The 84,101-nt window shown below is 40.5% G+C and carries 64 protein-coding genes, 1 tRNA gene and 1 pseudogene; 38 read left to right on the plus strand and 28 right to left on the minus strand.

Annotated elements, in window-relative coordinates; genetic code table 11:
- Positions 1 to 249: 249 nt before the first annotated feature.
- Positions 250 to 513: a DUF3146 family protein gene (locus H6G69_RS24145; RefSeq protein WP_190691661.1), complete on the plus strand. Its 264-nt coding sequence runs from the start codon at positions 250 to 252 to the stop codon at positions 511 to 513.
- A gap of 60 nt (positions 514 to 573) precedes the next feature.
- On the opposite strand, the gene H6G69_RS24150 is transcribed toward H6G69_RS24145, so the two are convergent.
- From H6G69_RS24150 to ntcA, 3 genes are all read right to left on the minus strand, one after another.
- Positions 574 to 1,020 (minus strand): pre-16S rRNA-processing nuclease YqgF, encoded by a 447-nt coding sequence (locus tag H6G69_RS24150; RefSeq protein WP_190691662.1) that lies wholly within the window; start codon positions 1,018 to 1,020, stop codon positions 574 to 576.
- Positions 1,021 to 1,068: 48 nt separating this feature from the next.
- Positions 1,069 to 2,559 carry a DUF3084 domain-containing protein gene (locus H6G69_RS24155; RefSeq protein WP_190691663.1) on the minus strand — a complete coding sequence of 497 codons (1,491 nt, stop codon included), beginning with the start codon at positions 2,557 to 2,559 and terminating at the stop codon, positions 1,069 to 1,071.
- Positions 2,560 to 2,728: 169 nt separating this feature from the next.
- A complete protein-coding gene (gene ntcA, locus H6G69_RS24160) occupies positions 2,729 to 3,400 on the minus strand; it encodes a global nitrogen regulator NtcA (RefSeq protein ID WP_015113299.1) in 672 nt (223 codons plus the stop codon).
- A 533-nt stretch (positions 3,401 to 3,933) separates the two neighbouring features.
- Between ntcA and fabI the strand changes: the two genes are divergently transcribed.
- The 6 genes from fabI to H6G69_RS24190 all read left to right on the plus strand — a co-directional run bounded on the left by fabI (position 3,934) and on the right by H6G69_RS24190 (position 11,489).
- On the plus strand, positions 3,934 to 4,710 hold the full coding sequence (gene fabI, locus H6G69_RS24165; protein WP_190691664.1) for an enoyl-ACP reductase FabI: 777 nt from the start codon (positions 3,934 to 3,936) through the stop codon (positions 4,708 to 4,710).
- An 80-nt stretch (positions 4,711 to 4,790) separates the two neighbouring features.
- Entirely contained in the window at positions 4,791 to 5,441 is a 651-nt protein-coding gene (gene hisB / locus H6G69_RS24170) for an imidazoleglycerol-phosphate dehydratase HisB (RefSeq protein ID WP_242072170.1), read from the plus strand.
- Positions 5,442 to 5,634: 193 nt separating this feature from the next.
- Positions 5,635 to 6,615, plus strand: coding sequence for an ABC transporter ATP-binding protein (locus tag H6G69_RS24175; RefSeq protein WP_190691665.1), 981 nt, complete (start codon positions 5,635 to 5,637; stop codon positions 6,613 to 6,615).
- Positions 6,616 to 6,971: 356 nt separating this feature from the next.
- Positions 6,972 to 8,474 carry an SLBB domain-containing protein gene (locus H6G69_RS24180; protein WP_190691666.1) on the plus strand — a complete coding sequence of 501 codons (1,503 nt, stop codon included), beginning with the start codon at positions 6,972 to 6,974 and terminating at the stop codon, positions 8,472 to 8,474.
- Between the two features lie 81 nt (positions 8,475 to 8,555).
- Complete coding sequence (locus H6G69_RS24185; protein WP_190691667.1) at positions 8,556 to 10,214, plus strand: alpha/beta hydrolase; 1,659 nt, start codon at positions 8,556 to 8,558, stop codon at positions 10,212 to 10,214.
- 426 nt (positions 10,215 to 10,640) lie between these two features.
- Complete coding sequence (locus H6G69_RS24190) at positions 10,641 to 11,489, plus strand: SPFH domain-containing protein (RefSeq protein ID WP_190691668.1); 849 nt, start codon at positions 10,641 to 10,643, stop codon at positions 11,487 to 11,489.
- A 13-nt stretch (positions 11,490 to 11,502) separates the two neighbouring features.
- Here H6G69_RS24190 and folP read toward each other — a convergent pair whose 3' ends face one another.
- The 3 genes from folP to H6G69_RS24205 all read right to left on the minus strand — a co-directional run bounded on the left by folP (position 11,503) and on the right by H6G69_RS24205 (position 13,504).
- The gene (folP, locus tag H6G69_RS24195) at positions 11,503 to 12,348 is read right to left on the minus strand and encodes a dihydropteroate synthase (protein WP_190691669.1); all 846 of its coding nucleotides are present in this window, start codon (positions 12,346 to 12,348) and stop codon (positions 11,503 to 11,505) included.
- 107 nt (positions 12,349 to 12,455) lie between these two features.
- Positions 12,456 to 13,184 carry a triose-phosphate isomerase gene (gene tpiA, locus H6G69_RS24200; protein WP_190691670.1) on the minus strand — a complete coding sequence of 243 codons (729 nt, stop codon included), beginning with the start codon at positions 13,182 to 13,184 and terminating at the stop codon, positions 12,456 to 12,458.
- A 143-nt stretch (positions 13,185 to 13,327) separates the two neighbouring features.
- A complete protein-coding gene (locus H6G69_RS24205; RefSeq protein WP_190691671.1) occupies positions 13,328 to 13,504 on the minus strand; it encodes a hypothetical protein in 177 nt (58 codons plus the stop codon).
- 213 nt (positions 13,505 to 13,717) lie between these two features.
- Between H6G69_RS24205 and H6G69_RS24210 the strand changes: the two genes are divergently transcribed.
- Positions 13,718 to 15,205, plus strand: a complete 1,488-nt coding sequence (locus H6G69_RS24210; RefSeq protein WP_190691672.1) for a GTP-binding protein — start codon at positions 13,718 to 13,720, stop codon at positions 15,203 to 15,205.
- Between the two features lie 35 nt (positions 15,206 to 15,240).
- Here the strand turns inward: H6G69_RS24210 and H6G69_RS24215 are convergent, their stop codons facing one another.
- Together H6G69_RS24215 and H6G69_RS24220 are read right to left on the minus strand one after the other, a co-directional pair.
- The gene (locus H6G69_RS24215) at positions 15,241 to 15,576 is read right to left on the minus strand and encodes a XisI protein (protein WP_190691673.1); all 336 of its coding nucleotides are present in this window, start codon (positions 15,574 to 15,576) and stop codon (positions 15,241 to 15,243) included.
- Positions 15,577 to 15,836: 260 nt separating this feature from the next.
- The gene (locus H6G69_RS24220; protein WP_190691674.1) at positions 15,837 to 17,480 is read right to left on the minus strand and encodes a mechanosensitive ion channel; all 1,644 of its coding nucleotides are present in this window, start codon (positions 17,478 to 17,480) and stop codon (positions 15,837 to 15,839) included.
- 469 nt (positions 17,481 to 17,949) lie between these two features.
- On the opposite strand from H6G69_RS24220, the gene H6G69_RS24225 reads away from it, so the two are divergent.
- The 5 genes from H6G69_RS24225 (at position 17,950) to recQ (ending at position 22,924) form a co-directional block, all read left to right on the plus strand.
- Entirely contained in the window at positions 17,950 to 18,405 is a 456-nt protein-coding gene (locus H6G69_RS24225) for an SRPBCC family protein (protein WP_190691675.1), read from the plus strand.
- A gap of 276 nt (positions 18,406 to 18,681) precedes the next feature.
- The gene (locus H6G69_RS24230) at positions 18,682 to 18,924 is read left to right on the plus strand and encodes a hypothetical protein (RefSeq protein ID WP_190691676.1); all 243 of its coding nucleotides are present in this window, start codon (positions 18,682 to 18,684) and stop codon (positions 18,922 to 18,924) included.
- Positions 18,905 to 19,177 carry a hypothetical protein gene (locus tag H6G69_RS24235; RefSeq protein WP_190691677.1) on the plus strand — a complete coding sequence of 91 codons (273 nt, stop codon included), beginning with the start codon at positions 18,905 to 18,907 and terminating at the stop codon, positions 19,175 to 19,177. The genes H6G69_RS24230 and H6G69_RS24235 overlap by 20 nt, the downstream gene beginning before the upstream one ends.
- Positions 19,178 to 19,567: 390 nt before the next feature.
- Complete coding sequence (locus tag H6G69_RS24240) at positions 19,568 to 20,638, plus strand: LOG family protein (RefSeq protein WP_190691678.1); 1,071 nt, start codon at positions 19,568 to 19,570, stop codon at positions 20,636 to 20,638.
- Between the two features lie 129 nt (positions 20,639 to 20,767).
- Positions 20,768 to 22,924 carry a DNA helicase RecQ gene (gene recQ, locus H6G69_RS24245; RefSeq protein WP_190691679.1) on the plus strand — a complete coding sequence of 719 codons (2,157 nt, stop codon included), beginning with the start codon at positions 20,768 to 20,770 and terminating at the stop codon, positions 22,922 to 22,924.
- A gap of 124 nt (positions 22,925 to 23,048) precedes the next feature.
- Here the strand turns inward: recQ and H6G69_RS24250 are convergent, their stop codons facing one another.
- Positions 23,049 to 23,225, minus strand: a complete 177-nt coding sequence (locus tag H6G69_RS24250) for a hypothetical protein (RefSeq protein ID WP_190691680.1) — start codon at positions 23,223 to 23,225, stop codon at positions 23,049 to 23,051.
- Positions 23,226 to 24,235: 1,010 nt separating this feature from the next.
- On the opposite strand from H6G69_RS24250, the gene H6G69_RS24255 reads away from it, so the two are divergent.
- Both H6G69_RS24255 and H6G69_RS24260 read left to right on the plus strand, forming a co-directional pair.
- Positions 24,236 to 26,218, plus strand: coding sequence for a long-chain fatty acid--CoA ligase (locus tag H6G69_RS24255; protein ID WP_190691681.1), 1,983 nt, complete (start codon positions 24,236 to 24,238; stop codon positions 26,216 to 26,218).
- A gap of 42 nt (positions 26,219 to 26,260) precedes the next feature.
- The gene (locus tag H6G69_RS24260) at positions 26,261 to 26,710 is read left to right on the plus strand and encodes a YlqD family protein (RefSeq protein ID WP_190691682.1); all 450 of its coding nucleotides are present in this window, start codon (positions 26,261 to 26,263) and stop codon (positions 26,708 to 26,710) included.
- Between the two features lie 36 nt (positions 26,711 to 26,746).
- Here H6G69_RS24260 and H6G69_RS24265 read toward each other — a convergent pair whose 3' ends face one another.
- Entirely contained in the window at positions 26,747 to 27,226 is a 480-nt protein-coding gene (locus H6G69_RS24265) for a hypothetical protein (protein WP_242072171.1), read from the minus strand.
- Positions 27,227 to 27,617: 391 nt separating this feature from the next.
- Between H6G69_RS24265 and H6G69_RS24270 the strand changes: the two genes are divergently transcribed.
- From H6G69_RS24270 to H6G69_RS24310, 9 genes are all read left to right on the plus strand, one after another.
- Positions 27,618 to 28,949 carry an AAA family ATPase gene (locus H6G69_RS24270; RefSeq protein ID WP_190691684.1) on the plus strand — a complete coding sequence of 444 codons (1,332 nt, stop codon included), beginning with the start codon at positions 27,618 to 27,620 and terminating at the stop codon, positions 28,947 to 28,949.
- 357 nt (positions 28,950 to 29,306) lie between these two features.
- Positions 29,307 to 30,881 carry a tetratricopeptide repeat protein gene (locus H6G69_RS24275; protein ID WP_190691685.1) on the plus strand — a complete coding sequence of 525 codons (1,575 nt, stop codon included), beginning with the start codon at positions 29,307 to 29,309 and terminating at the stop codon, positions 30,879 to 30,881.
- Positions 30,882 to 30,926: 45 nt separating this feature from the next.
- Complete coding sequence (locus tag H6G69_RS24280) at positions 30,927 to 31,952, plus strand: Rpn family recombination-promoting nuclease/putative transposase (protein ID WP_190691686.1); 1,026 nt, start codon at positions 30,927 to 30,929, stop codon at positions 31,950 to 31,952.
- Positions 31,953 to 32,249: 297 nt separating this feature from the next.
- Positions 32,250 to 33,554, plus strand: coding sequence for a dihydrolipoamide acetyltransferase family protein (locus H6G69_RS24285; RefSeq protein ID WP_190691687.1), 1,305 nt, complete (start codon positions 32,250 to 32,252; stop codon positions 33,552 to 33,554).
- Positions 33,555 to 33,789: 235 nt separating this feature from the next.
- Positions 33,790 to 34,935 (plus strand): patatin-like phospholipase family protein, encoded by a 1,146-nt coding sequence (locus H6G69_RS24290; protein ID WP_242072172.1) that lies wholly within the window; start codon positions 33,790 to 33,792, stop codon positions 34,933 to 34,935.
- A gap of 664 nt (positions 34,936 to 35,599) precedes the next feature.
- Positions 35,600 to 36,790 carry an MFS transporter gene (locus H6G69_RS24295; RefSeq protein ID WP_190691688.1) on the plus strand — a complete coding sequence of 397 codons (1,191 nt, stop codon included), beginning with the start codon at positions 35,600 to 35,602 and terminating at the stop codon, positions 36,788 to 36,790.
- Positions 36,791 to 36,982: 192 nt separating this feature from the next.
- A complete protein-coding gene (locus H6G69_RS24300; RefSeq protein ID WP_190691689.1) occupies positions 36,983 to 38,668 on the plus strand; it encodes a DUF262 domain-containing protein in 1,686 nt (561 codons plus the stop codon).
- Between the two features lie 184 nt (positions 38,669 to 38,852).
- A complete protein-coding gene (locus H6G69_RS24305) occupies positions 38,853 to 39,683 on the plus strand; it encodes a metallophosphoesterase (protein WP_190691690.1) in 831 nt (276 codons plus the stop codon).
- 87 nt (positions 39,684 to 39,770) lie between these two features.
- Complete coding sequence (locus H6G69_RS24310) at positions 39,771 to 40,604, plus strand: metallophosphoesterase (protein ID WP_190691691.1); 834 nt, start codon at positions 39,771 to 39,773, stop codon at positions 40,602 to 40,604.
- A gap of 644 nt (positions 40,605 to 41,248) precedes the next feature.
- Here the strand turns inward: H6G69_RS24310 and H6G69_RS24315 are convergent.
- Positions 41,249 to 41,923 (minus strand): hypothetical protein, encoded by a 675-nt coding sequence (locus tag H6G69_RS24315; RefSeq protein WP_190691692.1) that lies wholly within the window; start codon positions 41,921 to 41,923, stop codon positions 41,249 to 41,251.
- Positions 41,924 to 42,199: 276 nt separating this feature from the next.
- Between H6G69_RS24315 and H6G69_RS24320 the strand changes: the two genes are divergently transcribed.
- The 5 genes from H6G69_RS24320 to H6G69_RS24340 all read left to right on the plus strand — a co-directional run bounded on the left by H6G69_RS24320 (position 42,200) and on the right by H6G69_RS24340 (position 46,423).
- Positions 42,200 to 43,285: a tocopherol cyclase family protein gene (locus H6G69_RS24320; protein WP_190691693.1), complete on the plus strand. Its 1,086-nt coding sequence runs from the start codon at positions 42,200 to 42,202 to the stop codon at positions 43,283 to 43,285.
- A 32-nt stretch (positions 43,286 to 43,317) separates the two neighbouring features.
- Positions 43,318 to 43,391, plus strand: a tRNA-Arg gene (locus tag H6G69_RS24325).
- 170 nt (positions 43,392 to 43,561) lie between these two features.
- Entirely contained in the window at positions 43,562 to 44,755 is a 1,194-nt protein-coding gene (locus H6G69_RS24330) for a site-specific integrase (RefSeq protein WP_190691694.1), read from the plus strand.
- A gap of 95 nt (positions 44,756 to 44,850) precedes the next feature.
- On the plus strand, positions 44,851 to 45,147 hold the full coding sequence (locus H6G69_RS24335; protein ID WP_190691695.1) for a hypothetical protein: 297 nt from the start codon (positions 44,851 to 44,853) through the stop codon (positions 45,145 to 45,147).
- 721 nt (positions 45,148 to 45,868) lie between these two features.
- Positions 45,869 to 46,423: a YdcF family protein gene (locus H6G69_RS24340; protein WP_190691696.1), complete on the plus strand. Its 555-nt coding sequence runs from the start codon at positions 45,869 to 45,871 to the stop codon at positions 46,421 to 46,423.
- Positions 46,424 to 46,479: 56 nt separating this feature from the next.
- Here H6G69_RS24340 and H6G69_RS24345 read toward each other — a convergent pair whose 3' ends face one another.
- The 7 genes from H6G69_RS24345 to H6G69_RS24375 form a co-directional block, all read right to left on the minus strand.
- Positions 46,480 to 46,773 carry a DUF2288 domain-containing protein gene (locus H6G69_RS24345; RefSeq protein ID WP_190691697.1) on the minus strand — a complete coding sequence of 98 codons (294 nt, stop codon included), beginning with the start codon at positions 46,771 to 46,773 and terminating at the stop codon, positions 46,480 to 46,482.
- Positions 46,774 to 46,859: 86 nt separating this feature from the next.
- Positions 46,860 to 47,897, minus strand: a complete 1,038-nt coding sequence (locus H6G69_RS24350; protein ID WP_190691698.1) for an AI-2E family transporter — start codon at positions 47,895 to 47,897, stop codon at positions 46,860 to 46,862.
- A gap of 100 nt (positions 47,898 to 47,997) precedes the next feature.
- Positions 47,998 to 48,636, minus strand: coding sequence for a 1-acyl-sn-glycerol-3-phosphate acyltransferase (locus H6G69_RS24355; RefSeq protein WP_190691699.1), 639 nt, complete (start codon positions 48,634 to 48,636; stop codon positions 47,998 to 48,000).
- A gap of 88 nt (positions 48,637 to 48,724) precedes the next feature.
- The gene (gene fabD, locus H6G69_RS24360; protein WP_190691700.1) at positions 48,725 to 49,606 is read right to left on the minus strand and encodes an ACP S-malonyltransferase; all 882 of its coding nucleotides are present in this window, start codon (positions 49,604 to 49,606) and stop codon (positions 48,725 to 48,727) included.
- Between the two features lie 91 nt (positions 49,607 to 49,697).
- Complete coding sequence (locus H6G69_RS24365; RefSeq protein ID WP_190691701.1) at positions 49,698 to 50,690, minus strand: beta-ketoacyl-ACP synthase 3; 993 nt, start codon at positions 50,688 to 50,690, stop codon at positions 49,698 to 49,700.
- 92 nt (positions 50,691 to 50,782) lie between these two features.
- Positions 50,783 to 51,808 carry a phosphate acyltransferase PlsX gene (plsX, locus tag H6G69_RS24370; protein ID WP_190691702.1) on the minus strand — a complete coding sequence of 342 codons (1,026 nt, stop codon included), beginning with the start codon at positions 51,806 to 51,808 and terminating at the stop codon, positions 50,783 to 50,785.
- A 304-nt stretch (positions 51,809 to 52,112) separates the two neighbouring features.
- Positions 52,113 to 53,597, minus strand: a complete 1,485-nt coding sequence (locus tag H6G69_RS24375) for a leucyl aminopeptidase (RefSeq protein ID WP_190691703.1) — start codon at positions 53,595 to 53,597, stop codon at positions 52,113 to 52,115.
- Between the two features lie 136 nt (positions 53,598 to 53,733).
- On the opposite strand from H6G69_RS24375, the gene H6G69_RS24380 reads away from it, so the two are divergent.
- Positions 53,734 to 54,459: a Uma2 family endonuclease gene (locus H6G69_RS24380; protein WP_190691704.1), complete on the plus strand. Its 726-nt coding sequence runs from the start codon at positions 53,734 to 53,736 to the stop codon at positions 54,457 to 54,459.
- A gap of 257 nt (positions 54,460 to 54,716) precedes the next feature.
- Here H6G69_RS24380 and H6G69_RS24385 read toward each other — a convergent pair whose 3' ends face one another.
- The 3 genes from H6G69_RS24385 to H6G69_RS24395 all read right to left on the minus strand — a co-directional run bounded on the left by H6G69_RS24385 (position 54,717) and on the right by H6G69_RS24395 (position 57,875).
- Complete coding sequence (locus tag H6G69_RS24385) at positions 54,717 to 55,826, minus strand: hypothetical protein (protein WP_190691705.1); 1,110 nt, start codon at positions 55,824 to 55,826, stop codon at positions 54,717 to 54,719.
- 182 nt (positions 55,827 to 56,008) lie between these two features.
- Positions 56,009 to 56,836, minus strand: a complete 828-nt coding sequence (locus H6G69_RS24390) for an alpha/beta fold hydrolase (RefSeq protein ID WP_190691706.1) — start codon at positions 56,834 to 56,836, stop codon at positions 56,009 to 56,011.
- A 313-nt stretch (positions 56,837 to 57,149) separates the two neighbouring features.
- The gene (locus H6G69_RS24395; protein WP_190691707.1) at positions 57,150 to 57,875 is read right to left on the minus strand and encodes a 1-acyl-sn-glycerol-3-phosphate acyltransferase; all 726 of its coding nucleotides are present in this window, start codon (positions 57,873 to 57,875) and stop codon (positions 57,150 to 57,152) included.
- A gap of 374 nt (positions 57,876 to 58,249) precedes the next feature.
- Between H6G69_RS24395 and metG the strand changes: the two genes are divergently transcribed.
- From metG to lptC, 3 genes are all read left to right on the plus strand, one after another.
- Entirely contained in the window at positions 58,250 to 59,851 is a 1,602-nt protein-coding gene (gene metG / locus H6G69_RS24400; RefSeq protein ID WP_190691708.1) for a methionine--tRNA ligase, read from the plus strand.
- A 172-nt stretch (positions 59,852 to 60,023) separates the two neighbouring features.
- Positions 60,024 to 60,656, plus strand: a complete 633-nt coding sequence (locus tag H6G69_RS24405) for an NYN domain-containing protein (RefSeq protein ID WP_190691709.1) — start codon at positions 60,024 to 60,026, stop codon at positions 60,654 to 60,656.
- Complete coding sequence (gene lptC / locus H6G69_RS24410; RefSeq protein ID WP_190691710.1) at positions 60,653 to 61,918, plus strand: LPS export ABC transporter periplasmic protein LptC; 1,266 nt, start codon at positions 60,653 to 60,655, stop codon at positions 61,916 to 61,918. Before H6G69_RS24405 ends, lptC begins: the two co-directional genes overlap by 4 nt.
- A 167-nt stretch (positions 61,919 to 62,085) precedes the next feature.
- Here lptC and H6G69_RS24415 read toward each other — a convergent pair whose 3' ends face one another.
- The gene (locus H6G69_RS24415) at positions 62,086 to 63,405 is read right to left on the minus strand and encodes a D-alanyl-D-alanine carboxypeptidase (RefSeq protein ID WP_190691711.1); all 1,320 of its coding nucleotides are present in this window, start codon (positions 63,403 to 63,405) and stop codon (positions 62,086 to 62,088) included.
- Positions 63,406 to 63,957: 552 nt separating this feature from the next.
- Between H6G69_RS24415 and H6G69_RS24420 the strand changes: the two genes are divergently transcribed.
- Positions 63,958 to 64,242, plus strand: coding sequence for a DUF427 domain-containing protein (locus tag H6G69_RS24420; protein ID WP_190691712.1), 285 nt, complete (start codon positions 63,958 to 63,960; stop codon positions 64,240 to 64,242).
- Positions 64,243 to 64,812: 570 nt separating this feature from the next.
- On the opposite strand, the gene H6G69_RS24425 is transcribed toward H6G69_RS24420, so the two are convergent.
- A complete protein-coding gene (locus H6G69_RS24425; protein WP_190691713.1) occupies positions 64,813 to 66,969 on the minus strand; it encodes a polyribonucleotide nucleotidyltransferase in 2,157 nt (718 codons plus the stop codon).
- Between the two features lie 830 nt (positions 66,970 to 67,799).
- On the opposite strand from H6G69_RS24425, the gene H6G69_RS24430 reads away from it, so the two are divergent.
- From H6G69_RS24430 to H6G69_RS24440, 3 genes are all read left to right on the plus strand, one after another.
- Positions 67,800 to 72,413 carry an SNF2-related protein gene (locus H6G69_RS24430; protein WP_190691714.1) on the plus strand — a complete coding sequence of 1,538 codons (4,614 nt, stop codon included), beginning with the start codon at positions 67,800 to 67,802 and terminating at the stop codon, positions 72,411 to 72,413.
- Positions 72,414 to 72,879: 466 nt separating this feature from the next.
- On the plus strand, positions 72,880 to 73,158 hold the full coding sequence (locus H6G69_RS24435) for a hypothetical protein (RefSeq protein WP_190691715.1): 279 nt from the start codon (positions 72,880 to 72,882) through the stop codon (positions 73,156 to 73,158).
- 43 nt (positions 73,159 to 73,201) lie between these two features.
- A complete protein-coding gene (locus H6G69_RS24440; RefSeq protein WP_190691716.1) occupies positions 73,202 to 73,369 on the plus strand; it encodes a hypothetical protein in 168 nt (55 codons plus the stop codon).
- Positions 73,370 to 73,575: 206 nt separating this feature from the next.
- Here H6G69_RS24440 and H6G69_RS24445 read toward each other — a convergent pair whose 3' ends face one another.
- Positions 73,576 to 79,311: a ribosome assembly protein 4 gene (locus H6G69_RS24445; RefSeq protein ID WP_242072173.1), complete on the minus strand. Its 5,736-nt coding sequence runs from the start codon at positions 79,309 to 79,311 to the stop codon at positions 73,576 to 73,578.
- 362 nt (positions 79,312 to 79,673) lie between these two features.
- On the minus strand, positions 79,674 to 81,023 hold the full coding sequence (locus H6G69_RS24450; RefSeq protein ID WP_190691717.1) for a P-loop NTPase fold protein: 1,350 nt from the start codon (positions 81,021 to 81,023) through the stop codon (positions 79,674 to 79,676).
- 305 nt (positions 81,024 to 81,328) lie between these two features.
- Here H6G69_RS24450 and H6G69_RS24455 point away from each other — a divergent pair, with 305 nt between their 5' ends.
- Positions 81,329 to 82,159 carry an SWIM zinc finger family protein gene (locus tag H6G69_RS24455; RefSeq protein ID WP_190691718.1) on the plus strand — a complete coding sequence of 277 codons (831 nt, stop codon included), beginning with the start codon at positions 81,329 to 81,331 and terminating at the stop codon, positions 82,157 to 82,159.
- 50 nt (positions 82,160 to 82,209) lie between these two features.
- Here H6G69_RS24455 and H6G69_RS24460 read toward each other — a convergent pair whose 3' ends face one another.
- The 3 genes and pseudogenes from H6G69_RS24460 to H6G69_RS24470 form a co-directional block, all read right to left on the minus strand.
- Entirely contained in the window at positions 82,210 to 82,395 is a 186-nt protein-coding gene (locus tag H6G69_RS24460) for a PCP reductase family protein (protein WP_190691719.1), read from the minus strand.
- A 187-nt stretch (positions 82,396 to 82,582) separates the two neighbouring features.
- Positions 82,583 to 83,971, minus strand: a complete 1,389-nt coding sequence (psbC, locus tag H6G69_RS24465) for a photosystem II reaction center protein CP43 (RefSeq protein ID WP_190691720.1) — start codon at positions 83,969 to 83,971, stop codon at positions 82,583 to 82,585.
- Positions 83,955 to 84,101, minus strand: a pseudogene (locus H6G69_RS24470) (photosystem II D2 protein (photosystem q(a) protein)); the annotation flags it as partial. The pseudogene H6G69_RS24470 and the gene psbC, both read right to left, overlap by 17 nt.

Raw genomic sequence — 84,101 nt, forward strand, 5'->3', positions numbered from 1 at the left:
ATCCAAGAAATCTTTGACCAACTCACATTTGAGCAGGTAATTTCTGTGTCTTCTTATAACTTTATCCTGGAAGCTCTATTCTATGCAGCTTCATATTAAATTGGTATTAGTCAGATGGTTACATATTGAGACATAAATACTCACTTTGTCAGTTTGTCGATTTACGCTAAGTTTGGTAAATAAAAGAAATAGCCTACTGAGAAGTAGACTCAATTGATAGCTTTTATCCCACACTTGATTTAAAGCATTGTGAGTACAAAACGTTTGCCAGAAACTACTGCCCATGTCAGAATCACCCGCCAATCTTGGCAACATGGCTTTCTTGAAGGTGAAGTCAGTGCGGGTGACTTTGAGTGGCATTTCCAATGGCATTTTCGCCGTGGAGAACTTTCTGTTAAGCCTTCCCAAGGTCGGGCGTTAATTAAAGAACCACTAGGTCGGTTTTTAGAAAAACAAGATTATCAGCTCGAACCTGGAGGCGATTATGCTTTTACTATTCGAGCAGAGTTATAGTCATCCTCATAAACTTGAATGAGTAAGCAAAGGCAAATACGCGTCCAAGATGGCTGAAGATTAACTATTAACAGATTCTGTCAGACGATTTAAATATCTTTCAATTAATAAAATTGCCACAATATCATCAATTGGCCTTGGTGGTTGACGCATTCCTTTTGGTAATAGTTTAGTCAGTCCTTGGGGCGGATACATCTGCCAGTAGCGATCGCGTGCTTCTAATGTGGAATATCGCTCATCTACTAACATGATATTTAATGGTTGTAATAATTCTGCCTGTAATTGTTGTTTCCATCGCTTGGCTGTAGTTTGATTACCCATCACCAGTAAAGAAACAGGGAATCTTTGTCTTAATTTATTGATAGTAGCGATCGCATCTAAAGATGGCACAACCTGATGAAAATACAATTGCCGATCCAATCCCATGATTGCTAGACCGCACTTATCTTTACCAGGATCAAAGCCCAAAATAACTGGTTGAGTTGGCGATAATTCATTGAAATTCATCTTAAAATTTGCCCCGTTCCCTCTTAGTGCTGACCTAGTAGGAAAATTTTACGTACTGAAAATAACTTTGCCGTTCTGCACGGCTATTAGCTTCACTCGCAAAGGCCCGGCTGTATAGGTGTCTTCTGCGGCTACAGCTTTGACATCTAAAGGTTCTTGCGATTGTCCCAACTGAGTGATGAAGCGGAGAAAAGTACCGTCGATTTGCACACTTTCCACAATCCCCGCATTCCGCGCCCGAAATTGCGAAGCCGATATGAGCAAATCTAGTCTTTGCCGCAATTGATAAGAGGTCATAGTTTTGGGGTCTGCGCTTGTGGTCGCTAGGACTTCACCTGCTGAAAAAACTAAAATATTCCGAGCGGCATCTGCAAAAAATTCTATCTGTTTTTCGCCTCTCACGTAATTTCCCGCCGAGAAAATTCGCACTACATATTCTCGACCATCACTTATCTGTTTAATTAACTGCTCAATTCTTTCTGCGGTGACGCGTAGTATTTGCGTATTTTGTGGTGTAACACCAGGTTCAGTTAATTGAAAGAGGGCATTTTGGTTAGCATCACCCAAAAGTTGCAATACTGCTTGGCGGGCCGCCGATGCTTGATTGACTTGAATTACCGCACCCGCTAAGACCTGACCGCGTACCACAGCCAGTTTACCTAAGCGCAAATCTTGATAAGACTGATAGTACTTTTCTAGCCTGGCAACTTCTTGTTCTAAATAATCTTGTTGTTTTTCTAATTCTTTCAACCGCGATTCGCGTGTGGCAATCACTTGTTCGCGTGCGGCAATTTCGACGTTACGATTTTGGATGAGTTTATCTAGTTCGGCAATTTTGCGATCGCGTTGTTCAATAATTTCTTGGCGGTTAGCCAGTTCTCGATCTCGTGTAGCAATGGCTGTTTTGGCTTCATCAATTGCCTTTCTGGCTTCGGCGTAAAGTCTGCGCCTTTCTGCTTCTAGTTGCTTAACAGCTGTTTGCAATGCCTGTCTTTGGTTATAGACGCTTTGGAGTTCCGATCTCGCTTGTTGATACTGCGTTGCGACTTGATTTAACCGCCCTTGAGTACGTTGTAGTTGTGCTTGCGTTTGAGCTTGACGGCTAATGGTTAAATTTAATTGCGCTTGAGTTTGTCGTTGTTTAGCGTTAGCCGCTTGCAAAGATTTATTAATTGCCTGTAAATCTTGCTGGGCTTTCGTTTGCTCTTTGCGAGCTTGATTTAACTCTGTTTCTACTTGACTTTTTTGCGTTTCTGCCGTTTTAAGTTGTTCTCGTTTGTTTCTCAGGTCTTTTTGAATATCTTCTAACTCAAATACGCCTTTTCGCAAACCTTCATCAGCAGCAAACAAAATTCCTAAAGTTGATGCGGAAATCAACCCACCTGTGAAGATAGTGACTAGTACAGCTGTATTTTTAGGACGCAGCTTAAACAATGAGAGGCGTGCTTTGCCAACCCGTGTGCCGATGCGATCGCCCACAGTGGCAATTACGCCTCCCAAAATTAAAATTGCTGCGATGAGGATGTACCCGGTGGTCATCTTCAGCTACCGAAATGGTTCCAGATACAGCCTACTACTTTCGACCATTGTCTGTGGAGGATGGGTAATTGGCAAAAGTGGAGATTAATCAATTGATGAATTACCTCCAGTTATAGGTGTTATCTGTAAAAACATCATAATTTGCCAACTCCATGACCTCCAATTGCTTTTAAGTAAACTGTCTACTTAAGCTAACAGGTTTATGCACAGTTATCTTCTTCTTGTGAATAGAAATCATTTTCTTTTCACGTAAATCACCAAGTAATCTAGTCACAGTCACGCGAGTAGAACCAATTGCCTCGGCGATCGCCTGATGAGATAGCTTGAGATCAATTGTGATGCCATCTGCACAAGGAACACCAAAATCACGACAAAGAATTAATAAAAAACTCACCAATCTTGAACCCATATCTCGGTGAGCTAGAGTTTCAATCATCATTTCTGTCTGCAAAATCCGCGAAGATAGACCCCGCAGCATCAACATTGATAACTCTGGATTTTCCTTGAGTGCTTGCTCTACTTGTTCAATCGGGGCTGACAGCAATTCTACAGGGGTAAATGCAACAGCGTGGTAAAACCTATCCGACTTATTTCCCGTCAGCAAAGACAAAACACCAAAAACACTATTTTCCCGCAATAGTGCGACCGTTATTTCTTCTCCTGCTTCGTACACTCTAGAAAGTTTTACAGCACCCTTCAAAAGAAAGTAAACTCGTTCAGCAGGATCGCCAGGAAAAAAGATCGTTTTATTGCGTTCAAACGTTTCCACAACAGGCGGAAACGCGCCAGTTGCCATCTGACGAAAAACATTTGCTAGGGCTTTATCTTGTGTCACGATCATCTCCCTTCCCCTACCCAATGCCGGAAAAACAAAGAAACTGATTACCTAAGAATACACCTGAAAAATCAATAAATCACCGTCAACCTTTCTGTACTTTCCTATACTCAAATACTCAACTCCAGCATTATTTGTTCATAATGATACATAATCTTTAGCCTTTTTAGCTAGTAGTTGTTATAAGTACTTACAAACTCCTAGACATCAGGTTTTTTGCCAAAAAATTTACGATATCTTGAGAATAACTTCAGGAATCACAGACAATTTTTTTAAATAGCAAACACATCTCATAAATATTATTTTTACAAATCCTGTACCAAATAAAGAAAAACAGGCCTCAGATTCTAGTATCCTCCTAAGAGGATGTCTCAAAAGTCCCTGATAATACACTAAGCAGTTAAAGTATCTTATAATTCCCCTAGAAAATTTAGACTTTCAGGCTGGAATCATCTCCGGTAAAAGGGATCGAAGAAAGTAAGAAAATATTTGATACTGCTCAGACATCCTGATCACGATCGCTCTCGTTAACAATTTGTATGCTGAATCTGACTGGAAAAAACGCCCTTGTTACAGGTATTGCCAATAATCGCTCCATTGCTTGGGGTATTGCTCAACAATTGCACGCGGCTGGAGCTAATTTAGGTATTACTTACTTAAGCGATGAACGCGGCAAGATGGAAAAGAAAGTTGCGGAATTGGTAGAACCTCTCAACCCCAGCTTATTTGTTCCTTGTAATGTGCAGAACGACGAACAGATTCACTCTACCTTTGAAACAGTTCGTGACAAGTGGGGCAAGCTAGATATCCTCATTCACTGTTTGGCATTTGCCAATAAAGATGATTTAAGCGGCGATTTTAGTAATACTTCCCGTTCTGGTTTTAATACAGCTTTAGAAATTAGTACCTATTCGTTAGTACAGTTAAGCGGTGCAGCTAAACCTTTAATGACAGAGGGTGGTAGCATTGTTACCCTGTCATATCTTGGCGGTGTTAGAGCAATTCCTAATTACAACGTGATGGGAGTTGCCAAAGCAGGCTTAGAAGCTAGTGTGCGTTATTTAGCAGCAGAACTAGGGCCAAACAATATTCGCGTTAATGCCATCTCCGCCGGGCCAATTCGCACTTTGGCATCTTCCGCAGTCGGCGGCATTTTAGATATGATTCATCATGTGGAACAAGTAGCACCCCTGCGTCGCACAGTAACTCAACAAGAAGTAGGTAATACGGCGGCTTTCTTGTGCAGTGATTTAGCTAGCGGTATTACCGGGCAAGTTCTGTACGTGGATGCAGGATATGAAATTATGGGAATGTAATCAAAAGTATGAAGTGTGAAGTATGAAGTATGAAACTTTAGACTTCATACTCCCCGCTCCCTACTCCGTTATTAACAACTATGCAAATTAGCGATACTTCTAGCAAAGATTCTCTTCTGCACCAAGTTTCATCAATTACCACCGCGCGTATTGCTTCTGTTCATCGCGTGACTGGCGAAACCGATGTGCAAGTAACTATCAACTTAGATGGCACAGGTAAATGCACTGCGGCAACTGGTGTACCATTTTTAGATCATATGCTGCATCAAATTTCTTCCCACGGTTTGATTGATTTAGATATCAAAGCTAAGGGTGACTGGGAAATTGATGACCATCACACTAATGAAGATGTCGGCATTACTTTAGGTCAAGCTTTGCATAAAGCTTTAGGTGATAGAAAAGGTATTGTCCGGTTTGGTAACTTTTTAGCACCATTAGATGAAGCTTTAGTGCAGGTAGCGTTAGATTTTTCTGGCAGACCTCACCTGAGTTACGGTTTAGAAATTCCGACCCAGCGCGTCGGAACCTATGACACCCAACTAGTGCGGGAATTTTTTGTGGCATTAGTGAATCATAGCCAAATGACACTGCACATTCGCCAATTAGATGGCATAAATTCCCATCACATCATTGAAGCGACATTTAAGGCGTTTGCCAGAGCAGTGCGAATGGCGATTGAAGTTGATCCGCGTCGTGCTGGGACAATTCCTAGTTCTAAAGGTGTTTTATAAATTCGTCATTAGTCATTAGTTATTGGTCATTTATTTTATAGATAACTAATGACCTTCTATATATAGCAATCATAGTTGATTTATGAAAATTGAGATTCCCAGATACCCGACTTCTTTAAGCAGTCGGGGATTTTATTGTTCACCATTGACTTAAAGTTGCGGTTATAACTTTGGTAGTCTTGTTCAAACTAATATGAAGTCTATTATAGATAACCAAGAATCTCAACCGCATCCTATTGATAATCCGTCTGTTGTTGCAACTTTTGATTTACGAAAAGTCTATCGCAGTGGTTTTTGGCTCAATCAAAAAGTCGTATCTCTTAAAGGCTGTTCTTTAACAGTTTATCGGGGGGAAACTTTTGGGTTATTAGGGCCAAATGGTGCAGGTAAAACTACTTTATTAAAACTGTTGCTAGGAATTATCCGCCCGACTGCAGGGCGGGGTTTATTATTGGGTCAGCCATTGGGCGATCGCCAAATTAAACAACGCATCGGCTATCTGCCAGAAAACCCCTATTTATACGATTATTTGACTGGGTGGGAATTTTTAGAGTTAGCGGCGGGAATTTTCCAAATCCCGAGGAATGTACAGCGCGATCGCATTCCCCAACTGTTGGAATTAGTGGGTCTACCTTTAGCTGATGCGCGTAAAAAACAAATGCGTCGCTATTCTAAAGGGATGTTACAGCGTGTTGGTATGGCGCAAGCCTTAATTAACGACCCAGAGGTGATTTTCCTTGATGAGCCTATGTCTGGTCTTGACCCACTCGGACGCTATCAAATGCGCGAAATTATTTTGGGACTCAAAGCCGCAGGTAAAACAATTTTCTTTAATAGCCACATTTTAAGTGAGGTAGAGCAAATTTGCGATCGCATTGCTATCCTCTCTAAAGGGGAACTAATTTGTGCGGGTTCTCTTCAGGAATTGTTAGGTAGTAGTAATACTTACCACATCAAAGGTAGAGGCGGCGATCGCCAAGTTTTGCAAAAATGGCTTGCTAATCTTGCATTTAGCCATGATGGTTCTTGGCAAGGAACGCTACAAGAAGATTATTATGATTTTCTTGATAGTCTGCGCTTAATGTCAGGTCAAATTATTTCTCTGGATTTATCGCGTTACTCCTTAGAAGACTTTTTTATTGCCCAACTAGAACAACAAAAACATAACAGTTAAATAATTACTTGAAAATCAAAATTCTCAGATCCCCAATTGATTTAATAAGTTGGGGATCTCTTTGTGGAAATTCACTCGGAAATTGATCCCAGTAATTTTTCTAGATTAAATACAAATGCTAAATATACTTTTTTACTCTAGAAAATCTAGTCTCGGTAATGGTAAATTTTATGTCTACGTGTTATTAACTTTAAATTAACTTCACTAAAAATTCAAATGTGATAAATAATTATGCTTCCGGAAAATAGTATCTTACTAAGAAAATAAAATTGTCGGGAAACGAGATACTTAAGTATAGTCAAAATAAATGTTTAGACAGTACTTTGCCGATCGTAGTCTCAGAGTCTAAGGTAAATATGCTTAATACAGGTTTATGGAAATCCCTCACCCAGCCAATTATGGGTGTGGCTTTTTGTTCAGCTATTAATCTAGCTGTGTCGCCCGTCAGCCTAGCTCAGGGACAACCGGTAATACCAACACAACAACCAGTATCACCAGTTAGGCCACGAGTCATACAGCAGACTCCTCCACAGGTAACACCAACATCACAACAACTAGATACTAATTACACCTTAGGCGGCGGCGATCGCATACGCGTTAACGTATTTGAAGTACCAGAATACACCGGAGAATATCAAATTCCTCCTGGTGGCGCAGTTAATTTACCACTAATTGGCAGTGTTCCAGTTCTAGGTTTAACCACCGAACAAGCTGCTGATGAAATTGCTAGAAGATACTCCCGTTATTTAAAACGTCCTTTAATTTCTGTCAACTTATTATCACCACGCCCCATTAATATCTTTGTCGCGGGCGAAGTTACCCGACCAGGCTCTTACACCCTCAGCTTGAGTGGCGGTGCAGGCGATAATCCTGGCGTACAATACCCAACTGTATTAGCAGCATTAACTACCGCTCAAGGCGTAACCTTAGCAGCAGATGTCACCCAAGTACAAGTACGGCGAAAAATCGGACGCAGTGGTGAGCAACTTGTAACTCTCAACTTACAAAATGCTGTACAAACAGGTCAGGTAGGTCAAGATATTACCTTACGGGACGGTGACACTATTTTTGTACCTACAGCAACTAGCTTTGACAAAACCACCGCCAGAAATTTAGCCGCCGCTAACTTTGCCGCTAGTCCTAGCACACCTCGCACTGTGGCGATTATTGGTGAAGTCAATCGTCCTGGTTCGTATTTAGTAACAGCAGGTGGCGGTGGAGAAGGAACAGCAGCAGCCGGTGGTGGTTTACCCACAGTTACAAGAGCAATTCAAATCGCAGGCGGAATTACAGGCCAAGCTGACGTTCGTAACCTGAAACTCCGTCGCCCCACTAGAACTGGCGGCGAACAAGTGATTGATGTCAATCTCTGGCAATTACTCCAAAGTGGTGATGTCAATCAAGATATTGTTGTTCAAGACGGCGATACCATCGTCATTCCTACTGCCACTGATTTAAATACAGCAGAAGCTACCCAATTAGCTAATACAACTTTATCGCCGAATACAATTCAAGTCGGTGTTGTCGGTGAAGTTAAACGACCAGGTGCTACAGAACTTAAACCTAATAGTTCTTTAAACCAAGCATTACTGGCTGCTGGGGGATTTAACGATGCTAGAGCTAGCAGAGCGGCTGTAGACTTAATTCGCTTAAATCCAGATGGTTCTGTAACCAAGCGCGTTGTTAAAGTCAATTTAGCGGATGGAATTAACGAAGAGAGTAATCCTATCCTGCGGAATAACGATGTGATATTAGTCAGCCGTAACGGCGTTACCAAAACTGGAGATTCGCTAAGTACGATCGCAACTCCCTTTGGAATTATTTTTAACTTCCTGAGATTATTTGGATTGGGAATTTAACTTAAGATACAGCTAAATTATTGGGGACAATCATTATTGTTTATGCGTCCCCATAGCTGGTAATCTTTTGGTTCAAAGAAAATGGCAGCTTCTTTGCAGTTTCAAACAAGCAAAAACCCTTGCAAGCTTTCTCGCCTGCAAGGATTGTTATTTATTGGGAGTCTGATTTTGGGTTGGGGTGTGGCAATACCCAGCACTATAGCCGCAGAAACCGTAACTATTCGCTTTGGCCCTTTTCAGCAATCTGTGGCGATCGCTGATTTAGAAAAATTTGCCAAAACTGGTACACTACCCAAATCACTGCAAGCCTATGAATCTTTATTAACTCCTGAACTCAGAAGACTACTAAATCGGCGGTTGCAAGTCGATCCCAAATTCGCTGATAAATTCGTTGATGAAATAGTACTACTGCCACAGGGCAAACAATTTTTAACATCCTTAGAAACTGCTATTCCCGGCAGTACATCAGAAAGCTTACAAGCAGCGATTAGCATTGGTCTGCGTCAAGTCAATGGTTTGAGTGTAGTTAGTTTTCTCAAAGCCTACCCAACCGCAAATATTGATCTAGATGCAACTCAACTATTACAAATTGCTAGCGAATTTAACCCTAACAACTTGCAAAGCCAAGCCTTAGGCAGTTTGTTAGCCAGAGATTTAGCAGTTAAAACAAATACACCTTTTCAGGCTAATTTTAATCCTGCTGCCCCTGGCAAAGAAGAGGTACAGCAGCAGACACTCACTTTTCCAGACAAACAAAGACAACGCAATATTTCTGTAGATATTTATACCAGTCCAAAAACAGATAAGACTGCGCCCTTGGTCATCATTTCCCACGGCTTTGGTGCTAACCGTAAATTTGCTAGCTATTTAGCGCGTCATTTAGCTGCTTATGGTATTACTGTGGTCGCTGTTGAACATCCTGGTAGTAACGCCGTCGCCATTACAAATGCTGCAAATCAAGGCGATTTAGCAAAACTGCTACCAGCTACAGAATTTATGAATAGACCGAAAGATATTAGCTTTTTACTGAATGAATTAGCGACTATTAATCGTCAACCAGGACAATTACAAGGGAAATTTAACACAGAGAAAGTGACTGTTATTGGTCACTCTTTAGGAGGTTATACCGCTTTAGCTTTGGTCGGTGGAGAAGTCAATTTAGATGAAGTGCGCCAGTTTTGTAAAACTTCTTTAAGCGTTGCAGAAGCTCCTGGTGATTGGTTACAGTGTGCAGCTGCGTCTTTAAAAGATAAAAAATTGCAGTTGCGGGATGAACGAGTCAAAAGTGCGATCGCGCTTAACCCACTTATCGGTACACTTTTTGGTAAACAAGGGCTATCACGCATTAATCAGCCTGTGTTAATGCTCACAGCCACCGAAGATGCGTTAACACCAGCTTTAACACACCAACTCAGACCTTTTACGCAATTGCGGAGTGAAAAATATTTGTTAACCGCCATTGGTGCTACTCATTTAAGTATTGTTGACCCCGCATATCCAGTTAGCGAATTTGCCCAAGTTATTCAAGAAAAGCGAGGCCAAGCTGTCCAGCCTTTACGCCAGCTAATTCAAGGAGTTAGTTTAGCCTTTATTAAACAACTGACACCAGAAGCTAAAACTTACCAACCATTTTTAACTTCCGCATACGCACAGTCTTTATCTACACCAGAGATCCCCTTACGCCTGAATGCTGAATTACCCACAACTATCAAGCCTTGGCTGAATTTAGCAGTCAAATAAAATTAGCAGCCGCTAAGGTAATTTAGAACTCAAAAGATGATAAAACTTCAACAGAAACCGGCGTTTTTACCTTATGCCCTGTCCTCTACTGTAAATTTCTTGCCAGTATGTTATCAAGATGCTTTAATAACGATCGCATTCTGCCATATGTTTGTTTGCATAAAACGCAACAAATGTATAGATGTACATCCTGAGGACTTACGCCTGACCACCAAAACTCAAGGGTTGAGGTGAGTATAGGGTATGAGAGTTGTAGATATCCACAACTTTTACACCCCTAAACTCAAGCCAAAATCTTTGTGCTTCCGTCCTAGTTCTGTTAGCTAATGTTGAGAAAAGCACAAATTCCTAAGATTAGACTAAAAGGTAGGACACAATACCATATCCTTAAGACTAAATTCGGACAAAATTTAAATAGGAGCATCTATGGAGCCAATTATTGCCATAGTCTTAGCACTTGTAGGCTATGCATTAGGATCTGCCAAAATTATTAATGAAGGGAATGAAGCCCTTGTGGAACGCTTAGGGCAGAAACACCGCACACTGAGGCCTGGTTTGAACTTTATTGTGCCTTTTGTGGATCAAATTGTGATGGAAGACACCACAAGAGAGCAGATTTTAGATGTTAAGCCGCAGAAAGTAATTACTAAAGATAACGTTTACTTAGAAGTTGATGGTGTGGTCACTTGGCAAATCACCAATATGGAGGACAGCTTTTATAAAGTTGATGATATGCAAGTTGCTTTATCTAACTTAGTCACAGTTGAACTCCGCACTCACATTGCCGATAGAAGCTTATCGGAAACGATTTCCGCCAGAAACCAGATGAATCAATCTCTGTTGCAATCTGTCAATGAAACCAGTAAAAAATGGGGTGTGAAGATTATCCGAGTTGATATTCAAAGTATCACCCCACCAGAAAGCGTGCAGAAGTCAATGGCAGAACAACAAGCAGCCGAAATCAGAAAGCAAGCTGCCATTTCGGAAGCCGAAGGGGAACGTCAAGCTGCAATTAAAAGAGCCGAAGCTACTAAAGAATCAATTCGCATACTTTCGGAAGCTGTCACAGCTAAACCAGAAACTAGAGAAATTCTCAGGTATCTGGTAGCCCAAGAACAAGTAGAAGCGAGTCAAAGACTTGGTGCTAGTAATAACGCCAAAATCGTTTTTCTTAACCCAGGCATATCCGAAGGAGCCTTAGATCAAATGCTGGGTGATACTGTCAGTACAGAAGGTAACGGCAATGGCTCTGAGAATGGCACTAATGAAAGGTAAAAGTCAAAAAATTTTAGCTGTGTCGGAATAGTGCATCAGCCACTAGTGAGACTTCACGCATTTCTTTAACATCGTGAACTCGCAGGATATCAGCACCGTTAGCAATAGCAGCACAGCAAGCCGCTGCTGTTCCCCAAACGCGTGCTTTGGGTTCTGGTTGATTTAAAATCCGACCAATAAAACTTTTACGAGATGTTCCTACCAAGATAGGGCAATTCATGGCGGCGAGCGATCGCAACTCACGCAAAATCTCTAAATTCTGTTCGTAATTCTTCGCAAAACCAATGCCAGGGTCAATAATAATTTTTTCTAAATCAACACCTGCTTTGGTTGCTGCGTTAATTTGTTGTGTCAAAAAACTAGAAATTTCCCCAAACAAATCCTGATATTCCGTCATTTGTTGCATCGTCTGTGGTGTTCCTTTGATGTGCATTAAGACAATTGGCACATCTAAACTCGCAACTGTGGGCAACATATCAGGGTCAAATGTACCACCAGAAATATCATTGACTATATCTGCTCCGGCGTTGATTGCTGCTTTAGCTACAGCAGCCCTAGTGGTATCTACAGAGATGGGAACTGTCATTTCCGAGCGCAAAAGTTCGACAACCGGAACCACCCGTTCTAATTCTGCGGCTAGGGTAATTTGCTCTGCGCCTGGACGAGTTGATTGTCCACCCACATCAATAATGTCAACACCAGCAGCCACCATTGCCCAAGCTTGAGCTAAAGCCGCAGAAGTACTATTAAAATCACCACCATCACTAAAACTATCAGGTGTTATATTCAAAATTCCCATTAAATAAGTACGCTGTCCCCAATTGAAACAACGCTCTCGAATGATCAAATTCCCTGACATATAAAGTTTTTCTTCAGATATGCTGCATTAATATTCTTTAACTTTGGACTTTTGACTTACTTAACCCATTCCCTGGACAAGCCAGGGAAAAGGCGTTGGATATGAGATTATTGATGATAGTTGACAATCCTGGCAAAACTCGCAGGTTCCAGACTAGCTCCGCCCACAAGCACGCCATCAATTTCTGGTTGAGCCATGATTTCATCAATATTATTTGGCTTCACTGAACCACCATATTGAATGGGAACATTAGGATTTTTTAGCTGACTGCGAATTAAGCCAATAACTCGACTAGCTTCGTTTGTTTCACAGGTGTCACCAGTACCAATTGCCCAAATTGGTTCGTAGGCAATCACCAAATTATCTTGATCTACATTTACTAGGTCTTTTTCTAGCTGAGTCGTAATTAGTGATTCAGTTTCGCCCGCATCTCGTTGCTGTTTGGTTTCGCCTACACAAAGAATTGGAGTCAAACCATATTTTTGAGCAGCTTTTAGACGTAGATTAACTGTCTCGTCTGTTTCCCCAAAAAATTGCCGCCTTTCGCTATGACCAACAATTACATAACGCACACCAATTTCTACGAGCATGGGAGCAGCAATTTCACCAGTGTAGGCTCCATTTTCTTCCCAATGAACATTTTGCGCTCCCAGTTGTACACGACTGCCATGCAAACTTTTAGACAAAATGCTTAAATCTGTGAAAGGCGGACATAATAGTACTTCTCTCCCTGAGGGAGTTTCATCTAAATGAGGCAGAAACCCTTGTAAGAAATCTTGAGTTTCTGCCTGGGTTTTAAACATTTTCCAGTTACCGGCAATAACGATTTTCCGCACAGGTGATATGGTTAAGTTCCTAAAGCTAATAGATGCATTTTTCAGTCTAGAACTTTTTGGGTCGCTTTTTAAAAGCTAAAAGCCTAGCTTAGAGCTAGACGGAGAACTATCAAGTCTATTTGGATATCAAGCGCCGCATTTTGTTAAGCTAAGACTAGGTGTATGCGATCGCTACTTTCCACACTCTTCATCCACTCAGCCGTAGTAATTACCTTACTAATAAAGGTATCTTGGGCAACTCGTGTCGCTCGGTGCAGTTCTTCAGCAGTTGCCATACCTGCATTATTTGTCAAGCTCAGTTCAGTTGATTCAGGATTCATAGAACTGAACGTATGAAAACGAAAAATCGGGGGTTCGGCTCCAGAAAGCCGCAAAAATAACTAGGATAAGAAATAAGGCCAATATTAAGAGCCGATTTTGCTAACACATATCTTACACCTAGCAACTGAAGTCTTGGCTACACAGGCAAAACCTGTCTGCGTGGGTTCTAAGTCATTGATTTGGTGCAAGATGTCAACTAATCTAAATTTGCTATGAGTTCGACATTGCCAGTGCCAGATCCTTATCCTAGTGATGCAGATAACACCGATGCTAATTCTCTCAACTGGGAGGAAGAATTAGATAATGCTATTTTTAGCTTTGAAGATATTCAGGCGGAACTGAATTACAAACAAGCCCAAACAGCACTGCGAAACTTGGTAGCGAATCTTGACCTGACACCACCAGAAAAAGCAGGCTTGGAGACAGAAATAGCTGATTTAGAAATTATGCTAGCGAAATTAGACCGGATGGTTGTGCAAATTGCCGCTTTTGGTATGGTAGGACGGGGTAAGTCTTCTTTACTCAACGCTTTGGTGGGACAGCCAGTGTTTGAGACTGGGCCTTTGCATGGTGTGACTCGGGCCGCCCAACGAGTAAATTGGAGTATTCACGAAGAACTAATTGGGGCGACAGAAAAGGCTTTGCGTGTGACTTTGCCGAGTGTGGGACAATCGCAAGTAGAGTTAATTGATACGCCTGGGTTAGATGAAATTGACGGTGACACTCGTGCCGCTTTGGCAGAACAAATAGCCAAACAAGCAGATTTAATTTTGTTTGTGATTTCGGGAGACATGACCAAAATAGAACACCAAGCTTTGTCTCAGTTACGAGAAGCAGGAAAACCGATAATTTTGGTGTTTAACAAAGTAGATCAATATCCCCAAGCCGATCGCCTGGCAATTTATGAGAAAATTCGAGATGAAAGGGTCAAAGAATTACTCACCCCTCTAGAAATTGTGATGTCTGCTGCATCACCACTAGTAAAAACTGCGGTGGTTCGTCCTGATGGTAGTAGAGGTTTGCAGCTGCGAACAGGAAATGCTCAAGTAGAAGAATTGAAGCTAAAAATATTAGAGATTTTACAACGCGAAGGTAAAGCTTTAGTTGCGCTAAACTCTATGCTGTATGCAGACACCGTAAATGAGCAATTGGTACAGCGTAAACTCATCATTCGGGAACAGAATGCTAATCAGTTGATTTGGAAAGCGGTGATGACGAAAGCAGTGGCGATCGCACTCAATCCGGTTACAGTAGTAGATATACTTAGTAGCATCGTCATTGATATTGTTTTAATTCTTGGTTTATCCAAACTCTACGCCATACCTATGACTGAAGCAGGTGCAGTCAAACTGCTACAAAGAATTGCCCTTAGTATGGGTGGTATTGGTGTTAGTGAATTACTCGCAAACTTAGGTTTGAGTGGTTTAAAAACCTTACTGGGTATCTCTGCACCAGCCACAGCAGGTGCTACCCTTGCACCTTATGTCACCGTCGCCCTCACACAAGCAGGTGTAGCTGGTGTGTCTTCTTATGGTATCGGGCAAGTAACGAAAGCTTATTTAGCTAATGGTGCAACTTGGGGGCCAGAGGGGCCAAAAGCCGTAATTAGTAAGATTTTAGCCAACCTCGATGAAGCTTCAATTCTCAACCGGATTAAGGATGAGTTGCAATTGAAGTTAAAAGTTAAACAGTCAAAGTAGAGATTGCTATAAGTTGGTTTATTTATTACAAATATCTAAGCTGTAGCATAACCTGTATATTGTCTGAGTTCAGGTTCTCGAAAACCTAAAACAATATGGTTGTTGGGAATTCCAGCTTCGGTTAAATCACCAGCAATACCATGTTCGGTTCCATCCCGCTGAATCCAGATTTTACCATCGATAATATCGATATGAACAATACAACCATGTACTCGTTGCCCTCTATCCCATCCTACGTTGACTAACAAATAGCGATCGCTGTTACGATCAAAAACAACTTCAGTTTTAATTTCGCCATAAGCGTAAGGAATAGCAGCATACTCAACTAAAATTTTTTCAATGGTTTGGCGATAGTTTTCTAGGGTATCCATTTAAGAATAACCTCCGTGTAAGGCTCAAATACAATTAGCTTCAGACGACCTCTATTTATGACAATAAGTATAAAAATTAGAGTTAAGGAATGCAAATCTTAAACTTTGAACTTGGAAGCTCAAGTTTTTAACATAAACATCCAAGTTCAAAGCTCTAATTTTTTAGTTTTCAGGTTGAACTGACAAGAAACTAATTAAAGTTTTGATGCAGAGATATGTAATGCGTAATCAGAGTGTATTGGCATTCTAAATTATGAGATTTAACTCTTGTTCTTAAAAGAATCCAACCACTCTCTTACTTGCTCTTTAGCAATATCTCGACCACCAAGACCAAAAGCTAAAGCAATGGCAACAGCGATCGCACCAAGTAGCAACCCAAATGCTAAATTCACAATATCGCTAGCAACGCCAATCTGTTGTAATGCCATTGCTGACACTAAAGTAATGATAGCAATTCTTGCTACTTGAGCTAATATTCTCGCTTGGCGATCGCCAGAACTACTAATTAAGTTAAAAGCGAGATTTGCCAAAAATAAACCGACTGCAAACACCACTAATCCAGCTAGAATTCGCCCCAAAATAATTAAAATGCCCGTAACTAGTGTAGTTAAAGCCGGAATATTCAAGATATTCACTGCGGCCACTGTTGCGAACAACATAATGCCTACTAAAGTCACAATGCCTGCAATTTCTGAAGGCGTGCGAATTGGTGCGCTTGGTGCAGTTTCAGAATAGTCTGTTGGCCTAGTTGGTGAGGGTAAACCTAACACCGCAAAAATATTATTGAAACCTAAACTAGTCAAAATACTTGTGACTAAATCTGCAACAAAGCGGCCGAAGAAAAAGGCAATAATTAAAATGGCGGCAGCAGTAAAGATGGCAGGCAAAGTGTTCAGAATCTGTTGCAGCATTGTAATTGCTGGCACAGATATTGCCTCAATTTTTAAAGCATTGAGAGCAGCGATCGCAACAGGAATCAGAATTAAAACATAAACAATTGTGCCAATAATTGTTGATAAAGACTGAACACCCGTAGAAGAAGAAAGTCCAAATCGACTACCTAAATGATCTATGCCAGTTGTTGTTAACAAGTTAGTGACAATTCGCCGGACTATATTAGCGAGGAACCAGCCAAATACTGCAATTAAAATTGCTGCCAAAATATTAGGCAATATTGACAGAATTTCTGTAATCAGCGATTGTACTGGTAATAAAGCCTGTCTCAGTCCCAAAGTATCGAGAACGGGAACCAGGAATAGTAAAAAGATAAACCAGTATAAAGCATTGGCGATCGTCTCGCTAAAAGAGATGCGATCGAGGCTGATTGAATCTTCAGGCGATTGCTGATTTAATCGCTCGTCTAAATTCAGAGCCTGCAAACCACGTAAAGTCACAATTTTAACGATGCTGGCTAAAACCCAAGCAACGCCTAAAATTACTCCTGCACCCACCACCTTTGGCAAAAAGCCAATCAATTGGTCAAGGAAATTATTGAGCGGGCGAGATGCGACTTCCAGTCCTAGGGCTTGTAATACAGCTACTACCGTCAGTAAAATGATGCTCCAAAAAACCAAACTGGAGATGAATTTCTCCACTTGGGGAACATCCCTGCGTCCTGTTACACCTGCGGCGATGCGGTTATCGATATTTGTGCGGTTGAGGATGCTTCTAATGACGGCGGCAAATATAGCAGCAATCAGTATCCCAACTAATAAAATTGCTGCGGCTCCTAGCAATCTAGGAGTATACAGAATAACTTGTTGTCCAATTCCTTGCAAATCTGCAAGTCCTTGGTTAACTCCTGGTTGTACCTGTGGTAGGGGCGACTGTGCTAACATTTGCTGCCCTGTTATCGACAAACCTATGTCTATCAACTGGGTTATTACTGGCCAAGTTGTGTTCATGGTTTTCTAGAACTATGGTGATATTTTTACCAAGAAAATTGTGTAAACCCAGTAAAGTGAATTTGTTTCGGAGAAACAACACTCTAGTAAGTTCACGCTAATTTTGTGTATCAATTTACCAGTAAACATAGGAAAAATATATAGTCATCCTCATTTGATTTCTTAACAATCCGCGACAACCAGGAATATTAGACTTATTTATTACTTATTTAGGATGGCTAAAAGAATCTGATTTGATGACTGAACATACTTGTGTAGGCACTTAACAAAGAACAGGGAATAGAAAAATCTGACTTCTATATATTTGTTAAAAATAAGAAATGATTTTTAAATTTGAATAATATATTGTTACTTTAATAACTTAATTTTCAGCTAATTGAGAATCCTACTGTTGTCACATAAATTTAGCTTGTGGAGAATACCAAGTTTTGAGGTAATCTAAGGGCAGCAACAGGATGAACAATCTGGCATGACTCAAGTTTTTGAACAATCAATTCAAATCAACGCCACTTCTGCAGTTGTAGAACGCTGTATTACTGATTTAGCTTTGATGCATCGCTGGCTAAATCCTGTGCTACGCTGCGAACCTGTCGGTGAAATTTGGAGTACAGATACAGGCGCGCAGAGTCGCTTTGTCATTCAAATTCCTGTGATTCAACCGACACTTAACAGTGTTGTTTTAGAAAGGCAACCTGGTTTAATTGTGTGGGAATTTCAGGGATTTTTTCAAGGACGCGATCGCTGGGAATGTCAACCAGTAGAACAAGGAACACGTTTGTTCAATCGCTTTGAATTTATTATACCAAACCCGATAGTAAGTTGGGGTTTCAATAACTTTGCTGCGTCTTGGACAAAAGAAGATATGCAAGCTCAACTACGCCGACTAAAACGTGTTGCAGAAGAAGTGCAAATTAATCAGTCATAACTGAAAGTATGCAACGTGAAGTATGAAGTCTGAAATGAGATTTTTTATACTTTAGACTGGAGAATTTCAACTTAAATTTTTCTGTCCGTACCTCAGTGTAACTTCATCCAAAAATTTCTATCTTTACTTAAGCTGTCTCCGTGTCACTCGTCTGCTTATTACGCAACTGCACTGATATTCCCATAGCCCATCTTCATAAATTCAGCAAAATCACGGTTACGTTGAAATGGGGTTCTGATCAAAACTGCGAATAACCAGATTATTTAGGGTGCTTTTATGACCAGCCCTGCGATGCGATTTAGAGTCAATCTAGAAATGGGAAAAGAATTTGCTCACAAGTGGGAGCAAGCTTCGTATAGTCAAACCAGTGCCTACTGTTTAAATATCCTCAATGAGTTAGGATTTCCCAGTGCTGAACTCCCTTTAAACCTACAAACTCGTGAGGAACAATTGAATTTTATCGCAGGTTTCGCTTCATATGCTTTAGGGGAGGTACAAAATGTCCAAAGTGCTAATTGATGACATTTTTAATGAGCCAGAATGGGCAGAAGAAGTTGCTGTACCTGCAACAGATGGGGAATTACTATTGTTAACAGAAAGAATTTCTCGTTTTGAAATTCCTTTACAGGTTTTTTTACAAGCTGTGGCTATAGCCGCTTATGATTGCGCTTCGGCTTTTCGTTATGCCGACAACTATATAATGAATCATAAGACAACTAAGCGCAAAAACTTACGAATGTTAAAGACTGTACGTAACTTTGAAAATAATTGAATTTAATGCCTTTACTCTTCTTTTGCCCCTGCAAGCACATCAAGCAAGGGGCTTTGTTTTTGCACAAAGGGTGCAAGGGTGTATTGATGAAAAATGATTCACTCCCTATCCTTATACCAATTCGCAATGACGCTCGCAGGCTCGCTAACGCTGCGCTAACGCAATGACGCTCCTTCGTCGCTAACGCTGCGCTAACGCAATTGAAAAACTTAGATACAGCAAAGCTTTCAGGGTTTACATCTGTATCATATTTTTCGTGAAATGGTATTACACCCCTTCACCCAGTCTCCACAGGGAAACTTTGTGCGCCAGTCCTAACGGATTGAGACAAGATTATGAATATTACCCAAAAATTAGGTACAATGTAGTGCCATTGCGCCAGCATCTCCCATGACCTCATCTGCGTCGTTTGACACACTAGAATCCCTGCAAGCGGATATTATTGAATTATTCGATCGCCTACCAACGTTAAACAATCGGCAGTATATCCAGCAAGCGCTCGCTACCATTATTCGCCTCGGTAGTAGTGACATTGACAGGCTTGATTGGAAGATATTGTCTTCGGCCTTAGCTGATATGGAGCGAGGCTTTGAGTTATTTTACAACTACCGTCATGTGCGGAAAATAACTATTTTCGGTTCAGCCCGTCTCTCATCCGCAACGCCAGAGTATCAAATGGCAATGGAATTTGCTCGCAATGTATCGCAGATGGGATTCATGGTGATGACAGGCGGCGGCGGTGGTATCATGCAGGCGGGTCATGAAGGTGCAGGACGAGAAAATTCTTTTGGGTTGAATATTCAGCTACCATTTGAGCAACAAGCAAACCCCATTATTGAAGGCGATCCCAAATTAATTAACTTTAAGTATTTTTTCACTCGTAAGCTGTTCTTGCTCAAAGAAAGCGATGCTGTGGCATTATTCCCCGGTGGGTTTGGTACTCAAGATGAAGCCTTTGAGTGCATGACTTTAAGCCAAACTGGGAAATTTGGGCCTGTTCCTCTAGTTTTAATTGACCACCCTGGGGGAGATTATTGGCGTGCTTGGAGTGAATATATCGATAAACAACTGGTGCAAAAAGGTCTTGTGAGTCCTGAAGACCCCAGCCTCTACACTGTCACTGATAACCTAGAAGTGGCTTATGATGCCATCAGACGTTTTTACAAAGTTTATCACTCCAGCCGCTATGTATCTAATCAGTTGATAATTCGCCTCAGTTGTGAATTATCTGATGCTGAAGTTGAGCGACTGAATGATGAATTTAGCGATATTCTAGTCAAAGGAAAAATTGAAAAAACCCAGGCTTTACCCCAAGAAGGTCAAGACGAAACTCTAGAATTACCTCGCTTAATTTTGAATTTCAATCAGCGAGATTTGGGACGTTTGTATCAGATGATTAGCACAATTAACTCTATGGGTACGCCTTCCCAAGAAGAGATAGACCATCCCGAAAGAAAGTAGTTTTGCTACAGATTGCGATCGCTCACATTTGCATATATTAAACTCACGTAAAGGCACACAGAGGATTTAGTGCTTTTATAATCTTGATATCCCCTACTTACGCAGCAGGCAACTAAACAAGCGATCGCTATGCTTCAGTATCCCAATCTCGAACAGGCGTTAAAATATCACTTCGGTTATGATAATTTTCGTCCTGGACAGCGACAAATTATCGAAGATGCGCTACAAAATCGAGATTTGCTGGTAGTAATGCCAACTGGTGGGGGCAAGTCTTTGTGCTTTCAACTACCTGCATTAATCAAGAAGGGATTGACGGTAGTAGTATCGCCGTTAATTGCACTGATGCAAGACCAAGTAGAAGCACTGCGAAATAATAATATTAGTGCCACGTTTCTCAATAGCAGTTTAAATCCTTATCAGGTGCGATCGCGGGAAGAAGCCATCCTCAACGGTAAGGTAAGATTACTCTACGTCGCCCCAGAACGGCTTATGAGTGAAAGATTTCTACCGTTTCTCGATTTAGTTCATCACCAAGTTGGGATTTCGACTTTTGCAATTGATGAGGCGCATTGTGTTTCTGAGTGGGGACATGATTTTCGTCCAGAATATCGTCAGTTGCGCTCATTGCGATCGCGTTATCCAAATGTACCGACAATTGCGCTGACAGCAACGGCGACTGAGCGCGTCCGTTCTGATATCATTCAACAAATTGGCTTAAAACAACCAAGCATTCACATCGCTAGTTTTAATCGGCAAAATCTTTATTATGAAGTTCGCCCTAAAACTAAATATGCTTACGCTGAATTATTAGAATTAATTCGAGAAACTGAAGGCGCAGTGATTGTTTATTGTCTAACTCGCAAAAAAGTTGATGAATTAACTTTTAAATTGCAAAATGATAAGGTTTCCGTTCTGCCTTATCATGCCGGATTAACAGACGAAGAACGCAGCAATAATCAAACGCGATTTATTCGAGATGATGCGCGGGTGATGGTGGCAACTATCGCCTTTGGCATGGGAATTAATAAACCCGATGTGCGGTTAGTCATTCACTTTGATATTCCGCGAAATTTAGAAAGTTACTATCAAGAATCTGGTAGGGCGGGCAGAGATGGCGAATCATCACGCTGTACTATCTTTTTTAGTTTTGGTGATATTAAAACGATTGAATGGAGTATTAACCAAAAAACCGATGCCCAAGAACAATTGATTGCCAAACAACAATTGCGGCAAATGATAGATTACGCCGAAGGTACAGATTGTCGGCGCACAATTCAACTCGGTTATTTTGGCGAAAGATTTATTGGCAATTGCCATAACTGTGATAATTGCCGTTATCCCAAACCTGTGGAAGACTGGACAATTGAAGCGATGAAGTTTTTATCTTGTGTGGCGCGTTGCAAAGAAAGATTTGGGATGCTGCATATTATTGATGTGTTGCGGGGTGCGAAAAATCAAAAGATTACGCAATACGAACATGACAAACTTTCTACTTATGGTATTGGCAAAGATAAAAGCGTTGATGAATGGCGAATGTTGGGGAGATCGCTTTTACATCAAGGTTTGCTAGAACAAACTAGTGATGGGTATTCTGTTTTAAAATTAAATGCCCATAGTTGGGAAGTAATGCGGCGACAACGTAAAGTGGAAATTGCTATATCTAAAACAGCAAAAGTAACTTTAATTGAAGATAATCCTAAGGTTGCTGAGTCAGAAGAATTATTATATAAATTGCGATCGCTACGTAAACAACTGGCTGATGAACAATCTGTCCCACCTTATGTTATCTTTCACGACTCGACATTAAAATTGATGGCACAGGTACAACCTAAAACTTTAGTTGAGTTTGGTAAATTATCTGGTGTTGGCAGTCATAAACTAGCCCAATATGGTGAAAAGTTTTTGGCAGAAATTCGGGCTTATCGTGATGCGAAAAGTTCTGTGAATGCTGATGTTGATATGACATCTTCACTCAGCTTAATTTCTGGCACTGAATTGCAAACTCTACAGTTACATCAACAAGGCTTAAGTGTTGCGGAAATTGCCAAACATCGCAAAATTAGCCCATCTACAGTTGTAGGTCATTTAGCAAAATTAATCGAAAAAAATCAGCCTGTAGATTTAAACCAGATTGTACCTTTAGAACGTCATCAAAAAATTTGGCAAGTCTTAGAAGTGCTTGGTGATATTCCCCTGACACCATTAAAAGAACAACTGGGTACTGCTTATAGCTTTGATGAAATTCGTTTAGTTAAAGAAAAGTGGCGGCGGGAAAGGCGCAAATAATTGCGTGAGGCGATCGCGTATAATAAAGGTTTTAGTCAAATAATTAAATTGATTTGGTTACAGCTATTGACTTTTACATTATCTAGTTGAGTAGCGATCGCCGAAAGCAGTTAATCAATTTTTGTTAAACTGCATCCACTAAACCTGGCATTTCTGCATTAGCAGGGGATGATTCTCTGACTTGTTGAATTTGATATTGTGGTTTGGTTTTCTTAGCTAAGACGACAGAAAGGATTTTTGGTAATACTAAACAAGCAACCGTATTTAGCAGCGTTAGCAATAGTCCATCCATTAGACTCATATAAACGCCCTCCTTCAAAAATTTATTTGCTATTTATCTAGTGTGAAACATAATTAGTCAAATAAACTACATTCGATATTTTGATTTTCTTTTGATATCTATAAGCTAGACAAATGTTTAGTTTTGTAAATAATAAAAGGAGATAAACAATTATAAAAATCCGGTTTGATTAGGGAAATTATCTGCGTAGCCTGGGAGTAGTGAGTAGGAAAGAGCGATTTTGGGATGTACAGATTTTCTTTCAGAAATCAAATAGGATTCCTATAGTAGCAGTCATAGTATTAAATAAAAAATTGACAGTTAAACAGCGAATAATCATTTGCTCCAAAATTCCGAGCAAAATTTTATGCCTATGATAGACAAAAGGTAATGGTTACTTAACCATTACCTCTTATCTGAGAAATTGTACTAAAGCTTTACGCACTCAAATCGCTGACAAACTGGAGAGAATAATTTATTGTTAATAGTTCGATTCCCAACATAACTATTAACGATTGTGCAGAGACTTTTTATGCAGAGTAACGATTAGCTAGAACATCGAGAACAGAAATGTGGACTAAATTTACAAAATTGAGTACCTGTCAATGAATAGACCGTACAGTATGGAAAAGCTGTAATTTCAATTCTGGTGTTTTCGGCATCAGTAAATGTAGATGCTTGAGTAGATTTTGCCTTAGCCAGAATCGTCGAAAGAAGCCTAGGTAAAGCTAAACAGGCAGCAATATTGATCAGGGTTAAGAACACAGCATCGGCGAAAGCTATAGGTAATCACCCCCATGAAAAATTTAGGTGGTCGCTATTAATTTCTGCAAACATTAGTCTTCAGGCTAATTTGAGGATGTATTGTTTGCAGTTTATATAATTTCACTTTAACATAAATTTTTATCAATACAACCGAGGATTTTGTGAAATAGCTGACACAATCAGCGTTGTAAATAATCAGGAGGGATATTGTAGCGTAGTAGCAGAATAATCTGGTAAAAAAACACTACACTTCTAGGTCATGTGTTATGTCAAACATCCAAACAGAATCATCAATATTATCTAACATCTCCGAAAGAGAAAGGCTGGCATTAAAAGGTGCTATAGATTACTCAAAAGTAAATTTAATCTCCGAGATTTGGCCATTAGCTGCCAAGCAATTTGGTAATATAGTCGCGCTGAAGAATCCTCACTCGAAACCAGAAACCGTCATTACTTATAGCCAGTTAACGGATCAAATTCAACAATTCGCAGCAGGTTTACAAGCTTTAGGATTACAAGCAGGCGATCGCGTTTCTTTAATAGCAGATAATAGTCCTCGCTGGTTAATTGCCGACCAAGGCATCATGACGGCTGGCGGGGTGAATGCAGTACGCAGTTCCCAAGCCGAAAAAGAGGAACTTTTATTTATCATTGCTAACAGTGGCAGTACAGTTTTAGTCGTTGAAGATGTCAAAACCTTAACTAGACTGCGCGAAAGGCTAAAAGACCTACCAATTCGGATAGTTATCTTACTTTCTGATGAAGCACCGCCAACAGACGACTCTCTCAAAATATTGAATTTTTCCCAGTTACAAGATATTGGTGCTAATACAACCTTAGTTAGAGTTAATCAAACTCCCGATGCCTTAGCAACTTTGATTTACACCTCTGGCACTACAGGTAAACCCAAAGGGGTCATGTTATCTCACGGTAACTTAATGCACCAAGTTAGATACCTCCGGGCAATAGTTCAGCCAGAACCAGGCGACATTGTTTTAAGTATTCTCCCTACTTGGCACAGCTACGAACGCAGTGGTGAATACTTTTTATTGGCTCAAGGTTGCACACAAATTTATACTAACTTGCGTTCTGTCAAACGCGATTTAAAAGAATTTCAGCCACATTTCATGATTGGTGTACCTCGGCTGTGGGAATCAATTTATGAAGGAGTGCAAAAACAATTTCGTGATCAACCCGCAAACAAGCAACGCCTAATTAACTTTTTATTGGGGATGAGCGAAAAGTATATCAAAGCGCAACGCATTGCCCAAGGGCTGTGTTTAGATCATATTCACGCTTCACCTGTTGAACGAGTCGCAGCTAAGGTACAAGCATTGACTTTGTTACCGTTTCATCTTTTGGGAGAACGGTTAGTTTACGCCAAAGTCAGAGAAGCCACAGGCGGACGCATCAAACAAGTCATTAGTGGTGGCGGTGCGTTACCCAGACACATTGATAACTTTTTTGAAATTATTGGTGTAGAGATTTTACAAGGTTACGGTTTAACAGAAACTTCGCCTGTAACTAATGCCCGCCGTCCGTGGCGCAATTTCCGGGGTTCATCCGGTCAACCGATTTCTGGCACAGAAGTTAAAATTGTAGATCCTGAAAATCGCCAGCCTTTACCAACAGGAGAACGAGGTTTGGTGCTGTTGCGAGGGCCACAAATTATGCAAGGTTACTACCAAAACCCCGAAGCAACAGCCAAAGCAATTGATTCTGAAGGATGGTTTGACAGTGGCGACTTGGGTTGGGTCACACCCGAAAATGATTTAGTGTTGACTGGCAGGGCAAAAGATACAATTGTTTTGACCAACGGGGAAAACATCGAGCCACAGCCAATTGAGGATGCGTGTTTGCGATCGCCTTATATTGACCAAATCATGCTGGTTGGTCAAGATCAGCGCAGTCTCGGCGCTTTAATCATCCCTAATCTCGAAGCCTTAGCAAAATGGGCTGAAACTCAAAATCTACAACTAAATCTACCCACAGAACCAGGAACTCAGCCTTCAGAATTCAGCACTTCTGTTGACCTGGAGAGTAAAATAATCCAGGATTTGTTTCGGCAAGAATTGAATCGGGAAGTGCAGAACCGTCCAGGTTATCGTTTAGATGACCGCATTGGGCCATTTCGACTGATTTTAGAACCATTTTCGATTGAAAATGGCTTGATGACTCAAACACTAAAAATCCGGCGACACATTGTTGCAGATCGCTACCACGACCTGATTAACAGTATGTTTACCTGATAATTTCAACTGCAAACAAACTATATAGAGTGAACGCGAAATATGGATGTCTCCAACCCTAATCTACTTTTGAAGCGCATTGTTAATGTCAAAGTTATTGTGACTCCCTTGTGGAAAGAGGAAGTACAACAGCAGTTGCAAGCACAAATCAATCAACTAGATCAGCAATTACAACAACTCGATCTAGAAGGACAAAGAGCGATTTCGGCTATTCAAAAGCAGAGTATTCAACCACCTAGTCCCCAAACTCTGCAACAAATCGACAACATTCAGCTGCAAGTCAACCAAAAGAAAAGTGAATTTTTAGAACAAAAAAATCAAATGCTGCAAAATCTCCAGCAAGTGCAATTGCTTGAGTTAGATCAAGAAGTCAATCAATTTCAGATGGAAGGCTTTTTCCGTGTCGAACGTGGTGATAACTTGATTAGCAAAATGCAAGTTGAAATCGTGCTACGCGATGGCATTGTCGAAGATATTCGCGGCGATCTCTAATTAAATGTGAAGTCTGAAGGATGAAATTTTCAGACTTCACACTTTACACTTCATACTTTTATTTAGGCGACTCCCGGTTTTGCATTGCATCTGGGAGCCAGCCCAAATAACTTGCCAAACAGGAGGCGAACTAACTAATAGCGATCGCCCAAAAGTATTCATCTCTACTCGATACTTAATCAAATTTGCCGAATTGCGATTATCAGGAATATGTGTAATTGTTACTAGTGCCTGATTGGGCTGCGGATAAACTACTTCTACTTTGCGAGTTCCTTTTTCCGGCTCTACATCTTCAATGACACTCACCGCTAAATTTGCTGGATTACTACCTTGAAGTACAGAATTAAATTGCTCTAAAGGTATAGTTTTATAATCAACTCGTTCCGGGTAAACCTCAACATTTTCCGAATTACCCATAACAGAAAATTGTGCTTTTTCTTCCTTCACAGTACTGAAACCAGTTGCCGGAGGTTGATGTTGAGTAATATAAACCCCAGTAGCAGTAGCAACAAGCATACTGAGTACCAAAATTAAAATAAACTTCCACTTAATTGAAAGCATAACTAAACAAAAATTTCAAACGAAGTAATTGTTAACTTTGAATTTTAAATTGAAGTTTAGCCTTTAATCCTCTATCATTCGCCTAGAAAATATAAACATATATAACAATCCGATTGCACTAAAAAACTTGTAGTATGTAGGGTTAATCAAAAGTTAACTCCCAAAAGTCAATACATCATAGACTCTGATAGCCGCGAAAAGTTCCTGTAAGCATACATTACTACTACATAAAGTTCGTCATTTGTCATTTTTATTTGCAAAGAAGATTTCCTCTTCCCCCACTTCATTGTTTACCTATAACCGTAAGTTTGCGATAATATGGCGCTAAATTCAGCTACTCATATTTATGACCTCGGATTTTGCGCTTTTAAAGCGGATATACAATGTTTTTGACCCGTTTCGCCCTTTACTCGCAGGCGATCCCGCTTATGTTGATTGTTCAGAAGTGCGGGGAGACGGCGATATCTTAGTAGAAATCGGCCGAGAGATTTTATATTCAGATAGAATGACCTCGCAACTTTATGCAGGTCATCGTGGCGCAGGGAAATCTACAGAATTACTCCGTTTACAGAAATTTTTAGATGACGCAGGTTGCTTTGTAGTTTATTTTCCCGCCGATGAAGAAGATATTGATCCAGAAGATGCTCAATATACTGATATTCTCTTAGCTTGTACTCGCCACTTAGTAGAAGCATTAAAAGATAGCACTTCTCCAACTGTTTTGTTGAATTGGTTGCAAGAACGTTGGCAAGATTTAAAAGATTTAGCACTAACTAAAGTTTCTTTAGAAAGTTTAAGTATCGAAGCGCAAATTTCTCAATTTGCTAAATTAACCGCAAATTTACGAACAGAACCAACTCAACGTCAAAAAATTCGAGAACGCATTAATCCCCATACAGTTACTTTGATTGCGGCGTTAAATAAGTTTATTCAAGATGCTAAAAATAACTTACCTGAAGGATATTCTCAACTAGTATTAATTGCTGATAACTTAGACCGCATTGTACCCATACCGCAAGAAGATGGACGCACTAATCACGACCAAATTTTTCTAGATCGTAGCGAACAACTCCAAGCTTTAGATTGTCATTTGCTGTACACAGTACCAATTTCTTTACTTTATTCTAATCGTGCTGCCGACCTCGCTAATACTTATGGTAATACCCATGTTCTGCCTATGATTATGGTGCAAACACCTGATAATCAACCTTATGAACGAGGTATTAATAAAGTTACAGAAATTCTGCAAAAACGCCTAAGTTTAATTGACCCTAATTTATCTATTGTGAATATGTTTGAAGAGCGAGGAGCGTTAGAAAGACTGTGCTTAATGAGTGGAGGTCATGTGAGAAATTTATTATTATTAATGAAGGAGGCAATTAAATACACTAACGCTTTACCCATTCCGACTAGAGCCTTACTGCGTTCTGTGAGCGAGTTGCGAAATACTTACCGCAATACAGTTTTTGCTAATCAATGGGAAGCATTAGCAAACGTGCATTATTCTAAAGAAATAGTAAATGATCCACTATATCGAGATTTATTATTTAATCGCTGTATTTTAGAATATCGTTATTTAAATGGAGAAGGAGAAAGTCAAGTTTGGTATGATATTCATCCTCTAATTAAGGGAATTAAAGAATTTCAAGATACCTTTAATCGATTGTATCCGGGATAGATAAATGCAACACCATAGTAATTGCTGCAAGCTCCCCCCGCCTACGGCGATCCCCTTCAAAAGGGGGTAAACAGAAAAATAGCCCCCTTTTTGAAGCTACGGTGTACACACAAGTCGAAAATTTTCATGTTCAACCGCATCCCGCCTTGAACTAAAGTTCCAGGCTCATAGCCAAAGTCCACAAAGCGTGGACTAGAAGACATTTTTAGGTGAGTCATCTTCAGATGACTTGTGCTATGAGACTCGGAATTCATTCCAAGGCGGGACAGATGCACTACACGAATATTTGTATGTACACCGTCGCTTTTTTAAGGGGGGGGTTGGGGGGAGCTAAAACGTTCTGTTACAGTTAAAACTATGTCACTAGAACTAACTGATTGGGATAAAGATTTACCATCACAAGCAGATGAAGAATATCAAGCCTTAGTGCGTACGCTGAATTTTACAGAAGGATTTGGATTACTATTTGTGCGTTGCTCTCCGGCTGGGGGTGAGCAGTTAATTACTAAGGTAAAAGCAGATATTAGTAATAAAAATATCCAAGTGTTGCGACTTCAGCAAGCCGTAAGTAATTTATATGAAATAATTGATAATTTAGATAATAAATCAGAAATTAATGTTTTATTTATTACAGGTTTAGAGCATTCGTTTTATGAGTATGAAGAATGCAAAAGCTTAACAGGTTGGAATAGTAAAGATATTTATTCATATAGTTGGAAAGGTGTACCGCCTGTTTTAATTAACCTGAACCAACAACGAGAACGTTTAAAAGATAATTTTAATATCTGTTTTGTCTTTTTGCTACCGATATTTGCTATTAAATATTTTATTCAACGTGCGCCAGACTTTTTTGATTGGCGTTCTGGTTTGTTTGAATTTCCCATAGATTCAGAAACTTTAGAACAAGAGTCATTGCGCGTTATTCAGGAGGGAGATTATGATAGATATCTCACTCTAACCCCAGAGGAAAGAACTAAGGAAATACTCAGAGTTCAAGAATTAATTGTAGAAGAAAATCAAACACCGAAACGGCAATGTGATTTACTGATTAACCTGGAAATATTACATTTGGTTGGACAAAATTATAAAGAAATGATCAAATCGTTCGACAAAGCATTGTCAATTCAACCTGATGACTATGAAACTTGGAGCAACCGGGGAACTGCGCTGTTTGGTTTAGGACACTATGAAGAAGCACTCACATCCTACGATAAAGCCTTGTCTATTCAACCTGATTACCACGAAGCTTGGAAAAACAGGGGGCTGGTGTTATTTAATTTAGGGTACAATGCAGAAGCACTCGCCTCATATGATAAAGCTTTATCCATTCAACCCGATGACCACGAAGCTTGGAATAATCGGGGAAATTTGCTAGGAAATTTAGGACGCAACGAAAAAGCGATTACATCCTACGATAAAGCTTTGTCCATTCACCCAGAGTACTACCAAGCTTGGTACAATCGGGGGGTCGCGCTCTATGATTTAGGACACAATGAAGAAGCAATTGCATCCTTTGACAAAGCTTTGTCTATTCAACAAGATAAACACGAAGCTTGGAACAATCGAGGGAATGCGCTCAGTAAATTAGAACGTTATGAAGAAACACTTAACTCCTACGACAAAGCCTTGTGCATCAAACCTGATTTACACCAAGCTTGCTACAACCGGGGGATAGCACTATGGAATTTAGGACGCAATGAAGAAGCGATCGCATCTTTCAACAAAGCTTTAGAATTTAAACCTGATTTACACCAAGCTTGGTACAACAAAGCTTGCTGTTATGCACTTCAAGATAATATTGAGCAGACATTAGAAAATCTGCAACAAGCGATTAATATTAGTCCTGACGAATATCGAGAAAAGGCAAAAACTGATACTGATTTTGATAATATTCGGCATGATGAACGCTTTCAAGCATTAATTCAAGGTTAGCTAATGAACAATTCAAAAAATAATGCCGATTTACTTACTAATTAGATGAAAACAGACACGATTTTTTATAAACTCTTTCAGGAATTTCCTAATATATTTTTTGAACTAATTGGCAAACCAGAAACAAATACAAATCTTTACGAATTCAAAAGCCAAGAAATTAAAGAAACTGGCTTTCGATTAGATGGTATATTTTTAACTTTAGATTCAAACTCAGAAATTACTGCTAACGAACCAATATATTTTGTTGAAGTTCAATGCTATAAAGATAAACGCTTCTACGACAGATTATTTAGCAGTATTCTGCTTTATTTCTACCAATATCAACCAATCAATCCTAACTGGTATGCTATAGTCATTTTTGATGCTCGAACAAATGACGTAGATTTTCCGGAGCGTCTTAATTCTTTGAGAGAAGAACATCTCATCTGCTTGTATTTGGACGAAATAGCAGATACACCCGAGAAATCATTAGGATTGGGAATTGTGAAGTTAATTGTTGAAGGTCAGCCAAAAGCCCAAGAATCAGTTAAACAGCTAGTTAATCAAGCTAGAGCAGAAGTCAAAGATACAGCCATCCAAAGAAAAATTTTAGAATTAATAGAGGCGATTCTTGTTAATAAGTTTCCTAATTTGAGCAGGGAGGAGATAAAGGCGATGTTAAGTTTAGAATTAATTAGAGGTACAAGAGTATATCAAGAGTTAAAAGAAGAAGCTAGAGAAGAAGTTAAGCAAGAAGTCAAGCAAGAACTCAAGGCAGAAGCTAGGGAAGAAGTTAGAGAAGAAGTCAAGCAAGAACTCAAGGCAGAAGCTAGGGAAGAAGTTAGAGAAGAAGTCAAGCAAGAACTCAAGGCAGAAGCTAGGGAAGAAGTTAGAGAAGAAGTCAAGCAAGAACTCAAGGCAGAAGCTAGGGAAGAAGTTAGAGAAGAAGTCAAGCAAGAACTCAAGGCAGAAGTTAAAACAGAAATGATTGCCAAGCTGCTGCAACGTGGAATGAGTGTAGAAGAAGTAGCTGAGATATTAGAGTTAGATGTGGAAGTTATTAGAGATGTAGCAGGTGAGCAATTGTAAGGCTGGTCAATAAGAGGAAAAGGGGCAGGGTGTAGGGTGTGGGGGGAATTGAGGAAGCCCCGACTCCCTCATTGGTGCGCGACTTCAGACCATTTGTGCAATCCGGCTCTGTGTCCCAAAGCTCTCCTGTAAGCTGCAACAATAGCCGTTAATTAATAATTTTCAGTGTCAGCCAGATATTGTTTCCTAGCCGTGACATAAAATAGAAAGTCTAAAACTCTCTAGCCAAGATACAATTCGATCTGGCAAAAGCTGTTAAAGTCCATAAATTATTTATCGATTCTGAAACCACCATATATGAGCATTCACGAAATATTCATGCCGGCGCTTAGTTCCACCATGACTGAAGGTAAAATCGTTTCCTGGGTAAAATCGCCAGGAGATAAAGTGGAAAAGGGCGAGACAGTGGTGGTTGTCGAGTCAGATAAGGCAGACATGGATGTAGAAACCTTCTATGAAGGATATCTGGCACACATCATTGTAGAAGCTGGTGGCACTGCGGCGGTAGGCAGTGCGATCGCTTATGTAGCTGAAACTGAAGCAGAAATTGAAGCCGCAAAATCTTTGGCTAACTCTGGTGGGGCGGCGACAACTCCCGCTCCTGCAAAAGTACCAGCCACAGCAGCAGTCGGCGCGCCCACCGCAGCCGCCCAAAACGGTAACGGCTCAAACCACAAAGAAGGTAGACTCGTTGCTTCACCTCGCGCTCGCAAGTTAGCAAAAGAATTAAAAGTTGATTTAACCAGCCTCAAAGGTAGTGGCCCCTACGGTCGCATTGTAGCTGAAGATGTAGAAGCAGTAGTGGGTAAGGCTAAACCAGCTGCAACACCAGTTGCACCAACCCCTGCACCAACTGTTGCACCAGTTCAACCACCTGCACCAGTAGCAGCAGCACCCGCGCCAGTACCCGCCTCTAGTAGCGCAGTTTCCGGCCAAGTAGTACCTTTCACTACTTTGCAAAATGCTGTAGTTAAAGGTATGGTTGCTAGCTTATCTGCGCCTGTGTTCCGTGTTAGCTACACAATTACTACCGATGGCTTAGACAAACTTTACAAACAAATTAAATCTAAAGGCGTGACAATGACGGCTCTGTTAGCGAAAGCTGTAGCCGTAACTTTGCAAAAACACCCATTGCTCAACGCCAGCTATTCAGACCAAGGTATTGTTTATCATTCTGATATTAATATTTCTGTGGCTGTGGCAATGGATGATGGCGGATTAATTACACCTGTATTGCGGAATGCAGATATGGTGGATATTTACTCCCTGTCACGTACGTGGAAATCTTTAGTAGACCGTGCGCGTGCCAAACAGCTACAACCAGACGAATATACCACTGGTACTTTTACTTTGTCTAACCTGGGGATGTTTGGTGTAGATACATTTGATGCAATTTTACCACCTGGACAAGGCTCAATTTTGGCGATCGGTGCGTCGCGTCCACAACTTGTGGCTACACCCGACGGTTTATTTGGAGTGCGTCAACAAATGCAGGTAAATATCACTTGTGACCACCGCATTATTTACGGCGCACACGCAGCAGCTTTCTTGCAAGATTTGGCGAAGTTAATTGAAACTAATGCTCAATCTCTAACGCTCTAAGTTATAGCAGAAAGCAAAGGGCAGCAGGCAAAAGGTAAATTTTTACTGACGTTAACGCTCTGGAATGCCCTAATTTATCAGCTCTTGGCTATAAAACACTGAGATAATAAAAGTCAAATATGAGGCCTGGATAATCAAAATTTCCAGGTCTCTATTTTTATGGAAATACTCAAGTATCAATACTGAAGTTGTCGTATTAAAAGCAACTATATGATTAAAGCTATCTACAGCAAAATTGGCTTGTTTATATCTCAAACAATTACCAGCAAGATTAAAATCAGGAGATTACATGGCTTATCGCTACAAAATATTGTCAATTGACGGCGGCGGTATTCGCGGTATTATCCCAGCAATTATTTTAGACGAAATCGAAAAGCGCACAGGTAAGCCGATTTGTCAGTTATTTAACTTAATTGCTGGAACTTCAACTGGGGGAATTGTGGCTACGGCTTTGACTAAACCCCATCCCAACTATCCAAATCAACCGCATTTTAAAGCAGGGGATTTAATTGACATATACCGCAAACATGGCAAGCGGATTTTTGCAGAGTCACCAGTTAGTAGCTTGTTGAAGTTAGACGATATTGTCAGAGCCAAATATTCTTCTAAAGGTAGAGACGAAGTTTTAACAGAATTTTTGCAAGATACTCACTTGAAAAAGGCATTAACTGATATTTTTATTACTAGCTATGATATCGAGTTACGAATGCCGATTTTCTTTGTTAATAATGTCAAAGACCAAAAATTAGGTGAAAATTTCCGTAAAATTTGTGACGGCTACACAATGAAACAAGCGGGAATGGCTACTTCTGCTGCTCCAACTTATTTTAAGCCTTACAAAATTGATACAGCAGACCCAACAAATAGTGGTTATTATGCCCTAGTCGATGGAGGTGTTTTTGCAAACAATCCTACTTCTTTGGCAATTATGGAAGCATTAATTTCTTCTGCTAGACCTGATCCGCAACAGCCTAATAAACAACCTCTCAATATCAACGATGTTCTTGTAGTTTCATTAGGTACAGGTTCTCTAAATCGTCGATATAATTACGCGCAAGCTGTAGATTGGGGTTTGGTTCAATGGGTGCAGCCATTACTCAATATTACCTTGGATGGTAGTAGTGAATCTGTAGCTTGTCAGCTAGAGCAAATGTTACCTCAGGCTGATGGTTTTCCTAAACAATATTTCCGCTTCCAAAGACAATTAACTAAAGCTAATGACAATATGGATGATGCAAGTCCAGAAAATATCACACGTCTAATCACATTAGCTAAACAGATTATTGAACAAAGAGATTCAGAAATAGATGAGCTTTGTCAACAATTGACTCAAGGTTTAGCGCAACCAGAGCAGCCAGAAGTCGCTCTTGTGAGTATCTGAGTTTTAATAATTTACAACTTAATAATGTGGCGATCGCACACATTCAATTATCTAGAGACATAATTTTTTATGTCTCTATTATTTTATATTTTTTGTCATCAACCAAAAGTAATAAATTGTTAATGAAGGGATATATAATGTGTTTTTTGCTCTATTAACTAGTAAACAACTAAATTTATAATATTCATATTAGAATAACTTATAATTTATAATATACTTAAACTTTAATTAACATTTGAAGACTGTCATATCTCCCTTGATTAAAGCTAGTAACTTAACTGTTAAAGTGATAAATTATATACTTGTTACAAAGAAATATTGATTTGAACTGATGATTCTGTTTGAAAAATCTAAACACTGACAATAATAATGTAAGGTTTAATTAAGCAGGCTTTTAAATCATTTGCGTAGCTGCTCAAGGTAAAATAATCAACCTGATATAAATAAAGTAACGAATATATCTACCTGATTAGGTAATGTCATAATTATTTTTTTAGTAGTAATATCATTCATAAATATAAACATAATTCACGTCAGCATATTTAGAAAAATGTGATTAATTGTACAAAAATTCTATTTGTATATTCCTAAAATATGCAATTTTAAATGCGATTTTGTTCAGAGAACTTGTCTTAAAATCACATCACGGGTATGAGGCAGAACAATGTTTAACTCTTTCAACACCCACCGTGAAATATTGCGTCGGCAAGTTTGGGGATTAGCTGCTTTAGTCGCAGCGATCGCTTTGAGTTGGATGGCATATACTTTTTATCAGCCAAAAATTCTCAAAGAATTGCAATTTGTCGAATTAGCAGGTTGGCTGGGAATATTGCAAGGGTTACTATGTGCCATTATTGAACCCTTGAGTGGCAAAATTTCTGATGGCATTCAGCAGCGATTAGGTAGCCGTTTGCCCATGATTAGCTTTGGGGTAATGTTGGCAGGCTTAATTTTTATTATTGTTTCTTTACTAACTGAGCATAATTTACCCATCGGTAGCCGTTGGATAATTCCCGTATTGATGACAGTTTGGGTAATAGCTACAATTATATTTCGTGGCCCGGCGATCGCACTTTTAACTCAGTTTGCCCCCACAACAGAATTACCGCAAGCCAACGCTATCTTAGTACTTGTTGTGGCTACGGTAGCAGCGATTGAGCCATTATTGAATACCTTACTTTATAGTATGGGTGCTTCGATTGCTTTTATAGTTGGAGCGATCGCTTTAATGTTAGGTGCGTATATTTTACAATCATTCACTCCTAAACATTCCTTTAATCCTGCTATTCGTAATCAAGATTTAGCCTCAGCACCAAGTGTAATATTAATGCTAATTTTTGTGATTGGTTTAGCTATTGGGTTTGAAATTAACTTGCTATTTTCTATTTTTCCCCAAAAATTACAAGCTCAACTACCCGGATTAAATGTAGAATTTATTGCTTCTGAGATACTTTTAGTAGCTGCAATTGCTTCTGTACCTTTGGGTGATTGGATAACAGATTTAGGTGCGAATAAATCTATGTTATTGGGGTTAGGAAGTATTACTGGCTTAATGGGATTAACAGTATTAAATGATAACGATATCTTTGCGATTATACTAATTTTGGCTTTTGGTGTGAGTTTTAGTCTAGTTTTTATCAGTATGATTCCCTTAGTTTTTGCCAAAATACCTGCAAATCAGGCTGGTTTGGGTACTGGTTTATATTTTGGTAGTAGTGCTGGCGGAACTGCAATTGCCTCTCTAGTCATTAAACAAATCGGTTTAACATCAGTCGGTGCATTTTTATTAGCTGAGGTTGCCTTTTTGATAGTGACTATATGTATTTTTCTCAGTAAAAAAATTGCCCTGCGTTAATTTATTATAGTTCTGCTTTTATCCTGAATACGCTCAATTGTTTTGTTAGGCGATCGCCTCTCGATTGATAAAATTTGTAACCACACCTAAAACCACTCAAAAATTATCTCACCACCTCAAATATTGTGCGGATCATTGGGAACACTAACTTTAGTTTGCGTGTATTCTACTACCCTACAAAAGGAGATACCAATGAGTCCAGTCACAATTCAGGCTAATCAACTTTCCATCCATAAAGTGTTTAGTGATGATTTTGTTTTTACCATCCCTTTATTCCAACGTCCTTATGCTTGGGGTAAAGAAGAAGCTGGAGAACTTTTGGATGATTTACTTAACGCCTTGGGAGATAGCGACGAAAGGATTGACGATATTAATCCATATTTTTTAGGCAGTATTGTACTTATTAAAGGAGATAAACCAGATGCACAGATTATTGATGGACAGCAGCGTTTGACAACACTTACTATATTAATAGCAGCATTGAGAACATATCTTTCTAAAGACAAAAAACACATAGCAACTAAGTATTTGTATCAAGAAGACGATTTTGATGCAGAAAATAACATTTATCGTTTAACTGTACGTTCCAGAGATGAACATTTCTTTAAAGAATATATTCAATCAGAACTAGGTATTGAGAAGTTAAAACAATTGAGTAACATTAAACTTTCAGATAGCTGTAAAAATTTTAAAGATAACACATTGTTTTATTTAAATAAACTACAAATTTTTTCTGAAACTCAAATTAGTCGATTTTTGCAATTTCTTACTAAAAGATGTTTTCTAGTAATAGTTTCAACTCCTGATATCGACTCAGCATATCGAATATTTTCTGTATTGAATAATAGAGGTATGGATTTATCCCATGCTGACATTTTTAAGGCTGAAATTATTGGCAAAATCCCAGACAAATACCAAGAGACATATAGCAAAAAATGGGAAGATGCAGAAGAAAAACTAGGACGTGATGTATTTAAGAGCATTTTTTCTCATATTAGAATGATTCATGCTAAGTCAAAACCACGCGAAAGTATACTTAAAGAATTTTATAAAGGAGTTACACCAACACCGACTCAAAAGCCTCAAGAGTTTATTGATGAAACTTTACTTCCATTAACAGAAGCATTTTATGATATTAATAATCAAGTCTATAAATGTGATTTTTGGAAAAGTGAAATTAATAACTTGTTTAAATGGTTGCAATTGATTGATAATTCAGATTGGATACCACCAGCTATTCTTTATTTATCAAAAAATTATTATGCTCCTGATTTGTTATTGAAATTTTTCTCTGATTTAGACAGGCTGGCTTCTGGTTTAATGATTCAGCGTTCTAATATCAACGAACGCATTGAACGTTACAGTAAACTATTACACTCTATTGATAAAGGAGAAGATTTATTTTTGCCAGATTCACCACTACAATTGAGTGTTCAAGAAAAGAATGATATACTTAAAATATTGAACGGCGACATTTATTTAATTAAGAAAATTATACGTTATGTTTTACAGCGTTTAGATACAGCACTATCTGAAGTCAACCCATCGTATGATTTTCCTAATATTACAGTTGAACACGTACTTCCACAAAATCCATCTCCTCAGAGTGAATGGTATAATTGGTTTGCTACCCAGGAAGAACGCGAAAAATACGTTCACCGTTTAGGTAATTTAGTTTTGCTATCTTCTTATAAAAATAGCCAAGCTAACAACTATGATTTTGCAACGAAGAAGCAAAAATATTTTACAACTAAAAATGGTATTTCTAATTTTGCACTGACTACTCAAGTGTTAATAGAAAAAGAATGGACACCAGAAGTTATTGAGAAAAGGCAGAATATTCTCATTAATCAGCTGAAAAAGCTTTGGCGTTTATAGTATTAAATTATATAGTAATACCTGCGTAAAAGATTAGATCCCCGATTTCTAGGATAATTCGGGGATTTGAACTATTGAAAGCCTAAATATATAAACTTTTTACAAAGTGTTTTATTTGCAACGGTTTAGTAAAAAACTATTGGCTAAACTGTAACCTCTATTATTCAATTTTATTCAAACTAGTATGCATTGGTTATTATCCGGGCCGTTGAGTGTAGAAAAATTAACGGTTAAAATTGCTGGTCTGTCTGCAAGTTTACAAGGTAAAAAGCTGGTACAGATGTCAGATTTTCACTATGATGGTTTGCGTTTATCTAATGAGATGTTAGATAAAGCGATCGCACTTAGTAATCAAGTCACCCCAGATTTAGTATTATTAACAGGTGATTATATTACTAGTAGCACCCAACCAATTCATGAATTAGTATTAAAACTCAAGCATTTACAGGCTCAAGCTGGTATCTATGCCATACTAGGTAATCATGATATCTATTACAGACACTCAAAATCAGAAATTACCAACGCCTTAACGCGCATTGGCGTGCAAGTATTATGGAATGAAGTCGCCTATCCTTTTGGTCAAGAATTAGCACTGGTTGGACTAGCTGACCGTTATTCCCGGGAATTTAATCCTCTACCAGTCATGAATCAGTTAGACCCCCATACACCCCGCATTGTCCTATCTCACAACCCAGACACTGCAGAAATCTTGCAAGCATGGCGAGTAGATTTACAATTATCTGGTCATACTCACGGCGGTCAAATAGTTATTCCCGGACTCGGTGCAATTTTAGGTTATCGTCAAAAAATTATCAGATTTATCCCCAAAAAAATCAGACGACGTGTTCCTAGCTTGCGTCGAGATAGTTTTATTATGCAGCATTGGGAATGGGCGCAGGGTTTCCATCGAATAGGTAATAATCAGCTATATGTAAATCGCGGTTTAGGAACTTATCTCCCAGGGAGGTTATTTTGCCCACCAGAAGTAACAGTTATTACTCTCGATAGTGAATAAATTGTCATTAAGTTTTTACATTTTTTTAATATATATTTTGTTATTTGATAAGCTGTAAACGCTAATCAGAGGAGTTGATATCTTACTATGCATTGGTTGTTTACAGGACGTTTAAGTGTAGATAAAATAACGGTTAAGATTGCCGAACTTCCATCATCTTTAGAAGGCATAAAATTAATTCAATTATCAGACTTTCACTATGATGGATTGCGCTTATCTGAAGAATTACTCCAAGAAGCGATCGCAGCTACAAATGAACTAGAACCTGATTTAATTGTTTTAACAGGTGATTATGTGACTGATGATCCTACTCCTATTCATCAGTTAGTGATGCGACTCAAACATTTACAAAGTCGCTACGGCATTTATGCTGTACTCGGTAATCACGATATACACTACAAGCATTCTCAAGCAGAAGTTACAAATGCTTTTTCCAGCATTGGTGTGAATGTTCTGTGGAATGAAATAGCATATCCTTTTGGCAAAGAATTACCAATAGTAGGACTAGCTGATTATTGGTCGCGGGAATTTAACCCTGCACCTGTGATGAATCAAATAGATCCTTTGACACCCCGGATAGTTTTATCTCATAACCCAGATACAGCTAAAATCTTAGAACAGTGGCGAGTAGATTTACAACTATCTGGTCATACTCACGGTGGTCATATTGTTATTCCAGGGTTTGGCCCTCTTGTTTTTTATTATAAAAAATTCCTGAAGAAATTACCGAAAAAACTCCGGCGTTGGGTTCCATTTTTATTTGGAGACTGTTCAAAAGTAGTCCGATATTGGGAATGGTCGCAAGGATGGCATCAAGTATCTAATAATCAGTTATATGTTAATCGTGGCTTGGGTACTTATCGACCAGGAAGATTTTTTTGTCCGCCTGAAGTGACGGTGATTACTTTAGTTAGTCAATAGTCATAAGCTTGAGAAACCACAAAACCTTCTTCCCTAATCAAAGCTATAAACCGCCGAAATTACGACCGATAAATATCAGTAACTTCAGGCGGTTTATTCAATATGCAATAGTTAGAGAAAATTAAAAAAAACAGAGAAAATTACTCAAATAATTTGGACAAATTCTGCAATCGTTTTGCTCAGACCTGAACATCCTTGATTCTAATAGGCAGGCATTTCTGGCTGTACGTTCAAAACCTCCATAAAAATCAACAGATACAAGGTGAAAACACTTAACATGAGGATGTTACAGTTGAGTGGCGATCGCAACGATCTTAGAGCAGGAGGTACAGGCTCTAATTTCAAGTTTCTTACTTCACTTAAACTTAACCTTTCTGTACCTTGTTCTTAATGTACCACCCTCTAATTTGAAGTGGGATTTATTTTACTAAAGTTGAGTAGCATTAATGTCTCGCAACATTAGTAAAAATTTTCTTAAGAGAGATTCAACTTTTTGGTCACTTTTATATTGAGTTTTGTAACATGACTGACGCAAAATCAATGTCTCAGTCCACTTCAACTACTGCTATAAAAGAAAAACCCGCCTCTGCGGGTGATAAAAATTGGTTTTATGACAGAAAAAATTCTCTTCTACGCTGACATTTTTATCGAGGGCTACCCTTATCTGTGGTAGAAGAATCAGTATCTGAAGTACTGTTAGGCTGATCCGAAGTTTGAGGTATGGCAGTTTCCGAACTGTTAGTTTTACTCTTAGTAGCGGGAGTATCTGTAGAACTATTACTGGGAGAAGTTGTCTGTGTTCCAGAAGTTGCAGGTTGTTGAGGCGGAACTGTAACGTTAATCTGTGGTGAAGACGGAGGTACAGTTACAGATGGGGCTGACTGTTGCGGAACTACCACAGGTACTTCTCTAGTTCTTTCAATAATTGTGGTTTGTTGTGGTTGGGGAGTAAATGTAGGCGTTGACAAGTCACTACTAGGTGAAGGAGTGAATGTTGGTTGAGTCTGTTCAATTACAGTTTCTCTGGGTTGATTAAAGTACCAAAATGCACCCACAATTAAGCCAGCTAAAGCAGTGAGCAAAATTCCTAACAGTAAACCACGAGATGCATTTTCATTATCACGGGCGGCTAAATTAGCTTGTTGGTAATTACGCTCAATTTCTCGACCATTGGCGTAACCATTTCTGTAAGAACTGACATTGTTATTCACACTTTCACTGGTGCGGGTGACGTTGGTGTGAGTGTTACCGTAATTATCGGTATAAGATTGTTGTCTAGTTTCGCTGTTATAAGTTTCCCGATCGCCTGAATTTGTCATACTATTAATCACACTCCTAAACTATGTATTGTTTAAGCTAAAACCTTATTACACAGGAAATTGCAATATTTATCCCCAAAGAACTCAATAAATTTAAGTTCTTTTTTTTACTTAGCTTTTAATGATATTCAGCATACAATTTGTAATTGCATCGATGGTTCTATCTAGAGTCGGGAGTTTATCATCTGCCAAAAGAATTAGTATGGGGTAGATATATGCAGTTATTAGCTGTTGTATCAAAATGGTCAACTTCCCACGAGAGAGAGGGAGCAATTGATGTTTTCCTGGCCTAAAAAATCTCAGACACCCCATAGCGGTTATCATTGGGATGGCAGCGATCGCCGTTTTTTTGAAGGCTGGTATTATCGCGTAACCTTGCCAGACTGCGGCCAAACCTTTGCCTTCATGTACTCTATTGAAGATCCCATTGGTGGTAAACCCTACAGTGGTGGTGCAGCCCAAATCCTCGGCCCCAACGATGAATATTTATGCCGAACTTTTCCAGATGTAGATAAATTTTGGGCTAGTCGAGATGTCTTAGCTTTAGGACATTGGGGTAAAACCAATCTCAACACTCAACCCCTATACCTCTTAAGCGCAGAATTTGAACAACATATTCAAGAAGGTTATCAAGCTACAGCTAATATCAATCAAGGAATTATCCGCGATCCTGCAACAGGTTTTTATTGTCGTTGGTTATATGAAATTCAGCCCGTATATGGATGGGGAAATCAAGATAGCCTTCAGCAATCAACTGCTGGCTGGATGTCATTTTTACAGATTTTTGAGCCTGGCTGGCAAATTTTAATGGCGCATGGTTTAGCTAGCGGTTGGATAGACTGGAACGGCAAAATTTATGAATTTACCCACGCGCCAGCCTACGGCGAAAAAAATTGGGGTGGGGCTTTTCCGCAAAAATGGTTTTGGCTAAACTGTAATTGCTTTGACGGTGAACCCGACTTAGCATTAACCGCAGGCGGTGGTAGACGCGGTGTGTTGTGGTGGATGGAATCTGTCGCCATGATAGGAGTGCATTATCAAGGTAAATTTTATGAATTTGTCCCTTGGAACTCCCAAGTGCAATGGCAGATTCAACCTTGGGGTAGATGGCAAATGCAAGCTAGAAATTTAAACTACGAGATTGAGTTGACAGGAACCACGCATCTACCAGGTACACCCCTACGCGCACCGACAACCAATGGTTTAATTTACTGTTGTCGAGATACCATGCAAGGAAATCTAAATTTGGAGTTGCGAAAAATAAGTGACAAACAATCTACAAATATCCTAAAATCACAGAGTTCTTTGTGTGGTTTAGAAATAGGCGGCGGTTCTTGGGACAATTCGTGGCACTCTAGCTAAAACTACTGCTATTATATTTATGCTTCGTAGTTGGGGCTGTAGCTCAGTTGGATAGAGCGAGCGCCTCCTAAGCGCTAGGCCGTGCGTTCGAGACGCACCAGTCCCGTCTGCCAAATAATCCCCGAAGTCCATGAAATACAAGGGTTTCGGGGATTATTTATTTTGTCCAAATGGCTGAAATCAGGTATCCACAAGGCATTAAAGATTAGTTGGATAACCTTAAATGAATATGGAATGAATATGGTAGGTTAGACCCAGAGTTATTTCATATTCACCATGCAATCAGGAAAATACAATACCAAAGGTTCAGTCACAGTCCAGAGTTTCCAAGGTCGCTTGCGATTACGCTTACCTAGGCAGTTATTTGACGGAAAGCAGAAATTTCTAACACTAGGATTAGACGATACACCTGGAAATCGTCAAATAGCTGAGGCTAAAGCTAAAGAGATAGAAAAAGATATTCAAGTTAATGTCCTTGTACCAGGAACTTTTGACTATACATTAAACAAATATCGTCCTGAATATTTTCGATTAGTAGAAGCAAAATGCTCAGAGTATTCTGTTAACCTTCAAGAAATTTGGAAAAAATTTATAGACTACAAAAAGAATATTTCATCACCTAGTACAATGAGATTTCAGTACAAGGTTTTTAGCAATTATGTATTGAAATTACCCACTCAGGATTTAGATAAAGCAATTGAAATTAGGGATTGGGTTATCAATAACATTCCTCCAGAATCATCTAAAAGATTTATTGTTCGTCTAAACGCTTGCTGCAATTGGGCAGTCGATTCAAAAATTATCAATACTAATCCTTTCCTAGGAATGTCCAGTAAAATTACAATTCCAAAAGCGCAAAAAAATGATGAAGATGATATAAATCCATTTACTGTAGAAGAAAGAAACTTAATACTTAAGGCATTACGAGAAAACGAATTTTGTTCTAAATATTCTAGAGTAAAACATTCTTATTATGCTGACTATGTAGAATTTCTTTTTTTAACAGGTTGCCGTCCATCTGAAGCTATAGCGCTGGAAAGAAATCATGTAACTAGTGACTTTAGATATATAAATTTTGATTGTGCTGTTGTTTTAACTGATAAAGGGTTAGCAAAAAAAGCAGGTTTAAAAACTCAAGAAAAAAGAAGATTTCCGGTTAATCAAAAATTAAAACATATTCTTGAAAGGATATGTAAGGGAAAATTTAATAATGATATTTTGTTTCCTAGCCCTCAAGACAGAACTTATATCGACACTGACAACTTTAGAAAACGAGTTTGGAAGGTAGTATTAGATGGGTTGGAAATTGAATATCGGAAGCCCTATAATACCAGACACACTTTTATTACTTTAGCTTTGGAAAGTGGATTAGATGCTAAAGATGTTGCTAGATTAGTTGGTAATTCACCAGAGATAATATATAAGCACTATGCTGGCAATAAAAGAGATTTATTTGTACCTGAGTTTTAAGTGTACTTCGATTTAGGATTTTAAATCGGTGATGCTAACAAGCTGGAAACTGGTACATCACCGATACCACTTTTGTAAATGGCAATATCTATTCTATGTTTACGCGCACAGAATTGGAACTTCAGACAGTTCCACAATTAAAAACATTGTGTCTACGCTACGGGTTAAGACCAACAGGGAATCCTGGTTACAAAGATAGCTACATCGTCACCTTGATGGCATTTCCTTTATTAGCTATCAACCAGATGGAAGAAAATAGAGGACTGAGAAGACCGTCATTTGGTAGCTACCAGAATTTAGGGCAAGCACTGGATGAGATGAATGAACCAACGCCAGAGCAAGCAGCCTTGATTAGAATCTCATTTGAGGGTAGGAGGATAGAATACCCTTGAATAAGTCTTCCAATAACTACAGACTAGAGAGGTGAACTTGTACCCTTAACTTCCGCTTGTCTTCCCTGAGCACCCTCCAAGTTAGTTCACTTAGAGAAATTTCTTTCCCTGCCGCTACCAATTTTTGAAGGTTAAGGGTACAATTCCTCCGGTAGAGAACAAGAGAAGATGATTAAGGGTATAAACAAATGGTTGTCAATGACAAGAATATGGAATGAATATGAACAGTTATTGGAGTAAGTGGTTAATTGGAATTATTTAATACCAGTAAATCAATAAACTTAATAGAGCCAATATGAGAAATATTGATGTTTTTAGGCTGAATGAATATGAGATGAATATTGCTAGTAATTATTTAATCCTGAAGCGCTTGAATTATAAGCATTCTTGATAAAATGTCTTGCACTTCCTACGCGCTAGGCCGTGCGTTCGAGACGCACCAGTCCCGTCGTTACAAAAAATTAACCAAAAATTTAATTGGCAGTTTTTACGGAATCTTCTGAATTTGTGCTGAAGTTATCTATAAAGACTAGTCAATAGTGTTTATGCTTAATTTCGCTTGCATAAACAGAAAATTTTTAGCCGAACTAGTGTGGTTTCGACAAAAATCTGCTACCCTAACATATATTTTTAACTGCTTCAGAGAATATTACGTCTTAGTACACGAAATCATAGAGCCTTGAAGAACAATTTTTTGTTTACGGGTAAATCTTTTCGGTTTATGGTTCTTGCCTTACCCCTATTAATGTGGTTTGGTTACAAAGAAGTCCAAAAAGAAGATGCAAAACCTCAAGCCGTGTTAGTTTTGGGCGGTTCAACCAAAAAACTAGAGAGAGAAAAGTTTACAGCCGAGTTTGTACGTAGGCATCCAAATTTACCAATTTGGATTACGGGTGGGAGTCCACCTAGCTTTACCCGCAGAGTGTTTGCCAAAGCTGGAGTTGATCCCAAGCGGTTACACTTGGATTATGAAGCGGTAGATACAGTTACTAATTTTACCAGCTTAGTAGATGATTTGAAAGCCCACGGTATAAAAAGAGTTTATTTAATTACATCCGATTTCCATATGCGGCGTGCTTCGGTCATCGGCGAAATTGTCTTAGGTAGCCGAGGTATCGACTTTCAGCCTATATCTGTTCCTTCAAAATCACCACCAGAGCCATTAGAAAAATCTATCCGTGATGGTGCTAGAGCTTTGGTATGGGTAGCAACTGGTTATACAGGTGCAAATGACCCGAATAAAGGGGGAAAACCCAGAATTGAAAGCAGAAGATAAAAAGTAAAAGAGCAAAAATAAATTTTTTACTTTTTACTTTTTACTTTTTTATTTGTTTAGGCAGCCATTTCTTGTACTAAAACAAAGGGCTGTACAATTAGAGTGTTGAAGCGTTTTTGCCGATCGCAGTTCCATTGTCCTACTTGTTCTAAAGAAGGTTTGGTAATTAATTGCTCATCAATCCACTGCTGTACGGATTGAGTGTTATCATTAGCGATCGCTTCCCCTACATCTAATAAGTTTAATCCTGGATCTACCAAAATCACTGCATCACGCTGTGCATGGGGAATCAACCAGTCCCATTCCGCTTCATCTAAACCTTCTGTTAACTCTGCTCGTAAATCTGACATAATTGCACGTTTTTCTTGGTATATATTCGATTTTACATGAGAGCTTAGAGGCTAGGAAATAAATACAAATAACCAATAGCTACTGACTAAACCTCAGCTTTCATCTCATCAATTTCAAATAAAGATACTATTACTCCGGTAATCGGAATAGAAATAAAAACCCCTAATAATCCTGCTACTCTCGCACCTACTAATAAGGCAAAAAATACCACAACCGGATTAAGATTTAGCGCACCTTGCATAATTCTAGGTGCAATGAGATTGTCTTGAATTTGCTGAAGGATAATACAAGCAATTAATACTTTTAATGCTAGCCAAACGTTTTGAGATAAAACAATTAAAGTAATTGTGCTAACCCCTAAAGTTGCTCCTATACCGGGAATAATATCTAAAAAGCCGACAATTACAGATAATAATAAAGCAAAAGGCACTTGCAATATTACAAAGACAATAAAAGTAGTTATTGTTAAAAACAAACTCAATAATAATTGACCACGAAAGAAACCTAAAAAGCTGCGTCTGATGATATTTGTAAATTTGATGCGGCGTTGTTTAGGTACTATTTTTAAAATAAAATTCCACAGCTTGTCCCCATCTAGCAGCATGAAAAATGCTACAACAGCAATCAAAATAAAAGTAACAAAATTAGTCAACAACTGTTGTAAAAAAGTTAAGCTTGTGACTAAACCTGATATAGCCTGATTCCGCAATTGTTCTTCAATTACACTTAAATCTATTTGCAGATTACGGTTGCGGAGAAATTCTTCGACTCTTTCTAAAAAAGGTGCAAGGGAACTTAAAAATCCGGAAATACTATCGATTAATTGCTGTCCTTGGGATAAAACCGCTATCCCCACTGTGATTAATAATCCGCCTAAAATCACAATGCTGAGTAAGAAAACAACAATGACAGCTACCCCATGAGGTAAAAATCGCCGTAACCAATTTACCGGGTAGCTGAGTAAAAAAGCTAAAATTGCCGCAAATGTAAAAATCACAATTACGGCTTCAAAGTATGCTAAAAGTTGTACAAAAGCCCAGCCTGCGGCCACTAACAACAAAAAGCGGACTAACGCTGAATTATTCAAGCGATTCCAAAAATTCTTGGCATCCAAGCCGGTCATATAATATTTAAAAAATAAGTTAGTTTAGCGATCGCTAGTAGATATTAGCAACATATAAAAATACAGTGGCGATCGCTACTACCGAAAAGCATATTTCTCATTAACGTCCTAAATCGTGCATTTCGTTGATTACCTGTGTACACTTTTGGGTTACAGCTTCTAATTCATCTTTATTAGTAGAACTAGGTGCTGCAATTACCTGACCAATTCTAATTGTTAGAGGAACCGCACGGGGTATGGATGAGCCTTTTTCTAAAATTCTTTCACTACCCCATAAACTCACAGGTAAAATCGGTGCTTGCGCCTTTGCGGCCAAGAGTGCTGCACCTTTTTTTGGGTCAGTAATTCTGCCATCAGGTGTGCGAGTCCCTTGTAAAAACACTCCCACAGCCCAACCATTTTCTAAACATTCTAAAGCTGCTCGAATGGCATTGCGATCGGCACTACCGCGACTCACAGGGTAAGCACCATATAGTTTAATAGCTTGGGCCAAAACCGGAATTTCAAATAACTCTTGTTTAGCCATATACGCTACCGGACGGCGCACGCAATTAGAAACTATCGGCGGGTCAAAATAGCTTGCATGATTACTCACAACTACCAAAGGATCTGATTGCGGTACATTCTCAACCCCATAAATCTTCCCGCGAAAGTAAGCATGAAGCATGGGGCTGACAATCGACCATTTGAAAGCGTGGTAAAGCGCCAGACTAATTAACGGTTCACGACTGCGAGACATAAGAAGTATGAAGTATGAAGTGTGAAGTGTGAAGTGTGAAGTGTGAAGTCAAGTATTTCATACTTCATACTTCACACTTTCCAATTTCTTAGTCCAGTAATTCAGCAGCCTTACGGATGTTCTTTAAGATTAAATCCGTAACGGTGCGTTTAATTAACCCAGTTAAAACATTGCCAGGGCCAATTTCTATGACTTGTTCAATGTTGTTAGCAGGTAATTGCAGCGAAATTTCTCGCCAACGTACTGAACCTGTCATTTGCTGCGTGAGACGCTGTTTTAAAACTTCTGCGTCAGTTGCGGGTGTAGGTTCGACATTCGACATTACAGGTACAGTTGCAGGCTGAAATTCTACTGTCTCCAGAATTTCTTGGAACTCATTAGCCGCAGCCGACATTAAATGTGAGTGAAACGCCCCAGAAACTTTTAATGGGGTAGCACGTTTAGCTTTAACTTGTGACATCACCGCTTGTACTGCGTCAGGAGTGCCAGAGATGACCACTTGTCCTGGACTGTTATCATTTGCCAAAACTACATCTGGCGTTTCGGCTATCACTTTATCTAATTGTTCGCGGTCAAAGTTCATCAAAGCTGCCATCATTCCACCAGCCGCACTATCCATCAGTTCAGCACGGCGTTTGACTAAACGTAAACCCGCTGACCATTCAAAAACTCCAGCGACGTAAAGGGCAATGTACTCACCTAAACTATGGCCAGCCACTAAATCTGGTTGATGTCCGCGTTCCTGCAACAAGTCAGCAAGAATACTTTCTACTACATAAAGACAGGGCTGAGTGTAAAGTGTCTGTCCTAGCATTTCTTCTTGGTTTTGGCAGATGTCGCTAACAGACCAGCCTAAAATTTCTTCAGCTTGAGTAAATTTTGCTTTAGCACCTGGTATATCTAATAAGTCTGTTCCCATTCCCAGTGCTTGGGAACCTTGTCCGGGAAACACCCATACGGTTTTAGTCATTGGTCAACGGAAGTATGAAGTCTGAAGTCTGAAAGTAAATGAGTATTAATCATTAGTCATTTACAAAGGACAAATGACTAATGACAAAATATTATTTTCCCCATTGGAAGATGGCTGCACCCCAGGTTAAACCTGCGCCAAAGCCGGATGCAGCAATAATGTCATTGGGTTTAATTTTGCCTTGTTGCACTGCTTCATCTAAGGCCAGAGGGATAGAAGCAGCAGAGGTATTGCCGTAATTGGCAAGGTTACTAATAACTTTCTGTTCGGGAATTGCTAGACGTTGGGCAACAGCATCTAATATGCGTTGATTAGCTTGATGCAGTACTAGCCAATCTATTTGTTCAACAGTCAAATTAGCTTCAAATAAAGCTTTATCAATAATTTCTGGCACTTTTTGGACAGCAAAGCGGTATACTTCTTTGCCGTTCATTGTGATGGGTTGGTAAGTGCCTTGAGAAATGTTGATGCCTGGGAGTAATTCTTGAGCAGAAGCGGCATAGCCAAGGTTTAGCTGATGATTTAGATTACCATCACTTTTAAGGGCAAAGCCCAACAAGCGATCGCTCTCGGCAGATTGGAGAACGACAGCACCCGCCCCATCGCCAAATAACACGCAAGTTTTCCGGTCTTGCCAATCTACCCAACGAGAGAGGATGTCTGCCCCAATCAACAGTACATTCTGATATACCCCTGTTCTGATGTATTGAGCAGCCGTTACTAGCCCAAATACAAAGCCAGAACAAGCGGCGGTTAAATCAAATGCTACTGCTTTTGTTGCGCCTAACTTGGCTTGGACTTGACAAGCCGTACCAAACAAATCATCTGGGGTCGATGTTGCCAGCAAAATCAGATCCAATTCAGTGGCTTGAATTCCGGCAGATGCGATCGCTTTTTCCCCTGCTGCCGCTGCCAAGTCACTCAAAGAACCCGGAGGTTGTGACACTCGTCGTTGACGAATTCCCGTTCTTGTGGTAATCCATTCATCTGATGTTTCAACCAGTGCTGTTAGTGCCTGGTTGTCGAGGGAAGTTTCGGGAACTGCCGAGCCACTTCCTGTAAATGCTATGCCTAACTTTTGCACTCCTGCTCTCCCAAGCTCTCAGCGTTTTGATCGTTTGTCCTTATGCCTTTCAACCAATCAAGGACAAATAACGCATGACAAATAACCCATTACTAACCACTATCACGCTGTAGGATTTCGTATTGGGATCGAAGTCTTTGCAGCACTTGATTATCCACTGCTTCTTTTGCCATACGTATTGCACTAAAAATTGAAGGTGCTTGCGAACTGCCGTGGCCGATAAAACAAACTCCAGCCACACCTAACAGTAAAGCACCTCCATGCTCCGCATGATCCATGCGCTGCTTAATTCGCTTGAGATTTGGTTTTAAAAGAGCAGTTCCAATTTGGCCGTGCAAGCCTTGGGGCAGTTCTTCACGTAAAATTTGCAGAATTACTCCTCCCAGAGATTCGGCAAATTTTAATAACACATTGCCAACAAAGCCATCACACACAATCACATCAAATTGCCCGGAAAGCACATCACGCCCTTCAGCATTACCGACAAAATTGATATTCGAGTTTTCTCGCAGTAGTTGATGAGCGCGGAGTGCTTGCTCATTGCCCTTGGTATCTTCTTCGCCAATATTGAGTAAACCTACTTTGGGTGCATCCATTCCCAAAACATATTGGCTGTAAATCGAACCCATCACCGCAAACTGCTCTAAAAATTTAGGGCGGCAGTCTACATTTGCACCCACATCCAGTATTAGTACTGGCTTACCAGCCATAATTGTGGGGAAAACTGTACCAATTGCTGGGCGATCAATTCCTGGCAATCTTCCTAAACGCAGCAATGCTGATGCCATAGCTGCCCCAGAGTGTCCAGCAGAAAATACAGCATCTGCCTGCTGATTTTTTACTAAATCCATTGCCACATTAATCGAAGCCTTGCGTTTGCGTCTAACCGCATTTAAAGGCTCCTCGTCCATAGCCACAGCTTCTTCAGCAGGAACTATCTCCACCCGCTCCAAAGTAGTTTTTGGCGGCATGACAGCTTTAATTTGTTGGGGATCACCAACTAGCAAGACTTTCACACCCAATTCTTCACTGGCGCGTAATGCACCAGCAACGATTTCACCGGGTGCGTGATCCCCCCCCATTGCGTCAATTGCTATCCGTGCGCAAGTCGATCCCATTGCTCAGAGCTTCTAGAAACCTTACAAATTTTACCAGATGGCTTTGTTAAAAAACCGTAACTTTTTCACTGCCAAATTACCATACTCAGTAATGAGTGTTGAGTCACCGAAGTTTGCTCAACGGGGGAACCCCCACACGCAACTTCTCGCTGAGTGCTGAGTCAAGTAAAAAATATTCAGTACTCCGCATCATTAGTCATTATTGCAACTTGTTTTGGCGGCAAGCCCAAGATAACACGAATAAAGTATGAATTATGAAGTATGAAGTCTAAAAACTCATATTTCAGACTTCATACTTCAGACTTCACACTTCAGTTCCTAGTACCCAGTTAACTAACATGCGCACACCGTAGCCAGTTGCGCCGGGGCCGTTGTAACCGTTTTCTTTGTCTGCCCAGACTGGCCCTGCAATGTCTAAGTGCGCCCAAGGGGTATCTTTGACGAATTGCTTGAGGAATAGGGCTGCGGTAATTGAACCACCAGGACGCGGCCCGGTGTTTTTCATATCGGCAATCCCCGATTTCAAGCCTTCAAAATATTTTTCTTCCATTGGCATCCGCCAAATTTTTTCACCGGATGTGCCAGCAGCTGTTTCTAACTGGGAAGCCAAGGCATCATGGGGGGTGTATAATCCAGCGATATCTTCACCCAAAGCAATTACGTTTGCACCTGTGAGGGTGGCTAAATCCACGATCGCATCTAAGCCTAATTTATCTGTATATACCAAAGCATCAGCCAAGGTTAAACGCCCTTCAGCATCGGTGTTATTCACTTCGATTGTTTTGCCATTAGAAGCTTTGAGGATGTCGCCTGGGTGCATAGCGCGCCCGCTAATCATGTTTTCAGTGACGGCAGAGATAAAGTGAACTTCGGCATCTGGCTTGAGTTGGGCAATTGCTTTGGCTGCACCCAAGGTAGCAGCTGCACCTCCCATGTCAATTTTCATGGTTTCAATTCCGCTACCTGCACCTTTAATATTCAATCCCCCAGAATCAAAGGTTAAACCTTTACCGATAATCGCTAGTTTCTTGGTGGGTGTACCTTCTGGTTTGTAGGTGAGGTGAATGAATTTGGGTGGTAAGTCAGAGGCTTGGGCAACGCCTAAAAAAGCACCCATACCCAGTTTTTCACAATCTTCTTTTTCCAGGATTTGTAATTGCAAGCCGTAGTCTTTGGCAATTTCTTGGGCAGTTTCGGCCATTGTAATGGGTGTAACTGTGTTGGCTGGGGCGGCTACCAACTCCCTGGCTAAAATTACCCCAGATACAATTTGATTGGCACGCTTGAGCGCATCCTCTTGACCTTCAAAGCCCAGTAACTCGACAGTTTCAACTTTTGCGCCTTTATCATCTGGTTCTGATTTAAAGCGCACATCTTGATATAAAGCTAACTCTACACCTTCTGCGATCGCTTGGGCTGTGGCTGCTGGATCGTTATTCCACAAGGGAAAGCTAAATCCGAGCGTTTTGCTTTTTTGCTTTTTGGCTACCTTCGCCGCTGCCGCCGCCGCCCGCCGCAGACTATCTATTTTGAGTGCGTCTGGTTTTCCTAAACCAACTAAAATTACTTTTTTAACTGAACCACCGCCACCGACTCGAGTAAAGACCGTGCTGTTGGTTTTGGCGGTAAATTCTTCTTCGGCAATGACTTCTTTTAAGATGCCAGCGAACTTTTCATTCAAAGTCGCCAGTTCACCTGTTAACTCTACCGCATCTTCAAATAATCCAATTGCCAAACTATCGCCTGCCCACTCCAACAGAGGCTGATTACTAAGTTTAATTGTTGCCATTTTGGGATTTTGTTTAAAGATTCCTTCTTGTACCAGTATTGCTCAAAATTCTGAAGTCAGAAGTATGAAGTATGAAAGGGCAAATCGCCAGTGACTTTTATAATTGAAACATCTCAACCTTCTGTATGGCATGACTATGACCTCAGCCTTGACTCCAAATCAACGCTCAGAAGTGTTCTATCCTAGTTCCGATGGTGAACCAGTGGCAGAAAGCTATGCTCATTTATGTGTATTACTGGCGACACTAGAAATTCTGCGTCAGTATTTAGTAGGACAACAAGCAACAGTCCTTGCCAACCAATTTCTCTACTACGCTCAAGGGTTTCCTAAGTTGCGTGTTGCTCCTGATGTGATGGTGATTTTTAATGTCACGCCTGGTGGTCGAGATAACTATAAAGTGTGGGAAGAAGGGGAAGTTCCATCGGTGATTTTTGAGATGACTTCGGCGGGGACGAAAAATCACGATCAGGAATTTAAGAAGACTTTGTACGAGCAACTTGGTGTAAAAGAATACTGGCTATTTGACCCCAGAGGCGAATGGGTACAAGGACAGTTGCGGGGTTATCGGTTGCGGCAAGATTCTTATGAGTTGATTATGGACAATCGCAGTGAACCATTAGGTTTGCGGTTGCAGGTAGAAGGAGAACTGATTGCTTTTTACCGAGAAGATACAGGAGAGAAATTACTGAACCCCACAGAACAGGCACAAGCACTACGCGAGGCACAACAAAGAATAGATGCAGAAGCTTTAGCTCGACAGCAAGCTGAACAAGCTCGACAGCAAGCCGAACAGCAAGTAGAGCAATTAAAGCAACGTCTCCGAGAACTGGGTATTGATCCTGAGCAATTTGAGCAGGAGTAGAGGCTGGGGACTGGAGGCTAGAGGCTAATCTTGGACAGGACTTACGCACCAAAATTGTCTATGATGACCAAGGTTGGGACGGTCTACTACTTCTCTTAAGATACAAGGTTGGGTGGAGCGATAGCGTAACCCAACAAAGTATGCGTGAATGTTGGGTTCCGTTCCTCCACCCAACCTACACCAGTCTAGGTATTAATCCTGAGCAATTTGAACAGGAGTAGAGGCTGGGGACTGGAGGCTAGAGACTAGTCTTGGAATCAGACTTCAGTAGTGTCAATGTCAAATTTATTGACGATCGCATTAATTATTTCTTGTTCTAGTTCTGTAGTTTGCTGGTCGAATTGAGCAATTCTTTGGCATTGTGCCAACAGTGGGATCGCAAAATCACGGTTGAGTTGATTGAGGAGTGTATCTAAAGGTTGGGGTGATTTGATATTGTTGGCGATCGCATCTAGGGAATTGGGGCTGAGGTTCAATGCTTGCAATTGTGGTATAATTTCTTCCCAGGTTTTTTCGGGATGGCTAGCGAGAATCATGTGAACTAGGACTTGATCCATGATTGCTTGTTGAGCGATCGCATTTTCTAAGTAATTTTCACTTTCTGCTTTCAGTGTTGCCAAGGTTTCTTTTGATGTCAGAGAAACTGATTCATCTAGTTTGGCTTCGTAAAAACGACAAGCAGCATAGCCTAGAGAATAGCTTAAGGCTGCATTAGAACTAGTAGCAATCATCGCTCCGGCAAATGGCACGTTTCGCAGCAACGCCAGACCAGCTGCTTTTAATAAACGATTACCTCCCAACCCCAAACCAAAAATTGTTAAAACTTCACCTTTCCTCGCTGGGTCTTTTAAATCTAAGTCGTAAGCCGCCGCAATTTGATACAGCATTTCTGACTGTAATTTCATGGTTGCAGCTAAATCAACCGCAAACAACGCTGCTGCTACCCCTGGTAAAATGCTACTAGCAAATCCAATTCCTCCCGCTTTGGTAGCTGTATCTAGCATAATGCGGTGAGAAATTTCGCTAGGCGATTCCTGCGGATACTGTTGTTTGAGTTTTTTGACTGTAGCGGCTGCTGTTTCTAAGTCAACATTTTCGCTAGCACCAATTAGCCAATTTAGATTTAAAAAACCCGATAGCTTTTTGATCAGCCAATTTTGATTGAGAGAATCAATTAACTCACCCGTACTTTGAGTAGCTTGGCTAAATAATTTATTTGTCTGTTGTGCTGCTGCTAACCCAAATTCAAAGGCTGTATCGACAAATGTTTTGCTAGTTGTTGCCCAAGCGTCGAATAATGATGAATTTTCTGTAGATGTTTGGTGTGTAATTTCTGCTTCTGGTTGTTGCTGAGGTTCGTCTGCCATTGTTTTGACAATATTTTGCTAAATCTGTCTAGTCTGGTTTTAGCGAAATTTAGGGCAACTGTTCCTCTACCAACAAGTACAAATTTTCCATTGCCATAGGCATATTACAGCCATTAGTATAAATGCTTTGATTCAGATTGGCTAATTTTTGGGCAACTCAGTCTCGTTAAGTCAACATTTTCTTAACCTACTTTGCCAACTTGCATCTGAGGAATAATCTGAGCTTGGGTTTCTAAAAAGTTATTCTGTTTGAGAATTTCATAGAGACTCACATCTTTTTCTAGCAAACAGGCGTGGCCACTATTGGGTAGAATGAACACCTGAGAATTAGGTAGAATATCAGCTATCCGTCTGACTTCGGTAACAGAGGGTAAAAGCCGATCGCTTGCACCAGCAATTAGCAATACTGGTTGTGTTAGGCGGCGTAATTGCTCATCATCCACTACAAATTCTCTTAATAAAGCCAACCGCCAGTTAACTGTTGCTGATGGTACAGAACGCATAGTTTTTAGCAGTTCGTGGCGATCGCTTCTGGTTATGCGTTCTAATGATGCCAAAAATGGCAGTAATCCCAATGCACCAATATTATACAACGATTCTGGGACTAGGTACGATAGTTGAGATGCCCAGTCTAAAAAAGGTAGCAACCGAAACGCTGAAGCTGGATTAATTAAAATAATGCGTTTAAATAAATTTGATGCTTTCGTGGCTACTTTCATCGCCAAGCAACCACCAAAAGATTCGCCACACAGATAAACTGCTCTTTGCGAACTTTTTTCTAATTCTGCATGAATTAAGTCCAGCACATTTTCGGTTAATTCTTCCCAACTCGTCAAGTCTTGTCTGGGGATCGCCAAGCAGCGAACATCAAAGCCTGATTCTAGCCCAGATGTTTGCGATCGCAATAATTCTCCAGTGCCATCCATCCCTGGTAAATAAACAAATAGTGGATACTCTGGCTGGAGTCTTTTAGGAGTTAGAAAACATGGCTTTAGTTCAACTTCTGGCATTGTCAAATTTCAATTTCCTTGAGGATTTTAATTGATATACTTGCGTTTAAACCTTCTTTTAATTTAGGCTATCTTTGACCCTTTCTATGCCGCTTGTGTCAGTCAAAGTCTGTTAGAATAAGAAATTAGTTAATAAAAACTTATTGCCATATAAAACATACCTTTTATAAATATCAATTAATCTTATATGGTGAGCTTTTCAGTCAACATTGAGCAAGATATATCAATAATCAGCAAAAAATTACAATTATTCTCATGAGAAATTATCTAAAATATATCTAATGATTGATTTTATTTTGCCCTGCTTGCGGCATTAATAACAACCTTGGCGTAGCAAATTAGCTATTTCACTGTGACAGTGTTCAGTTAGCTCAGATACAACATTTTTTGCTTGTTTTCCATGATATTGAAGTTGATGATCTTTTGTAATCCAGTAAGGCCGACCCACTAACACAGCTACTCGTTGATATATAACCAATGGATGCCACCCATATTGATTAAATAAAGGTTCAGAAGGGTCAAATAAACTCAATAATTTCAGGGGAAAAGCTGTGGTGTTGACTTCTTCTAAAGAGGCGATCGCAATTGGTAAAATTGCTAAATCTGGTACACCCGATCGTAAAGCTAAATGAGCAAATCCTCGCTGAAATTCCCCAACTACAGATGCTTGAGTTGACTGCACCATCGGTTCAGCACCTTCAGGAAAAACCCCCACCATCTGTTTTGACTGTAATAGCATCTTTGACTGGGCAAAGAAGCTTTGCTGACGGTTTACCACCGCTTCTAAAGGAAAGCAACCTAATTGTCCCGTGACAATTTCCCGCAGAATTGGTACTTGTCCCATATAGTGATGGCAAGCAAAACGAATCGGACTCGATAACGCTGCCATTAAAATCATGGCATCCATAAAGCTGCGGTGATTGCTCACTATTAACAAACTTGCATCACGAGGAATGCGATTCTCGTAATAGCGAAACATTCTTGTAGAAAAACTTGCCAAGATCAAGCGAGAAACGTCCAGAGGACTATTTAGACTCATATCTAAATATATTTTTGGGAAAATTTCGTAGTTTATCTTGAATTAATTTTTACATTTCTTTACTAGGAACACGACCATCTTAGGATAGAAATGTCATATCCACAAAAGCAGATGTTTTTTCTATGTTTAGAGCGGTGTATTTTTAGGCACAATAATATGAGATAAAAAAACATTACAAAAAGATATTAACTGTTAATTTCCGTTGAAATTACAAAAAATAGCAAGATTTGTACTTATTCAAAAACATTCCTGAACTCGATAAGTTTGCTAATATTAAAGTGAGGTTTGAAAAAGCGATAGTAATGTTATATAATTGCGTGGTTTTGCCGTCATAAGTAAGTAAAAAAACGTTTTAATAATTTATTTTATTCTGCATGAACTTAGTGGATAAAACAAACAAGACATTTGCACTGACAACACCCCTTTACTATGTAAACGATGTTCCTCATATTGGCAGTGCTTATACAACCATTGCCGCAGATGTAGTGGCTAGATTTCAAAGGTTATTAGGTCATCGTGTCCTGCTAATTACAGGTACAGATGAACACGGACAAAAAATTCAACGTTCGGCTGAAGCTTTAGGCAAAGCACCCCAAGATTTTTGTGATGCCATTGTCCCTAGTTTCATGAGCCTATGGGAAATATTAAACATTCAATATGATCGCTTTAGTCGTACAACAGCCCCACGTCATGAAGCTATAGTCAAAGAATTTTTTGGGCGAGTTTGGGAAAAAGGTGATATCTACCAAGGACAACAAACAGGTTGGTATTGTGTATCCTGTGAGGAATTTAAAGAAGAAAGAGAATTATTAGAAGGGCATCGTTGTCCGATTCATACCAATAAAGAAGTTGAGTGGCGAGACGAAAAAAATTATTTTTTTCGTTTGTCTAAATACCAAACTCAGCTAGAAGAATTTTATCAATCACACCCAGACTTTATTCAGCCTGCTAGCCGCCGTAATGAAGTTTTAAGCTTTGTCAGTCAAGGTTTACAAGACTTTTCCGTTTCTCGGATTAATCTCGACTGGGGTTTTCCTGTACCGACTGATCCGCAGCATACACTGTATGTCTGGTTTGATGCGCTGCTAGGTTATGTTACAGCCTTGTTAGAACCCGATGCCGAACCAACCTTAGCCAACGCCTTAGCCACATGGTGGCCGATTAACTTGCATTTAATTGGTAAAGATATTCTGCGCTTTCATGCAGTTTACTGGCCAGCAATGCTACTGTCAGCAGATTTACCACTACCGCAGCGAGTGTTTGGACACGGGTTTTTGACTAAAGATGGCCAAAAAATGGGTAAAGCACTAGGTAATACCCTCGACCCAGTTGCCTTAGTCAAGAGTTATGGTAGTGATGCGGTTCGTTATTACTTCCTTAAGGAAATCGAATTTGGCAAAGATGGCGATTTTAATGAAAGTAGATTCATTAATGTTCTAAATGCAGATTTGGCAAATGACTTAGGTAATTTGCTCAATCGTTCCTTAAACATGGTGAAAAAATACTGTGCTGGCAATGGATTGACAATTACAGAGGAAACAATTGCTGCTGACAGTCCTTTAAGGACAATTGGTTTAAGTCTAGGGGAAGAGGTACAACAAGCCTATGAAACACTAGCTTTTAACCAAGCCTGCGAAGCTATCCTGTCGTTGGTACAAGCCGGGAATAAGTTTATTGATGATCAAGCACCTTGGTCATTATATAAACAAGGACAGCAGCAGGAAGTAGAAAAAGTGCTTTACGCAGTTTTAGAATCTGTAAGGCTTGCAGCTTATCTTTTATCACCAGTTATTCCTAATATCAGTAGCGACATTTATCAGCAACTCGGTTTGGGAATTAACTTTAACGAGCAAACTAAAACAGCGATCGCAGCCCCATTTTCTATTCATTCTAAATGGGGGATACTATCTAATAAACAACAGTTGGGTAATCCTCAACCAATCTTTAAACGCATAGAATCTCCTAAAAAAGATTAGTTTTTTTAATCTCTTTCAGAACATTTTCTAATCTCTCAAAAATCTCAAAAAATTTATCGGGGCTAAACTTAAATAACTAGCTCCGGAAAATTATCATAAAACACTCTAACTAAAACTCAAAGTTGGAAATTTGTATCAAAAATAACAAGATAAAAATTGAGGTATGACAACAATGTTGAATAATTTAGAAAACGACTCGATATTCACTCCCGAACAAGTTTTAGAGAATCGAGGTCGAGTTGCTATATTTATTGATGGCTCAAATCTATTTTACGCTGCTTTGCAATTAGGAATTGAAATCGATTACACCAAGTTATTGTGTCGTTTAACAGGTGGTTCTCGACTGTTGCGGGCCTTTTTCTACACAGGTGTAGATAGAACAAATGAAAAGCAACAGGGTTTTTTGTTGTGGATGCGGCGCAATGGTTATCGCGTCATTGCTAAAGATTTAGTACAACTACCAGATGGTTCTAAAAAAGCCAACTTAGATGTCGAAATAGCTGTTGATATGATGGCTTTAGTCGATTCTTATGATACTGCTGTGTTGGTGAGTGGTGATGGCGATTTAGCCTACGCTGTCAATTCTGTGAGCTATCGTGGTGTAAGGGTAGAGGTTGTGAGTTTACGCTCTATGACCAGTGATAGTTTAATTAATGTTAGCGATCGCTACATTGATTTAGAAGCTATCAAAGAAGATATCCAAAAAACCCCACGCCAAAGTTATCCATATCGTCCTCTGACAAGTATGGGTTTTTTGGATGACCCCACAGACCATGACGGACATTTAGAAATTCAAGATACATGAAGCATCAGCAAGGCTGGCAGATAAAAAAAACAAATTTTAGATTTATGGGGGGAAAAAACAATCAATCCCCCCAATTTCATTACTTTCATTTTTGGAGTTTCATTCAAATTAAAACTAATTGGTATTACCTACCTCTAATTTTAGTTATCATGATGACTTTAGGAGCTTGTGGAGGTAAATTTACAGCCTCTAATCAAAATAAGCAAAATCAGTCATCAGGAGATTCGGACAGTAATTTAACTTTTTTTGATGTGACTCTAGAACAAGCTGATGAAGCCGGAAAACCACTTTGGAAAGTTAAAGCAAAACAGGCAAAATACACCAAAGAAAAACAAATTGGTCAAGCGGAAAATCCTTATGGAGAACTATATCAAGATGGCAAAATAGTCTATCAAATAAAAGCAGACCAAGCAGATATTGAACAAGACGGTAAAAGACTATTTCTCAAAGGTAGAATATTTGCAACAGACCCGAATAACGGGGTAGTTTTGCAAGGTAACGAAATGGAATGGTTGCCTAAAGAAGATTTATTGATTGTCCGCAATCAAATTAATGGACAGCATAAACAGTTACAGGCAGTAGCGCAAGAAGCACGAGTAAAAACTAGGGAACAAACAGTAGATTTTTCTGGCAAAGTTATCGCCAACTCTACCGATCCCCAGCTGCAAATGCGAACTGAACATTTAATTTGGCAGATTAAACAAGAAAAATTAATTGGCGATCGCCCGTTACAATTTGATCGTTATAAAAATAATCAAATCACAGATCGCGGTCGCGGCAACGCAGCCGAAGTTAACTTAAAAACCAAGATTGCTACTATTAAACAAAATGCCCAAGCAGATTTACTCGACCCACCAGTGCAGATACTAAGTAACTCTCTGGCTTGGGATATGAATACAGAAAATGTCAAAAGCAATTCGGCGGTACGCGTATTTCACCGGGTAGAAAAGCTGGTTGTGACAGGTAATCAAGGTGAAATGAGAATACCGCAAAAAACAGTTTATTTAGCAGGTAATGTTAACGCTGTTGGGCAGCGCCGCCAATCTTTAAAATCACAAAATCTCACCTGGTACTTGGATAAAAAATTATTAGAAGCACAGGGAAATGTAATTTATAAACAAGTCGATCCGCCTTTAACTTTTAATGGCGACACCGCTGTAGGTAATCTCCAAACAGAGAACATCGTTGTCAGTGGTGGTAAATCAGGTGGCCGCGTGGTGACAGAGATTATTCCTCAAGAGTCAAAGGTCAATCGTCAATAGTAATTGTCTTTGATTGATAAATCACTTATGAGGTAGGGAATAGGAAATAGCTGACCAAAACGGGGTGTAGGTTAGAGGTTGTTTTCCCACAACCCATAGGGTACAAGCCCCTGCTTTTAAGTATGAGATTCCCTACACCCTACACCCGTTGCGCCACACCCTTTTCATTAACTTCTCAACACAATCTCCATCCGACTAGGTGAACCTAATTCTGGTAGAGAGTTAGCAGGTGAGTGTGGAGTAATAGCCGGGGGAATTTCTGGAGAAACTTGTAGCTGTTTAACCAGACTTTGCAATAGTTTGTCTTGTTCTAGGCGATAATTGGATACATAAGGGCCGCGGTTGAGAATCGCAAACCAAACCAAACCACGATCGCGTGTTGGCATTACACCAGCTAAAGCACTCACATCCCGGAGAGTACCAGTTTTCATAACTGTCCCAACAGGCATATGTCGAGAATGCAATGTTCCCCGATGGTCAAACCCAGACATCGGAAACAAGTCTGACAAATTCAGTTGATGTGCAGATGCTAGCTGTTGAATAGTCATTAACATGGCACAAACAGCCCTAGGCGAAATGCGATTTTCTGGGCCTAGTCCAGAACCATTAATTAATTGAATTTCTGACTGAGGTACTCCAGCAAGACTAGCGGCTGTTGTTTGGACTACACCTGCGCCTCCTACTGACTCTGCTAACATTTCTGCCATTTCGTTATTGCTGTAAACATTCATTTCTTTGAGCAATTGGCGCAAAGGCAAGGATTTATGACGCACTAGTAGAGTTTGTTGCGGCGGTTGTGGTGCAACTTTAATTGTCCCAGCGATCGCCACATCCGGCTTTGGTGTACCCTTGGGCATGATGGAGTGAATATACATTGCCGGACGAGTCCAACTTTTATAATTAAGTGCTTGCTTCACCATCTGACCTGCAAGTAGGGGGTGACGCTGAAAATTCATCGCAAAATTGCCAGTAATTAGCAAATTGCCTTTTACTTGCTTAATACCCATTTTATTAAGTGTATTCCCAAGAGCGATCGCTTCTTCCCAAACAAACATCGGGTCGCCACCACCGTTAATTACTAAATCACCTTGTAATACACCATTAACTACTGGCCCTGTAGTTCCAATTAAAGTTTCAAATTGGTGGTCTGGCCCCCAAGTTTTTAAAGACACCAAAGAAGTCGCCACCTTAGTTAAAGAAGCCGCAGGTAGAGGAGTTGTACCTTGGTGATTAGCCATTAACACAGGCCCCGACTGTAACCAAATACCTTGGCTTTCAGTTAAATTTTGCGCTACTAACTTAGATTTTATTAAACCTTGTAAATATTGTTTTACTGTATTAACCCCTGCTGGATTAGGATCAGGAGCGAGAATCAAGCTAGGATTACCTTGCCAAGCCAATGCATCTAAGGCTTCATAAGGTTTGATTTGCACTCCAGCCATTTCTAGCCATAGAGAAACCAAACCCGAACTCAATAATTCCAGCATATTTTATTCCCCAATCTCCTCTAGGATGTGATCAATCATTTACTGTGCTAAATATACAAGCTTTTTTATAGTCATCAGCATTGGGTAATCATAACTGGTCTTTTTCTAATCTGGTAGTAGGTGGAAAAATATTTTTTGATAATTGCTAATCTTGCTCTTGCTAATATTCAGCCTCATCAAAATAGTCAGTATAAACTTCCTAGTTACAGTACAAAAATTTATACCAATATGTATGGTGATTTTCAGGAAAATATTTCTATATTAGTTTTATGAAGTGCTACTTTTATGAGAAATTTTTACTATTTAATTATTGCCGAACTGTGCATTTTTAATACCAGATTAAAATTCGTTTAAATGAGCATTTTTATTTATCTGGATTATGCGGTAGCGATCGCCAAATTTTCCCTATCTAGAAAAAATATCACATTCATCCATATCAGATAAATTACCTCTAAGACGAGGAACTTCTGGCGGCTTGGCAAGAAAAAGAACACACTACCCACTCTAAAAGTGTCAAAATATTATTTGTATCATCTACCCATAAAATCACTTATGCCTAAAGCAATTTGGAACGGTGCAACTTTAGCACAAAGCGATAATACTGTAGTTGTGGAAGGCAATCATTATTTTCCTCCCGACACAATTAACAAGCAGTATTTTCAAGACAGCAACACACACACCACTTGTCCTTGGAAAGGTGTTGCTAGTTACTACAGTATCGAAGTCGATGGACAAGTTAATAAAGACGCTGCTTGGTACTATCCTAGTGCCAAAGAAAAGGCAAAAAATATTGAAGGTTACGTCGCTTTCTGGAAAGGCGTAAAAGTTGAAGCTTAATCTTAGAGGTTGGCGATTAGAAATCGCGGCTACACAGACAAAACCCACCTTCGTGGGTTCAAAAACCTTGATTTTTCATGAGTCCGTGCAGGTGGTCACTGAGCTTGTCGAAGTGCGAACTTTGTTTGTGTAGTAGCGAATTATATTCGCCCAAAACTTTTAAAACATCCTCTTAAATGACTGAGGCTGATTTGCTGAAACTGTTGATTTTTAAAGTTTCAGCAAATCATTTTTTTATGTAACTATACCATTTCACCAAAAACTTTGATGTATAGCAGTCGAAGTATAGATAAAAACTATGTTGATGGCTGAACGTTTTGATGATACTGAGTTCTTCCTCAGTGGTTAGCACTTTGCTATGTTACTCATTCAAGCTGAATTTTATAGAGTAGTTCCGTAGCAGTTACCACAAATCTACGTCCTACTCCTTTCCCTACCCTAGCTAATATAACCGCGAATGTCTTTGTTTGGCTGATTTTCTGCCCAAAATTAATTCTTCAAGAAGCTACGGCGATGCCTACAACAAAGGCATCGCGGATTTTAGATAATATCTAAAATCCCAAACCGATTTTATCGATTTACTGCCGCAGCTTCGCGCGCCGCAGCTGCTTGATCTGGATGGATACCTAAGCGTGTGAGATTAATGCGTCCTTTACCGTCAATCTCACGCACTTTAACGATCACTTCATCACCAACTGCTACTTCATCTTCAACTTTGCCAACGCGATAATCAGCTAGTTGAGAAATGTGGATCATCCCTTCTTTACCGGGTAAAAATTCCACAAATGCGCCAATTGGGATTATTCGAGTTACGCGCCCTGCGTAGACATCGCCTTCATGCAGCTTGCGTGTCATCCCTTGGATGATATTCCGCGCTTTCTTGGCTTTGATTTCATCGACAGCAGATATGGTAACAGTACCATCATCTTCGATGTCAATTTTTGCACCAGTTTCCTCGGTAATGCCTTTAATTGTCTTACCGCCAGGGCCGATGACTAGACCAATCATGTCTGGATCAATCTTAATTGTCAGCAGGCGTGGAGCATAAGGCGATGTTTCTGTGCGTGGCTGGTCAATAGTTTGCAGCATTTTTTCTAAAATGTGCAACCGCGCTTCTTTCGCTTGGTGAATCGCTTGGGCAATGGTTTCTAAAGACAGACCAGAGATTTTCATATCCATTTGTAAGGCTGTAATCCCGCTATCTGTCCCAGCAACTTTAAAGTCCATGTCACCGAGGAAGTCTTCAATGCCTTGAATATCCGTTAAGACGCGGACTTCATCACCTTCTTTAATCAAACCCATCGCTGCACCGCTAACGGGTTTGATAATTGGTACACCAGCATCCATCAAGGCGAGGGTGGAACCGCAGACTGAACCCATCGAGGTAGAACCGTTAGAAGAAAGTACTTCCGATACAACCCGAATCACGTAAGGAAATTGTTCTTTGGGTGGCAGGATAGGCAAAATTGCCCGTTCTGCTAAAGCACCGTGACCGATTTCGCGTCTACCGGGTGCGCGTAATGGCTTGGTTTCGCCCACAGAAAAGGGTGGGAAGTTGTAATGGTGCAGATAACGTTTGGATTGGTCGGTTTGTAGGTCATCATTGAGGTTTTGGGCATCTCCGGGAGTACCAAGGGTACAGTTGGATAATACCTGAGTAAGTCCGCGATTAAATAAACCACTACCGTGAACCCGCTTGGGCAACACACCTACTTGACAAGAAACAGGACGTACTTCATTTAGCTTGCGGCCATCAACACGCACGTTATCTTCAACGATTTGACGGCGCATGAAGTATTTAGTGATTTCTTTAAAAGTTTTGCCCAGTGCTTTGGGGTCAGCCGTAGCTGCGATGCGAATTGCATCTTCTTCTGGTAGTTCAGCGATCGCCGCTCCGATGGTATCTTTAACTACATCTAAAGCTGCATCACGTTCAGGTTTTGTTAATTCAAATTGAGCCAGAATTTTCTTAATCTCGCTGCTAGCGCGATCGCGAATATAATTTTCTAGCGTCTGGTCTACCTCTGGAGGTGCTTGTTGAACTATTTCCAGACCTAGTTCTGCTACTAAATCTAGTTGCGCTTGGATTAAATCTCTGACTGCTTCGTAGCCAAAATCAATTGCTTCGATAATATCTCGCTCTGGCAGCTGATTGGCTCCAGCTTCCACCATGATTACGCCTTCTGGCGAACCAGCCACAATCAGGTCTAAATCACCAGCTTCAATTTCTGCGTATGTAGGATTGATAATGAAGTCATCTCCTACTAAGCCTACACGTACGGCAGCCATTGGCCCGTTAAAGGGAATTTGCGCAATCAAAGTAGCGATGGAAGCACCTGTGACTGCTAAGACATCGGGTGGTACTAACTCATCCATTGATAAAGTTAAAGCCACAATTTGCAGATCATCCCGCAACCATGAAGGGAACAGAGGACGTAAAGGACGGTCTATCAGCCGACTGGTGAGAATCGCTTTTTCTGGTGGACGACCTTCCCGACGCATAATCCCACCGGGAATTCTACCTGCTGCATAAAGTCTTTCTTCGTAATCTACCGTCAGGGGAAGAAAATCAATGCCTTCTCTGGCTTCCGATCTCGTAGCTGTTACCAAAACAGCTGTGTCCCCTGATTCTATCAAAACCGACCCACCAGCCTGGGGAGCTAGTAGGCCCAACTTCAGTCGAATATCCCGTCCATCAAAGGATATTGACTTTTCAACTTCTGCCATTCAGTTTTTTTTCCTTCTATGCACGCTATTCTCTCTCTGTGGCAATCCTAACATTTATGCACTCTGGCTGGCTTTTGTTACATACAAAGAGCAACAACTCTGAGAAAGCTAAATGCAATACACTTTTGCTAGTTAGTTAACAGTAGATTTGACTGCTCGATTTTTTGTTAGGCTTGCCACATCAGTTAAATTATGTCTAATCATACTCAAAAGCATCAGAATGCCAAAGTGTTTTTACTCTGCTGACTAAAAACTGCTGTTAGCGGTAGCGGGGCGTGTAGCTCGTTTTGAGTGCTGAGTAAAAATTCCATTGAGACTTTCATAACTTGGCGGTGAAACTTGTTTTCTTGGGTTTGCCTGAGTTTCCTGAGTATGTAACCCTGGTTGTACAATAGTACCAACGTTGCAACAATTAGCTGTACTAGCCTTGTAAAATACAAATCTCCCTATATTGATCATCGGCTGGTGTTTAAGATATTCAGTTCATGTCATACTTGCCAAGCCACATAGTTTTAGATTTTGGATTGCTCCTATAGATAAATCTAGAGGTTTGTACCATCAAGGAACTATTTGGTTATACATTACTTTGAATGAGTAGTCGTTATGGAGTGTACGCACCAGAAGTAATGAATTAGAGATTTATGGCTAAAAAAGAGCTTGAATAGTTTGAGTTTAGTTTATTTTTATTTACATTATTTTATTTTTGTGCAGTTAGTGGCGTACAAAAAATCAAACTTTAAGCTGGATTTTTGGCTGAAAATATAATTAATAGAATAGAAAAATCGCAGTTAAAAATATTTAAATTGAAAGGCAATTGTATTTTTTAGAAAATGGCAATTTTACACGGTAGTTGGATAAAGAATCATCAAGAGAGTTGTTTATTTATTTGGGGAGAAACTTGGCGATCGCCACAAGTAAATTGGGATGTCAAAGAATCTACAGATATCCCGGAAAATCCATTGGTAATGACCGCAATGGAGTTAAATGAGTGGTTAACTGCAAACAAAATTAATGTTTTCAGCACTCCCCAGGTGCAAGGGCAGACTTCATCAACGCGATCGCGCAAAGTCACAAAACCCAGTGAACCCAGTTTACCTACACACAGGCAAATTATTGCTTTACCAACCCACATTTTAGAAAACAAAGAAGAGCAAAAATTAATTTTATTGCCTGTCCATTCTGCCAGCCAAAATTTAGAATCTGATGCTTTAACATATTTACAGCCTTGGCACATTGCAGGTTTTTGTCTTACACCTAATGAAGCAATTAAATTTTTGCAATCACTACCATTAAATATTTCTTATAGTGAAGATAGTTTTATCGCTGGGGATTTAAGATTTTGGTCACAGGTAGCACGTTGGAGTTTAGATTTAATTTCTCGTTCTAAATTTTTACCCAACATTCAACGTCAAACAGATAGTAATGTATTAGCCCGTTGGCAAGTGCTTTTAGACAGTGCTGTCGATGGGACTCGCTTAGAAAAATTTGCGGCAAAAATGCCTTTGGCTGGGCGTACTTATCAAGCAGTGGGGAATGGGTTTATTTCTGTAGACTTACCTCAAACTCCACAAGAATTGATTTTAGATTTTCTGAATATGACGATAGATGCCCAAGTAAGGCAGATGCTAGTTAGTCAAATTATTCTCGAACCTAGAGTCATCGCTACTTTGCCGTCAGCAGTGCGCCAGTGGTTGCAAGCGTTAACTAATCCATCTCATACTCTAGTTGCAGATGCAGACGTAGAACGCTTAGAAGCGGCGTTAAAAGCTTGGACGATGCCGCTACAGTATCAATTAGCAGGTAAAACGCTATTTCGGACTTGTTTTCAACTCTATCCCCCAGAGGCGGGACAAACAACTTGGAAATTAGGCTATTTTCTCCAAGCTGCTGATGATCCGGAATTTTTATTAGATGCAGCAACAATTTGGCAAAATCCAGTTGAACAATTAACCTATCAAAATCGGACAATTGAGCAACCACAGGAAACATTCTTGCGAGGATTGGGTTTAGCTTCTCGATTGTATGATGCGATCGCTCCTAGTTTAGAAACAGAATACCCCCAATCTTGTGAATTAAATCCTATCCAAGCCTACGAATTTATCAAGTCTGTTACTTGGAGGTTTGAAGATAGCGGTTTAGGTGTAGTTTTGCCCCCAACTTTAACCAACCGCGAAGGTTTTGCTAACCGCTTAGGCTTGAAGATTACTGCTGAAACCCCCAAAAAACAAAAAGAACGCTTGGGTTTACAAAGCCTCTTAAATTTTCAATGGCAATTGGCAATTGGAGGGCAGACAATTTCTAAAGCTGAATTTGACAAGCTAGTAGCTTTAAATAGTCCGTTGGTAGAAATTAACGGCGAGTGGGTGGAATTACGCCGCCAAGATATCAAAACAGCCCAGACATTTTTTGCTTCTCGTAAAGAACAAATGGCACTTTCTTTAGAAGATGCCTTACGCCTCAGTACAGGGGATACCCAGGTGATTGAAAAATTACCAGTTGTCAGCTTTGAAGCGTCTGGGGCGTTACAAGAATTAATTGGGGCGTTGACAAATAATCAGGAAATTACACCTTTACCCACACCCGCCAGTTTCCACGGAAAATTACGTCCCTATCAAGAACGAGGTGCGGCTTGGCTGGCTTTTTTGGAACGTTGGGGTTTAGGCGCGTGTCTCGCCGACGACATGGGATTGGGAAAATGCGTAGCGCCTGATACCTTAGTCAATGTGAATGGAATGTTACAGACAGCAGAGGCTATTTGGACAAATCATTCTGGCGTAGCAATATTTGATGGTGAAGGGTTTTGGGCGGAACCCACTCAAGAGTTACTAGTTAATTCCCTAGATGAAGCAACTGGCAAAATTGTCCAAGCGCCAATTCAGCGATTATATCGGCAGCAAGTAGGCGAGAAATTAAGAAAAATCACCCTGCAAGACGGCAGTACTATCACTATTACCCATCGCCATAAATTACTGACAAATCACGGTTGGACAAATAATTTACAGGTGGGTGATTATGTTTGTGTACCTGGCAAGATGCTGTGGTATGGTGAATCACAAGACTCTGATTTAGTCAAGTTTTTGGCTTGGCAAATTGCCGAAGGACATGAACTAGCTGATATTGGAACTGTCAGCATTACTCAAAAAGACATAAACTTATTAGAAGATTTACGCCAAACATTTCAGAGGATAGGCGATCGCTACAATCTCAAAATCAACCATCCTAGTATTTGTACATTTCCCGGTAAAGTTCCTTGTCTGCGAATTAATAGCCAAGCTTACCGCCGCTTTCTGGAAAATCAAGGTTACGTTTGGGGTAAACTTTCCGCAGCCAAATCGATTCCCTCATTTATTATGCAGGCTGACTTAGATAGTGTGCGGTTATTTTTACGCCACTATTTTGATGCTGAGTCCTCTGTAGTTTCTAGTATGCGGAGTATTGAAATTTCCACAGCATCAAGTTTACTAATTCAGCAACTTTCTGCACTGCTGCGTCGCTTTGGTATTTGGTTAAGAATTTCCTCAAAACAAAAATGTGCTACCAATGGTAAGCGAATTTTGCGTACTTATTATATTGGTGTCATTGGCGGCAATTCAGCCCGGAGATTTTTGCAAGAAATTGGGTTTAACTACACTTCAAAGCAGCAAAAACTAAAAGAAATTTGTCAGCGAGTTAATAACACCAATATCGAGGGTGTTCCTGCTGCGGATGTTGTCGCCCAAACAGTTGCCACAACAGGCATACCTCTGCGACACTTAGAAATGCACAATACAGTCTATATTAATGGTTCACAACAATTTTCTAGAGAAAGTTTACAGAGAGTTGTAGTTTGTATGAACCAAATCATTACGGGAGAAACTCAACAGCAATATCAGCAATTAAAACCTTCTAAGTGGACAGCTAAAACGTTAGCTGCTTATCAAAAATTAGACTTAGAAAAATTCAATTCCACGAAACAGCATCTCCAAACATTAATTGACAAAGAAGTATTTTATTGCCAAATTAGCCACATCGAAGATGTAGATTATCAAGGCTGGGTTTACGATTTTGAAGTAGGTAAACATCATAACTTTGTGGCGAATAATATTATCTGTCACAACACTATTCAATTTATCGCTTTTCTCTTACATCTCAAAGAACAAGATGTACTAGAAAAACCCATACTATTAGTCTGCCCCACTTCTGTGTTAGGCAACTGGGAACGGGAAGTGAGAAAATTTGCCCCCAGTCTGAAAGTAATGCAGTATCACGGTGACAAACGCCCCAAAGGAAAGGCATTTATTGAAGCTGTAAATAAGCATAATTTAGTTATTACTAGTTATTCTTTAATTCACAGAGATGTGAAATTATTGCAGACTGTTTCTTGGCAGATAATTGTCTTAGATGAAGCGCAGAATGTCAAAAATCCTGATGCTAAACAATCCCAAGCCATTAGACAAATAGAAGCAACATTTCGCATCGCCCTCACAGGCACACCAGTAGAAAATAGATTGCAAGAATTATGGTCTATTTTAGATTTTCTCAACCCTGGTTATTTGGGTAATAAACAATTCTTTCAACGGCGGTTTGCCATGCCGATTGAAAAATATGGTGATGCCGCTTCTTTAACTCAATTGCGTTCCTTAGTGCAGCCATTTATTTTAAGAAGGTTGAAAACAGATAAAGAAATTATTCAAGACTTGCCGGATAAGCAAGAAATGACCGTATTTTGTGGTTTAACTACAGAACAAGCCGCACTTTATCAACAAGCAGTAGATACATCCTTAGTAGAAATAGAATCTGCCGAAGGATTGCAACGACGGGGGATGATTTTAGCTTTACTAACTAAACTCAAACAAATTTGCAATCACCCATCCCAATATTTAAAAGAAACAACATTAGGACAACATAATTCTGGTAAATTGCAACGTCTAGAAGAAATGTTAGATGTAGCAATTTCCGAAGGCGATAGGGCGTTAATCTTCACTCAATTTGCAGAATGGGGTAAGTTACTCAAACCTCATTTAGAAAAGCAATTAGGTAGAGAAGTTTTCTTTTTATATGGCAGTAGCAGTAAAAAACAACGCGAGGAAATGGTAGATCGATTTCAACATGATCCTCAAGGGCCACCAGTTATGATTCTGTCTTTAAAAGCGGGTGGTGTGGGATTAAATTTAACCCGTGCTAATCATGTATTTCACTTTGATAGATGGTGGAACCCAGCCATTGAAAATCAAGCCACAGACCGAGTATTTCGCATTGGTCAAACGCGGAATGTGCAGGTACATAAGTTTGTTTGTACTGGCACTTTAGAAGAAAAGATTCACGACATGATAGAAAGTAAAAAGCAATTAGCGGAACAAGTCGTGAGTGCTGGGGAAGAATGGTTAACTGAATTAGATACAGACCAACTGCGAAATTTACTCATCCTTGACCGCAATGCTTTAATTGATGAAGACGCAGAATAGTAAGTAATCGGACAAAAATATTTACCAAACTCAGTGCTGAGTGCTGAGTAAAAAGCAACAGGCTGGTTTTGGGCAAGGTTTAAATCCTCGTCCAAAACCAGCCTGTTCTCTGTTGCCTTTAACTCAATACGGTTCAGTTAAGAGAATAGTAGTTTGGGTGTAGCGATAGCGGAACCCAACAAAGTATGCGTGAATGTTGGGTTCCGTTCCTCCACCCAACCTACACGAGTCTATGAACTGTATTGGCCTTTAACTAATACCAATTCCAAATTTTCGGTTATTTATCTTACTATTTTTATAAAACTTTGTAAATAGTAATTGACAAGTATAGTTTTATACTTTATTATATGAGTATGATTAAGGAAATCGCCCTAATCTAAACTCTCAAAAATAAAGGCGATCGCCGTTCCGTCCAAGAATCCAGCGATCGCCCTTATAAACTCCCAAAAAGGAATTTGAAACTATCATGTCACAATTACCAGAATCTGCACAGTCCAAATTAGAACAGTTTTTGCCTAGTGAAAATCTAGAACAACCCAGCAGCCAGCAACCAACTCAACAGCCACTACCTCAGCGCGAACCAATTAAACATATGTTGATTGGCTCCGTGCAAGCTGTTACCCGCACCATTCAACATTTACACATAATTGGCTACGCCAACGTCAACGACTGGAGTGTGCCACAACCCACCCCCAACTCTGATGAAGTGATGAGCATTTTAATTCGTCAGATTCTCATTCGCTAACCCGGTGGTAGAGACGTTGCAATGCAACGTCTCTACTCACATCTTGCACCTAGCCCCAGCGAATGGAATTCGCGGCTATACAAACGAAGTCCGCCTACGCGGACTGACGAGAAATCAAGGGTTTGGAACCCGCGCAGGCGGGTTTTGTCTGTGTAGCCGCGACTTCAGTCGCCTGGTGCAAGATATGAGTCTACAAAGGTTATCAGTGTAGGTTGGGTGGAGGAACGGAACCCAACATTCACAACGCTCAGTCCTGAGTGCTGAGTGCTGAGTGCTGAGTAAAAATACCAGTCTCACTTTCATACTTGGTGATGAAACTTGTTTCATCAAGACTGCCTGCTGCCTGCTGCCTTCTGCTATATTTAGCCGGACATGATATTACGCAACACCGATAATGTCATTGCGCCGAATCTACATCTACTGATTTAATAAAACCTTCAATTCCGCCTCGGTGAAGGGATTTTGACCAGCTTTTAACTCTTTCACCCAGCGTTGGCGTTGTGCTTTCCTATCTTTATCATTAGTCCAGGCGATGTAGGCTTCAAAGTCGGCTATTGCGCCTGGGGTGTCGCCTGTTAACGCCCTGGCTAAACCGCGACTATCACGAATCTCGCCATCATTCGGTGCAAGGGTGACGGCTTTTTCACAGGCGAATAATACTAGCTGGGCTTGTTTGCGTATACTACCTTGACGGCATAGTGTATTCCAAGCATCGGCGGAGATTTCGATTTTGGGGTCTAACTTTTGGGCATCGGTGTAAGCTGTGACGGCTTCTGAGACTTTGCCATCTTTGACAAGTTGTTGACCTTCTTGTAGTTTGCGTTGTGCTTTACCTTTAATAGCAAACTCTGTGGCTTTGGCTTGGGGGTCAAAGTTTAATTGCTTGTCCCATTGCTGTGCTTTGTTGAATTTGGCAACGGCAGCGTTAATATCATCATTTTGGGCTAACTTTTCGCCTTGGGTAACTAAAACGGTAGCTGCTGACATTAACCGAGATGGTGTTTGGCATTCTTTGACTTCTTCTAATGTTTCGGGATGGGCAATGAGGTAGTTATTGAGCAAGGTACAACCACTGTCTAATAAACTACTCAAATTTAAATCCCACAGTTTGATGGTGTTGTCAGCACTGCCAGAAGCCAGGGTTTGGCCGTCGGGGCTGAAGCTGACGCTCCAGATCCTACTGCTATGAGCACTTAGGGTTTTGAGGAGTGTACCTGTGCTGACATCCCAAAGTTTGATGGTCTTGTCTTCACTGCCAGATGCCAGGGTTTTGCCGTCGGGGCTGAAGCTGACGCTATAGACATAACTGCTATGACCGCTCAGGGTTTTGAGGAGTTTACCTGTGCTGACATCCCAAAGTTTGATGGTCTTGTCACTACTGCCAGAAGCCAGGGTTTGGCCGTCGGAGCTGAAGCTGACGCTATAGACCGAATCGTTATGACCGCTCAGGGTTTTCAGGGGTTTACCTGTGCTGACATCCCAAAGTTTGATGGTGTTGTCAGCACTGCCAGAAGCCAGAGTTTTGCCGTCGGGGCTGAAGCTGACGCTATAGACCCCACTGCCATGATCACTCAGGGTTTTGAGGAGTTTACCTGTGCTGACATCCCAAAGTTTGATGGTGTTGTCACTACTGCCAGAAGCCAGGGTTTGGCCGTCGGAGCTGAAGCTGACGCTATAGACCGAATCGTTATGACCGCTCAGGGTTTTGAGGAGTGTACCTGTGCTGACATCCCAAAGTTTGATGGTCTTGTCACTACTGCCAGAAGCCAGGGTTTGGCAGTAGGGGCTGAAGCTGACGCTCAAGACCCTACTGCCATGACCACTCAGGGTTGTCAGAGGTTTATCTGTGCTGACATCCCAAAGTTTGATGGTGTTGTCAAAACTGCCAGAAGCCAGGGTTTGGCCATCGGGGCTGAAGCTGACGCTATAGACCAAATCGTTATGACCACTCAGGGTTGTCAGAGGTTTACCTGTGCTGACATCCCAAAGTTTGATGGTGTTGTCAGCACTGCCAGAAGCCAGGGTTTTGCCATCGGGGCTGAAGCTGACGCTATAGACCCCACTGCCATGATCACTCAGGGTTGTGAGAGGTTTATCTGTGCTGACATCCCAAAGTTTGATGGTGTTGTCACTACTGCCAGAAGCCAGGGTTTTGCCGTCGGGGCTGAAGCTGACGCTCCAGACCCCACTGCCATGATCACTCAGGGTTTTCAGGGGTTTACCTGTGCTGACATCCCAAAGTTTGATGGTGTTGTCAAGACTGCCAGAAGCCAGGGTTTGGCCGTCGGGGCTGAAGCTGACGCTATTGACCCAATCGCTATGACCACTCAGGGTTTTCAGGGGTTTACCTGTGCTGACATCCCAAAGTTTGATGGTGTTGTCAAGACTGCCAGAAGCCAGGGTTTTGCCGTCGGGGCTGAAGCTGACGCTATTGACCCAATTGCTATGACCACTCAGGGTTTTCAGGAGTTTACCTGTGCTGACATCCCAAAGTTTGATGGTCTTGTCACTACTGCCAGAAGCCAGGGTTTGACCGTCGGGGCTGAAGCTGACGCTATTGACCCAATTGCTATGACCACTCAGGGTTTTCAGGAGTTTACCTGTGCTGACATCCCAAAGTTTGATGGTCTTGTCCCGACTGCCAGAAGCCAGGGTTTTGCCGTCAGGGCTGAAGCTGACGCTCCAGACCGAATCGTTATGACCACTCAGGGTTTTGAGGAGTTTACCTGTGCTGACATCCCACAGTTTGATGGTGTTGTCATCACTGCCAGAAGCCAGGGTTTGCCCGTCGCGGCTGAAGCTGACGCTAATGACCCAACTGTTATGACCTTCTAAAGTCCTCCCCTCTACGGCTCGATTTGCTGGGTTTTCTCCGGCTTGTAAATACACCCCTTGGTTTAAAGTTGCCACAGTCCGCATTTGAGTATCGGCTTTTGCCCAAGGTGCTTGTTTGAGTTTTGTGACTGCTTTAAATGCTTCAATTAAAGCATCAGGGTGTTGTGCAGAAACTAACAATGCTTCTGAAGAATTATTCAAGGCGTTAATTTCACTAATCTCGGCTTGTTTTCTTTGCTTGTCTGCTTGTTGTGCGGCATTCCAGGCTGTGACTGCTAACCCAGCTAATACTATGCCGGCGGCGACGGAACCAAATAAGGCGTGTTTCAAAAAACTATTGAGTTTGGCTTCACTGAGTTTGCGTTGCTGTCTTTCTTTTTCCAGTTCCGCCATTATTTCTTTTAACTTCGGTTCCTGTTGCTGGCGAATAAAGGCGGCTAAATAATCATGCACCAATTGGTAACGGTCAGCAGGTGTTTCTGGCAATAACATGACTAAGCCAGATTTCACAAATATCTCTAATACTAAGTCTAGTTGGTTGGTTGTTAATACTAGTTCTGGAGATCCCCCCGCCTGCGGCGACTTCATTAATAAGGGGGTTGAGGGGATCTCCCCAGCAACGGAAATAAACTGCTGCAAATCTCGTTCGAGTTCAGCGCGAGTCTTTAGTGGGCGAGTTCCCTTTTCATCGGTGAGCAAATACAGCAGCACTTCTGCCATTTGCTTGTTTTCTCCACCGCAGTCATTCACCACTTCATCTAAATAACGCTGCACCAGTTGTTGTTTTGTTGCACGTTGGCGATATTCTGCCAGGGTTCTAATATTTTCCGTTTGCAGTTGCGCCCCAACTACCTGCAACTCAATAGGACGGACTTCGCCTAATTCCTCGGCTAAGTCCTGCACTAGTTGATCAATTAAAGCAGTTTCTAAACGGAAACTTGTATTTTGAGTTAAACGCTCAATAATTGACTTGGTATTCTCCCGTGAAAAATTCCCCAACTTATACAGCACATTCCGGCTGAGGATGTCATTAGCAATAATCTTCATACTGGATAAATCATTGCACTCCAGCAAATAATGGAGGTAATCTACCCGCAATGACAAAATCACCTTCGCTGACAGAACATTCAAACATTCACCCAAAAACTCAAAAAATTGCCGTCGCTCTTTTGGTTCGGTGTCAAAGAAAAACTCCTCAAACTGGTCAAATATCAACACAGTGCGGAGGTTGTTTTGTTCATTTTCTTGTAAAGATGCAATTAAACGTGACTTAACAACAGAATATAGCGGTTCTCGGTTGGATGAGGTAGATTTCAACCCCACCCCCAACCCCTCCCCGCAAGCGGGGAGGGGAGCGTTTGCGTTAGCAAATGCGGGGTGGGGTTCCGACTGTATTACAGGCAAGTAAGAACCGCTATATATAGAATCATCATTAATCACATCTGGTGAATGAGTATCCAAGACTGGCGAAACATCCTCAAAAGCTACAACTACTTCCCCACTCTCCCGCTCCTCGGTCACTTCGACTTCGCTCAGTGACCTCCCTTCACCCATCAGCCTTCCCAACTCTCTCACCCAGTTGGAATAACCGCGCATGACTACAGGTAAATTGTCTCGATAACCTATCGCCTTATTTTTTAAAGCTGGTACTAGTCCCGCATTCACCAGAGAACTTTTACCTACACCCGATTGCCCGTGAATTACGATCAATTTATAGTCAGGGCGACCAATGCGTTCAATTAACTGTTCTATATCTAATTGACGACCAGAGGCGGCAATTTCTGGGGCGATGCTATCTTTATTTTCCAGTTTTAATGGCGTAATATTCGGTGTTCCTGCTTGTTTTGCAGCTTCTAACCGACCTGCACCAAGAAACGCCCGCAAGCCAAATTGTTGTTCAATCGAACGGATTTCTAATTTAGTATCAAAGGCTGGCAGATATTGTTTTTGCTGAAGAAATAACTCGCGTAAATCATCAAGAATTTTTAAGTAAATCTCTGGGTCGTTGTTAGTAATACCAATTGCTCTCGCTGCCGCTAAGTTACTAATAGCTGTTTGATATTGTTTTAAATGTTGTTGTGCTTGGGCGATATTGAATAATAATTCTTGACGCAGCGCATCATCATTAGTAGTGGTTACATCTGAGTAATTCGCTAAAATATCTAACGCTGTTTTAGCTAATTCTTGGGCTGGCTGCCAATTTGCTTGTGCTAGGGCAACTGCGGCTAAGAAATTATAATCTTGAGCAATTTTAATTTTGTTATTTTCAGCTTGATGTACTTGCAAAGCACGTTCAGCTAAGTTTTTTAATTGCTGCCAGTTGTTTAAATAGCGGAGAATAATGCCGAACTGCTCAAGAGAATTGGCAATTAAATCGGGACGTTGAGCAGATTCAAAGGCGTTGATACTTTGGTCAAGATAATTTTGAATTTGTTGATGAAGATTCGCGGGTTCTTGTAAAAGCCCTGGCGATTGGAAATCGCACGCCAGTTGCTTCAAGTCGGCAGAGCCGCCCAACGCACTGGCTCGGCGATACAAACGAAGTCCGCCTGCGCGGACTAGCTCATTAGCTCTAGCTTTGGCGTAATAACAAATTGTGATTTGACTGAGTATCTGCCCTTGGCGTTCTAAATTATTACTTGTCTGCCAAAAAGCTAAACTTTGCTGATAATATGTAATAGCTGCATCTAAATCTTGGTCAATATAAGCAACTAGTCCTCGCAAAAATTGACAATTAGCTTGAGTATTTAAAGTAAAAAAATCAGCAGCGTTTTGTAATTCTTGCCAAGCCGATTTAATTTCTGTACAAAGTTCTAAAGTAATATTAAAGCTATTAGCTAATAATTCATCTGCGGTCTGTTGAATAAAATCAGTTAATTCATCAGAACTAATAGTAAATATATTTGTAGTCGCCCAACTTTCTAAATCGGGAGCTAATTGGCTAAATTGTTGATAAATTTCATCATTCACCCACAAGACTATCGGGAACGCAAAACTCCGGCGAAATTCTTCCCTGACTTGATTTGCAGAGGTTAACATCTGCGGTAAATCTCGCAAGGTTTCTAAACCAGTAATCATTAAAGCTTGGATATTATCACCAAATTCTTCTTGAATGGCTTTATGCAGCGTCCTTTCTGATGGCTTTAAATGCAAAACCCGAATCTCAACTTCGCAGATTTCTTGTAATCTGGCAATCAGGCGATCGCGCAATTTGGCATAATTACATCGTGTCAATATCAGCTTGAACTGCCCGATAGAAGTTTCTATTGCCCAAGCTAGTTCTTGCAATCTGGCTTCATTTTCCGGTGAATCAGTCATAAGTAAGTCAGTGTGAATATTGATTGCTAGGACAAGGCAGGCTACAGTTTACACACAAGTTCCTGAATTACTACCAGCCCTTGAATTACCCCTCCCTAACCCTCCGCTTGTAAAGGCTATGGTGTACACACAAATATTCGTGTAGTGCATCTGTCCCGCCTCGGAATGAATTCCGAGTCTCATAGCACAAGTCATCTAAAGATGACTCAACCAAAAATGTCTGACAGTCCACGCTTTGTGGACTTTCGCTATCAGCCTGGAACTAAAGTTCAAGGCGGGATAGGCTTTCATACTACAAATTTTTGACTTGTGTGTACACGGTAGAGGGGGGTAATTCGACTTGTGCATACACCATAGGCTTTCTAAAGCAATTCCTCTGTCTCAGTCAAGATGGGATTAACCTCAAACCAAGATTCGCCGCCACTTCGATATTCAAAGACAAATCGACTACGAATGAGTTTTTGATAACCTTCATCATCGCTGACTTTTTTAGTTTCTTTAACACGGCGGAGTAATTGCCACTCTTGGGGAGAAATTGGCATCATGATTTCATTCCGGCGTTCCCGAATGACTGTTTCTAAGGTTTCTCGGCGCAGGGGAAATTCTCTTTGTTTTTGAATTAAGCTATTGAGCAGACGTAGCAAGTCACGCACATGACCACCACTCATACGACACAGATGTTCTAGGGTGGTAGCATCATCAAAAATTGCGGTAATATTTTTGAGGCGTTCGGCTGGTGCTATCTCAGGAAAGGCTCTAGCTAATACCATCTGTTGCATGAGTGCCATTCCAGAAGCGTGAATACTGCCATCAGGAAACTGTACAGGAACCATCGGCAAAACTTTCGGGTCTTCTGGGAAGCGTTGGGTAAGCATTCCATAATCATTGGAAAACTTCAGGGAAAGAGGCATGGTGTAAACTATATGACAGTTCAGCTTGGTGAGAAACTCGCCTTGGTCAACAAACAGATATTCTTGTTGTGGACGACCCCAAGCTTTGACACGATTATCAATGCGGTCAAGATTATCTACAATGACTGTTAAGCCTTTTTTACCTTGCTGCTTGAGTTTTGCGATCGCATCTGCTAATAATTCTTGGTTAATTGCTTGTAATAGTGTTAATTTCTGCGGTGCAAGAAACTGATTGAGTTTTTCCCGCAGTGAAGGGTCACTTTTGGTTCGCGCTGTAATTTTACCAATGCCAAAGGCGAGAGAAAATTTCTCGTTTTCCTGGCTAAAACCCAAATCACCCACGCCCGGAACCTTAAGTTCGGCGGCGGTAACTTCGGCGTTGAGAACTTTCCAAGCACCTTGCAGCAGTTCTTTTAACTTCTTAGGTTCCTCCAGTGTAATTTTATCTAGACTTTGGCTCACACGCCGCGCGATCGCCAACATAACATCGGCAATATCTACGTCTGTGGTGACTAAATCTTCACTAGACTCAAAATAAACTACGTGGAAATTGTCTTTTTCTAATTCTGCTTGTAACCTTAATAGTTCCGTCGATTTACCGCAACCAATATGCCCTGTAAACAAGGTGCAGGTGGGTTCATCAGGTTGCCAAAAAGTAATTTTTTCTTTGAGTTCGCTGATAATATCGCCGCCCCGCACAGAGGAAAAATCTATATAGTATTGATCATCTACGCCGTTATTGATATTTAAAGTCTTGCTGGGATTGGTGATTTGGTAAAATTTCCGAATATCTATAGTCATAGCCTTGGTGATGCGATCGCCCTTAATTACCAGGATAAATACCTATACAACCAATAACTGAATATTTCCAATATATTTCGGTTTTGTGTAGGCTATGTAAAAGGTTATGTGCATTCACTTTCGGCAAATAGCCAGCCCCAGCGATTAGAAATCGCAGCTATACAGGCGAAACCCACGGAGGTGGGTTTGAAAATCTTGATTTTTGGTTAGTCCGCGCAGGCAGACTTAGTTTGTGTAGTAGCGAATTATATTCGCCCAAAACTTTTCAAACATCCTCTCATTTCCTATATAATCCGTAATTGATTATGACTAGTTACACATTACAAGCAAGCCGTGAATGGTGGTCACAAAGATGGCTAGAATTACTCGATTCTTATCGCTTTAAAAAGCGGTTAGAACGTGCCAGAAATTATGCACGCCAAGGTAACGTCCTCAGTATCGAATTTAAAGGTGCAAAAGTATTAGCTAAAGTCCAAGGTAGTGAAGTTGAACCTTATAAAGTTTCTCTTTCTCTTGACTCTTTTACGGATGAAGAGTGGGGTTATGTAATTGAAACAATGTCTAAGCGGTCATTATTTGCTGCCAAATTATTAGCAGGAGAAATGCCCCAAAATATTGAAGAAGTATTTACTGCTAATGGTCTTTCTTTGTTTCCATTTACGTTAAGTGATGTACACAGTAAATGTTCTTGTCCTGATAAAGCAAATCCTTGTAAACATATTGGGGCAATTTATTATCAATTAGGCGATAGATTTAGCGAAGATCCATTTGTGCTTTTCCAGCTACGCGGACGAACTAAAGAACAAATTATTAGCGATTTACGCAAGCTCAGAGGTGCTAAATCTGAAACAAATACGTCTAAAAAATCAGATATTCAGCCAACAGTTTCCCATAGGTCATCTTCCATTAACCTTAGCTCTTTTTGGGAATATCATGAGCCTTTAGATTCATCTTTAGTCGTGATTGTGCCTAGTAGCAGCGAGACAGTATTAGATGTGTTAGGAACTATCCCGATAGCAAAAACCGACGAAGATGTTGTAAATGTAAATGATTTAGTAATGAAGTATTTAGATACTGTTTACAAAAATGTCAGCCAGCAGGCAGTCTTAGCAGCTATGAATGTAGGCAGTAATTAAAATATGGTAAAGCATTAGCGATCGCCATTTTCTAAAACTCTAATATTGGGTCACTGTCCAAACTCAACCCTAGCTTGTTCAACTAAGTCGCCTGTAACTATATCTTGCTCGGCTTGACGAGCTAATTGCTCAATTCGCGCTTTCGCTTGGGTACGCACGAAAAAAGGTATATTTTTCAACTTTGCTTTAGCTTCGGATGTCCACTGCAAAGTTTCGGCAAAATCAAATTCACTCATACTGCTTCAATCAAAAATATATAAATAAATTCATGTTTTTAATTTGGATCTATTCTAAATAGATTCTTGTTTGTCATAAACCAGTACACATAAAATGTCACAGTTAAGGAAAAAGGCTCTTGTTTTTATACAAGAGCCTCATAAACATTCGATTGTCAGTTGTCAGTGATGAAAGAAAAATTTCAACTTAGTCAAGCTCGTTCATGAACATTACTGGTTCATTCTCACGGTCGATACCTTTCTCAAAGCCACCAGCAGCCGCACGAGCGCGACCAGCGTGCCATAAGTGACCTACTAAGAAGAAGAATCCTAATACGAAGTGAGAAGTAGACAACCATGCACGAGGAGATACATAGTTGAAGGAGTTGATTTCAGTTGCTACACCACCTACAGAGTTCAAAGAACCTAGAGGAGCGTGAGTCATGTATTCAGCAGCGCGGCGAGCTTGCCAAGGCTGAATATCGTTCTTGATTTTGTCTAAGTCTAGACCGTTGGGGCCACGTAGAGGCTCTAACCAGGGGCCTTGGAAATCCCAGAAGCGCATGGTTTCACCACCGAAGATGATTTCACCAGAAGGAGAGCGCATCAAGTATTTACCCAGACCTGTGGGGCCTTGAGCAGAACCAACGTTAGCACCTAAGCGTTGGTCACGAATCAAGAATGTCAAAGCTTGTGCTTGAGAAGCTTCAGGGCCTGTGGGGCCAAAGAATTCACTGGGGTAAACAGTGTTGTTGTACCAAACCATACAAGAAGCGATAAAGCCCATTAAGGACAATGCGCCCAAGCTGTAGGAAAGGTAAGCTTCACCAGACCAGATAAAGGCACGACGCGCCCAAGCGAAAGGCTTGGTGAAGATGTGCCAAATACCACCAGAGATACAAATTAATGCAATCCAGATGTGACCGCCAACTACGTCTTCCAAGTTATTAACGCTGACAATCCAACCTTCGCCACCAAAAGGAGCTTTGATCAGATAGCCAAAGATAACTGCTGGGTTGAGTGTTGGGTTTGTAATGACGCGCACATCACCACCACCAGGGGCCCATGTGTCGTAGAGACCACCGAAGAACATCGCCTTCAGCACTAACAGCAACGCACCAGAACCTAGGATGATCAGGTGGAAGCCGATGATGTTGGTCATCTTGTTTTTGTCTTTCCAGTCATAACCAAAGAAGGAAGAGTATTCTTCTAAGGTTTCTGGGCCGCGAACTGCGTGATAAATACCACCAAAACCCAGGACTGCGGAAGAAATCAGGTGGAGTACACCAACTACGAAGTAGGGGAAGGTGTCAATTACTTCACCACCAACACCTACACCCCAACCTAAAGTAGCGAGGTGGGGGAGCAGAATCAAGCCCTGTTCGTACATAGGCTTTTCTGGGATAAAGTGAGCAACTTCAAATAATGTCATTGCTCCAGCCCAGAAGACAATCAAGCCTGCGTGAGCAACGTGAGCGCCTAGCAGTTTACCAGAAAGGTTAATTAAACGGGCGTTACCAGACCACCAAGCAAAACCGGTAGATTCTTGGTCACGACCACCGCCCAGTACCGAGGGTCTATTAGAGAGCGTTACCACGAGGTAATACCTCCTCAGGGAATATAAATTGTTCGTGGGGCTGGTCTTGAGGAGCCATCCAAGCGCGGATACCCTCGTTCAGCAAAATGTTTTTGGTATAGAAAGTTTCAAATTCTGGGTCTTCCGCCGC

The sequence above is a fragment of the Nostoc sp. FACHB-110 genome, from assembly GCF_014697425.1.
In the GTDB taxonomy this organism is placed as follows: domain Bacteria; phylum Cyanobacteriota; class Cyanobacteriia; order Cyanobacteriales; family Nostocaceae; genus Nostoc_B.

Coding starts and splice junctions, on each gene's coding strand:
- H6G69_RS24150 (WP_190691662.1), bottom strand. CDS start 1,020: ATGAATTTCAATGAATTATCGCCAACTCAACCAGTTATTTTGGGCTTT.
- H6G69_RS24155 (WP_190691663.1), bottom strand. CDS start 2,559: ATGACCACCGGGTACATCCTCATCGCAGCAATTTTAATTTTGGGAGGC.
- ntcA (WP_015113299.1), bottom strand. CDS start 3,400: ATGATCGTGACACAAGATAAAGCCCTAGCAAATGTTTTTCGTCAGATG.
- fabI (WP_190691664.1), top strand. CDS start 3,934: ATGCTGAATCTGACTGGAAAAAACGCCCTTGTTACAGGTATTGCCAAT.
- hisB (WP_242072170.1), top strand. CDS start 4,791: ATGCAAATTAGCGATACTTCTAGCAAAGATTCTCTTCTGCACCAAGTT.
- H6G69_RS24175 (WP_190691665.1), top strand. CDS start 5,635: ATGAAGTCTATTATAGATAACCAAGAATCTCAACCGCATCCTATTGAT.
- H6G69_RS24180 (WP_190691666.1), top strand. CDS start 6,972: ATGCTTAATACAGGTTTATGGAAATCCCTCACCCAGCCAATTATGGGT.
- H6G69_RS24185 (WP_190691667.1), top strand. CDS start 8,556: ATGGCAGCTTCTTTGCAGTTTCAAACAAGCAAAAACCCTTGCAAGCTT.
- H6G69_RS24190 (WP_190691668.1), top strand. CDS start 10,641: ATGGAGCCAATTATTGCCATAGTCTTAGCACTTGTAGGCTATGCATTA.
- folP (WP_190691669.1), bottom strand. CDS start 12,348: ATGTCAGGGAATTTGATCATTCGAGAGCGTTGTTTCAATTGGGGACAG.
- H6G69_RS24205 (WP_190691671.1), bottom strand. CDS start 13,504: ATGAATCCTGAATCAACTGAACTGAGCTTGACAAATAATGCAGGTATG.
- H6G69_RS24210 (WP_190691672.1), top strand. CDS start 13,718: ATGAGTTCGACATTGCCAGTGCCAGATCCTTATCCTAGTGATGCAGAT.
- H6G69_RS24215 (WP_190691673.1), bottom strand. CDS start 15,576: ATGGATACCCTAGAAAACTATCGCCAAACCATTGAAAAAATTTTAGTT.
- H6G69_RS24220 (WP_190691674.1), bottom strand. CDS start 17,480: ATGAACACAACTTGGCCAGTAATAACCCAGTTGATAGACATAGGTTTG.
- H6G69_RS24225 (WP_190691675.1), top strand. CDS start 17,950: ATGACTCAAGTTTTTGAACAATCAATTCAAATCAACGCCACTTCTGCA.
- H6G69_RS24230 (WP_190691676.1), top strand. CDS start 18,682: ATGACCAGCCCTGCGATGCGATTTAGAGTCAATCTAGAAATGGGAAAA.
- H6G69_RS24235 (WP_190691677.1), top strand. CDS start 18,905: ATGTCCAAAGTGCTAATTGATGACATTTTTAATGAGCCAGAATGGGCA.
- H6G69_RS24240 (WP_190691678.1), top strand. CDS start 19,568: ATGACCTCATCTGCGTCGTTTGACACACTAGAATCCCTGCAAGCGGAT.
- recQ (WP_190691679.1), top strand. CDS start 20,768: ATGCTTCAGTATCCCAATCTCGAACAGGCGTTAAAATATCACTTCGGT.
- H6G69_RS24250 (WP_190691680.1), bottom strand. CDS start 23,225: ATGAGTCTAATGGATGGACTATTGCTAACGCTGCTAAATACGGTTGCT.
- H6G69_RS24255 (WP_190691681.1), top strand. CDS start 24,236: ATGTCAAACATCCAAACAGAATCATCAATATTATCTAACATCTCCGAA.
- H6G69_RS24260 (WP_190691682.1), top strand. CDS start 26,261: ATGGATGTCTCCAACCCTAATCTACTTTTGAAGCGCATTGTTAATGTC.
- H6G69_RS24265 (WP_242072171.1), bottom strand. CDS start 27,226: ATGCTTGTTGCTACTGCTACTGGGGTTTATATTACTCAACATCAACCT.
- H6G69_RS24270 (WP_190691684.1), top strand. CDS start 27,618: ATGACCTCGGATTTTGCGCTTTTAAAGCGGATATACAATGTTTTTGAC.
- H6G69_RS24275 (WP_190691685.1), top strand. CDS start 29,307: ATGTCACTAGAACTAACTGATTGGGATAAAGATTTACCATCACAAGCA.
- H6G69_RS24280 (WP_190691686.1), top strand. CDS start 30,927: ATGAAAACAGACACGATTTTTTATAAACTCTTTCAGGAATTTCCTAAT.
- H6G69_RS24285 (WP_190691687.1), top strand. CDS start 32,250: ATGAGCATTCACGAAATATTCATGCCGGCGCTTAGTTCCACCATGACT.
- H6G69_RS24295 (WP_190691688.1), top strand. CDS start 35,600: ATGTTTAACTCTTTCAACACCCACCGTGAAATATTGCGTCGGCAAGTT.
- H6G69_RS24300 (WP_190691689.1), top strand. CDS start 36,983: ATGAGTCCAGTCACAATTCAGGCTAATCAACTTTCCATCCATAAAGTG.
- H6G69_RS24305 (WP_190691690.1), top strand. CDS start 38,853: ATGCATTGGTTATTATCCGGGCCGTTGAGTGTAGAAAAATTAACGGTT.
- H6G69_RS24310 (WP_190691691.1), top strand. CDS start 39,771: ATGCATTGGTTGTTTACAGGACGTTTAAGTGTAGATAAAATAACGGTT.
- H6G69_RS24315 (WP_190691692.1), bottom strand. CDS start 41,923: ATGACAAATTCAGGCGATCGGGAAACTTATAACAGCGAAACTAGACAA.
- H6G69_RS24320 (WP_190691693.1), top strand. CDS start 42,200: ATGTTTTCCTGGCCTAAAAAATCTCAGACACCCCATAGCGGTTATCAT.
- H6G69_RS24330 (WP_190691694.1), top strand. CDS start 43,562: ATGCAATCAGGAAAATACAATACCAAAGGTTCAGTCACAGTCCAGAGT.
- H6G69_RS24335 (WP_190691695.1), top strand. CDS start 44,851: ATGTTTACGCGCACAGAATTGGAACTTCAGACAGTTCCACAATTAAAA.
- H6G69_RS24340 (WP_190691696.1), top strand. CDS start 45,869: ATGGTTCTTGCCTTACCCCTATTAATGTGGTTTGGTTACAAAGAAGTC.
- H6G69_RS24345 (WP_190691697.1), bottom strand. CDS start 46,773: ATGTCAGATTTACGAGCAGAGTTAACAGAAGGTTTAGATGAAGCGGAA.
- H6G69_RS24350 (WP_190691698.1), bottom strand. CDS start 47,897: ATGACCGGCTTGGATGCCAAGAATTTTTGGAATCGCTTGAATAATTCA.
- H6G69_RS24355 (WP_190691699.1), bottom strand. CDS start 48,636: ATGTCTCGCAGTCGTGAACCGTTAATTAGTCTGGCGCTTTACCACGCT.
- fabD (WP_190691700.1), bottom strand. CDS start 49,606: ATGACTAAAACCGTATGGGTGTTTCCCGGACAAGGTTCCCAAGCACTG.
- plsX (WP_190691702.1), bottom strand. CDS start 51,808: ATGGGATCGACTTGCGCACGGATAGCAATTGACGCAATGGGGGGGGAT.
- H6G69_RS24375 (WP_190691703.1), bottom strand. CDS start 53,597: ATGGCAACAATTAAACTTAGTAATCAGCCTCTGTTGGAGTGGGCAGGC.
- H6G69_RS24380 (WP_190691704.1), top strand. CDS start 53,734: ATGACCTCAGCCTTGACTCCAAATCAACGCTCAGAAGTGTTCTATCCT.
- H6G69_RS24385 (WP_190691705.1), bottom strand. CDS start 55,826: ATGGCAGACGAACCTCAGCAACAACCAGAAGCAGAAATTACACACCAA.
- H6G69_RS24390 (WP_190691706.1), bottom strand. CDS start 56,836: ATGCCAGAAGTTGAACTAAAGCCATGTTTTCTAACTCCTAAAAGACTC.
- H6G69_RS24395 (WP_190691707.1), bottom strand. CDS start 57,875: ATGAGTCTAAATAGTCCTCTGGACGTTTCTCGCTTGATCTTGGCAAGT.
- metG (WP_190691708.1), top strand. CDS start 58,250: ATGAACTTAGTGGATAAAACAAACAAGACATTTGCACTGACAACACCC.
- H6G69_RS24405 (WP_190691709.1), top strand. CDS start 60,024: ATGTTGAATAATTTAGAAAACGACTCGATATTCACTCCCGAACAAGTT.
- lptC (WP_190691710.1), top strand. CDS start 60,653: ATGAAGCATCAGCAAGGCTGGCAGATAAAAAAAACAAATTTTAGATTT.
- H6G69_RS24415 (WP_190691711.1), bottom strand. CDS start 63,405: ATGCTGGAATTATTGAGTTCGGGTTTGGTTTCTCTATGGCTAGAAATG.
- H6G69_RS24420 (WP_190691712.1), top strand. CDS start 63,958: ATGCCTAAAGCAATTTGGAACGGTGCAACTTTAGCACAAAGCGATAAT.
- H6G69_RS24425 (WP_190691713.1), bottom strand. CDS start 66,969: ATGGCAGAAGTTGAAAAGTCAATATCCTTTGATGGACGGGATATTCGA.
- H6G69_RS24430 (WP_190691714.1), top strand. CDS start 67,800: ATGGCAATTTTACACGGTAGTTGGATAAAGAATCATCAAGAGAGTTGT.
- H6G69_RS24435 (WP_190691715.1), top strand. CDS start 72,880: ATGTCACAATTACCAGAATCTGCACAGTCCAAATTAGAACAGTTTTTG.
- H6G69_RS24445 (WP_242072173.1), bottom strand. CDS start 79,311: ATGACTGATTCACCGGAAAATGAAGCCAGATTGCAAGAACTAGCTTGG.
- H6G69_RS24450 (WP_190691717.1), bottom strand. CDS start 81,023: ATGACTATAGATATTCGGAAATTTTACCAAATCACCAATCCCAGCAAG.
- H6G69_RS24455 (WP_190691718.1), top strand. CDS start 81,329: ATGACTAGTTACACATTACAAGCAAGCCGTGAATGGTGGTCACAAAGA.
- H6G69_RS24460 (WP_190691719.1), bottom strand. CDS start 82,395: ATGAGTGAATTTGATTTTGCCGAAACTTTGCAGTGGACATCCGAAGCT.